The 101,880-nt window shown below is 58.1% G+C and carries 93 protein-coding genes and 7 tRNA genes (1 of these 100 cut by a window edge); 23 read left to right on the top strand and 77 right to left on the bottom strand.

Going from position 1 to position 101,880, the window contains the following annotated elements; all coding sequences use genetic code 11:
• On the bottom strand, positions 1 to 485 hold the 5' end (the start) of the coding sequence (gene mtnK, locus CWM53_RS03880; protein WP_074386568.1) for an S-methyl-5-thioribose kinase. It extends 715 nt beyond the left edge of the window; only the first 485 of its 1,200 coding nucleotides appear in the window; it begins with the start codon at positions 483 to 485; its stop codon lies off the left edge, out of view.
• Between the two features lie 101 nt (positions 486 to 586).
• On the opposite strand from mtnK, the gene mtnA reads away from it, so the two are divergent.
• Complete coding sequence (gene mtnA / locus CWM53_RS03885) at positions 587 to 1,615, top strand: S-methyl-5-thioribose-1-phosphate isomerase (protein WP_074386567.1); 1,029 nt, start codon at positions 587 to 589, stop codon at positions 1,613 to 1,615.
• 49 nt (positions 1,616 to 1,664) lie between these two features.
• Here mtnA and CWM53_RS03890 read toward each other — a convergent pair whose 3' ends face one another.
• The 7 genes from CWM53_RS03890 to codB form a co-directional block, all read right to left on the bottom strand.
• A complete protein-coding gene (locus CWM53_RS03890) occupies positions 1,665 to 2,933 on the bottom strand; it encodes a histidine phosphatase family protein (RefSeq protein ID WP_061155380.1) in 1,269 nt (422 codons plus the stop codon).
• Positions 2,934 to 2,958: 25 nt separating this feature from the next.
• Positions 2,959 to 4,317 carry an MFS transporter gene (locus CWM53_RS03895; RefSeq protein WP_100631562.1) on the bottom strand — a complete coding sequence of 453 codons (1,359 nt, stop codon included), beginning with the start codon at positions 4,315 to 4,317 and terminating at the stop codon, positions 2,959 to 2,961.
• A gap of 110 nt (positions 4,318 to 4,427) precedes the next feature.
• Entirely contained in the window at positions 4,428 to 5,237 is an 810-nt protein-coding gene (locus CWM53_RS03900) for an inositol monophosphatase family protein (protein ID WP_074386565.1), read from the bottom strand.
• Between the two features lie 121 nt (positions 5,238 to 5,358).
• Positions 5,359 to 6,309 carry a LacI family DNA-binding transcriptional regulator gene (locus CWM53_RS03905; RefSeq protein ID WP_165785014.1) on the bottom strand — a complete coding sequence of 317 codons (951 nt, stop codon included), beginning with the start codon at positions 6,307 to 6,309 and terminating at the stop codon, positions 5,359 to 5,361.
• Positions 6,310 to 6,454: 145 nt separating this feature from the next.
• A complete protein-coding gene (gene codA / locus CWM53_RS03910) occupies positions 6,455 to 7,693 on the bottom strand; it encodes a cytosine deaminase (RefSeq protein WP_061155377.1) in 1,239 nt (412 codons plus the stop codon).
• On the bottom strand, positions 7,690 to 8,925 hold the full coding sequence (locus CWM53_RS03915; RefSeq protein ID WP_074386563.1) for a PucR family transcriptional regulator: 1,236 nt from the start codon (positions 8,923 to 8,925) through the stop codon (positions 7,690 to 7,692). Before CWM53_RS03915 ends, codA begins: the two co-directional genes overlap by 4 nt.
• Positions 8,922 to 10,184, bottom strand: coding sequence for a cytosine permease (gene codB, locus CWM53_RS03920; RefSeq protein WP_074386562.1), 1,263 nt, complete (start codon positions 10,182 to 10,184; stop codon positions 8,922 to 8,924). The genes CWM53_RS03915 and codB overlap by 4 nt, the downstream gene beginning before the upstream one ends.
• A gap of 451 nt (positions 10,185 to 10,635) precedes the next feature.
• Here codB and CWM53_RS03925 point away from each other — a divergent pair, with 451 nt between their 5' ends.
• Genes CWM53_RS03925 through CWM53_RS03935 form a run of 3 tightly spaced genes read left to right on the top strand, consistent with a single transcriptional unit; the run spans position 10,636 to position 13,778 of the window.
• Complete coding sequence (locus CWM53_RS03925) at positions 10,636 to 11,244, top strand: methylthioribulose 1-phosphate dehydratase (protein WP_008805607.1); 609 nt, start codon at positions 10,636 to 10,638, stop codon at positions 11,242 to 11,244.
• 12 nt (positions 11,245 to 11,256) lie between these two features.
• Positions 11,257 to 12,753 carry an FGGY-family carbohydrate kinase gene (locus CWM53_RS03930; RefSeq protein WP_100729342.1) on the top strand — a complete coding sequence of 499 codons (1,497 nt, stop codon included), beginning with the start codon at positions 11,257 to 11,259 and terminating at the stop codon, positions 12,751 to 12,753.
• On the top strand, positions 12,750 to 13,778 hold the full coding sequence (locus CWM53_RS03935; RefSeq protein ID WP_100729341.1) for a 2-hydroxyacid dehydrogenase: 1,029 nt from the start codon (positions 12,750 to 12,752) through the stop codon (positions 13,776 to 13,778). The genes CWM53_RS03930 and CWM53_RS03935 overlap by 4 nt, the downstream gene beginning before the upstream one ends.
• Before the next feature lie 35 nt (positions 13,779 to 13,813).
• Here CWM53_RS03935 and CWM53_RS03940 read toward each other — a convergent pair whose 3' ends face one another.
• From CWM53_RS03940 to CWM53_RS03960, 5 genes are read right to left on the bottom strand one after another with little or no spacing between them, the layout of a single operon-like run.
• The gene (locus CWM53_RS03940) at positions 13,814 to 14,755 is read right to left on the bottom strand and encodes a carbohydrate kinase family protein (RefSeq protein ID WP_074386559.1); all 942 of its coding nucleotides are present in this window, start codon (positions 14,753 to 14,755) and stop codon (positions 13,814 to 13,816) included.
• Positions 14,756 to 14,766: 11 nt separating this feature from the next.
• On the bottom strand, positions 14,767 to 15,771 hold the full coding sequence (locus tag CWM53_RS03945) for an ABC transporter permease (protein ID WP_100729340.1): 1,005 nt from the start codon (positions 15,769 to 15,771) through the stop codon (positions 14,767 to 14,769).
• Complete coding sequence (locus tag CWM53_RS03950) at positions 15,768 to 16,757, bottom strand: ABC transporter permease (RefSeq protein ID WP_061155370.1); 990 nt, start codon at positions 16,755 to 16,757, stop codon at positions 15,768 to 15,770. Before CWM53_RS03950 ends, CWM53_RS03945 begins: the two co-directional genes overlap by 4 nt.
• Positions 16,754 to 18,256: a sugar ABC transporter ATP-binding protein gene (locus tag CWM53_RS03955; RefSeq protein ID WP_162678330.1), complete on the bottom strand. Its 1,503-nt coding sequence runs from the start codon at positions 18,254 to 18,256 to the stop codon at positions 16,754 to 16,756. Before CWM53_RS03955 ends, CWM53_RS03950 begins: the two co-directional genes overlap by 4 nt.
• Before the next feature lie 44 nt (positions 18,257 to 18,300).
• Entirely contained in the window at positions 18,301 to 19,281 is a 981-nt protein-coding gene (locus tag CWM53_RS03960; RefSeq protein ID WP_008805613.1) for a sugar ABC transporter substrate-binding protein, read from the bottom strand.
• Positions 19,282 to 19,692: 411 nt separating this feature from the next.
• On the opposite strand from CWM53_RS03960, the gene CWM53_RS03965 reads away from it, so the two are divergent.
• Complete coding sequence (locus CWM53_RS03965; RefSeq protein WP_100729339.1) at positions 19,693 to 22,002, top strand: molybdopterin-dependent oxidoreductase; 2,310 nt, start codon at positions 19,693 to 19,695, stop codon at positions 22,000 to 22,002.
• A gap of 104 nt (positions 22,003 to 22,106) precedes the next feature.
• Here the strand turns inward: CWM53_RS03965 and CWM53_RS03970 are convergent, their stop codons facing one another.
• Together CWM53_RS03970 and mtnC are read right to left on the bottom strand one after the other, a co-directional pair.
• Positions 22,107 to 22,649 (bottom strand): 1,2-dihydroxy-3-keto-5-methylthiopentene dioxygenase, encoded by a 543-nt coding sequence (locus tag CWM53_RS03970; RefSeq protein WP_100729338.1) that lies wholly within the window; start codon positions 22,647 to 22,649, stop codon positions 22,107 to 22,109.
• The gene (mtnC, locus tag CWM53_RS03975; protein ID WP_008805616.1) at positions 22,646 to 23,335 is read right to left on the bottom strand and encodes an acireductone synthase; all 690 of its coding nucleotides are present in this window, start codon (positions 23,333 to 23,335) and stop codon (positions 22,646 to 22,648) included. Before mtnC ends, CWM53_RS03970 begins: the two co-directional genes overlap by 4 nt.
• Before the next feature lie 140 nt (positions 23,336 to 23,475).
• On the opposite strand from mtnC, the gene CWM53_RS03980 reads away from it, so the two are divergent.
• The gene (locus tag CWM53_RS03980; RefSeq protein WP_162678329.1) at positions 23,476 to 24,621 is read left to right on the top strand and encodes a pyridoxal phosphate-dependent aminotransferase; all 1,146 of its coding nucleotides are present in this window, start codon (positions 23,476 to 23,478) and stop codon (positions 24,619 to 24,621) included.
• Here CWM53_RS03980 and CWM53_RS03985 read toward each other — a convergent pair whose 3' ends face one another.
• From CWM53_RS03985 to dsbG, 4 genes are all read right to left on the bottom strand, one after another.
• Positions 24,622 to 25,248: an IbrB-like domain-containing protein gene (locus CWM53_RS03985; RefSeq protein WP_074386619.1), complete on the bottom strand. Its 627-nt coding sequence runs from the start codon at positions 25,246 to 25,248 to the stop codon at positions 24,622 to 24,624.
• Complete coding sequence (locus CWM53_RS03990) at positions 25,233 to 26,456, bottom strand: phosphoadenosine phosphosulfate reductase (protein WP_100729337.1); 1,224 nt, start codon at positions 26,454 to 26,456, stop codon at positions 25,233 to 25,235. The genes CWM53_RS03985 and CWM53_RS03990 overlap by 16 nt, the downstream gene beginning before the upstream one ends.
• 113 nt (positions 26,457 to 26,569) lie before the next feature.
• A complete protein-coding gene (citR, locus tag CWM53_RS03995) occupies positions 26,570 to 27,502 on the bottom strand; it encodes a DNA-binding transcriptional repressor CitR (protein ID WP_100631556.1) in 933 nt (310 codons plus the stop codon).
• Between the two features lie 180 nt (positions 27,503 to 27,682).
• A complete protein-coding gene (dsbG, locus tag CWM53_RS04000) occupies positions 27,683 to 28,432 on the bottom strand; it encodes a thiol:disulfide interchange protein DsbG (protein ID WP_100631555.1) in 750 nt (249 codons plus the stop codon).
• A gap of 410 nt (positions 28,433 to 28,842) precedes the next feature.
• Here dsbG and ahpC point away from each other — a divergent pair, with 410 nt between their 5' ends.
• A complete protein-coding gene (gene ahpC / locus CWM53_RS04005; protein ID WP_002894394.1) occupies positions 28,843 to 29,406 on the top strand; it encodes an alkyl hydroperoxide reductase subunit C in 564 nt (187 codons plus the stop codon).
• A gap of 188 nt (positions 29,407 to 29,594) precedes the next feature.
• A complete protein-coding gene (ahpF, locus tag CWM53_RS04010; protein WP_074386552.1) occupies positions 29,595 to 31,160 on the top strand; it encodes an alkyl hydroperoxide reductase subunit F in 1,566 nt (521 codons plus the stop codon).
• Between the two features lie 77 nt (positions 31,161 to 31,237).
• On the opposite strand, the gene uspG is transcribed toward ahpF, so the two are convergent.
• The 4 genes from uspG to dcuC all read right to left on the bottom strand — a co-directional run bounded on the left by uspG (position 31,238) and on the right by dcuC (position 34,707).
• Entirely contained in the window at positions 31,238 to 31,666 is a 429-nt protein-coding gene (gene uspG, locus CWM53_RS04015; RefSeq protein ID WP_061155360.1) for a universal stress protein UspG, read from the bottom strand.
• A 188-nt stretch (positions 31,667 to 31,854) separates the two neighbouring features.
• On the bottom strand, positions 31,855 to 32,265 hold the full coding sequence (gene rnk, locus CWM53_RS04020; protein WP_008805623.1) for a nucleoside diphosphate kinase regulator: 411 nt from the start codon (positions 32,263 to 32,265) through the stop codon (positions 31,855 to 31,857).
• A gap of 178 nt (positions 32,266 to 32,443) precedes the next feature.
• Positions 32,444 to 33,241: a ribonuclease I gene (rna, locus tag CWM53_RS04025; RefSeq protein WP_074386551.1), complete on the bottom strand. Its 798-nt coding sequence runs from the start codon at positions 33,239 to 33,241 to the stop codon at positions 32,444 to 32,446.
• Positions 33,242 to 33,333: 92 nt separating this feature from the next.
• Positions 33,334 to 34,707 carry an anaerobic C4-dicarboxylate transporter DcuC gene (gene dcuC, locus CWM53_RS04030; protein WP_100631553.1) on the bottom strand — a complete coding sequence of 458 codons (1,374 nt, stop codon included), beginning with the start codon at positions 34,705 to 34,707 and terminating at the stop codon, positions 33,334 to 33,336.
• Positions 34,708 to 35,042: 335 nt separating this feature from the next.
• On the opposite strand from dcuC, the gene pagP reads away from it, so the two are divergent.
• Positions 35,043 to 35,564 carry a lipid IV(A) palmitoyltransferase PagP gene (gene pagP / locus CWM53_RS04040; protein WP_319829936.1) on the top strand — a complete coding sequence of 174 codons (522 nt, stop codon included), beginning with the start codon at positions 35,043 to 35,045 and terminating at the stop codon, positions 35,562 to 35,564.
• 194 nt (positions 35,565 to 35,758) lie between these two features.
• The gene (cspE, locus tag CWM53_RS04045) at positions 35,759 to 35,968 is read left to right on the top strand and encodes a transcription antiterminator/RNA stability regulator CspE (protein ID WP_012542460.1); all 210 of its coding nucleotides are present in this window, start codon (positions 35,759 to 35,761) and stop codon (positions 35,966 to 35,968) included.
• A gap of 65 nt (positions 35,969 to 36,033) precedes the next feature.
• Here the strand turns inward: cspE and crcB are convergent, their stop codons facing one another.
• Positions 36,034 to 36,417 carry a fluoride efflux transporter CrcB gene (crcB, locus tag CWM53_RS04050; RefSeq protein ID WP_074386548.1) on the bottom strand — a complete coding sequence of 128 codons (384 nt, stop codon included), beginning with the start codon at positions 36,415 to 36,417 and terminating at the stop codon, positions 36,034 to 36,036.
• An 88-nt stretch (positions 36,418 to 36,505) separates the two neighbouring features.
• Here crcB and CWM53_RS04055 point away from each other — a divergent pair, with 88 nt between their 5' ends.
• Together CWM53_RS04055 and tatE are read left to right on the top strand one after the other, a co-directional pair.
• Positions 36,506 to 37,294 carry a deaminated glutathione amidase gene (locus tag CWM53_RS04055; RefSeq protein ID WP_074386547.1) on the top strand — a complete coding sequence of 263 codons (789 nt, stop codon included), beginning with the start codon at positions 36,506 to 36,508 and terminating at the stop codon, positions 37,292 to 37,294.
• 243 nt (positions 37,295 to 37,537) lie between these two features.
• Positions 37,538 to 37,744, top strand: coding sequence for a twin-arginine translocase subunit TatE (gene tatE / locus CWM53_RS04060; protein ID WP_008805630.1), 207 nt, complete (start codon positions 37,538 to 37,540; stop codon positions 37,742 to 37,744).
• A 191-nt stretch (positions 37,745 to 37,935) separates the two neighbouring features.
• Here the strand turns inward: tatE and lipA are convergent, their stop codons facing one another.
• From lipA to leuS, 15 genes are all read right to left on the bottom strand, one after another.
• Complete coding sequence (lipA, locus tag CWM53_RS04065; protein WP_061155356.1) at positions 37,936 to 38,901, bottom strand: lipoyl synthase; 966 nt, start codon at positions 38,899 to 38,901, stop codon at positions 37,936 to 37,938.
• Between the two features lie 180 nt (positions 38,902 to 39,081).
• Entirely contained in the window at positions 39,082 to 40,041 is a 960-nt protein-coding gene (locus CWM53_RS04070) for a YbeF family transcriptional regulator (RefSeq protein ID WP_100631552.1), read from the bottom strand.
• Between the two features lie 129 nt (positions 40,042 to 40,170).
• Positions 40,171 to 40,815 carry a lipoyl(octanoyl) transferase LipB gene (gene lipB / locus CWM53_RS04075; protein WP_100631551.1) on the bottom strand — a complete coding sequence of 215 codons (645 nt, stop codon included), beginning with the start codon at positions 40,813 to 40,815 and terminating at the stop codon, positions 40,171 to 40,173.
• Positions 40,816 to 40,919: 104 nt separating this feature from the next.
• A complete protein-coding gene (ybeD, locus tag CWM53_RS04080) occupies positions 40,920 to 41,183 on the bottom strand; it encodes a DUF493 family protein YbeD (protein WP_002894474.1) in 264 nt (87 codons plus the stop codon).
• 112 nt (positions 41,184 to 41,295) lie between these two features.
• On the bottom strand, positions 41,296 to 42,495 hold the full coding sequence (gene dacA, locus CWM53_RS04085; protein WP_061155353.1) for a D-alanyl-D-alanine carboxypeptidase DacA: 1,200 nt from the start codon (positions 42,493 to 42,495) through the stop codon (positions 41,296 to 41,298).
• A 139-nt stretch (positions 42,496 to 42,634) separates the two neighbouring features.
• Positions 42,635 to 43,786: an endolytic peptidoglycan transglycosylase RlpA gene (rlpA, locus tag CWM53_RS04090; RefSeq protein WP_100631550.1), complete on the bottom strand. Its 1,152-nt coding sequence runs from the start codon at positions 43,784 to 43,786 to the stop codon at positions 42,635 to 42,637.
• A gap of 11 nt (positions 43,787 to 43,797) precedes the next feature.
• Entirely contained in the window at positions 43,798 to 44,910 is a 1,113-nt protein-coding gene (gene mrdB / locus CWM53_RS04095; RefSeq protein ID WP_008805635.1) for a peptidoglycan glycosyltransferase MrdB, read from the bottom strand.
• Entirely contained in the window at positions 44,910 to 46,811 is a 1,902-nt protein-coding gene (mrdA, locus tag CWM53_RS04100) for a peptidoglycan DD-transpeptidase MrdA (RefSeq protein ID WP_061155351.1), read from the bottom strand. Before mrdA ends, mrdB begins: the two co-directional genes overlap by 1 nt.
• A 27-nt stretch (positions 46,812 to 46,838) precedes the next feature.
• Complete coding sequence (gene rlmH, locus CWM53_RS04105; protein WP_002894620.1) at positions 46,839 to 47,306, bottom strand: 23S rRNA (pseudouridine(1915)-N(3))-methyltransferase RlmH; 468 nt, start codon at positions 47,304 to 47,306, stop codon at positions 46,839 to 46,841.
• A gap of 3 nt (positions 47,307 to 47,309) precedes the next feature.
• The gene (rsfS, locus tag CWM53_RS04110; RefSeq protein ID WP_002894623.1) at positions 47,310 to 47,627 is read right to left on the bottom strand and encodes a ribosome silencing factor; all 318 of its coding nucleotides are present in this window, start codon (positions 47,625 to 47,627) and stop codon (positions 47,310 to 47,312) included.
• A gap of 222 nt (positions 47,628 to 47,849) precedes the next feature.
• Positions 47,850 to 48,479 (bottom strand): adenosylcobalamin/alpha-ribazole phosphatase, encoded by a 630-nt coding sequence (locus CWM53_RS04120; protein WP_100631549.1) that lies wholly within the window; start codon positions 48,477 to 48,479, stop codon positions 47,850 to 47,852.
• A 72-nt stretch (positions 48,480 to 48,551) separates the two neighbouring features.
• Positions 48,552 to 49,202 (bottom strand): nicotinate-nucleotide adenylyltransferase, encoded by a 651-nt coding sequence (gene nadD / locus CWM53_RS04125; protein WP_008805638.1) that lies wholly within the window; start codon positions 49,200 to 49,202, stop codon positions 48,552 to 48,554.
• Complete coding sequence (holA, locus tag CWM53_RS04130) at positions 49,195 to 50,226, bottom strand: DNA polymerase III subunit delta (protein WP_100631548.1); 1,032 nt, start codon at positions 50,224 to 50,226, stop codon at positions 49,195 to 49,197. The genes nadD and holA overlap by 8 nt, the downstream gene beginning before the upstream one ends.
• Entirely contained in the window at positions 50,226 to 50,816 is a 591-nt protein-coding gene (lptE, locus tag CWM53_RS04135) for an LPS assembly lipoprotein LptE (protein ID WP_061155347.1), read from the bottom strand. Before lptE ends, holA begins: the two co-directional genes overlap by 1 nt.
• Before the next feature lie 14 nt (positions 50,817 to 50,830).
• On the bottom strand, positions 50,831 to 53,413 hold the full coding sequence (gene leuS, locus CWM53_RS04140; RefSeq protein WP_074386540.1) for a leucine--tRNA ligase: 2,583 nt from the start codon (positions 53,411 to 53,413) through the stop codon (positions 50,831 to 50,833).
• A gap of 226 nt (positions 53,414 to 53,639) precedes the next feature.
• Between leuS and CWM53_RS04145 the strand changes: the two genes are divergently transcribed.
• Entirely contained in the window at positions 53,640 to 54,122 is a 483-nt protein-coding gene (locus tag CWM53_RS04145; protein WP_061156401.1) for a zinc ribbon-containing protein, read from the top strand.
• Between the two features lie 48 nt (positions 54,123 to 54,170).
• Here the strand turns inward: CWM53_RS04145 and CWM53_RS04150 are convergent, their stop codons facing one another.
• The 11 genes from CWM53_RS04150 to miaB all read right to left on the bottom strand — a co-directional run bounded on the left by CWM53_RS04150 (position 54,171) and on the right by miaB (position 67,431).
• Positions 54,171 to 55,964, bottom strand: coding sequence for a filamentous hemagglutinin N-terminal domain-containing protein (locus CWM53_RS04150; RefSeq protein ID WP_100631547.1), 1,794 nt, complete (start codon positions 55,962 to 55,964; stop codon positions 54,171 to 54,173).
• A gap of 64 nt (positions 55,965 to 56,028) precedes the next feature.
• A complete protein-coding gene (locus tag CWM53_RS04155) occupies positions 56,029 to 57,699 on the bottom strand; it encodes a ShlB/FhaC/HecB family hemolysin secretion/activation protein (protein ID WP_100631546.1) in 1,671 nt (556 codons plus the stop codon).
• Positions 57,700 to 58,072: 373 nt separating this feature from the next.
• Positions 58,073 to 58,798 carry an amino acid ABC transporter ATP-binding protein gene (locus tag CWM53_RS04160; protein WP_008805645.1) on the bottom strand — a complete coding sequence of 242 codons (726 nt, stop codon included), beginning with the start codon at positions 58,796 to 58,798 and terminating at the stop codon, positions 58,073 to 58,075.
• The gene (gltK, locus tag CWM53_RS04165) at positions 58,798 to 59,472 is read right to left on the bottom strand and encodes a glutamate/aspartate ABC transporter permease GltK (protein ID WP_074386537.1); all 675 of its coding nucleotides are present in this window, start codon (positions 59,470 to 59,472) and stop codon (positions 58,798 to 58,800) included. Before gltK ends, CWM53_RS04160 begins: the two co-directional genes overlap by 1 nt.
• Positions 59,472 to 60,212: an amino acid ABC transporter permease gene (locus CWM53_RS04170; RefSeq protein ID WP_061155342.1), complete on the bottom strand. Its 741-nt coding sequence runs from the start codon at positions 60,210 to 60,212 to the stop codon at positions 59,472 to 59,474. The genes gltK and CWM53_RS04170 overlap by 1 nt, the downstream gene beginning before the upstream one ends.
• Before the next feature lie 164 nt (positions 60,213 to 60,376).
• Positions 60,377 to 61,288, bottom strand: coding sequence for an amino acid ABC transporter substrate-binding protein (locus tag CWM53_RS04175; protein WP_061155341.1), 912 nt, complete (start codon positions 61,286 to 61,288; stop codon positions 60,377 to 60,379).
• Between the two features lie 355 nt (positions 61,289 to 61,643).
• Positions 61,644 to 63,182, bottom strand: a complete 1,539-nt coding sequence (gene lnt / locus CWM53_RS04180) for an apolipoprotein N-acyltransferase (RefSeq protein ID WP_061155340.1) — start codon at positions 63,180 to 63,182, stop codon at positions 61,644 to 61,646.
• Between the two features lie 128 nt (positions 63,183 to 63,310).
• Positions 63,311 to 64,189: a CNNM family magnesium/cobalt transport protein CorC gene (gene corC / locus CWM53_RS04185; protein WP_004197606.1), complete on the bottom strand. Its 879-nt coding sequence runs from the start codon at positions 64,187 to 64,189 to the stop codon at positions 63,311 to 63,313.
• A 147-nt stretch (positions 64,190 to 64,336) separates the two neighbouring features.
• The gene (ybeY, locus tag CWM53_RS04190) at positions 64,337 to 64,810 is read right to left on the bottom strand and encodes an rRNA maturation RNase YbeY (protein WP_002894722.1); all 474 of its coding nucleotides are present in this window, start codon (positions 64,808 to 64,810) and stop codon (positions 64,337 to 64,339) included.
• Complete coding sequence (locus tag CWM53_RS04195) at positions 64,807 to 65,853, bottom strand: PhoH family protein (protein WP_008805649.1); 1,047 nt, start codon at positions 65,851 to 65,853, stop codon at positions 64,807 to 64,809. Before CWM53_RS04195 ends, ybeY begins: the two co-directional genes overlap by 4 nt.
• A 153-nt stretch (positions 65,854 to 66,006) precedes the next feature.
• Positions 66,007 to 67,431 carry a tRNA (N6-isopentenyl adenosine(37)-C2)-methylthiotransferase MiaB gene (gene miaB, locus CWM53_RS04200; protein WP_012542448.1) on the bottom strand — a complete coding sequence of 475 codons (1,425 nt, stop codon included), beginning with the start codon at positions 67,429 to 67,431 and terminating at the stop codon, positions 66,007 to 66,009.
• Positions 67,432 to 67,610: 179 nt separating this feature from the next.
• Here miaB and ubiF point away from each other — a divergent pair, with 179 nt between their 5' ends.
• On the top strand, positions 67,611 to 68,786 hold the full coding sequence (gene ubiF / locus CWM53_RS04205) for a 3-demethoxyubiquinol 3-hydroxylase (RefSeq protein WP_100675908.1): 1,176 nt from the start codon (positions 67,611 to 67,613) through the stop codon (positions 68,784 to 68,786).
• Positions 68,787 to 68,905: 119 nt separating this feature from the next.
• Here ubiF and CWM53_RS04210 read toward each other — a convergent pair.
• From CWM53_RS04210 to nagB, 12 genes are all read right to left on the bottom strand, one after another.
• Positions 68,906 to 68,980 (bottom strand) — tRNA-Gln (locus CWM53_RS04210).
• A 75-nt stretch (positions 68,981 to 69,055) separates the two neighbouring features.
• A tRNA-Gln gene (locus CWM53_RS04215) sits at positions 69,056 to 69,130 on the bottom strand.
• 47 nt (positions 69,131 to 69,177) lie between these two features.
• Positions 69,178 to 69,254 (bottom strand) — tRNA-Met (locus CWM53_RS04220).
• Positions 69,255 to 69,277: 23 nt separating this feature from the next.
• Positions 69,278 to 69,352, bottom strand: a tRNA-Gln gene (locus CWM53_RS04225).
• Between the two features lie 36 nt (positions 69,353 to 69,388).
• Positions 69,389 to 69,463 (bottom strand) — tRNA-Gln (locus CWM53_RS04230).
• 23 nt (positions 69,464 to 69,486) lie between these two features.
• Positions 69,487 to 69,571 (bottom strand) — tRNA-Leu (locus tag CWM53_RS04235).
• An 8-nt stretch (positions 69,572 to 69,579) separates the two neighbouring features.
• A tRNA-Met gene (locus CWM53_RS04240) sits at positions 69,580 to 69,656 on the bottom strand.
• A 236-nt stretch (positions 69,657 to 69,892) separates the two neighbouring features.
• A complete protein-coding gene (asnB, locus tag CWM53_RS04250; protein ID WP_061155338.1) occupies positions 69,893 to 71,557 on the bottom strand; it encodes an asparagine synthase B in 1,665 nt (554 codons plus the stop codon).
• A 278-nt stretch (positions 71,558 to 71,835) separates the two neighbouring features.
• The gene (locus CWM53_RS04255; protein ID WP_022065694.1) at positions 71,836 to 72,588 is read right to left on the bottom strand and encodes an HAD-IIA family hydrolase; all 753 of its coding nucleotides are present in this window, start codon (positions 72,586 to 72,588) and stop codon (positions 71,836 to 71,838) included.
• A 128-nt stretch (positions 72,589 to 72,716) separates the two neighbouring features.
• Complete coding sequence (gene nagC, locus CWM53_RS04260; RefSeq protein ID WP_061155337.1) at positions 72,717 to 73,937, bottom strand: DNA-binding transcriptional regulator NagC; 1,221 nt, start codon at positions 73,935 to 73,937, stop codon at positions 72,717 to 72,719.
• Positions 73,938 to 73,945: 8 nt separating this feature from the next.
• Positions 73,946 to 75,094, bottom strand: a complete 1,149-nt coding sequence (nagA, locus tag CWM53_RS04265; RefSeq protein WP_074386533.1) for an N-acetylglucosamine-6-phosphate deacetylase — start codon at positions 75,092 to 75,094, stop codon at positions 73,946 to 73,948.
• A 113-nt stretch (positions 75,095 to 75,207) separates the two neighbouring features.
• Positions 75,208 to 76,008, bottom strand: coding sequence for a glucosamine-6-phosphate deaminase (gene nagB / locus CWM53_RS04270; RefSeq protein WP_012542446.1), 801 nt, complete (start codon positions 76,006 to 76,008; stop codon positions 75,208 to 75,210).
• A gap of 315 nt (positions 76,009 to 76,323) precedes the next feature.
• Between nagB and nagE the strand changes: the two genes are divergently transcribed.
• Entirely contained in the window at positions 76,324 to 78,279 is a 1,956-nt protein-coding gene (gene nagE, locus CWM53_RS04280; protein ID WP_074386531.1) for a PTS N-acetyl glucosamine transporter subunit IIABC, read from the top strand.
• A 178-nt stretch (positions 78,280 to 78,457) separates the two neighbouring features.
• Positions 78,458 to 80,125: a glutamine--tRNA ligase gene (gene glnS, locus CWM53_RS04285; RefSeq protein WP_061155335.1), complete on the top strand. Its 1,668-nt coding sequence runs from the start codon at positions 78,458 to 78,460 to the stop codon at positions 80,123 to 80,125.
• Between the two features lie 54 nt (positions 80,126 to 80,179).
• Here the strand turns inward: glnS and CWM53_RS32280 are convergent, their stop codons facing one another.
• On the bottom strand, positions 80,180 to 80,332 hold the full coding sequence (locus CWM53_RS32280; protein ID WP_411550375.1) for a hypothetical protein: 153 nt from the start codon (positions 80,330 to 80,332) through the stop codon (positions 80,180 to 80,182).
• A gap of 230 nt (positions 80,333 to 80,562) precedes the next feature.
• On the opposite strand from CWM53_RS32280, the gene chiP reads away from it, so the two are divergent.
• Positions 80,563 to 81,966 (top strand): chitoporin ChiP, encoded by a 1,404-nt coding sequence (gene chiP / locus CWM53_RS04295; protein WP_100729335.1) that lies wholly within the window; start codon positions 80,563 to 80,565, stop codon positions 81,964 to 81,966.
• Between the two features lie 47 nt (positions 81,967 to 82,013).
• A complete protein-coding gene (chiQ, locus tag CWM53_RS04300; protein ID WP_061156400.1) occupies positions 82,014 to 82,349 on the top strand; it encodes a ChiQ/YbfN family lipoprotein in 336 nt (111 codons plus the stop codon).
• A gap of 51 nt (positions 82,350 to 82,400) precedes the next feature.
• Here the strand turns inward: chiQ and CWM53_RS04305 are convergent, their stop codons facing one another.
• The 8 genes from CWM53_RS04305 to ybfF all read right to left on the bottom strand — a co-directional run bounded on the left by CWM53_RS04305 (position 82,401) and on the right by ybfF (position 90,059).
• Entirely contained in the window at positions 82,401 to 83,696 is a 1,296-nt protein-coding gene (locus CWM53_RS04305; RefSeq protein ID WP_100631545.1) for an MFS transporter, read from the bottom strand.
• 55 nt (positions 83,697 to 83,751) lie between these two features.
• On the bottom strand, positions 83,752 to 84,891 hold the full coding sequence (gene tcuB / locus CWM53_RS04310; protein ID WP_100675905.1) for a tricarballylate utilization 4Fe-4S protein TcuB: 1,140 nt from the start codon (positions 84,889 to 84,891) through the stop codon (positions 83,752 to 83,754).
• Positions 84,878 to 86,281 carry an FAD-dependent tricarballylate dehydrogenase TcuA gene (gene tcuA, locus CWM53_RS04315; protein WP_061155331.1) on the bottom strand — a complete coding sequence of 468 codons (1,404 nt, stop codon included), beginning with the start codon at positions 86,279 to 86,281 and terminating at the stop codon, positions 84,878 to 84,880. Before tcuA ends, tcuB begins: the two co-directional genes overlap by 14 nt.
• A 97-nt stretch (positions 86,282 to 86,378) precedes the next feature.
• Entirely contained in the window at positions 86,379 to 87,305 is a 927-nt protein-coding gene (gene tcuR, locus CWM53_RS04320; protein ID WP_100729334.1) for a tricarballylate utilization LysR family transcriptional regulator TcuR, read from the bottom strand.
• A 127-nt stretch (positions 87,306 to 87,432) separates the two neighbouring features.
• Positions 87,433 to 87,885, bottom strand: a complete 453-nt coding sequence (fur, locus tag CWM53_RS04325) for a ferric iron uptake transcriptional regulator (protein WP_002894761.1) — start codon at positions 87,883 to 87,885, stop codon at positions 87,433 to 87,435.
• 291 nt (positions 87,886 to 88,176) lie between these two features.
• The gene (gene fldA / locus CWM53_RS04330) at positions 88,177 to 88,707 is read right to left on the bottom strand and encodes a flavodoxin FldA (protein WP_002894765.1); all 531 of its coding nucleotides are present in this window, start codon (positions 88,705 to 88,707) and stop codon (positions 88,177 to 88,179) included.
• 151 nt (positions 88,708 to 88,858) lie between these two features.
• Entirely contained in the window at positions 88,859 to 89,152 is a 294-nt protein-coding gene (ybfE, locus tag CWM53_RS04335) for a LexA regulated protein (protein WP_074386525.1), read from the bottom strand.
• A gap of 133 nt (positions 89,153 to 89,285) precedes the next feature.
• Entirely contained in the window at positions 89,286 to 90,059 is a 774-nt protein-coding gene (gene ybfF, locus CWM53_RS04340) for an esterase (RefSeq protein WP_100729333.1), read from the bottom strand.
• 183 nt (positions 90,060 to 90,242) lie between these two features.
• Here ybfF and seqA point away from each other — a divergent pair, with 183 nt between their 5' ends.
• From seqA to CWM53_RS04355, 3 genes are read left to right on the top strand one after another with little or no spacing between them, the layout of a single operon-like run.
• Positions 90,243 to 90,791 carry a replication initiation negative regulator SeqA gene (gene seqA / locus CWM53_RS04345; protein WP_012542439.1) on the top strand — a complete coding sequence of 183 codons (549 nt, stop codon included), beginning with the start codon at positions 90,243 to 90,245 and terminating at the stop codon, positions 90,789 to 90,791.
• Positions 90,792 to 90,823: 32 nt separating this feature from the next.
• Positions 90,824 to 92,464, top strand: a complete 1,641-nt coding sequence (gene pgm / locus CWM53_RS04350) for a phosphoglucomutase (alpha-D-glucose-1,6-bisphosphate-dependent) (RefSeq protein ID WP_074386523.1) — start codon at positions 90,824 to 90,826, stop codon at positions 92,462 to 92,464.
• 53 nt (positions 92,465 to 92,517) lie between these two features.
• Positions 92,518 to 92,955 carry an arginine:ornithine antiporter gene (locus CWM53_RS04355; RefSeq protein WP_074386522.1) on the top strand — a complete coding sequence of 146 codons (438 nt, stop codon included), beginning with the start codon at positions 92,518 to 92,520 and terminating at the stop codon, positions 92,953 to 92,955.
• On the opposite strand, the gene kdpE is transcribed toward CWM53_RS04355, so the two are convergent.
• Genes kdpE through kdpF form a run of 6 tightly spaced genes read right to left on the bottom strand, consistent with a single transcriptional unit; the run spans position 92,937 to position 100,722 of the window.
• Entirely contained in the window at positions 92,937 to 93,614 is a 678-nt protein-coding gene (kdpE, locus tag CWM53_RS04360; protein ID WP_061155327.1) for a two-component system response regulator KdpE, read from the bottom strand. The genes CWM53_RS04355 and kdpE overlap by 19 nt on opposite strands.
• On the bottom strand, positions 93,611 to 96,298 hold the full coding sequence (gene kdpD, locus CWM53_RS04365) for a two-component system sensor histidine kinase KdpD (protein WP_074386521.1): 2,688 nt from the start codon (positions 96,296 to 96,298) through the stop codon (positions 93,611 to 93,613). The genes kdpE and kdpD overlap by 4 nt, the downstream gene beginning before the upstream one ends.
• Positions 96,299 to 96,874, bottom strand: coding sequence for a potassium-transporting ATPase subunit KdpC (kdpC, locus tag CWM53_RS04370; protein WP_100675903.1), 576 nt, complete (start codon positions 96,872 to 96,874; stop codon positions 96,299 to 96,301). It lies immediately after the preceding gene.
• Positions 96,875 to 96,884: 10 nt separating this feature from the next.
• Positions 96,885 to 98,933 (bottom strand): potassium-transporting ATPase subunit KdpB, encoded by a 2,049-nt coding sequence (kdpB, locus tag CWM53_RS04375; RefSeq protein WP_008805672.1) that lies wholly within the window; start codon positions 98,931 to 98,933, stop codon positions 96,885 to 96,887.
• 20 nt (positions 98,934 to 98,953) lie between these two features.
• Entirely contained in the window at positions 98,954 to 100,633 is a 1,680-nt protein-coding gene (gene kdpA / locus CWM53_RS04380) for a potassium-transporting ATPase subunit KdpA (RefSeq protein ID WP_074386519.1), read from the bottom strand.
• The gene (gene kdpF, locus CWM53_RS04385; RefSeq protein WP_020323459.1) at positions 100,633 to 100,722 is read right to left on the bottom strand and encodes a K(+)-transporting ATPase subunit F; all 90 of its coding nucleotides are present in this window, start codon (positions 100,720 to 100,722) and stop codon (positions 100,633 to 100,635) included. Before kdpF ends, kdpA begins: the two co-directional genes overlap by 1 nt.
• Before the next feature lie 306 nt (positions 100,723 to 101,028).
• Here kdpF and CWM53_RS04390 point away from each other — a divergent pair, with 306 nt between their 5' ends.
• Together CWM53_RS04390 and CWM53_RS04395 are read left to right on the top strand one after the other, a co-directional pair.
• On the top strand, positions 101,029 to 101,238 hold the full coding sequence (locus tag CWM53_RS04390) for a DUF2517 family protein (protein ID WP_162677839.1): 210 nt from the start codon (positions 101,029 to 101,031) through the stop codon (positions 101,236 to 101,238).
• A gap of 183 nt (positions 101,239 to 101,421) precedes the next feature.
• A partial coding sequence (locus CWM53_RS04395) for a deoxyribodipyrimidine photo-lyase (RefSeq protein ID WP_206062602.1) occupies positions 101,422 to 101,880 on the top strand: 459 nt, incomplete at its 3' end.

The raw sequence follows: 101,880 nt of genomic DNA on the forward strand, positions 1-101,880 counted from the left end.
GCCACCTGCGCTTTTTTCTCGTGGGGATGGAGATAGAAATCGCTGGTGTGAAACAGCACCTGCGCCAGATAGTCGCCAAGCTGGCGGGCCGCCTGCGGGTAGTAGACGTTAGCGATAAGCTCCCCGCGCCAGATACGGTGGTCGGAAAGATCTTCCATCACCATCACCGCCAGCTCGGGATCAAAGTGATGGATTTTTACCGTGTGCTGCGGGCTGTGCTGATAGTGGGCGACCAGGGTCTGCGCTTCCAGACGGGCACGGTCGAGGGTCAGCGGCCAGGATTCGCCGACACAGCGCACGTAGGGCAGGGCCTGTTTGACGATAACCCGGCTGACGCCCTGGCGATCGAACACTTTAAACACCAGATTGAGGTTGCCATCGCCCACTTCCTGCGCGCTGACCAGCTCCGATGGGTTGTCGATGCCGGCGAACTGTTGCGCGTAAGCCACGGCATCGTGGGCGGTGAAGGTATGGTATTGCGACATTGCCTCGATCCTCGAATTCTGATTAAGCCGTTCAGACGTCTATACTTCTGGATTCCATCCTGACACAATGTGATACAACAACGCAACAGGGATTTAACGACATGCAGACATTACAGACCACCAGCCTGCGGGTGAGTGAAAATCAGCTTTTTATTCTCGACCAGCAGGCCTTGCCGCAGGAAAAACGCTGGCTGGCGGCGGATAACGTTGCGCTGCTGGTGGACCATATTCACGCCCTGCGGGTGCGCGGCGCGCCGTTGATTGGCCTGTCCGCCAGCCTGCTGCTGGCTCTGCTGGCCCAGCGCGGACTGAACCGGGATGAACTCCAGCAGGCGCTGGAGACGCTGCGCGCGGCGCGGCCGACGGCGGTCAACCTGATGAATAATCTGGATCGCATGAAGCAGGCGCTGGCCCGGGAAGATTACCCGCAGGCGCTGGAAGTGGAAGCCCTGCGTCTGGTCGAAGAAGATAAACAGCTGTGCGACCGCATCGCTGAGGCGGGCAGTGCGCTGGTGAAGTCCGGTAGTCGACTGCTGACCCACTGCAACACCGGCGGCCTGGCGACCGCCGGGGTGGGGACCGCCCTGGGGGTTATCGCGCTGGCGCACCGGCAGGGAAAGGTGGCCAACGTGTGGGTCGATGAAACCCGGCCGTTGCTGCAGGGCGGACGTTTAACCGCCTGGGAGCTGGGCGAACTGGGCGTGCCGTATCAGCTGATCACCGATTCAATGGCCGCCAGCCTGATGGCGCAGGGGCAGGTGGACGCAGTGTGGGTCGGCGCCGACCGTATCGCTGCCAACGGCGACGTGGCGAATAAAATCGGCACCTACTCTCTGGCGGTTTTGGCCCATTATCACCAGATCCCGTTTTACGTCGCTGCCCCGCAGACCACCCTCGACCGCTATTGCCCGAACGGCGCGGCGATCCCCATTGAGCAGCGCGCCGCGGCGGAAGTGACCGGGGTGGCGGGCAGCTTCGGCGCGGTACAGTGGGCGCCGACGGGGGCTGCCGTTTACAATCCGGCGTTCGACGTCACGCCTGCTGGGCTGATAAGCGGCTGGGTGCTGGACAGCGGGGTGGTCACCCCGGCGCAGGTCGCCGCCGGGGCGTTTGCGCCGGACAACGGATAGCAGACACCGTGCCGGGCCTGGAAAAAACGGCTTTCCCGGGCCCGCGCCGCTACGGCAGAACCATCGTTATCGTGGGGGCGGACGGCCGGTCGATACGCTGACCGAGGGCGGTAATAGCTGCCTGGAAGGGACACAGCGTACCGACGTCGGTCTGACGGCAGCCCGGCTGACGCCACTCCTGACGCAGCATCGGGTGCTGCGCGTCCGGCGTCTGCAGACGACGCAGGTCGTCGAGGCCTTGCGCCTGGAAATAGACCCGCAGATAGCGTTCCCCGCTCTTCGCGTTGCGCCAGCGCTCCAGCACCAGGCTACTGCCCGGCGGGATATTTCCCCGGCTGTAGCCCGGCAGCTGCCAGCTAAAGTTCATCAGCGTACGCACCATGGCGATATTGGTGTCATGCGCCACCAGCAGCAGCCAGCGTACGTTCGGGGTCGCCTCCGGTTTGACGCCGTCGAGCATGGCGTTGAGCAGCACCGACCCGCGTTTTTGCGCGGTATACAACACATCGTTACTCAGATCGTAGTTTTCCGTTAACAGCGGCAGCAGGGCAGTGATCTGACTGGCCTGGGTGATCTTGCCCCACGCCAGCTGGCTGAGAGGCAGGTTTTCACTCCAGCCGAGGCGCAGCGTTTCCACCATGTTGGCCATCACGCTCAGTCCGCTAATGGTGGTTTTCCCGCTTTTGCTCTGCTCGACCTGCCAGGGGGTGTCGAAGATCGGGCAGGGTTTATCGGCCTGACAAACCGCCTGTTTCAATAGCTGGATGGCTGGCGCCAGCGCCTGCCGACGCTGCGCCAGATCCCCGGCCTTCTCTTTTACCGCCGCCAGCTGACGGGCGGGGTCGGTCTGCGTGGCGGCGAACTTGTCGGTCTGAAACAGGGGATCGGCGTCCCCGCTGACGTAATGGATAGCGACGCCGCAGCCGGGGAAGGCGCCATCCACCAGCGCCTGGGCGGTCGCTCGCGTCCGCTGCAGCGGGCTGGCGCGCACGTAAATCGACTCCGCCGTCGGGCATCCCGCCTGCAGCAGGCCGAGCTGGCGATAGTGCTGGCCTTCCTCACGCCCTTTGTTAACCACGGCGGCATAGCCATGGCCGGTGAGCTCGCCGTCATGGGTGGTCCACTCGGTCCACGGTCGTCCGGTGGCGGCCTCGATGGCTTCCCGGTTACCGGCCGTCGGCGGGCGGATACCGTGGCGGCTGAGCTCGACCACTTTCTCCAGTTGCCAGTCCGCGGCGGCGGCAGATTGCAGCGCCAGCAGCGGCAGCGCGCAGGCGATAAACAGGCGTAACAGCCCCTGATGTCTTGCAGGCATCATATCTTCTTCCTTATTCGTTAATCGGTTATGAGGAGAACGAGGTCTGCCGTTCGACGGCATGGCGTCGGGCGACGATGGCGGCAGTGGTAAAACAGAGTAGCGCGGAACCCAGACCGGTACCCACCCAGAACAGCGCCAGCGTGCTGAAATCATACAGCGTTTTGCCGTTCTCGAGGATCGCCGTTTTATCAATAATGATCCCGGTGAGAAACTCGCCCAGGCCGGCCCCGGCGTAGCTGGCGATGCCGATGGTGCCGAGCGCGGCCCCGGCGGCTTTGCGCGAGGAGATATCGACGGCAATCAGCCCGCCGAGGAAGCAGGTCAGGGCGCCAATGGTGGCCCCGAAGATAACCATCGCCAGAATGTCAGTGTAATAATTGTGCGGCGACCAGAGCATCAGGGCGAAGCCGGCGGTGTTCAGCAGGCTGATAAACCCGGCCATCACGCTGCGGTTGCGCGGGAAAAAGCGGTCGGAGAGCATGCCGGCGATGATGGTCCCGGCGATCCCGGCGATGGCGTTGACGCCGATAATCCCGGACGCCTCCAGCGTGGAATAGGCTTTATCCTGCTCGAGAAAGAAGATCCCCCACGAGTTGACGGCGTAGCGGTCGATGTACATAAAGGCGGAGGCGAGGGCGAGGGTCCACAGCGCCGGGTTGCGCAGCGCCAGCAGCTGGTTTTTAAACACCGAGCCGCGCGCTTCGGCCTCCTCCTGCGGTTCATCGCGGATGACGTTGATGGACGGGAAGCCGCTGCTCTGCGGCGAATCGTGCATGAACAGCACCAGCAGCACCACCCCGGCGGCGCCGAGCGCGGCGGTGGACAGGTAGCCCATCTGCCAGCCAAATCCGGCGATCACCGCGGCGATCACCATATAGGTCACCGCCTCGCCGATATTATGCGCCGTCGACCAGATGCCATAGAAGGTGCCGCGCTCCTTAACGCCGTACCAGCGCGCCAGTGAGACCGCGCAGGGGCCGACGCCCATCGACTGGGCCCAGCCGTTGATCCCCCAGAAGATGGCCAGCAGCAGGGCGTTAGTGGTCATCCCCATCATCAGGTTCATCCCGGCGCTGAGCAATAAACCGAGGCTCATATAGCGCACCACGTTGGCGTGATCGGCGATAAAGCCGTTGACCAGTTTGCCGATGGCGTAGCTGAAGAACAGGGTAGAGCCGATCATGCCCAGCTCCGTCGGGGTGATCCCCAGCTCCACCAGCGCGCTTTTGGCGACGGTGAATGATAAACGGCAGACGTAAAAGGTCACGTAGGCCAGGGTCATGGCGATAAAGGTTTGCCAGCGCACCCGGCGAAAACGGTGTTCATCAAACGCGGCGCCCGCTTTCGGCGGCGACGCCCGGAAAAAAGCGATAATTCCAGACATAGGTGGTTCTCCGCAGGTCGGAGGCGTGACTGATTGATGTGGTTCGTCCGTGAGTGAAGTTATCGTTACTGTGTAGAGTACATAATCAGAGATAGCCTGACCCGTAAGGGTTAATGTAAGGGTTGTGGGATCATCTTTTTCAGCTGCGGGTACAGCGTCTGGCTGGCCAGCAGCAGCGGATTGCCGCGCTGGATCCCCTCCTGCGCCAGAAAATCGTTGCTGGCGCCGCCCGCTTCGCGCATCAGCACCAGCCCCGGCAGGGCGTCCCACGGGTTCATGTGCGGCTCGTAGTAGCCAATCAACCGGCCAGCCGCCGCCCAGGCGCTCATCAACGCCCCGGAACCGTTGCGGATAAACATGCCGCCGTCGCTGAGCAGCGCCTGCAGAAACGGCAGAAAGTCCGCCGGGGTGACGCGATGCGAGGTGCCGACGCCCATCACGCCCTCTTTGACCGTCGCCCCAGGGTGCGGACGGATCGGGGCGTCGTTGAGCCAGGCGCCATGGCCCCGCAGGGCGTGAAACAGCTCGCGATGGTTGGGGTCGTAGACCACGCCGATGACCGGTTCGCCGTCGGCGACGATCGCCAGCGACAGGCACCAGGCATGCAGGCCGTTGAGGAAACAGCTTGTGCCATCGATGGGGTCGACCACCCACAGGATCCGGGCGTCAGGCAGGCGGGTGCCGCTCTCTTCGCCGAGAAAGCCATCTTGCGGAAACGCGCTCTGAATGCGCTGTTTGACAAAGGCCTCCACCCGTTTGTCGGCCACGCTGACCACATCCTGCAGGTCATCGCCTTTATGGTCGACTGTCAGCGCCTCGCGCTGTTGATAGTATTCAAACGCCAGCTCAGCCCCCGCCTTCGCCAGCTCGCAGGCCAGACGGTAGCGGGCCTGTAGCGCTTCTGATTCCTGAGATTGCATAGTGACTCCCTATTTTGCACACGTGTGCATTTTGCGTGAAAAAAACAGCCCCGAAGGGCCGAATGAGTGTGGCCGGGTTTCGCAGAAGATTCTGTGATCGCTCCAGCATAAAATGATTTTTTCATTTAGCGCTATGACGAATAATTAGTTTCACTGGCACTTCGCGATGGCGTGAGGGCAGGCTGAAGCGGGCGATCCGCGTCATCAACAGATCCACCGCGTGGTGCGCCAGCAGGGCGGTATTCTGCTGGACGGTGGTGAGCTGATAGGGCTGCCAGTCCGCCTGCGGGATATCGTCAAAACCGACGATGGCCGGCAGCGGGGCGGGGGCGTCCCGCAGGCCATCCAGGGCGCCCAGCGCCAGCATATCGGTGGCGCAGAACAGCGCCTGCACCCCGGGGTTTTCAGCAACCAATTCTCTGGCGGCCTGGTAGCCGGCCTGATAGCCGCCGCCGTCGCAGAAGCGGCTGCTCACCGTCATACCCGACGTCCGGGCGATAAAAGCCTCATAGCGCTCGCGGGTGCTGAAGTTCTCGCGATTTTCGCCAATAAAGCCAACCTGCTGCCAGCCTCGACGACTGAACAGATCCGCCACCAGCTTCGCCCCCTGGGCGTTATCGCTGCACACCCGGTCGCAGCCGGCGAGGTCCGCATGACGGTTGATCAGGGTGACCGGGATCTTGCGCGCCAGATACTCTTCCGCCAGCGACAGCGGCGGCGCGCCGGAGGTGATGATCACCCCGGCGACGTGATAGCTCAGCAGTTGTTTAAGCGAGGGGGCGAGCTGCTGCGGATCGTCAGCGTTCATCAGCAGCGGCATAAAGCCATTGAGCGCCAGCTGATGGACCAGCGGCGCCAGCAGTTTGCTGCGAAACGGGTTGTCGAAACCGGCGGTGACGATGCCGATAAAATTACTGCTGCCAGTGATCATCGTCCGGGCGATGATATTCACCTGATAGCCCAGGGCTTCCGCGGCGCTCAGCACCTTCTGCCGGGTCTTCTCCGACACCGAGGCGCCGGGGGTGAAGGTGCGGGAGACCGCCGAGCGCGAGACGCCGGCCAGTCTGGCCACGTCCTCGGCCTTAATCCATTTTTTATCGCTCATCGTCGTTTCGCGCCGTCTGTTATCCAGGAAGCCGACGCCCGGGCGGGCGTCGGTCACGCACACTGCCTGAAAAGGTATCACAGAAAGGCGTCGTCGCGCAGCGCCTTGCGCCCTATGCCGGGTAGCGGATGTGCTCCACCTCACGCTGCAAAATCACCTTGCCGTGGCGAATGGAGGTCAGCACCCGTGCCTGGCGCCGAACGGCCTCGTAGTCGTTTTCCGCATCGAGGATCAGCAGATTCGCCGGGCGGCCTTCGGCGAGGCCGTAGTTATCGCCCAGACACAGCGCCCGGGCGCTGTTATCGGTGACAAAGTCGAGACAGCGCTGCAGATCGTCATAGCCGAGCATATGGCAGATGTGCAGCCCGGCATCCAGAATACGCAGGATATTGCCGTTCCCCAGCGGGTACCACGGATCCTGAATCGAGTCCTGGGCAAAGCAGACGTTGATGCCTGCGCGATCCAGCTCCGCCACCCGGGTGACGCCGCGCCGTTTCGGCCAGCTATCAAATCGGCCCTGCAGATGAATGCTTTCGGTCGGGCAGGAGATGAAGTTGATGCCCGAGGCTTTCAGCAGGCGAAACAGCTTCGAGCAGTAGGCGTTATCATAAGAGCCCATCGCGCAGGTGTGGCTGGCGGTGACCTGGGCCCCCATGCCGCGCACCCGCGCCTCTTCCGCCAGCACTTCGAGGAAACGTGATTGCGGATCGTCGATTTCATCGCAGTGGACATCCACCAGGCGGCCGTAGCGCTGGGCGAGGTCCATCAAAAACATCACCGAGCTGACCCCTTTGTCGCGGGTGTTCTCATAGTGCGGAATGCCGCCCACCACGTCGGCGCCCATCTCGATGGCGCGGGTCATGAGTCCGCGGCCGTCGGGGTAAGATTCGATCCCCTCCTGCGGGAAGGCGACAATCTGCAGATCGATAAGATCGGCGGCCTCTTGTTTCACCGCCAGCAGCGCCTTCAGGGCCGACAGCGACGGATCGGTGACATCCACATGGGTACGGACGTGCTGGACGCCGAAATCGCGCAGCATACCGATGGTTTTCATGGCCCGCTGGCGGGTGTCCTCCGGGGTTATACTCGCTTTACGCTGGCTCCAGCGGGTGATGCCTTCAAACAGGGTGCCGCTGCGGTTCCACTCCGGCTCGCCCGCGGTGAGGGTGGCGTCAAGATGAATATGCGGCTCGACGAAGGGCGGGATCGCCAGCCGGCCCTGGGCGTCGATATCCCCGGCGTCGGCAGTCTGCATCGCGGCCTGGGCGGTGATGCGGTGAATCATCCCGTCCTGCAGGTCAAGAGTAAACAGCGCCTCCTGGCGGCGCAGGCGAGCGTTAATAATTTTCATGGTGGGTCCTGTAAATGGTTTTGCGATAAACGCCAGATCACCAGCGCGACCGAGGCGTTGAGATGAAACTGAGGGTGGCTGACCGGGTAGCCGGTCAGTTTTTCAATACGCTGGATGCGCTGATGCAATGTGTTGCGATGCAGGCCCAGCCGGTCGGCGGCCCGCACCACATTGCCGTTCTCCTGCAGCAGCGTCTCGAGGGTCTCCAGTAGTAGCCATGGCGCTTTGCGGCCCGGCTCGATCAGGCAGCCCAGAGTGTCGTGCATAAAATCGTTGAGCAGCGCCGGGTCGCTGACCGCGGACAACAGTTTGATAAACCCCAGCTGCTGATAGTCGCTGATGCGCTGGGTCGGCCGCAGGGTATCGCACAGATCCAGCGCCTGGCGCGCCTGCGACAGCGCCCGCGGGTAACCCTGCAGCTGCCTGACCGGCGCGGAGAGGCCGCAGAGCAGCGACAAACTCTCCTCTCCGTCCGCCAGCGCCTGCAGCCACTGCTGCAGCCATTTTTTCTGCTGAAAGCCTTCCCCCTCCTCATCCGGCAGCAGGAAAAGGAACATGTTGCTGCGCTCCAGCAGCGGGAAGGGGTTGCCCTGCTGGTTGAGCTGCTGTTGCAGCTGCTGACGCACGCTGCGGTGGGCCTGCAGCAGCCAGGCTTCGGCCTGTTCGGGCGGGAACTGGCGAAACAGGCGGGACAGCCCCTCCAGACGCAGCGCCGCCAGCCGCAGCGGACGGGTAAAATCGAGCTGCTGGTGGAGGGCGCGCTGATGGAGCATCTGCAGATCCGGATAGTCGCCGGTGACCAGCTGCATCAGAATGTCGCGCTGTGACTGCAGGGCGTTTTCGCTGCGGACCAGCGCGGTGCCGATGCGCTCGGTGACAATCACCATCTTCAGCAGGTAGGGCTGCTCAATCAGCGGAATGCCCAGCTCGTCGGCAAGGGCGATCAGCGTGGCGGGAATGGCGTGGATATAGGCCTCGCCGGTGAGGATCACCATCCCGGCGATGCCGCGCTGTTTTCCCTCCATCAGCAACTGGATCAGGTTGGCTTCATCACGGGGATGGTTGATGCCGGTAATAAAGACCAGCTCGCCGCCCATGATCCACTCGGCGATATGTTCATTTTCCGCCACGTAGTACCAGCGTACGGCCCGCTGCAGCCCTTGCTTTCCCGCCCGCAGACGCAGGGCGGAGAGTCCCTCAAGGGCCAGCAGTTCGCTGACCGTCAGGCTCATGGCTCCTGCTCCGCGACGGCGGCAGGCTGGCGTTTGCTTAGCAGGGTCAGGACGATATAGACCAGCGCGGAGACGGTGATCCCCACCAGCGGCGCGATCCACGGTGACAGATAGGCCACCACCGCGCCGGCGGCGTAGGCGCCGAGTCCCAGCCAGTTAAAACGAGGCAGGCGGGCGTTCTGCAGCAGGGGATAGCGCCCGCCGCGGGCGAACCAGTAGTCGGCGAGGATCACCCCGCCAATGGGCGGAATAATACTGCCCAGCAGCACAAGGAAGGGGATCAGCATTTCATACATACCGCCAATAGCGAGCACAATGCCCACCCCGGCGGCGGCGATGGTTAGCGTCCGGCGGCGTTCGCTGCGCAGCAGATGGCAGGCGGCGGCAGAGACGTTATAGATGGTGGGTCCCTGAATGGTCAGCAGGTTGAGACACAGCATGATCACCGCGGCGACCGACAGCCCTTGCAGGATCAGGACTTCCACAATATCGGCCTGTTGATAGACGATAGCGCACCAGGCGCCGGCGACGATCATCAGCCCGTTGCCGATGAGGAAGCTGCCCATGCTGGCGAGAATGGCGGTCCGGCTGGAGTTAGCCAACCGGGTCCAGTTTGTCGCCTGGGTGGCACCACTGGCGAAAGTCCCGAAGACCATGGTGATGGCCGCCGACCAGGTCATGGTGTCGCTCGGCGCAATGCGGGTCATTGCCTGCCAGCCGCCGGCGTGGTGCAGCGCCAGATACATGGAGACCATCAGCAGCACAAACATCAATGGCACCGACAGGCGCGACAGCGCATCCAGTCCCTTGTAGCCCACCAGCGCGGTGACGCAGAACAAAATACCAAACAGCACCATCAACGGCTGGGTCAGCGCCTCGGGCAGGGCGAGGATCTTCACCAGCGAGATAGCGACCGTGGCGGTGCCCCAGGCGTACCAGCCCAGCTCGGCAAAGCCAAGAATAAAGTCGGCCAGCTTGCTGCCGATCTCCCCGAAGCAGAAGCGGCCCATCAGCACCGTATTCAGGCCGCTGCGCGCGGCGATCCAGCCCAGCGACGCGGCATAGAGGGCCAGCAAGGCGTTGCCGATGACGGCTATCCACAGCAGATTGACGATGGAAAAGGAGACGCCGAGTTTGCCGCCGGCAAACATCGTGCCGGTGAAAAAGGTAAAGCTGAACAACACCATGGCGATGGAAAATACGCCTTTGCGTCCGGCGGCGGGCGCTTCGACGAGGGGAAAATCATTGCTGTTTGACATCCTGGAACCTCTGGCTGGTAGATGGGCGGTGATAGCCGGAAGTAGCAAGAGATGTGCCAGGAAAAACCGGGCACGGGGAATATCACAGGATGTGCACAGTGCACAGTAATGAGGAGGTAAAGAGGAGGAGATGCCATTTTAGTGGGCATCCTGCCATGTTTTGCACCAGTCCAGGGCAGAGGAGGGCGGTGAGCGCATCCCTGGCGCAGGAGGAGAATTTCAGCCAGGGCGATCCGCCAGTTTTTGGCCAGAGAGTAGTGGAGAATAGCGGTGTACTGAAAACGGTTGGTTAAATCACTGTGAATAAGGGTTATTTAATATGCATTTATGATATAACCATTTGTCTTGTGTGTGTTTCCTGAAATATTGTCCCCTCCGGTTAGCGGTGTTAGTATCGGATAAATAGCCATTTAGACGGCTAAATAAATCATCGCTAACCTAAGGAACTGCTATGTGGCAAGAAAGACTCGCGCAACTGGTCACCACCTGTCATTGGATCGGGGCGAAAGGCTGGGCGCCGGCGACCGGCGGCAATATGTCGGTGCGCCAGGATGACACCTGGTGCTGGCTAAGCGAGTCGGGCCGCGATAAAGGCAGCCTGACAACCGAGGATTTTCTGCAGGTTGAGATCGCCACCAATCAGGCGCCTTCCGGACGGAAGCCGTCGGCCGAAACCGGCCTGCACACCCTGGTGTATCGCCTGTTCCCGGAAGCCAACGTGGTGCTGCATGTGCATACCGTCAACGCCACCGTGTTGTCGCGCATCGAAAAAAGCGACACGCTGGCGCTGCAGGGGTATGAAATGCAGAAAACCCTTAGCGGGCAGCACAGCCATCTCGATACCGTTCCGGTCGCCATCTTTGATAATGACCAGGATATTGACGCCCTGGCGGCGCGGATTGCCGATTATGCGCAAACGCGCCCGCTGCGCTACGGTTTTCTGCTGCGCGGCCACGGCCTGACCTGCTGGGGGAAAGATATTCAGGAGGCCCGCCGTCAACTGGAGGGGCTGGAGTTCCTGTTCGAGTGCGAGCTGATGCGCCGCCGCTACGAGCCCTGAGCCGGAGCAGGTATGGATTTTTATCTTGGTATTGATATCGGCACCTCGCGGGTGAAAGCGGTGCTGTTTGATCAGCATTTCACCGCCTGCGCCAGCGCCGCGGAAAACACTTCACCCCGCCTGTCGGCCAATGGCTACGCGGAACAGGATATGACCCAGCTGTGGCATTCGGTGCTGGCTATTCTGCGCCAGATTGCCTGCCACCCGGCGCTACAGGCGGGGCGGCTGCGGGCCATCGGCCTCGCCGGGCAAGGGGAGGGGGTCTGGCTCAGCGATGAGCAGGGCGAACCGGTGGGCCCGGGGATCCTGTGGAGCGATACCCGCAGCCACGAGCTGATGAGCGACCTGCTGCGCCGACCCGGCTTCGACCGCCGCTATTTCGCCGATACCGGCACCCACCTGCAGCCCTGCAATACCAGCCTGCAGCTGTACTGGCTGAAACACTATCAGCCGGCGCGGCTGGCGGCCGCGCGCTATCTGTTTTTCGCCAAGGACTGGATCCGCTTTCGTCTGACCGGCGTGGCGGCGCTGGAGTTGACGGACGCCAGCAGCTCGTTACTCAATCAGCAGACCGGCAGCTGGTCCTCGGTGGTGATGAACGAGATGGGGCTGAACGAACTGCTGCCGCTGTTTCCCCCGCTGCTGGCCCCGGATGCTCCGGCCGGCACGCTGAGCGATGCGGTGGCGGCGCTGACCGGGCTGCCCGCCGCGACGCCGGTGGCCGCCGGGGCGCTGGATGTCTGTAGCGCCGCGCTGGGCTGCGGCGCGGTCAACGAAGGGGATATCTACACGATCCTCGGCACTACCTGCTGCACCGGGATCGTCTGCCGCGGCCCGCAGACGGTGAACGAGGCGACGCGCTTTGTCACCCATACCGAAGCCGGGCAGGTGATCTCGCTGTTTCCGATGCAGGCCGGTACGCCAAACATTGACTGGCTGCAGCAGCATATTTCGCTGGACGGCGATCTGGATCGGCTGGAGCAGGCGATCGCGGAGGTGGAGCCAGGCAGCGGCGGCGTCTTCTGGCAGCCGTACCTCAATGGCGAACGTGCGCCGTTTTACAGCCCGGACGCGCGGGCCGGCTTTTTCGGCATTAGCCCGCACACCACCCGCGCCGAGCTGCAGCGCGCGGTGTTTGAAGGCCTGGCCTTCGCCATTGTCGATGCGCTACAGGGTTATCCGCAGGGCGGCGAGCTGTATCTGACCGGCGGCGGCGCAGCCTCGGCGACCTGGCTGCAGATTATCGCCGACTGTACCGGGCGTACGGTGGTCTCCAGCGCCTTTAACGAACTGAGCGCGCGCGGCGCGGCGATTCTGGCGGCCCGCAGCGTCGCGGCGCTGGCCGAGACGCCTCCGCTGGCGCAGACCCGCTATCAGCCGCGCCCTCAGGCGCATGCCCGCTACGCGGCGCTGTATCCCGTTTACCGCCTGCTGCGCGAGCAGATGCTGCCGGTATGGCAGGCCAGACAGGCCGCCCTTCAATCTTTTTCTCAGGACCTACAACCATGAAAATCGTTTTTACCGCCGAGCATGCTGGCGACCTTAGCGCCTTCCACCCGCTGGGCGAGCTGCTGGTGGAGGGATGGGCGCTGGGGAAACCGAAGCTCAGCGCCGGTCAGCTGATCGAGCTGGCCCACGACGCCGAGGTGCTGGTGACCAGCTATGATGAGGTGACGGACGCGGTAATGGCCGCCTGTCCGCACCTGCAGGTGATCGCCTGTACTCGCGCGAATCCGGTGAATATTGATACCCAGGCTGCGCAGGCGCGTGGCATCCGGGTGCTCTACACCCCGGGGCGCAATGCCGATGCCGCCGCGGAGCTGACGCTTGGCCTGATGCTCAGCCTGGCGCGCCATATTCCGCAATCCCATGCGGCGCTGAAGCGGGGGGAATTCACTCAGGCTGATAATGCCGCCGCCGCCACCCAGCATGGCTTGCGGCGGGATGTGGTCTGGGACGTGAGCCCGGAAAGCCCCTATGAAGTGTTTAAAGGCAGCGAACTGCGCAATAAAACGCTGGGGCTGGTGGGCTATGGCAACATTGGCCGCCGGGTGGCGCGTATCGCCCGGGCGTTCGGCATGGCGGTGTTGGTGGTGGATCCGTTCGTTGCCGCAGAGGATATCAATGAGCCAGGGTTACAGAAAACGACCCTGGAGGCGCTGTTCCGCGACGCGGATATCGTCAGCCTGCACCTGAGCAGCGGGCCGCACAGCGACGGGCTGGTGAATGCGGCGCTGTTAAACAGCATGAAGCCCGGCGCGCTGCTGATCAATACCTCTCGCGCGGCGGTGGTCGACGAAGCAGCGCTGATTGATGCCCTGCGTCACGGCCCGCTGGGCGGCGCGGCGCTGGATGTCTATCACCGCGAACCGCTGTGGCGCGATCATCCTTTTGTCACCGAGTTCGATAACGTGATTATCACGCCGCATATCGCCGGAGCCACCCGGGAGAGTATCGCCAAACACACGGCGATGATTGCCGCCGATCTTCAGCGCTATGTCGCCGGGGAGCCGCTGCTGTACCAGTGGCGTTAAGCCGCTTGCGCCGCTGCGGCGGCGCGGGCCCGGCGTCAGGGGCGATGAGCCGCCATAAAAGCCTGGGTCTGTTCCCAGTCCACTACCCCGGCATCCGATCCCATCCCGGTCGCCACCAGCGCGGCCACCGCCGAGGCGACGTCACACGCTGCTTTCACGCTGAGTCCGCGCGCCAGCGCGGCAATAAACCCGCCGCAGTAGCTGTCGCCGCAGCCGGTGGTATCCACCGCCTCGACCGGCCACGGCGCAATATGCTCCAGCGCGCCATCGCGACGGATAAGCCAGGAGCCGTTCTCGCCGTCTTTCAGAATGCATGTGCCCACGCCGAGCGCCAGGAAGAAGCGGCCGATGGCCTCCGGCTGCGTCTCGCCGGAGAGAAAGGCGGCTTCCTCCAGTGAAGGCATGAAATAATCCACCGACGGCAGCAGGGGCCGCAGCAGTTCCAGGGTGTCTTCATTCGGGGCGATAAGGTCAAAGCTGGTGGTGACCCCGCGCGCTTTGGCCGCCTGCAACAGCCGCGCGCTCTGTCCCTGGTCCATTGCCGCCAGCAGTCCGGTCCCGCCGTGATGCAGGAAGCGACAGTCGAGGACGGCGTCAAATTCCGCTTCACTGACGAACAGGGCGTCGGATGCGCCCCGGCAGTGCAGGGCCGGACGCTCGCCGTTGGGGCGAATCGGCAGGATCGTCGCCGAGGTCTCTTTCAGCGCGGTGCGCTGGATAAGCGAGCAGTCGATGCCCAGCCGGGCATAGCTGGCGAGGATAAAGTCGGCCTTTTCATCTTCACCCAGGCAGGCCACCGCTGCGGTGCGGATCCCCAGCTTCGCGGCGTTAATATTGGCCCCGGCGGCGGTGCCGGCGGGGTTGAGGCGAATTTGCTCAATAAAGGCGACGCCGCCGCGCGGCGGGATCGCCACCACCGGGCGCCCGGCGATATCCAGAATAGTCAGGCCGACAAACACGGCGTCAAAGGTTGCCATCGTTCTCCCGTTTAGCGATGCGTTTGGCGCAGGCGCGCCTGCCAGAAGGAAAGGGCGAGGGCCACCACCAGAATCACGCCGACCAGCGCGTCCTTCACCAGATAATTGAGCCCCATCAGGTTCAGGCCATTATCAATAATGGCAAGGAACAGCACGCCGCCGAGGGTGCCGAGGATGCTGACCCGGCCCAGACGGTTAAAGGCGGTGCCGATAAATACCGCCGCAATGGCGTCCATCAGGTAAGACTGCCCGGCCAGCGGGGTAAACTGCCGCAGGTTGGCGGAGAGGATCACCCCGCCGACGGCACAGAGCGCCGAGGCGGCCACCAGCACGCCGAGGATGGTCAGGCGATCGCGGATCCCGGCGATACGCGCCGCTTCGCTGTTCTGGCCGATGGCGCGGACATATTTGCCCCACAGCGTGCGCTCGGTGACCAACCATGCCACCAGCCACAGCGCCAGCACAATCACCACCGGCGTGGGGATCCCACCAAGGTTGCCCACTGCCAGATCGTGATATTCCGGGGCCATCCGCCGATAAGCTATCGCGCCGCCGCCGTCGGTATAGATGCGCTCGGCGCTGCTGGCGATAAACCAGGTGCCGAGCGTGGCGAGGAAGGGGCGGATCCGGAAGATGAGGATCAGAAAGGCATTGAGCAGGCCAATCAGCACGCCGCCGAGCAGGGCGCAGCCTACCGCGGCCTGCCACGGCAGATGCCAGGTTTTCAGCGCGACGAGGGCGAAGGCGGCGCCGAAATCGAGTGCGACGCCCACTGACAGATCAATCGCCCCGGCGCTGACGATCAGGGTCATCGCCATCGCCACAATCAGCAGGATCGCGCTGCCCTGCAGCAGGTTGGCCCAGTTATCCACGGTTAAAAATACCGGATTCGCCCAGCCAAACAGGGCGATGGCCAGCAGGGTGATGACGCCAAATCCGGCCCGCGACAGCCAGGCCAGCGGGCTGCTGGCCGTCTGTTCCGCCGGTGCCGGCGTTTTCAGGGTGATTTGGCTCATGCCTCGCCTCCTTTGTGTCTGACCGCCGATGCCGCCAGCACCACCAGAATCAGGCCGCCTTTAATCGCGCCCATCCAGAAGATATTGACCCCCAGCAGGCCGAGCCCGTTAGAGAGGGCGTTGACCAGAATTGCCCCCAGCAGCGCCCCCCAGATGGTGACCACCCGACGGCGCGAGAAGGCGGCGCCGATAAAGGTCGCCAGCACGGTTTCCAGCAGCAGCGGCGTGGCCGTCCCGCTGGAACTGCCGGAGCCCTGGCTGAGCAGCGGCAGAATAGCCAGCCCGGCGGCTATGCCCGCTAACAGCCAGACCCGCAGGGTCAAGCGGCGCACGTTCAGGCCGCTCATCTGCGCCATATCGCGGTTGCCGCCCACCGCCTGCACATGCTGGCCGAAGCGGGAGTGGTGGAGCAGGAACTGGAACAGGATAAACACCCCCAGCAAGTAAATCAGCGGCCATGGCAGGCCCAGCACGCTGTTATCGCGAAAGGCGACCATCAGCGGATCGCTGACCGCGATGCGCCGCTGGCCGGTCAACAAATCTGTCAGGCCGGTAAACGCCACGGAGGTCGAGAGGGTAGCCAGCAGCGGCGGCAGGCCGGCCGCCAGCACCAGGAAGCCGTTGATCGCCCCGCAGAGCAGGCAAACCGCCACCAGCAGCGCCAGCAGCAGGAGATACGGCGTGTGCCATTCGGCCAGCCCAAGACTGAGCAACGCGACGCCGAGCACCGCCGTCGCCGGCAGGGAGAGGTCGATGCCGCCGGAGACCACGTCATCCCCGCCAACGGCGATGACGCAGACCAGACCGAAACAGAGGATCGCCAGCGGAACGCTCTGGACCAGCATCAGGCTGATATTTTGCCAGCTGAGGAAGAAGGGAGACTGTACGCTCAGCCATACCAGCAGCGCCAGAAACAGGATCAGGGGAAATTTTTCAATCAGCGTCGCCAGGCCCGGACGGCCGCGACGCGGGATAGCGGTACTCATGGTGAAGGCTCCTGTCCGCCGTTGATCGCCACCAGCAGGGCGTCCAGCGTTAGCCCGCGGGTGGGCAGATTGGCCGCCAGCGCGCCGCGCCAGAGGACCAGGATCCGGTCGCATAGTCCGAGCAGTTCGGGGGCATCGCTGGAGGAGACCAGCACCGCCCGTCCTTTATCGGCCAGCTGGCGCGTACGTTGATAAATATCGCGACGGGCACCGATATCGACCCCAAGGGTGGGTTCATCGAGAATAAACAGCCGGGCATCGGTGCCGAGCCAGCGGGCGAGGATCGCTTTTTGCTGGTTGCCGCCGCTCATGTAGCGTACCGGCAGCGCCGGGCGTCCCGGGCGGATCGCCAGCTGTTCTATCCAGTAGCGCGCTTTCTTCTCAGCGATACCCCGCCGCTCCCAGCCAAAGGTAGCGGTCTCCGGCAGTGAGGCGAGATTAATATTGTCGGCGGTGGTGAAGGGCAGGATCAGCCCCTGATGGCGGCGGTCGCGCGGCACCAGCGCCATTCCGGCGCGGATCGCCTGCTTCGGCGTTCGAATGCGCCGCGGCTGGCCGTCGAGGTGGATCGTACCGCGTTCCGCCGGGCGTAAGCCGTAGAGTAAGTCGACCAGCACATCGCGTCCGGCGCCCAGCAGGCCGGCGACGCCGACGATTTCGCCCGGCTGAATATCAAAAGAGAGATCCTGCAGCTGCCGCCCGTCGCTCAGCTGGCGCACCGAGAGCAGCGGGGCCGCCCCGGTGTCTGCCGCCGGGTGCTGGCGCGGGGTATACAACTGGTCGATTTCCCGGCCGACCATCATGGCGATCAGCGCCTCGGTATTCTGCAGCAGGTCGCGGTCCGGGTAGCCGACCACTTCCCCGTTACGCAACACGGTGCCACGGTCGCAGAGGGTGGCTATCTCATTGAGGTAGTGGGAAATATACAGAATGGCAATGCCCTGGTCGCGCAGGCGAAGGATGGCGGAAGAGACCAGACTAGCCTCCTGCGCCTCCAGGGGGGCGGTGGGCTCGTCGAACACCACCAGCCGCGCCGCGCCGTCGATCAGCGCGCGGGCAATCTGCACCAGCTTGCGCTCGGCCAGGCTCAGGTCGCGCACCAGCCGTTCGGGGTCGATCGCCAGCTGCCAGTTTTGCTGGAAAAATTGCGCCGTGGCGGCCTTCATCCGTCGGCGATCCAGCGCCCCCCAGCGGGTGCGATACTCCTGGCCGAGAAACACCGATTCCGCGACGGTAAAGTGCGGGATCAGGTTAAGCTCCTGGTGGATAACGCGGATGCCGGCGGCTTCAATGGCTGCCGGGTTGCCGAGGGGCAGCGGGTGACCGTCGAGGGTCGCGCTGCCGCTGTCGGCCTGATAGACGCCGGCGAGGATCTTGATTAGCGTCGATTTACCGGCGCCGTTCTCGCCAATCAGGCCATGAATTTCCCCGGGATTGAGACGCAGGGTAACCGCATTAAGCGCCGTAACGCTGGCAAAACGCTTGCTGATCTGGTTCATGACCAGACCCGCGGCGGGGCGCTCCCCGCCAGGGTGTTGATTTATCACTGCAGTTCGCCGTATCCCAACTGTTTATACACCGCTTTCGCTTCCTGCGGACCTTTCACCGGTATCACCGGGATAAAGGTTTGCACCGGCAGTTTCTGACCGGCAAAGTAGCGGGCCACGTTGTCGGCGGAGGTCTGGCCAATCAGATGCGGCTGCTGCGCGACGTTAGCCACAAACGGACTGCCGGGCTCTGCCATGATCTCCAGCGTCTCCGGACCGGCGTCGATGGCCGTCACTTTCACGTCCTTATCACGGCCGGTCTCTTCCAGTGCCTGGACGATACCGATGGCCGGTTGATCCCAGCAGGCGACATGGATCGCATCCAGTTTGCCTTTCGGATACTGGCTGAGTAATTCGAGGGTTTTCTTCCGCGCATCTTCTGGCGAGTTGGCGAACTGCTCCGCCAGCTCGGGTTGGATAATATGAATATCCGGATAATCCTTAAGGACATATTTCCACTGATCGTAACGAATTCCGCAAATACGCAGCGCGCTGGAGAACGCGTTAAATACGGCGACGTTGCCTTTGCCGCCTAATTCATCCGCCATGTAGCGGCCGATGGTCGAGCCTAAGGTGTAGTTATCGGAGGTGGTATTGTTGACCGAATATTGAGAAACATGATCCACGGTAAATACCGGGATACCAGCATCACGCAATGCTTTAAATTTTGGTTCGACGGCGCTGTCGCCAAGAATACTAATTACCGCGTCCACCTTGCGTGACAGTAAAATATCGTGATTATTGGCATGAACCTGATTATCGCGGCCGCCATCGACGCCAATGACTTTGCCTCCCAGTTTCTCCACTTCCTCTGTCGCACCTTTAAAGGCCTCGCGATCCCAAAAATGCTGAGTGCCAACAACGGCAACGCCAATGGTTTTTCCCTGTAAGGAGAGGGCGTCTGCGGCAGTGACGCTCAGCGAGGCAAGGGAAAGCAGTCCCAGCGCGGCAGGCAATAATTTTCTCTTCTGCGACATTGTTATTATGATCCTGTGATGAAGGTGGTTGCGGACCGGTAGCATGACAAGAAGCACCTCGCCACCTCAAATACAAAATAAGTCTAAGTTATGTCGGGAATGTTATATCGCAGAAACGCCAGAGAAAAAGGTTATTTTGCCACCGGGAACCTGAAAATATTTCATGATGCAAAATATACCTTTTTATTTTGTGGTTTTATTTTTTGCTTATTCCGTGTTTATTTAACGGATAAAGACGGCTTCCTGTTTATTGTGATGGCGTGGAGAAATACGGCCCTTGCTGGGAAATGCAGATGATTGCGCGGGCTAATAGTTTTTTTGGCAGAGTAATGTCTGGCTGGGGCGGGGATATTTCCGTCATTTCCTCGATTTATTTTAACGAGCTTTTTGGCTGAGAAGAACGCGAGTGCTATGAAGAAACAGCATAATTATACGGTGATGCACTGGGGAACGTGGCAGGTGGAGAGCCGCGAGGGCGATATCGTGGCGGTTAATCCGGTGCCCTGGGATAAAAATCCGTCACGCATTGGTCAGTCGCTCCCCGACGCGGTGACCAGCCAAACGCGCATTCGCCGTCCGGCGGTGCGCGCCGGCTATCTTCAGCAGGGGCCGGCGTCACGAGAAGGGCGAGGTAAGGAGCCTTTTGTCGAAGTCAGCTGGGAGGTGGCGCTGGACCTGCTGGCTCGCGAGCTGCGCTCGGTCAAGGCGCGCTGCGGCAATGAGGCGATCTACGGCGGCTCTTACGGCTGGGCCAGCGCTGGACGCTTTCACCATGCGCAGAGCCAGCTGCACCGTTTTCTTAAGGGCTTTGGCGGGTACACCGCCAGCACCAATACCTATAGCAGCGCCGCGGGCGAGCGCATTCTGCCGCATATTCTCGGGCCGCTGAGCCCCCTGCACCGTCAGCATACCCATTTTTCCGAGCTGGCGCGGGAGTGTCAGCTGTTTGTCGCGATTGGCGGTCTGCCGCTGCGCAATGCCCAGGTCAACGGCGGTGGCGCCAATGACCATATGCTGCCGTACTGGCTGGATAAGATGCAGGCCAACGGCACCCGGTTTATGAATATCAGTCCGGTGCGCAATGACCTCAGCGCGGTGCCCGACGCCGAGTGGCTGGCCATTCAGCCGGGCACCGATACCGCACTGCTGCTGGCGCTGAGCTATGTGCTGATCGCTGAGTCCCTTTACGACCAGGCGTTTGTGGCCAGCCATACCGTCGGGTTTGCCCCTTACCGCGCTTATCTGTTGGGCGAGCACGACGGCGTAGCGAAAACCCCGGCGTGGGCGGCGACGATTACCGGCCTGGACGCCCAGCGCATCGCCGACCTGGCGCGGGAGATGGCCCGCCACCGGACGATGGTGAATATCTCCTGGTCTATCCAGCGCGCCCGTCAGGGAGAGCAGGCCTACTGGGCGACGGTGGCCCTGACCGCGCTGCTGGGACAGATCGGCACGCCGGGCGGCGGCCTTGGGTTTGGCTACGCCTGCACCAACCTGGCGGGCGCGGTGCGAAAAGCGTTTTCCGGCCCACGCTTACCCGCCGGGGAGAATGCAGTGGACAGCGTTATCCCGGTGGCGCGGCTGTCCGATATGCTGCTGCACCCGGGAGAAGCCTATGAGTTCGACGGTCAGCAACTGCGCTATCCCGACATCCGTCTGGTTTACTGGGCGGGAGGTAATGCGTTTCATCATCATCAGGACATCAACCGACTGTGCGAGGCCTGGCGCCGTCCGGAGACGGTGGTGGTGCATGAGCAGTACTGGACCGCGCAGGCTAAATTCTCCGATATCGTCCTGCCAGCCACCACCTCGCTGGAGCGAGAGGATATCGGCAGCGGCGGTCACGACGGGTTTATGATCGCCATGAGCGCGCAGATCCCGCCGGTGGGCGAAGCGCGTGACGATTACGCCATTTTCCACGATCTGGCCGATCGGCTGGGCTTCGGAGAACCGTTCAGCGAGGGGCGGGACGCCGGGCAGTGGCTGCGTCATCTCTATGAGGAGTCAAGACCGCGGGCGCAGGAGGAGGGTATTGCGCTGCCCTCGTTCGAGGACTTCTGGCAGCAAGGGGTACTGGAGTACAGCGCGCCGGAGCGGCCGCAGATCTTTCTCGCCGATTTTCGCGCCGATCCGCAGCGCTATCCGCTCTCCACGCCCTCCGGCAAGATTGAACTCTTTTCCGCCACCGTCGCCGGGTTTGGCTATCGTGAATGCCCTGGCCATCCGTGGTGGGATGAACAGGAGGCCGCCCGGCAGCGGCAGGAGGCGGCGCGCTGGCCGCTTCATCTGCTCTCCAGTCAGCCGCGCGCCCGCCTGCACAGTCAGTATGACCACGGCAGCGTCAGCCGGGCGACGAAAATTCAGGGACGCGAGCCGCTGTGGATGCATCCGAGCGATGCGCAGGCAAGAGACATCCGCGAAGGCAGCGTGGTGAAGGTCCATAACGACCGCGGGGCAATTCTGGCGGGCGTGCACCTGAGCGAGCAGATTTTGCCCGGCGTGGTACAGATGTCCACCGGCGCCTGGTATGACCCTCTGGATCCGAATGAAAAAGGATCGCTCGATAAGCACGGTAATCCCAACGTGTTAACCGAGGATCGCGGCAGTTCGCGCCTGGGGCAGGGCTGTAGCGCCCAGAGCTGTTGGGTGGAGATCGCCCCGTGGCGGGAGGAACTGCCGCCGATCACCGCCTTTGATCCGCCGAGGTTTATTGAGGTTTAGGTGTGGGGGAGCGCCAGCGGCGGGGCGGGTAGTCCGGAGGAGGCGCGGTATGCGCCGCCTCCGGGAAAGTGCGCGCCAGGCAATTTACTGATGGCAGTGGGACGTTACGCCAGCCGTGGGTAGGCGCTAGCGATATCGTCGCCGGTAAACTGGGCGATCCAGCCTTCCGGGTTATCAAAAATGCGAATGGCGGTGAAGTTCGGTTCTGAACCCATATCAAACCAGTGCGGGGTGTGGGCAGGCACCGAAATCAGATCATTCTTTTCGCACAGTACCTGGAACACCTCGTCGCCAATGTGCAGGCAAAACAAACCTGCGCCCTCGACAAAGAAACGCACCTCGTCTTCGCCATGGGTGTGCTCGTTAAGGAATTTCTCCCGCAGCGCCTCTTTTTGCGGGTTATCGGCGCGCAGGCTGATGACGTCCCAGCTCTGGTAGCCCTTCTCGGCGACCAGTTTGTCAATCGCGTGCTGATAGGCGGCAATCACCGTTTCTGCGCTGGGGGCTGCGCCCAGATCGCGGTCGGCCTGCCAGCGCTCGAATCGGACGCCTTTGGCGTTAAGTTGATCCTGAATCGCTTTGGCGTCGGTGCTGTGCCAGAGCGGTGTTTGCGGATCGGTCACGGAAAAAAGGGTTAATGCGCTCATGCTGGGATCTGCTCCGGATGAATGTCGTCAAAACGCTGAACCTGGGGATGGTGGCTCGCCGGGTCGCGGTCGCCGCGTACCAGCTGGATCGTGCGCAAACCCGCGGCCTCGGCGGCGTCGAGTTCCTGATGGATATCCGACAGGAACAGGATGGTGCCGGGGGCATGGCCCAGGTGTTCAGCAATGTTACGGTAGGATTGCACTTCGCGTTTGGCGCCTACCAGGGTATCGAAATAGCCCGTGAACAGATGAGTAATATCACCTTCATCGCTGTAGCCAAATAACAATTTCTGCGCGGCGACGGAGCCTGAAGAATATACATACAGATCAATGCCCTGCGCTTTCCATTTCTCCAGGGCCGGCAGTACGTCCGGGTAGAGATGGCCGGTAAAGTCGCCATTGAGGTAGCCGTCACGCCAGATGATCCCCTGCAGCGCCTTTAGCGCCGTGGATTTACGGTCTTCGTCCATAAAGGCGAAGAGGGTAGTGATAAGGTCGGCGGTGCTGGCGGCCGGAGCGTCTGTCTCGCGGCGCAGGTTGTCGAGAATGGTTTTGACGGGCTCAGCGTACTGCTGAGCGGTCACAAAGCCGGCCAGTCGTTCGCGGGCGTAGGGGAACAGCACGTTATGCACGAAGCGGATATCGCTGGTGGTGCCTTCTATGTCGGTCACGATGGCGCGGATCATGGTTTCTCCAGAGTGGCGTAGCGCGGAATAACATTAGCATTTAGACGTCTAAGCGTCTTGATTGCCAAATATTAACATCGTGTTATAGTGGCTTCAACAACAGCATTACAATCGGTATAAAAAGAATGAGTAATAACCCTTTGATTCCAGAGAGTAAACTCCCGGCGCTCGGCACCACGATTTTTACCCAGATGAGCGCCCTGGCCCAGCAGCATCAGGCCATCAACTTGTCACAGGGCTTTCCCGATTTCGACGGCCCGCGCTATCTTCAGGAGCGTCTGGCGTACCATGTGGCGCAGGGGGCGAATCAGTACGCCCCGATGACCGGCGTGCCGGCGCTGCGCGAGGCGATCGCCGGGAAGACGGCGGAGCTGTATGGTTACCTGCCCGACGTCAATAGCGATATCACGGTCACCGCCGGGGCGACGGAGGCCCTGTACGCGGCGATCACCGCTCTGGTGCGCCGCGGCGACGAAGTGATCTGTTTCGATCCCAGCTATGACAGCTATGCTCCCGCGGTGGCGCTGGCCGGCGGCGAGTTACGCCGTATTGCGCTACAGCCGCCGCATTTTCGCGTCGACTGGCAGCAGTTTGCTGCGGCGCTGAGCGATAAAACCCGGCTGGTGATCCTCAATACCCCGCACAATCCATCAGCTACCGTCTGGCAGCGCGAGGATTTTGCTGCTCTGTGGCAGGCAATCGCCGAACGCGAGATCTATGTCCTCAGCGATGAGGTTTATGAGCATATCAACTTCGCCGCTGACGGCCACGCCAGCGTACTGGCGCATCCTCAACTGCGCGAGCGGGCGGTGGCGGTCTCCTCGTTTGGCAAAACGTTTCATATGACCGGCTGGAAGGTCGGCTACTGCGTGGCCCCTGCAGCCATCAGCGCCGAGCTGCGCAAGGTGCACCAGTATCTGACCTTCTCGGTGAATACCCCGGCGCAGCTGGCGATCGCCGACATGCTGCGCGAAGCGCCTGAGCACTATCGTGAGCTGCCGGCGTTCTATCGGGAACGTCGCGATCTGTTTATTGACGCGCTGCGCCCGAGCCGGCTGGAACTTCTGCCCTGTGAAGGGACCTATTTCCTGCTGGCGGACTACAGCGCTATCTCCGATCTTGACGACGTCAGCTTCTGCCGTTGGCTGACGACCGAAGTCGGGGTGGCGGCGATCCCGCTCTCCGTCTTCTGCGCCGATCCGTTCCCGCACAAGCTGATCCGCTTGTGCTTCGCCAAACAGCCAGCGACCCTGCTGGCCGCGGCGGCGCGTTTGTGCCAGCTGTAGTTACTTAATCGTCCACGCCTGAGAGAACTGGCGGCCAGCGAACATCTCCGTCAGGCCGCTAATTTGTTTCAGGCGCAGCACCTCATCGGCATCCATTCCCAGCTCTTTGCCGATCTTCTGCGGCGTCCAGCCGAGCTGGGTCAGTTCGCGGACGATTTCCGACATGGCGTGGATTTGGTGGCGTCCGCGCGCCCGGTTGTGGCGTATGGTCGCTGCCATCAGCCCGTCACGCGAGGCGGCTTCACTCGTCAGGCAGGTCACCGGCAGGTAACCTTTCAGCGTTTTTTTCAGCGCGGCTTTGTTGCAGGCCAGCTCATGACGGTGAAAACCGTCGACAATCGTATACGCCTGCGGGCTTTGCTGGATGACGACGACCGGCTGGGTAAAGCCGTCGGCTTCCAGCGACGTTTGCAGCAGGCGTTTTTCCGGTGGCGCCACGTTATTCGGGTTGTAATCGTTGGGGATGACCTGCTCCTGTTTTACCCACAGCACGCAGTCAACGGGCTGGGAGCGGAAGGGGCTGCGCTGGTGGAGCACTCGGCGAAACGCGTTGATTGCCTCGATGCGCGCCTCGTCATCCAGCGTTTGCAGATAAGCGTCCAGCGCCTGCGTCAGTTGTTGTTGCATAATATCCCCCATTGTTGGCGATGTTTTTCCATGCGTTTACGGTAGCGCTGATAGTGGCTGCTTTTGGTCGGGCTAAACGAGAGCTGGCGGCACCAGTAGTCGTTATTGAGCAGCACCTTGCAGACTCGCCGCCAGGACGGGATATCTTTGGTGCCAATGTCTGCGGGCTGGGTGTCGGGAATATCCTCCATGCCTTTTTTCAGATACCAGCGCAGATAAACGGCAATTTTGTTACGGTAGTGCTCGGCAGTGGTTTCCGGCATGCTGTCGAGCAAGAACAGGGCGTAGCTTTTCCACGTCAGGTGGTCGGGTTTTTCGATTTTTCGATGACCGTAGAATTGATTATCATGCCCGGCATAGACCCCACCGCTGTGCGCGCCGCTCACCCGCTGACACATCGCAGCCCAGCGTTCAGGCTCCAGCACATGGTAGAGCCACAGTCCCTGGCGCTGCTCCGGACCGAACGGTTCGCAGATGCGCATATAGCGCAGCGGTACCCCAGCCTGATACATCAGATCGTACAGTGGGTTATAGGACTGACCGCTTTTGGCAAACCAGGTCCAAATGTCGGCGGTTTTCCAGTCATAGAGTGGGTAGATGTACCAGGCATGGCCGCCCGGGGCCGAGGTGGTCCACGGTTTATCGTCGGCGAAACGCTGTTTGCGCTGCGAAGAGATGGTCATAAAGCGATTCAGTGACTCGTCGGCGCGAATGCCGACCAGCACGGCAGCGGGGCGCCGCTGTGAAAACCACTCGGAAAAGTGGCTGACAAAGGACTCAAAGCTCATCCCCGGTTGGTAAAACGAAAAATAGCCCGGGTGGGTAATTGCCCAGGGCGGCGGCTGACGGACCCAGTCGGTCCCGGGCTCCCAGCATTGCCATTGCGGTTTATACTGCGTCAGGGCATTTTGGGTCGTTAGCGGCAGGGCAACCCAGTAAAAGGCGTCGATAACATCCTGATACTGGAGGCGTAGTTTTTCACAGTGGGCGATGGTGCAGGAGAACTGCGCTTCCCAGTCAATAAACAACACACTGATTTTTTTCCCCTGTAACCGTGCCGCCTGGGCGGTTAAATGCAGCATGACGGTGGAGTCTTTTCCACCCGAGAAAGAGACGCAAATACGAGAAAAATTATCCAGCACCCACTGGATGCGTTGCTCAGTTGCCTGCAGCACCGATTCCGGTAAGGGATATTTAATAAACGACATGACCATTAATCCTTTAACAGTAGAAATTCCCGTTCGCTCAGTATAAACGATGAGGGCTGCGAAATTAATGGTCGATTTGCATTCTGACAGGGTGCGAAAAATAGGCAGGAAAGTTACTCGCTGTTATTAAGTTGTGGGCGTGATACATCTCGGTCATTCATTAATATTTTTATTAATTCAGATAAAAAATGATTTTGTGTTGATGATTGGTGATAGTTAATATATATCGTGATGTCCGGAAATAGCTCGTCTATATTGATGACGTGAAGTTGCATGGCCGGCGAAATAAAGTCATATAAATAAGAAGGAACGAAGCCAATTAAGTCGGTTTTATTGATCATGTTAAGAATGGTCATAAAAGAGTCGCTGCGAAAGGCAATATTACGCGGATTTAACCATGGCGTGCTGCTTTGCTGGACGCGCTGAATGACAGGATCGTTGGTGATATAGTGGGTGAAAAATTCCTGCGCCAGCGCATCAATCGACGTGAGTTGCTCTCGCCGCGGATGGTCCGCCCGGCAAACCGCCAGGGTCTGCACCGTCTGATAGGGCTCACACAAAGTGGCACGGTTGGTAACGGGCATTCGGGTGAACACCAGGTCCGCCTGGCGATACGCCAGCAGCTCCTCAGCCGATTCCGTGGTGGTCAGGTTATGGTGCTCAATCTGCAAATTGGCCTGATGACAGAGCTCATTAATCATAAAATGGCTATTGACTGAACAGAACAGCGGGGGGCCATATATCACAATACGTTTACGCAGTTCGGAGCGATTATTGAGATTGATGGTTTTTTCCAGCTGTTCAAGATTTTGTTGCAAATGATAATGAAGATTGACGCAGGCGGTGGTGGGTGTCATCCCTTTCCCGACGCGAACAAATAACGGATCGTCTAACTGCTGGCGCAAACGCTGCAACGACTGACTCACCGCTGACGGGGTGATAAATAACATGGCGGCTGCTTTGCTGATGCTCAAATGTTGATAGATACATTCAAAAATAACCAATAAATTCAAATCGAACTTTTTCAGATCGTAAAGATTTGCCATTAATGCAGTCCTGTGTATTATCAGCGCGGGTGAAAATATTTTTAATGGGAATGTTGAGTGGCTTAATATTCGTGGTGTGAATTTAATTTCTGGCCAATAATGTTAAGTTCTGCTTAATATATCTTATTGTCGACAGGGGCGCCAGCGGTCGTGGTTATCTGGCGCCATTATGCAATGAGATTATTCTTGTTCGCCCATCATGATATGCAGCTTTTCTTTATCTGGCAGACCGACCACCTGCTGTAACATATTATCCTTATTCATATAGTAAATGGCTGGCGTGACGTTGGCCCCCAGCTCGTCCATCAGCTGCTGATTAACGTTGAGCACTTTCATCTTCTCCGGTGGGATAGCCTGCGGGAGCGTCAGGGCCATTTTCCCGTTTGATTGCTCGTAATCATGCCAGGTCTTCGCCGGATCCTTGGTGGCAAGAATGGCGGCGGCGGTGGCCGGGCTTTCTGGCTTGATCACGCCCACCAGCAGGGTGCGAATCTGTACTTTACCGGCTTCCACCCAGGGACGGGATTGCTGCCAGAACTGTTTACAGTAGGGGCAGAAGGGATCGGCAAAGACATACAGCACGATGGGGGCGTCCTTGTGGCCATCCTGCAGCCAGTTGGCCTGAGCCATCTTCTGCCACATCTCCTGTCCTGCCGGAGTGTAGAGTTCTTTCTGAAACAGCTGCTCGCTGAGGTTGGTGCCGTTCTCATCATACATATAGCCGGAGATCGCGTGTTTACCGTCTGGTGTTAGGTAGATGGCGACGCCCATATCCTGATATTTTCCCAGCCAGCCTTTCATTCCCCCCGGTGCGTCAAAAGGTTTGATGATAGTAATGCCCTGTTTTTCAATCGCTTTTACCGGGGCGGGTAGGTCCTCCGCATGGCTGCATAACGGGAAAACGCTGAGTAACAGCAGTCGCTTTAACATGAGTATTCCTTGTAAAATCAGCAGGTAAGGGAAAAGCATTGCCGAACCTATTACAGTCATAGGTAAGAACAGCTGAACGATGGATTGCCCTTTCCTGGCATGGGTGATGTAATCCTGGATGCTGTTACATTAAGGTAATGTAGAGCGCAACACATAGCCAGTCTGACTGGCGCTGAACCTACCTTCGGGTATTTCAGGTAACGGGGCCGCCTGAAAGGGTGGCCTTTTTACTTTTGTCGCGGCAAATGATGCGAAAAACAGCGAACAGCGCTGAACGCGTCGACAGGTTCACAGAGTTGTCTTGTTCCGGTTGTTAGATAACGCTTATTGATTCGATAATGTAAACGCATTGGTCGGGTCAGGAAAAATTCGTTAACTTAGACCTCAACGAAAACACGGAGGAAGTATAGATGTCCTTAATTAACACTAAAATCAAACCGTTCAAAAACCAGGCATTCAAAAATGGTGAATTCATCGAAGTCACCGAGAAAGACACCGAAGGCCGCTGGAGCGTCTTCTTCTTCTATCCGGCTGACTTCACTTTCGTCTGCCCGACCGAACTGGGCGACGTGGCTGACCATTACGAAGAACTGCAGAAGCTGGGCGTAGACGTTTACTCTGTGTCTACCGATACCCACTTCACCCACAAAGCGTGGCACAGCAGCTCTGAAACCATCGCGAAAATCAAATACGCGATGATCGGTGACCCGACTGGCGCCCTGACCCGTAACTTCGACAACATGCGTGAAGATGAAGGTCTGGCTGACCGTGCCACCTTCGTGGTTGACCCGCAGGGTATCATCCAGGCGATCGAAGTTACCGCTGAAGGTATCGGCCGTGATGCGTCTGACCTGCTGCGTAAAATCAAAGCGGCGCAGTACGTTGCTTCTCACCCAGGCGAAGTCTGCCCGGCTAAATGGAAAGAAGGCGAAGCGACACTGGCTCCGTCTCTGGACCTGGTCGGTAAGATTTAAGTCTGTTTGTGCCCGGCGGCGCTACGCTTGCACGGGCCTACAAGATCGTAGGCCGGGTAAACGGCGTGCCACCCGGCAATCAATGGGCGCTTTCGCGCCCATTTTATTCCAACACCATGATGCAAGCGCATTCAGGCCGCCTGGACAAGGCCGCTTGCATGATGATGTTTTAAGCCCAGGAGATAACAATGCTCGACACCAACATGAAAACCCAGCTCAAGGCCTACCTTGAGAAGCTGACCAAGCCTGTTGAGCTGATTGCCACGCTGGATGACAGCGCTAAATCGGCAGAGATCAAGGAACTGTTGGCTGAAATCGCTGAACTGTCAGACAAAGTCACCTTTAAAGAAGACAACACGCTCGCGGTACGTAAGCCATCATTCCTGATTACGAACCCAGGTTCCGACCAGGGTCCACGCTTTGCGGGCTCCCCGCTGGGCCACGAATTTACCTCGCTGGTGCTGGCGCTGTTGTGGACCGGCGGTCATCCGTCGAAAGAGGCCCAGTCGCTGCTGGAGCAGATCCGTGATATCGATGGCGATTTCGAGTTCGAAACTTACTATTCGCTCTCCTGTCATAACTGCCCGGATGTGGTGCAGGCCCTGAACCTGATGTCGGTGCTCAACCCGCGCATCAAGCACACGGCGATTGACGGCGGGACCTTCCAGAATGAAATTACCGATCGTAACGTCATGGGCGTTCCCGCGGTGTATCTGAATGGTCAAGAGTTTGGTCAGGGTCGGATGACGCTGACGGAAATTGTCGCCAAAGTGGATACCGGTGCGGAAAAACGCGCAGCAGAAGAGCTGAACCAACGTGACGCTTACGATGTGCTGATCGTCGGCTCCGGCCCGTCCGGCGCGGCAGCGGCGGTCTACTCTGCGCGTAAAGGTATTCGTACCGGCCTGATGGGCGAACGCTTCGGCGGCCAGGTGCTGGATACCGTGGATATCGAAAACTATATTTCGGTGCCGAAAACCGAAGGCCAGAAACTGGCCGGCGCGCTGAAAGCGCACGTCAGCGACTATGACGTCGATGTGATCGACTCCCAGAGCGCGACCAAACTGACCCCAGCGGCGACAGAGGGCGGCCTGCATCAGATTGAAACCGCCTCTGGCGCGGTGCTGAAGGCGCGCAGCGTGATCATCGCCACCGGGGCGAAATGGCGCAATATGAACGTACCGGGCGAAGATCAGTATCGCACCAAAGGCGTGACCTACTGCCCGCACTGCGACGGTCCGCTGTTTAAGGGCAAACGCGTAGCGGTAATTGGCGGCGGGAACTCCGGGGTAGAAGCCGCTATCGACCTGGCGGGCGTCGTAGAGCACGTGACCCTGCTGGAGTTTGCTCCAGAGATGAAAGCCGACCAGGTGTTGCAGGACAAAGTCCGCAGCCTGAAGAATGTCGACATCATTCTTAATGCGCAGACCACGGAAGTGAAAGGCGATGGCAGCAAAGTCACCGGCCTGCAGTATCGTGATCGGGTAAGCGGTGATGAGCATCATGTCGCGCTGGCGGGGATCTTCGTCCAGATTGGCCTGCTGCCTAACACCACCTGGCTGGAAGGCGCCGTTGAGCGTAACCGCATGGGTGAGATCATCATCGACGCGAAGTGCGAAACCAACGTCAAAGGCGTGTTCGCCGCTGGCGACTGCACCACCGTGCCGTACAAGCAGATTATTATCGCGGCAGGGGAAGGGGCAAAAGCGTCGCTGAGTGCCTTCGACTACCTGATCCGCACGAAAACCGCATAACAAGTCAGACAATAAACCTGCATAACAAAGAGGCTACCCTGGGGTAGCCTCTTTTTTTATCCTTTATTTCGTCACGCTTACCTGACGACCATCACCGGGATATGGGCATGGCGGATCACGCTTGAGGCATTGGATCCGAGCAGGTGGGTACTGATGGACGGGTTGCGCGAGCCAATTACCACGACATCGGCGTTAATTTCGTTGGCCAGCTCGTTGACCATATCGCGCACGCTGCCGAAACGGACATGCAGCTTGATACGCGATGGGTCAATGCTGAAATGGCTGACCATCGTCTGAAGACGGGTTTCCGCTTCATGCTGCAGGTGTTCTTCAAACCGCCGCAGATCGGCGGTAAAGCGGCTCATGGTGAAGCTCGCAGAACCGGGTAATACGTGGAGCAGATGGATCACCCCGTCCTGCTGGGCCAGAAACTCCGCATGCCGGACGGCCTTATCGCTCAGCGCCATCTCAAAGACATCAACGGGCATAATGATAGTCTTATACATATGCATTCCTCCTTGTTCGTTTGCGTCTATATCAACATATTATATGCGGATATAGTGTCATTCAGGTCGCAAAACTGTCAGTCAGGCAGGTGCAAAGCGTAAAAAAAGGTTAGCGGGGGAAGAAACAGCAGAAAGAGGATGTATGGACATCCTCTGAATAAAGCGCGAAACGCCTCAGGCAGCAGGGATTAGCGGTGGAATTCGCCAGCGGCTTCCGGCTGGTACAATAGCTCCAGCACTTCCAGGTGTGTCGATGCACCGCCCGGCAGCTCCCAGTGAATGGTGCTGCCGACTTTCAGACCCAGCAGCGCGGCGCCCACCGGCGCGAGGACGGAGAGCTGGCTGGCGCTGTCAGTCACCTGTGACGGAAACACCAGCGTCCGCACGCGCTCTTCGCCGCTGGTTAAATCGCGGAATTTTACCTTACTGTTCATGGTGACGACGTCATGCGGCATCGCTTCCGGCGCCAGCATTTGCGCGCGGTCGAGCTCGTCATTCAGGGCATCGGCAACCGGTAAGTTGGCGAAAGCCGGCTGCTCCAGCAGCCTGTCGATACGTTCGGCATCCAGTTCGTTAATGATGATTGCGGGTCTGGTCATTGCATACTCCATGTTATCCAGGAACCTGTCCGTAAAAGAAAACCCTCGCCGAAAAGGGCAAGGGTTAAGGTTTTACCATCATACTGAGAGTTGCCGGCGGTTTGAAGTGATGAAACGCACATTCAGCGTGCAACGCCACCCGGAGGGCGGCGTTTTCTGCTCAGCACGTCGCTTTGCGCTACTCACCAACCTTATCCAGGATAAACTGGGTTCCACAGTTGCCCGGGTGAGGCTGTGGCAGAAAGGCGGAAGTGGTCAGCGGGGCGTTAATCGTGGCGGCGTTGAGGGAGATTTGCATCTCAGTCAGATAGGCCGGATTACCGTTACAGGTTAATTTAAACGCCTTCACGCTTTGTGGACCCCAGGCGCGGGCCACCGCGGCATCGAAGTCGGCGCGGCTGACGGTTTGACCATAATGCTTCGCGAGGAAATCGCCTACCGGGCTATGCTTAATTTCCCCATTCAGGCGCACCATGGTGCCAAAATAGCTATCGGGATCAAAGCCGAAGCAGACGCCATGTTTGGCGTATTCGTAGCGCTCCAGGCAGGAGGTGCCGCCCGAACCCGGCATCACGTTATTGAGCTTATTGGCCATCTCCAGCGACAGGCCGGTTTCCGCCGCCTGGCATTTGCGGTTCGCTTTCACTTCCGGCATGTCGGGCACCGGGCGCGTGGCGCAGCCGTAGCGCATCCAGCGTCGTTCATCCACCCCGCGTGCGGCAATCGATTTTGGCAGTCCGGGCCACAGGCCGTGCACGGTCAGAAAATCGGCTTTGTTCGCCGTGTCCTGTTGCAGGCGGCACTCTTCCGGTTCGCTACGGTTGCGGTCAAGCATGCTCTGACAGAATCCGGTTTGCCAGGAGAGGGCAAGGACGTAGCGGTCAAAATCAGCGTATCGCGTCGCGGTGAGCGGTTCAGCGCCGGCCTGAGTGGCGGTGAGCACAAGGGCTATCGCGGCGAAATCCTTCCTGAACATGTTTATTCCTGATTGTGGATGACAAAAGATAACGGGGAGTTATTAAAGCATAAAAAAGGCGCCTGCTGGCGCCTTTTCGCGTGGTTAGACCATTAGTGGATTGCGCTGCCGGGTACGAGGATCTCGGTAGCGATAATCACCACCAGCAGGCCAACCATCACCGGCACGGAGGTGCGTTTAACTACTTCGAACGGCGAAATTTTCGCCATCCCGGCGACGGCAACCACTACCCCGGAGACCGGCGATATCGTGCGGCCGAGGTTAGAGGCCTGCAGCATCGGAATCGACAGGTAAGCCGGATTGATGCCGGAAGAGTGCGCCAGCTTGGGGATCATCTCAACAAAGGCATAGAACGGGGCATTACCGGAGCCGGTAGTCATCGCCGCCAGCATGGTCAGGATCACCAGCACCAGCATCAGAATAATACTGGCCGAGCCGAACGACGTGGCGATGGAGATCAGCCCGTTGATAAAGCCGATAGTGCTTAACCCCTGGGCAAAGACGCCGGCAGCGACCAGCAGCATTACCACGCCGGCGAAGGCGTCGGCCATGCCGCGGTAGGCAACTTCCAGCCCGCTGAAGACATTTTTGGTGTTAAACCCGCGCAGGAACTCAAGGATCGCCGCCAGCAGCATGCAGCCAACGAGGATAGTGATAATGTGCAGTTCCGGTCCCCATTTACCATCAAAGATCAGTACGCCGATGATCGGGGTAAACGGCAGAATGGCGTACAGCGCCGGGGCGGTGGTGGTGATGTCGTTGACATCCAGCATTTCGTGGGAAATGTTCTCTTTTTTATCCAGATAACGCTGCCAGAAGAAGTGGGCAATCGCCATGCAAATAATGGCCGCGATGGAAATAGGCAGCGTGGTCTTGAAGGCAAAGTCGATCAGCGGCATTTCAGCGGCTTTCGCCGCCAGCACGACATCGCCAGAGGTGGGCGAGAGGATAATGGCCGCTGGTGAAGCGCAGATGGCGGCAGCCGCCCCGCGACTGATACCGACGTTCACCATCACCGGGAACAGCGTCGCCATCAGCAGCACGCCAAGGCCGGTCGCCGAGGAGACCGCCAGCGACATCAAACAGGCGACAAAGTAGGCGGCAATCATCAGCAGATAGGGCGAATTAATATAGCGCAGCGGCTTTGACGCTAATTTTACCACCATATCATTAGCGCCAATATGGGTCATGTAGGTGGCGAAGCCGCACAGCATCATAATCATCATACCCAGATCGCCACCGCGGCTCATGAGTAGAATCTTAATGTATTCAATAATATCGGTGGCAGAATAACCGGTGCTGTCGGTATTGCCCGGCAAGACTTTATGCCCCAGCAGGGCGCTGACGATCAATAAGATTAAGCCCCCGACGAACAGCACCCCGGTGGCCGAGTAGCCCTTAATGATATAGCGGGCGACGCCCACAATGACCACAATCCCGATCAGGATCTCAACAAACGTCAGCATTTATTACCCCTAAGCCCAAAGAATATGTAGATAAAAAGCGTCACACCAAATTTTAATGTGCGAATGTGCCGAAAAAACGGACAAAACTCGCTGATGCAAATCAATAAAGCGATAAGAACTACGCGTCACCCGTCTCGCCTGGATATAATCACCAGATGGATAGTTAAAAGGTTCTGATGGTCACCGGGCGAAAATCAGGAGTTTGCCTTATTTCGTTCAACCTGTATTGAGGCTATCTTTGCTATTTTAGGCGGCTTTTAAATGAAAGTGGTAATGGAAAAGTGTTGATGTTACGTCGTTTTTCACTGTTTTCTCTTGGTTTTTTTGGATGGTTGTTGGTATCCGTAAACGCCAGCGCGTCGTTTTCATCGACCCTCAGCGAAGGTTACCATACCTTAAGTAATAACGTGGCGCAGACCTGGAATGAGCCGGAGCACTATGACTTATACGTTCCAGCCATTACCTGGCACGCGCGGTTTGCCTATGATAAGGAAAAGACGGATAAGTATAACGAACGCCCCTGGGGGGCGGGTTTTGGCGTCTCCCGCTGGGATGACAAAGGAAACTGGCACGGCCTGTACCTGATGGCGTTTAAAGATTCTTTCAATAAATGGGAGCCTATCGGCGGCTACGGCTGGGAGAAAACCTGGCGCCCGCTGACCGACCAGAACTTCCACCTTGGCCTCGGCTATACCCTCGGGGTAACGGCGCGCGATAACTGGAACTACATTCCTATCCCGGTGATCTTGCCATTAGCATCAATAGGTTACGGTCCAGCAACCTTTCAGATGACCTATATTCCAGGCACTTACAATAACGGTAACGTTTACTTCGCCTGGGCTCGTATACAGTTTTAATTCGCTAAGTCTTAGCAATAAATGAGATAAGCGGTGCGTCTTGTGGAAAAACAAGGACTAAAGCGTTACCCACTAAAAAAGATAGCGACTTTTATCACTTTTTAGCAAAGTTGCACTGGACAAAAGGTACCACAATTGGTGTACTGATACCCGACACAGCATTAGTGTCGATTTTTCATATAAAGGTAATTTTGATGTCTAAGATTAAAGGTAACGTTAAGTGGTTTAATGAGTCCAAAGGATTCGGTTTCATTACTCCGGAAGATGGCAGCAAAGATGTATTCGTACACTTCTCTGCAATCCAGTCCAACGGTTTCAAAACTCTGGCTGAAGGTCAGCGCGTAGAGTTCGAAATCACTAACGGTGCCAAAGGCCCTTCTGCTGCAAACGTAATGGCTATCTAACCAACACGTCAGTAGAATATAAAAACCCGCTTTAAGCGGGTTTTTTTTTGCCTGTTTTCAGGGTCTTAACGGCTGGCAGCCTGCGAGAAAAGCCAGAAGGCGGCCGCTGTCATAGCAAACGACCCCAGCAAATTTACCAGCACGTTGAGGAGTGCCCAGCTCACCCGTCCCTGTTGCAGGAGAAAGACCACTTCCGCAGAGAAAGTGGAGAAGGTCGTCAGCCCACCGCAGAATCCGGTGGTAATCAGCAACTTCCACATCGGGTCAATATCGGTTAGACGATTAAACCACGCCAGCCCGGCGCCAATCACAAAGGCACCTACCAGGTTGGCCGTCAGCGTCCCAATCGGGATAGCATGATGCACAGGATTGAGCTTCATGCCGAGCCACCAGCGCAATACGCTGCCGGTGCCACCGCCGATAAAAACGGCGCAAAGAAGTTGAAACACGGTTGTTTCCTGCTATTTGATATAAGAGAGCCTCAAGTGTAGCGCGCGACGGGCGCGGTTGGCTATTCATAACCTGACGGAGAAAAACATGCGGGTAGCGGCAGGACAATTTGCCGTCACGCCAGTATGGCGGACGAATGCGCAGACCTGTGTGGCGATGATGCAACAGGCTGCGCGTGAAGGGGCGGCGCTGCTGGTGCTGCCGGAGGCGTTGCTGGCGCGGGATGACAACGACCCGGACATGTCAGTGAAATCGGCTCAGTCGCTGGATGGGGAATTTTTGCAACTGCTGCTGGCTGAGAGCGGGCGTAACCGTTTGACCACGGTCCTGACACTGCACGTGCCGTCAGGAGAGGGCAGAGCGACCAATACGCTGGTGGTATTGCGGGGTGGCGAAGTGATAGCTCATTATCACAAGCTCCATTTATATGATGCCTTCGCAATGCAGGAGTCGCGGCGGGTGGATCCTGGCCAGCAGATCCCGCCGGTGATTGAGGTGGCGGGATTACGCGTTGGCCTGATGACCTGCTACGATCTGCGCTTTCCGGAACTGGCGCTATCGCTGGCGCTGAACGGGGCGGAGCTGCTGGTACTGCCCACCGCATGGGTGAGGGGGCCGCAGAAAGAGCACCACTGGGCGACGCTGCTGGCGGCGCGCGCCCTTGATACCACCTGCTATATCGTGGCGGCAGGCGAGTGCGGGACGCGGAATATCGGTCAGAGCCGCATTATTGATCCGCTGGGAACGACGCTGGCGGGGGCAGGGAGTGAGCCGCAGGTGATCTTTGCCGATGTCTCCGCGGAATACCTTGCCCGGGTTCGCGAGCGTTTGCCGGTGCTGCAGAACCGACGATTTGCGCCACCGCAATTATTGTGATGTTTTTTTAAACAGGGCTTGATTCACCTTGTTACAGATTGCTATTGTGTCCGCGCGTCAAATACCCGTATTGTTTATCCGAATAATTCGCTGTGCACGTCAGGATGGACACCTCTGCACTAACTCCTTGAGGAGAAGGCTCTGGGCCGAATCACGCAGCCCACGCACAGGTGGATTACAATATGACGGATAAATGCGTGTATGATGGCGTATTCGCAGCTTGTATAGAGAAGAAGGTTAGCTATGGGTGAGATTAGTATTACCAAACTGCTGGTAGTCGCAGCACTGATTATCTTAGTGTTTGGTACCAAGAAATTACGTACGCTGGGCGGCGACCTGGGTTCGGCTATCAAGGGCTTTAAAAAGGCCATGAACGAGGATGACGATAGCGCGAAGAAAGCCACCGTGGAAGAAGAAGCGCCGGCGCAGAAGATCTCTCATAAAGAGTAATTGACCCGATGCATCCCTCCGGAGGGATGCTGGCGGAACGGCGAAGAGGCCGCGACGAATATCGTTGCGGCCTTTGTCGTTTTTGGCGATGCCGTGCAGAAAAGATGCAACGAACTGTTACGAAAACGCGAAGCAGAGGAAGCGGAGAGGGGCCGCTGCGGCGAAAAATCGCGCAGCGGCAGAAGCGGCAGTTACTTCACTTCCATCCCTTTAGCCTGCAGGTCGGCATGGTAGGAAGAGCGAACGAAGGGACCGCAGGCGGCGTGGGTGAAGCCCATAGCCATTGCTTCCGCTTTCATCTCTTCGAACTCTTCCGGGCTGACGTAGCGCTGTACTGGCAGGTGGTGACGGCTCGGCTGCAGATACTGGCCTAACGTCAGCATGGTGACGCCGTGGCGACGCAGGTCGCGCATTACTTCAATGATCTCGGCGTTGGTCTCACCCAGACCGACCATCAGGCCGGATTTCGTCGGGAGCTCCGGGTGCGCTTCTTTAAAACGCTCCAGCAGCTTCAGCGACCAGTTGTAATCCGCGCCCGGACGCACCTGACGATAAAGACGTGGTACGTTTTCGAGGTTGTGGTTAAAGACGTCCGGCGGGGTCACCGTCAGGATTTCGAGCGCGCGATCCATACGGCCGCGGAAATCCGGCACCAGCGTTTCGATCTTAATTGACGGGTTTTTCTCGCGAATGGCGCTAATGCAGTCGGCAAAATGTTGCGCTCCGCCATCGCGCAGGTCGTCACGGTCCACTGAGGTGACCACGACATAGCGCAGACCCATATCGGCGATGGTTTGCGCCAGCTTCTGTGGCTCGTTCGCATCTGGGGTGACCGGACGTCCATGCGCAACATCGCAGAACGGGCAGCGACGGGTACAGATCGCGCCGAGGATCATAAAGGTCGCGGTACCGTGGTTGAAGCATTCTGCAAGGTTCGGGCAGGAGGCCTCTTCACACACAGAGTGCAGGCCGTTCTTACGCATCGCTGCTTTGATACCCTGGATACGGGACGAATCTGCCGGAAGTTTGATTTTCATCCATTCCGGTTTTCTGAGCAGAGCTTCACGCTCAGTTGCCACGTTTTTCACCGGGATAAGGGCCATTTTATCGGCGTCGCGGTACTTAACACCGCGTTCCATCACAATGGGTTTACTCATAGCGTGCGTGTTCCAGTTGCGAGTCACGAAGGAAAGCGAATTAATTCAATGAAATGTTGCAATTATCAACTATTTTTGAATCAAGAGCAGGCAGTATACCATTGAAAAGGGGCAGAAAGCAGCCTGCCTGCCTCGCAAATTGTAAAATAGTTGTTGTTTTATCCTTTTCCTTTCCGTGCGCTACGCCTTAAACGCCTGGATTACCGTCTCGATAATCTCTTTCAGCAACGGCTCCTTCCCACTTTGTTTATTGTAGTGCAGTGCGACATTAATTTTTTCGTCCTGCAGGGGATTGAAATCAAGGGGTTGCAGCGGCCAGAGCCGGGATACCATGGCGAACAGGCGCTCGGTGGTTAGCCCCAGCATGTCGCTCTCGGCGATCATGGCTGCCTGGGTCAGCAGGTTAAAGGTGCTGAATCCGCAGCGTCGTTCGCCCATCTCTTCCTGCAGTCGACGGTGAAGGGTAGGGTAGCGCTGGCCTTCCGGCAGCAGCAGCGCAAACTCATACTGAGCGAGGTGAGTTTCATCCTGCGGGCCGTGCAGCGCGGGGTGTTCAGCACGGCAGTACATCCGCACCCGATCCTGGTACAGCACGTGATGGCTTATCGCCTGGCCGCTGTGCAGATGAGTGTCAATTAACAGATCCACCTGGCGCTGGTCGAGTTGTCGCGCGGCGTCGGTGATGGCGATGTTGTGCAACAGGATCTGCGGAAAGGCCGGTTTCAGCGCGCTGGCCACGATGGGCATCAGCAGCGCCCCCATCCCTGGCGTGGTGGCGATAGTGATCACCCGCTGCTGGTGGGGGCTACCGGCGATATCCAGTGCACTGAGGAAAGCCTCCATACCCCGGCTGATGTACTGATGAAGATGGGTGGCATACGCGGTGGGCATCACGCCTTGCCCCTTGCGGATAAACAGCGGGTCAGGAAAAAGCGCCCGCAGTTTGTTAATCGACTGGCTAATAGCCGACGGCGTGATATTCAGTATCTTAGCGGCGTTGACGATGCCTTTATGGACGTAAACGGCTTCGAAAATAGTTAACAGGTTGAGGTCAATATTGCGCAGGATGCGAAACATCTGGCGGTCATAACGTTCATCCTGTCGTTCAGGGGATTCTGACGGAGACGTATTCTCTGGCACACGATGAGTCCGGTTGGGAATGATAGGGCAAGTATAGCGGCCCACCGCATCCCGTACGTGACAATTGATTGCAAAAATAATGTGTTAATCGTTTAGCGCCCCGCCGCCAGCGGGGCGCTGATCTGCCGTTTACTGCTGGGGGAGATATTCGTGCGGGGGATGGTCCAGCAGCGCCAGCAGATTGGCGACCAGCCGCGGGGCGACCGTCTCTGGAGTCACCTCTGGCTGCCACTGGCGCATTTGCGTCATCTCCATGCCGGCATAGCCGCAGGGATTGATGCGCAGAAACGGCGCGAGATCCATCGCGATATTGAGCGCCAGGCCGTGGAAAGAACACCCTTTGCGGATCCGCAGTCCCAGTGAGCAGATTTTGCGATCGCCGACGTAGACGCCTGGGGCGTCGGCGCGGGGATGCGATTCGATGCCATACTCGGCCAGGGTATTAACGACCGTTTGCTCCAGCAGCGTCACCAGCTCGCGCACACCCAGCTTGCGGCGTTTAAGGTTCAACAGAACATACATTACCTGCTGTCCTGGACCGTGATAGGTCACCTGGCCGCCGCGATCGCTCTGGATCACCGGAATATCGCCGGGCACCAGCACGTGTTCCGCTTTGCCTGCCTGGCCCTGAGTGAAGACCGGGTGATGTTCCACCAGCCAGATCTCGTCGAGGGTGTTTTCATCGCGGGCGTCGGTGAATTCATGCATCGCCTGCGAGATGGGTTCGTAAGGTTGCAGGCCAAGCTGCCGGATAAGAATTTTATTGTGCTGCAAAACAACATCTCCGCCGGGAAGAGAGGACTCAGGGCGGGGAGTATATCACAGCAGGGCAGAAGGGGATGAAAGGACCCGGCACGGCGGCCGGGTCGGGGAAAAGGTTACAGCACCATCCGTACGATATCGATATTGCCTAACTCTTCGTACAGCGTTTCCACTTGCTCAATGTGGGTGGCGTTGATGGTGATGGAGACCGAGTGGTAGTTACCTTTGCTGCTCGGTTTTACTGACGGCGAGTAATCACCAGGCGCATGGCGCTGTACCACTTCCACCACCTGATCAACCAGCTCCGGCAATGCCTGCCCCATTACTTTGTAAGTAAAGGGTGTAGGGAATTCCAGCAGTTCGTTAAGTTTGGTTTTCATGTCAGCTCCGGTGTTACGACAAAATAATAACTCCCACCAAGGGCGGGAGTTATCAGGTTACTTGGATAAATAGTATATGGGGATGGAAATCACACTTTCAAGTGTTCGATTTTTAACCAAACCAGTGGTGGAACATTAACTTAATGTAATCAATAATTTTGCCAAAGAAATTCCCTTCCGGAATTTCCTGCAGCACCACTAGCGGGCGCTGATCGATGGTTTTGCCATCCAGCTGGAAGTTGATGGTGCCGACCACCTGATTTTTCTGCAGCGGGGCGTGCAGTTCAGTGTTATTCAGCACATAGCTGGCTTTCAGATCTTTCATCCGGCCACGCGGGATGGTCAGGTAGACATCTTTATCCACCCCCAGCGAGGCGCGATCGCTGTCGCCGAACCAGGCCGGTTCGGACGCAAACTCTTTGCCGGCTTTAATCGGGTTGACGGTTTCGAAGAAGCGGAAACCCCAGGTCAGCAGTTTTTTACTTTCCGACTCACGACCTTTGAAAGTACGCCCGCCCATGACCGCCGAGATAAGACGCATCTGGCCTTCGGTGGCAGAGGCGACGAGGTTATAGCCCGCCTTGTCGGTATGACCGGTTTTGATGCCATCGACGTTCAGGCTGTTATCCCACAGCAGGCCGTTACGGTTCAGCTGGCGGATACCGTTGAAGGTAAACTCTTTCTCACGATAGATGGAGTACTCGTTCGGCACATCGCGGATCAGCGCCTGGCCAATCAGCGCCATGTCGCGCGCGGAGCTGTACTGCCCGTCGGCATCAAGACCGTGAACGGTCTGGAAATGGGTGTTTTTCAGGCCCAGGGCGTTAACATAGTTGTTCATCAGGCTGACGAAGGCGTCCTGGCTACCGGCAACAAAGTCGGCCATGGCCACGCAGGCATCGTTACCCGACTGCAGGTTGATACCACGGATCAGCTGCGAAACCGGAACCTGCATTCCTGGCTTGAGGAACATCAGGGAAGAGCCTTTGAAAACCGGGTTGCCGGTGGCCCAGGCATCGTTGCCGACAGTGACCAGATCGGACTCTTTGAATTTACCCGCTTTCATCGCCTGACCGATAACATAGCTGGTCATCATTTTAGTCAGACTGGCCGGGTCGCGACGGGAGTCGGCGTTATTTTCCGCCAGCACTTTGCCGGAGTTATAATCAATTAGCACCCAGGATTCGGCGTCAATCTGCGGGGCGCCTGGGATCATCGTTTTGATATTCAGGTCATCGGCGCGGGCAGCGGAGGAGAGCGCTGCAACGGAGAGCGCCGTGATGAGTAAACGAGCGGTGAAAGAGGTCTTCATGGTCAGAACAACGGCATCCGTGATGGAGTTAAAAAAAGTGCCTTACTATAGCAAATGCTCTGCGGGCCAGCATCCGACATTGCGCATGAGTTTGTTAATGACTTTTACATGCGCATCTTGAGCGGGCCGCCCGCGGCGTTTAGTTGGCGTGAGTAATAAAGGACTGCAGCTGCGCTTCGCTTTGCAGGCGCTGCTGAACCGCGCTGGCCTGCGCCTTGTCAGCAAACGGGCCCAGTTGAATACGCCATACCGCGCCATTCTGCATGACCCGGCCTGGTACGGAGAACTGCTGGCTCAGGCGCTGTTGATACTGCTTCGCCCGCGCCTGGTCGCTTACCGCGCCAACCTGGACGACAAAATTACCGCTGGCGCTGGAGGTGGCGGTAGAGGAGGCGGCGCCGGCGGTCGCGGCAGTGGCCGCTGTAGCCGCTACGCTACCCTGGATGGAGCCTGGCGCGGTGACGGGAGCCGTTTGCGTCGCGACGGCAGCAGCAGGGGCCGCAGTGGCAGCGGTCGTGGCTGCCGGCTCGCTACTTTCCAGCACGCCGCTGTTCAGCGGCGTCGGGGCGCCGAGGAAACCGCCGCTGTTCACCGGTGCGCCGACACTGTCTTCCGGCTTCAGGGTGTTGTTGCTGATCGGGCGAACGTCGGCAGGCGCAGGCTGGCTCATGCCTGTGGCGTCACCGCCGTCCAGATTCGGTCGAGCGGGCAGGGCGTACGTTTGTTTGGCGACGGTGGTGCAGGCCATTCCCGGACCGGAAAGCGAACCGTCAGGCGCAACGATGATGGGGTCGATACGCACCTTGGTGTTGTTCGAGGTGTTCAGACGGTCAGCGGACGCACGGGAGAGCGAGATGACGCGATCGTTACCATACGGGCCGCGATCGTTAATCCGTACGACGATCATGCGCCCGTTAGCTAGGTTGGTGATCCGCGCATAGCTCGGGATTGGCAGTGTGGGGTGCGCTGCGGTCAGTTGCGTCGGATCGAAGGCTTCGCCGCTGGCAGTCAGGTTACTGTTGGGCTCAGCGTCATAGATCGCCGCAAAACCGGTCTGAGTAAAGTTTGCCGGATCCTGAACGACTTTGTAACTTTTGCCGTCGCGCTCATAATCCTGATTCGCCGTGGCGTTCGGCGTTTCATACTGCGGATCGGCACCACTGATCTCAACCGTCGGGCCATTACAGACGGCCGGCTGTGGAGTACTGACCGTTTTTTGTTGCACGTCATCACTCGAACATGCCGCCAGCAGCCCCGCTGCTATGCAGATCCCCAGCCATTGCTTACGCATTGCAAACCCCTTTAAACGCTTTTCGACAACATTTTTCTGTGGGTATGGATCGACATCACGATACCAAACCCGGCCATCAATACGATCAGGGCGGAGCCCCCGTAGCTCACCAGCGGCAACGGTACGCCCACCACCGGTAAAATACCACTCACCATACCAATATTTACGAAGACATAAACGAATAAAATCAACATTAAACCACCGGCCATGACCCGGCCAAAGGTGGTTTGTGCCTGGGCGGCAATCCACAGTCCGCGCATGATCAGCAGGATATACAACGCCAGCAGGATCAGCACGCCAATCAGCCCCAGTTCTTCGGCCAGTACGGCGAAGATAAAGTCGGTGTGGCGTTCCGGCAGGAACTCCAGCTGCGACTGCGTGCCGTGCAGCCAGCCTTTGCCGCGCAGACCGCCGGAGCCAATGGCAATTTTAGACTGAATAATGTGATAGCCGGCGCCCAGCGGGTCGGTTTCCGGATCGAGGAGCATCATCACGCGCTGGCGCTGATAGTCATGCATCAGGAAGAACCACAGGATCGGAATAAAGGCGGCGACCAGCACCACGGCGATCCCGATAAGACGCCAGCTCAGGCCGGAAAGGAACAGCACAAACAGCCCGGAGAGAGCGATCAGAATCGAGGTGCCGAGGTCGGGCTGCGCTGCCACCAGCAGGGTCGGCAGGAAGATCAGCACCAGCGCAATCGCGGTGTTCTTCAGCGAGGGCGGACAGACGTCGCGGTTAATAAAGCGCGCGACCATCAGCGGCACGGCGATTTTTGCTATCTCCGACGGCTGAAAGCGAACGATACCGAGATCCAGCCAGCGCTGCGCCCCTTTGGAGATGGCGCCGAAAGCATCAACGGCCACCAGCAGAATAATACAGAAAATATAGAGATAGGGCGCCCAGCCTTCATAGACCCGCGGCGGGATCTGCGCCATGACGATCATGATCACCACGCCCATGGCGATCTGGCCGATTTTACGCTCCATCATGCCGACGTCCTGACCGCTGGCGCTCCAGATAACCAGCGCGCTATAGGTCAGCAGCGCCAGCAGGATCAGCAGCATGGTGGGGTCAAGATGGATTTTATCCCACAGCGATTTTTTGTTCGGATTATCCGTCATTATTGATCCTCCCCTGCGGTGACCGCCGGGTTTTCGCTTGGCAGCGTGGTGTTGTTATCGCCCAGCATAATGTGATCGAGGATTTGGCGCATAATGGTGCCGACCGCCGGGCCGGCGCCGCCGTTTTCCAGGATCATCGCCACGGCAACCTGAGGGTTGTTATAAGGCGCAAACGCCGTCATCAGTTTGTGGTCACGCAGACGTTCAGAGATGCGGTGCGCGTTATAGGTTTCGTTAGCTTTCAGACCGAATACCTGGGCGGTACCGGACTTGGCCGCGATCTTATACGGCGCGCTGGCGAAGTATTTGTGCGCGGTGCCGTTGCCGCGGTTGGCCACGCCGAACATGCCGTCTTTGGCGATTTCCCAGTAGCCGGAATGGATGTCGCCCACCGGCGGCTCATGCGGCTGGACCCACGGAACGGGCTTGCCGTCTTCCACGGTGCTTTGCAGCAGATGCGGTACTTTCACCACCCCGTCGTTAATCAGGATCATCAGCGCTTTGTTCATCTGGATGGGAGTGGCAGTCCAGTACCCCTGACCGATGCCCACCGGAATGGTGTCCCCCTGGTACCAGGGTTTCTTGAAGCGCTTGAGCTTCCATTCGCGGGTCGGCATGTTGCCCGAGCGCTCTTCAGAAAGGTCGATACCGGTGTAGTGGCCGTAGCCAAACTTGCTCATCCACTCTGAGAGGCGATCGATGCCCATGTCATAGGCGACCTGGTAGAAATAGGTATCCGCAGACTCCTCCAGCGCTTTGGTGACGTTCAGGTGGCCGTGGCCCCATTTTTTCCAGTCACGATAGCGTTTATCGGAGCCAGGCAGTTGCCACCAGCCAGGGTCGAACAGGCTGGTATTGCGAGTGATCACCCCGGCGCTCAGCGCCGAGACGGCGACGTACGGTTTTACCGTCGACGCCGGCGGATAGACCCCCTGCGTCGCACGGTTGACCAGCGGCGTGTTCGGATCGTTGAGCAGGCCGGAGTAATCTTTACTGGAGATGCCATCGACGAACAGGTTCGGGTCGTAGCTCGGCGTAGACACCAGCGCCAGAACGGCGCCGGTACGTGGATCGGTGACCACCACGGCGGCACGACTACCGGCCAGCAGGGTTTCGATATACTGCTGCAGCTTGAGATCGAGGGTGAGGTAGATATCGCGTCCGGCCTGCGGCGGCACCTCTTTCAGCTGACGAATGACGCGGCCGCGGTTGTTCACTTCAACCTCTTCGTAGCCGGTCTGACCGTGCAGGACGTCCTCATAATAACGCTCAATACCCAGCTTACCGATGTCGTGGGTCGAGGCGTAGTTAGCCAGTTTGCCCTCTTTGTCGAGGCGGTCGACGTCTTTATCGTTAATTTTTGAGACGTAGCCAATGACGTGCGTCAGCGCGGAGTTATAGGGGTAGTAGCGACGCTTGTAGCCTTTGACTTCCACACCGGGAAAGCGGTACTGGTTGACGGCAAAGCGGGCAACCTGCACTTCACTGAGGTTGATCTTTACCGGAATCGAGGTAAAGCGATGGGAGCGGGCTCGCTCCTTTTTGAAGCCGGCGATATCGTCGTCCGTTAAATCGACGACGTCACGCAGCGCATCCAGCGTCTGCTGCACGTTATCGACTTTCTCCGGCATCATCTCCAGCTGATAAATGGTGCGGTTAAGCGCCAGCGGGGTGCCGTTGCGATCGTAAATAATGCCGCGGCTCGGCGGGATCGGCACCAGCTTGATGCGGTTTTCGTTCGAACGCGTCTGATAGTCATTGAAGCGAACGATTTGCACATTGTACAGGTTGGCGACCAGAACGCCGGTAAGCAGCAAAATCCCCAAAAAAGCGACCAGCGCCCGGCGCACGAACAGCGAGGATTCAGCCGTATAGTCGCGGAAAGAATTCTGTAATTTCATTCGCTGCTTAGTCTACCCTGATCATCATTACTCACGGTGGTACGGGTGGTTGGTGGTAATGCTCCACGCCCGATACAGACTCTCGGCCACCAGTACGCGCACCAGCGGGTGAGGTAAGGTGAGGGTGGAGAGCGACCAACTCTGTTCCGCCGCTGCTTTACAGGCTGGAGAGAGGCCTTCCGGGCCGCCTACCAGCAAACTGACGTCGCGCCCGTCCTGTTTCCAGCGTTCCAGTTCGCGCGCCAGCTGCGGCGTATCCCATGGTTTTCCCGGAATATCCAGGGTCACGATACGGTTCTTACCGGCAGCGGCCAACATCATCTCGCCCTCTTTTTCGAGGATGCGCTTGATATCGGCGTTCTTGCCGCGTTTACCGGCGGGGATCTCCACCAGTTCAAACGGCATATCTTTGGGAAAACGGCGCAGATACTCGCTAAAGCCGGTCTGTACCCAGTCCGGCATTTTGGTGCCAACGGCCACCAGCTGCAACTTCACGCATTAACTCCAGAGTTTTTCCAGCTCGTACAGACGACGGCTCTCTTCCTGCATGACGTGAACCATCACGTCGCCGAGGTCGACGACGATCCAGTCGGCGGCGGCTTCCCCTTCAACGCCCAGCGGCAGCATGCCGGCGGCGCGGGATTCCTGAACCACGTGGTCGGCGATGGACATCACGTGACGGGTGGAGGTGCCGGTGCAGATAATCATGCAATCGGTGATGCTGGATTTGCCATGTACATCAATGGCGACGATGTCCTGACCTTTCAGGTCATCAATTTTGTCGATAACAAAATCCTGGAGTGCTTTACCCTGCAAGTGTTCCCCCTGGGTGCATGAAGATTGATAATGATAAAGAGCCTGACAGTATACCTGAACTGATGAAAAAGTCGGGTGAAATGTCTGTCGGCAGGCGTTCGTGGCGGGGTATCATCCCATCCCTCGCCGCGGATTGCATCGCCATTTTTGTAAAACAATTTCTGCAAACATGCTGTGGCGGATGCTGCCCGGCAGCGGAGAATAGCAGCCTGCTCTGGCCTGTCAATGGTCTGGCGGGAATTCTTCTTGCGGCTGCCAGACGGCCTGGCTATTTAATACGCGCAGGGTGGTGAAATCGTCGCGCATATCGAGGAGGCTCCAGGCGCCATGGGCAATCGGGAAATGCCACATCGCCGCCGGGGGCATCTGCAACAGCAGGGCCGTCAGCAGGCTCAGAACGCCCTGATGGCCGACAATCAGCAGGTGGTCAAGATGGCGGCAGTCGGCCAGCGTTGTGGTGAATTCGCTGACGCGGCGGGCAAAATTCTGAAAGCTTTCGCCGTTGGTGGGGGCCACGTGCTGCCAGTCAGCACACCACGCGGCATAGTTTTCCGCATCCTCTCGCTGAAGGTCGCGATGATGACGCATCTCCCAGTCGCCGAAAAACATTTCATTGAGCGCGGCATGGCACTCACGCGGGATATGGCGATCGCCAAGCAGCAGATCGGCCGTTGTCCCGGTTCTCGCCAGCTCGCTACAGAATACTTTATCGAAAGGCACCGCGCGCAGCCGTTCGCCGAGCGCTCGCCCCTGGGCGACGCCGCGCGGCGTCAGAGGAGTGGGGGCGTGGCCGCTGTATAACCCGGCAACGTTGGCTTCGGTTTCGCCGTGGCGAACTAACCATAATTTCATGATGATGCTCAGACAGGCGGTGGAGACGTGGCGCTACGATAGCGCTTTTTTAGCATCAGGCCCAGTCCGGGGTCAGCAATAGAGTCCCTGCTCGCGGATGTAGTCCAGCACGGTGGCCGGTAGCATCTCGGCGCAGGATTCCCCGCGCTCGAGGCGCTGGCGGATAATCGTCGCTGAGATATCGAACCATGGCGTCTCAGCCAGGTAGATGGCCCCGGCGGGGCGGTTATGCAGACGCTCTACGTCGTGGGTTAAGTGGCGATCCAGCCACTGCTGATCCGCGTCGTGCGCCATGGTCAGCGGGTAACCCGGGCGGCGGCAGACGATCAGATGAACGTTATCAAGGATGGTTTCATAGCGATGCCAGGTGGGGAAGGTGAGCAGCGAATCCTGGCCGATGATAAACGCCAGCGGTTTTTCTGACCCCTGCTCCTGACGCCACGCCTGCAGCGTGTCTGCCGTCCAGGAGGGGGTGTCACGCTGCAGCTCGCGTTCGTCGAGCGTGAACAGCGGCTTATCGGCGATCGCCAGCTTAAGCATATGCACGCGCTGGGCGCTGGTGGCTTCCGGCTGGGGACGGTGCGGCGGAACGTTGTTAGGCATGATGATGACCTTGCTCAGGCCAATCTGATTCGCCAGGATCTCGACCGGCTTGAGGTGACCATAATGCACCGGATCGAAGGTGCCGCCATAGATTGCCTGCAACTGAGTCATATCAACCATCAATAAAAACGTCCGCCAGGGCTTTGTGGCAGAGCAACAACGAAAGACTTTCCAGTTCGGGCCAGACGTCGTGCCCGTAATCCTGTTTAAAGGTCAGTTCTGCACGGGTCAGGAGGGTCACCGCCTGGCGCAGCTGTTCCCCGCTCAGTCGGGCGAGGGCATCGCTGAGCAGCTGACGGCGGTTTTGCCAGACCCGATGTTTATCAAACAGCGAGCGCAGTGGCGTGTGCGTCGACTGGCGTTTGAGCGTGACCAGCAGCAGCAGCTCCCGCTGTAGCGTGCGCAGCAGGATCGCCGGCTCGCAGCCTTCAAGGCGTAGCTGTTGCAGGACATGCAGCACGCGCTTGCTTTTGCCTGCCAGCAGCGCATCGACCCAATGGTAAGGGGTAAAGTGGGCGGCATCGTTTACCGCTTGCTCAACGCGAGGCAGGGTCAGCTTGCCGTCCGGCCAGAGTAGCGCCAGACGCTCCAGCGCCTGCGCCAACGCCAGCAGGTTGCCTTCGTAACAATAGCACAGCAACTGACTGGCCGCGTCGTCGAGCTGCAGCCGGTGCTGTTTGGCCCGGGCGGCCAGCCAGCGCGGCAGCTGCGCGTATTCCGGCGTCTGGCAACTGACCTGGACGGCCCGCTGCGCCAGGGCGGTGAGCCACGCGGCATTCTCCTGGGCTTTGGTCAGCTTATTCCCGCGAACCAGCAACAGCAGATCGTCGTGCAACAGGCTGACCAGGGTCGCCAGCTGTTCGTTGATCGCCGCGTTAGGGCCGTTTTCCGGCAGGATTAGCAACAGCGTTTGCCGGCTGGAGAACAGACTCAACGCCTGGCTTAACGCGAAAATCGCCTGCCAGTCGGTGCTGTTATCGATGGTGAAGGTGTGGTGCTCGGTAAAGCCCTGGGCGGCAGCGGCTTCACGAATGGCGTCCTGGCTTTCCTGCAACAACAGGGGATCGTTGCCAAGCAGCAGATAGGCCGCGCGCAGCCCTTCAGTGAGCTGCGCGCGGAGCTGTTCCGGGTACAACCGAATCATCATTGACCCAGAGTGGTGGAGACGCGGTTACCCGAGGAAGCCGGTGCCGTGCTGCTGGCGACCGGTTTCTCTTCCTGCTGGGTTGCTTCAACATCTGCAACCTGTACGCTCGGCAGCTTACGAATCAGCTGTTCCGCTGCTTTGTCGTACATTTCCTGGATAATCATATCCTGCTCGGCGTCTTTCGCTAACGCCGCCTGCGGGTTATCGAAGAACGAACGATAGACCTTAGTGGTAATCGGATAGATATCGTGACCCGGGATCAGGACGCTGGCATGAACGGTCATGACCATCTGATACTCCGCGGTACGACCATCCTGGAACACCGAGGCGGTATCTTTCTGAATCGACGAACCATCGAGGCGCAGAGAAGGAACATCTTTACGCAGCGTGCTGGCGTCAATCAGGTCCACGCCATTAAGACGCAGCTGATTACGTACCGCGCGACTTAACGGTCCGTTCGGATCGCTCGACTGAAGAATCATGGTTTTCATGGTGGTGGGCACCTTCGTAGTGCTACGCAGATGCCAGCCACAGCCGGCGGTGACAAGCACCGCCAGGGATAACAACATTGTTACCAGATATCGCACGCTTCCTCCCGCGCTTAGCCAACGACCAGATTGAGCAGTTTACCCGGAACGTAAATCACTTTACGCACGGTTTTACCGTCGAGATATTTCGCAACCAGATGTTCCTGGCCGGCACGCTCGCGGACCTGCTCTTCAGTTGCATCTACCGCAACGGTAATTTTACCACGAACTTTGCCATTGACCTGGACGACGACGAGGGTGCTGTCTTCCACCATCGCGCTTTCATCCGCCACCGGCCACGGCGCGTTGTCGATATCGCCTTCGCCGTTCAGCTCGCGCCACAGGGTGAAGCTGGCGTGCGGGGTGAACGGGTTCAGCATACGCACCACCGCCAGCAGCGCTTCCTGCATCAGGGCACGATCCTGTTCGTCTTCCTGCGGCGCTTTCGCCAGCTTGTTCATCAGCTCCATGATCGCCGCGATGGCGGTGTTGAAGGTCTGACGACGGCCGATGTCATCGGTCACTTTGGCGATAGTTTTGTGAATATCGCGACGCAGCGCTTTCTGATCTTCACTCAGCGCCGCCACGTTCAGTGCCGCAACGTCCCCCTTGGTGGTGTGCTCGTAGACCAGCTTCCAGACGCGTTTCAGGAAGCGGTTAGCCCCTTCAACGCCAGATTCCTGCCACTCGAGGGTCATATCCGCCGGGGACGCAAACATCATGAACAGACGCACGGTGTCTGCGCCATAACGCTCAACCATCACCTGCGGATCGATGCCGTTGTTTTTCGACTTGGACATCTTGCTCATGCCGGTGTACACCAGTTCATGGCCCGCCGCGTCTTTCGCTTTCACGATGCGGCCTTTTTCGTCGCGCTCAACGATGGCGTCAACCGGGGAGACCCAGTTACGCTCGCCGTTTTCGCCTACATAGTAGAAGGCGTCAGCCAGCACCATGCCCTGGCACAGCAACTGCTTCGCCGGCTCATCGGAGTTGACCATGCCCGCGTCACGCATCAGCTTGTGGAAGAAACGGAAGTAGAGCAAGTGCATGATGGCGTGTTCGATACCGCCGATGTAGATATCTACCGGCAGCCAGTAGTTGGCCGCTTTCGAATCCAGCATCCCTTCCTGATACTGCGGGCAGGTGTAGCGCGCATAGTACCAGGAGGATTCCATAAAGGTGTCAAAGGTGTCGGTTTCGCGCAGCGCCGGCTGGCCGTTAACGGTGGTCTTCGCCCACTCAGGATCGGCTTTGATCGGGCTGGTGATGCCGTCCATGACCACATCTTCCGGCAGGATCACCGGCAGTTGATCTTCCGGGGTCGGCAGCACGGTGCCATCTTCCAGGGTCACCATCGGGATCGGCGCGCCCCAGTAGCGTTGACGGGACACACCCCAGTCACGCAGGCGGAAGTTAATTTTACGCTCGCCCACGCCCATGGCAGCCAGTTTGTCGGCAATGGCGTTGAAGCCGGCTTCATAATCGAGGCCGCTGAACTCGCCGGAGTTAAACAGAACGCCTTTCTCGGTCAGCGCCTGCGCGGAGAGATCCGGCTCGGAGCCGTCGGCAGCGAGGATAACCGGCTTGATGTTCAGACCGTATTTGCTGGCGAACTCATAGTCACGCTGGTCGTGGCCCGGAACGGCCATGACCGCGCCGGTGCCGTATTCCATCAGCACGAAGTTTGCCGCCCAGACAGGAATTGCTTCGCCGGTCAGCGGATGAATGGCTTTAAAGCCAGTATCGACGCCTTTTTTCTCCATCGTCGCCATGTCGGCTTCGGCCACTTTGGTGTTACGGCATTCGTCGATAAAGGCAGCCAGTGCCGGATTGTTCGCTGCAGCCTGCTGCGCCAGCGGGTGACCCGCCGCGACGGCCAGGTAGGTGCAGCCCATAAAGGTGTCCGGACGGGTGGTGTAGACGGTCAGCTTATCGGCGTAGTTGTTGACGTCAAAGGAGATTTCCACCCCTTCGGAACGGCCGATCCAGTTGCGCTGCATGGTCTTCACGGTGTCTGGCCAGTGATCCAGTTTATCCAGATCGTTCAGCAGTTCATCGGCGTAGGCGGTGATTTTAATAAACCACTGCGGGATCTCTTTACGCTCGACTTTGGTATCGCAGCGCCAGCAGCAGCCGTCAATAACCTGTTCGTTGGCCAGTACGGTCTGGTCGTTCGGGCACCAGTTCACCGCGGAGGTTTTCTTGTATACCAGGCCTTTTTTGTACAGCTCGGTGAAGAACTTCTGCTCCCAGCGGTAGTATTCCGGGGTGCAGGTCGCCAGCTCGCGGCTCCAGTCATAGCCAAAACCCAGCATTTTGAGCTGGTTTTTCATGTAGGCGATGTTGTCGTAGGTCCATGGTGCTGGCGCGGTGTTGTTTTTCACTGCCGCGCCTTCCGCCGGCAGACCAAACGCATCCCAGCCGATCGGCTGCAGGACGTTTTTGCCCAGCATACGCTGGTAGCGGGCAATCACATCGCCGATGGTGTAGTTACGCACGTGACCCATGTGTAGTCGACCAGAAGGATAAGGAAGCATCGACAGGCAGTAATACTTCTCTTTGCTCTCGTCTTCAGTTACTTCAAATGTACGATTTTCGTCCCAGTGAAGCTGGACTTTCGATTCTATCTCTTCCGGGCGGTATTGCTCTTGCATGGCAGCCAGTGGTCCTGTTTTCAATACAGCTACAAAATGTAGCCAATGGATGTGTTATTTCAGATCGGCATAGCATAGCCCAAACGCCCCCGTCAAAACAGCCTTTCGCACATTAACATCGGCAAAAGCCGCGCTGATTATTTCGCGACTCTGTGGCTTGTCAGACACAGCGGGAGAGGAATAAGGTCTATTATCAGAAGACGTTAACCACACCGGAGGCGAAATGATGAACAAGGTTGCTCAATATTACCGTGAACTGGTCTCCTCGCTCAGCGAACGGCTCCGCCATGGAGAGCGAGACATCGATGCGCTGGTGACACAGGCGCGTGAAAAAATCGTCCGCGCCGGCGATCTCACGCAGAGCGAGGTCGAGTCGGTGATTGCGGCGGTGAAGCGCGATCTCGAGGAGTTTGCCCGCAGCTACGAAGAGAGTCATGAAGACGAGAGCGATAGCGTATTTATGCGAGTGATCAAAGAGAGCCTGTGGCAGGAGCTGGCTGATATCACTGACAAAACGCAGCTCGAGTGGCGGGAGGTCTTTCAGGATCTGAATCACCACGGCGTGTACCACAGCGGCGAAGTGGTCGGTCTGGGTAACCTGGTGTGCGAGAAGTGCCACTATCATCTGGCGGTGTATACCCCAGACGTGCTACCGCGCTGCCCGAAGTGCGGCCACGATCAGTTTCAGCGTCGGCCCTTTGAACCCTAAGCGGAACAAAAAAAACGATGCGCGAACCCTCGCGCATCGTGGACTGCCTTATTTCACGGTGTTGACTTCAGTGCTCTTGAAATATTGTTTCCCGCCCATGTCGCTAACATATTTCTGCGATGAGTTCAGTACCAGCTTGTCAGCAGTTAACGTCCCTACGCCGCATTTCGCCAGGCCCATTATGCCGCAACTTTTTCCACCATTGGCCACTTTGGTGGCGGTTAACGTCATGTTGTCGCCCGCGCTGAGGGTTGAATAGTTGTAGATCACGCCTTTATTTTGGGTATTTAAGGTCAGGTCGCCGGCGCTGCGGATCTGCCCTTCGTTAGTGATGTCTGAAGTGGTAGTAATAGAAATATTATTTGCAGTGATATTGCCAGAGTTACTGACCACGCCGTGATCGGTGGTGATATCGGTGGCTTTCATGTCACCATTCTGATTCAGCCAGTAGCTGTGGGCGGTAATGGCATTGGTAGCCTCTATTCGTCCATTGCTGCTTTGCGCCAGCGTACCGTTGGTCTGCAGGTTGATATTTTCGCCGGTGATATTGCCGAGGTTATAGATCTCGCCCGTATTGGCGCTGCCATCCTGCTTAAGAGACTGAACGGTGGTTTTGCTGGTGGAAGTGATGTTACCGGTATTCTTAAAGCTATCGCCTACAAAAGAGAGGGTGGTGTTTTTGGCGCTGATTTTCCCTTCGTTGAGAAAGTCACCCATTGCTGTTGCAGAGATTTGGTTATTGGACAGCATAGAGGCTTTGGCTTCATTACGGATTTGAGTACCACTGGTCAAACTTAAACCATTGGTGCCGGTCATTGTCCCGGAATCGCCGTTATTAATATTTCTGCTGGCGGAGGCAATGAGTTGTCCACCAGTCATGGTGCCGACATTGACGATATACCCTTGAGTGGACAGCATGAGATAATAGGCGCCGGACAAGGTACCTTCATTCGTCACACCGCTGGCTGTAGAGATAGTGCTCAGCAGGCCATTACCTTTAATTGTGCCTTTATTTTGCAGGTCGCCGTTGCTGGTGAGCTGCAGTGTGCTGTTCGCGACAATTGAACCTTTATTACGTACGCCAAAGCCAATGTTATTGCCGACCATGCTGATACTGTTGGCCTCGATCCCGCCAAGACTGCTAACGTCGATACTGTATTGCGGATTGACCGTCATCTGGATAAGGGTGGCCTGCTTACCGGCGGAGGTCACCGAGCCGGTGCTGTTATCCATGGTGAAGTTGCCCGCGCTGACCAGGGCGTTGTTGGCCTGCACTTTGCCATTAATTTTGATGGCGTCGGCGAGCAGAACTGCATAGCTGTTGGCGGCGTTCATGCCGTTTTCGCCGATGGTGAGGGTGCCGCCCGTCACGGTATAGCTGCCGATAGCGCCGTCGCTGGTCATGTTGACTTTACCGGTGGTCAGGATGGCCTTGTTGGTATTGACAAAGCTACAGCCGGAGCAGGTGATGCCGTTCGGGTTGGCGATCACCACGTCCGCTTTCTGGCCGTTGACTTCGATAAAGCCCTTTAGGCTACTGGCGTTTTTGGAGGTGACCTCGTTCAAAATCACCGAGGCGCTGCCGGCGGTCAGGTTGTTGTTTTTGGCGATATTGCCAAAGGTGCTGTGGCTGACATCATCGCCGCTGTTATTGAGGATGGTGCCATTGGTGCCAACGTTGAAGTCGCGGTACAGGTTATGGGAGACGCCAGCGGCGTTCGGCTTTTCAATATCAATAACCGTGGCGCCGGACGAATGCGTATAGCTGGTCGGGTCGGCATAAACCACCGACGAGGTTAATACTGCCGCCAGTGCGACATAAGAAGCTTTAAACTTAAACATTTCATTTATTCCTTTAAATTAAGATTAATAAACAACGTAGCTGAAAGGGTCGATAATGACTGAATTAATACCTCCACTGTAATGAAAAGCCCATATTCAGGGCGTCGCTATGAAACTTATCCGGCTTACTGAGCGGGGTGCTAATAAACAGATCGTATTGCGTTGACCATAATTGTCCGCGCAAGCCGCTGACGGCGCCGGAGAGCACTTTGCCTTTTTGATACAGATCGGCGCCGATAAGGCGACCCACATCCGCGCCCAGATAGAATTGCCGCTCGTGGGTGGGCAGATCCCAGATAAAATCGTTGCGCCAGTACCATCCCTGATTGCCGGACAGGCTGTTTTCACCGTCAAAACCGCGCACGCTCCAGCGACTACCAATATTGAATTTATTATCGGAAGCGAGTTTGTCGGGGCTGAACTGGGCGCTGAAGCGGGGAGCCCAGGTAAATTTGTCGCCGGTGGCGTCAAATTTCATTAGCGCCTGCATATTACCATGCACGATCCGCGACAGCGGGCTGTATAACCCGGCCTTTTCCTCCGGCGTTGGCGTTGAGCTGAGCCACGGCAGGCTGCGCTGGATGCCGATGCTGGCATCGACAATCTTTTTGTTAAAGTAGTGCTGGTGGTTGAGGGTGAACTCCCAGGAGGGCGTTTGCTTGCGCATCACCTGTAGTTCACTGCCGCCGAAGTAATAATGCGAGGTACTCTTGGCGATCCGCAGGTCGGCGGTGGTTTTTTGCTGCCGGGTGTGGGAGAGCAGACGGCTCAGCGTGGCGCTGTAGTAGCGATTCTTGCTCTTATAATCCATCGTCGACCAGTTGCCGTTAAACTGCTGGCGATACTGGCTGTATGCCCCGTAGGCGCTCAATGACCAGTAGCCGAAGGGAATTGAATAATACAGGCTGCCGTTGTGGTTGCCGTCGTTATGCTGATTGAATTCAATATCCCCCCCGCCGGAAAGGTACAGGATATCGTTGAGAGTAGTCAGGTCATAGAGATAGAGGGCCCCGCCGGCCTGGTAGCGGCCGCTGGCTTTGCTGCCGGCGTCGTCGAGCCAGGCGCCAAGCTGCCATTTTTTCTCCAGGCTGCGGGCAATCTGGATATCGCTTTCCCCCTCGTGCTGCCCCGGCAGCAGTTTCATGTGCGCGGTGGCGCCGGGCAGACGCTGCAGATTGGCCATGCCCTGCTCGAGGTCGCTTAAGCGCAGGATCGTGCCGGAAGAGGTTGGCAGTGAATTCCACAAGCGGGTGGTGTCTGAGCCGTCGGCATAGTCGATAGCGCCCACTTTGCCATAGTGCAGCGTCAGCCTGAGAATGCCTTGCTCCAGCGACTGGGAGGGCACATCAATCAGCGAGGTGATGTAGCCTTGCGCGATCAGCTCATTTTGCAAGGTATAGGCCAGCAGACGAATGCCTTCACCACCCAGACAGCGCCCCTGCGCCTGCTGCGCCGTTTTCGCCAGTAATTGGTGGGTGAGCGTCTGGTTATCGGAGTCGATATCGACCCGGTTGATCAATTTGCAATGCGTTTCCTCAGGAAAAGGGATACCCTGCGGCGCCACGCGCTGTTGTGAAGACTGAAAATCCTGTTGCTGCGGCGTCAGCGCCTCCTGACGGGCTTTATCCTGCTCCGTCTGGTGAGCAGAGGTGGTCAATTGTGCGGCCCCGGCGGCTGAGGTGCCCGCCAGCGTGATACACAGCAGCCCAGTGAGCGTGCGAGATCGAATTAACATGAAGCAATATCCATTTGTTTCATTGGTTCGGTGACGCATCAGTTATCCTGCGGGTGGCAGAGAACACTGATGGTCTTTATTTCGGCGCAGGCGAGGTCAGGCAAGAATATTATATTCAATTAATAAAATAATCGTGCGACGAACCTGTTACGAGGCGTTATATGCTAGCGGCGGTGGTGAGGCAGATCCACGAATTCATTATTGAATTCTTTATGAATTGATCGATTAAATAAATAAGTTCAGGTTTTATCGGTGAGGTTTATTTAGTACGTAAATGGTAGTGGCGATAAGCAGCCGCATAAATAATATTGACGAATAATATGGCGGGAAAGATAAGCTGCGCATACCGGGCGGTATGCGCAGAGAAAAACCATTAATGAAGTATTTTGGCGAGGAAATCTTTGGCGCGATCGGATTGCGGATTGGCAAAGAAGGCTTCTTTATCGGCATCTTCGACAATCTTCCCTTCATCCATAAAGATCACCCGGTTCGCCACCTTGCGGGCAAAGCCCATTTCATGGGTCACAACCATCATGGTCATCCCCTCGTTGGCCAGTTCGACCATGACGTCCAGCACCTCGTTGATCATCTCCGGATCAAGCGCTGAGGTGGGCTCATCAAACAGCATGGCGATCGGGTCCATGCACAGGGCACGAGCAATGGCCACACGCTGCTGCTGGCCGCCGGAGAGCTGTGCCGGATATTTTTCCGCATGCGCTGCCAGGCCAACGCGCTCCAGCAATTTGAGGCCTTTCTTGCGCGCTGATGCTTTATCGCGATTAAGCACTTTGACCTGCGCCAGCGTCAGGTTGTCGATAATCGACAGATGCGGGAACAGTTCAAAATGCTGAAATACCATCCCGACGTGCGAGCGCAGTTTGGCCAGATTGGTCTTTTTATCGTTAACCACGGTGCCGTCGACGATAATCTGCCCCTGTTGCACGGGCTCAAGACCGTTTACCGTTTTAATCAGCGTGGATTTACCCGAGCCTGACGGTCCGCAGACCACCACGACTTCGCCTTTTTTCACTTCCGTGGAGCAATCGGTCAGCACCTGAAAGTGACCATACCATTTTGAAACGTTTTTCAGGGTAATCATTACACAGTCCTTTTCTTCAACCAGCTGACCAACAGCGAGGCGCTGAGGCTAATCACAAAATAGACGCCGCCCGCGAACAGGATCATTTCGACCTGGGTTCCGTCACGCTCGCCAATCGTGGAGGCGGTACGGAAGAAGTCGGCGAGGCTCAATACATACACCAGCGAGGTATCCTGGAACAGGACGATCCCCTGGGTTAGCAGCAGTGGCACCATGGCGCGGAAGGCCTGCGGCAGGATCACCAGCCGCATTGACTGCCAGTGGGTCATCCCCAGCGCCAGCGCGGCGCCGGACTGGCCGCGGGAGATGCTCTGGATGCCGGCGCGGATAATCTCTGAGTAGTAGGCGGCTTCGAACATCGAAAAGGCCACCATCGCCGAGATCAGGCGAATATCCGTCTTCGGCGACAGGCCCAGCACGTTCTGCAGGAAGCCCGGGACAATCAGGTAGAACCACAGCAGGACCATCACCAGTGGGATAGAGCGGAACACGTTGACGTAGGTTTTAGCAAACCAGGCCAGCGGCAGAAAGCTGGACAGGCGCATCACCGCCAGCAGGGTGCCCCAGACGATGCCGAAAATAATGGCTATCACTGTAATTTTCAGGGTGATCACCAGCCCCGCCAGCAGATAAGGCATGGACGGAACGATCGAACTCCAGTCAAAATCGTACATTATTTGCCTCCCAGATTGCCAGGCAGGCGAACCTTACGCTCGACCACATACATAATCAGCATAATCACCGCGTTGATGAAGACGTAGGCCAGGGTGATGGCGGTAAAAGACTCCCAGGCATGAGCGGAGTAGTCCAGCAGTTTGCCCGCCTGCGCGGCCATATCGGCAAGACCGATGGTGGAGGCGATGGCCGAGTTTTTCACCAGGTTCATCATTTCCGAGGTCATCGGCGGCACGATAACGCGGTAGGCGTTCGGCAGCAGCACGTAGCGGTAGGTTTGCGGCAGGGTCAGCCCCATCGCCAGACCGGCGTTCTTCTGCCCGCGCGGCAGCGACTGAATGGCGGCGCGTACCTGTTCGCAGACGCGGGCGGCGGTAAACAGCCCCAGGCACAGCATGGAAGAGACAAAGAACTGAATGTTCGGATCCAGCTCGGATTTAAACCACATGCCGATATTTTCCGGCAGGAATTCCGGCACCACCAGGTACCAGGTAAAGAACTGCACGATCAGCGGCACGTTGCGAAACAGTTCGACATAGCAGGTGCCAATCCCTGAGAGCAGACGATTGGGGACCGTGCGTAAAATGCCAAACAGTGAGCCGACGAGAAAAGCGATGATCCAGGCCGAGATGGAGAGGGCGACGGTTATCTGAAAACCGCTCCACAGCCAGCCCAGGTAGGTAGTGTTGCCGAAGGGGGCCTGTTGCAGGAAAATCCCCCAGTTCCAGTCTATTGACATACATGACTCCTGGAAAAAAAAGGGTAGCCATTGCTACCCTCGAAGACGGTTGTCCAGCTTGTTTCGGTATTCGCGGCGGCTGGGGAACGACCAGCCACCGTATAGTCTGTCCGTGCTGTGACAATCATCGGGAGGGCAGGATATCCTGCCCCTGGTTGTTATAATTAGTTCAGTGCTTTGTCATTAGGTGATTTGAACAGCGCTTTCATGTCGTCAGACAGTTCGAAGTTCAGGTTAAGGTTTTTCGGCGGAATTGGATTTTTGAACCATTTATCAAACCATTTCGCCGCTTCACCAGAGGTCTGGGCCTGGGCAACAGTTTCATCGACCAGCGCTTTGAACGACGGATCGTCTTTACGCAGCATGCAGCCATAGGCTTCTTTCGACTGCGCAGTGCCGACGATTTCCCAGTTATCCGGTTTCTTCGCCTTCGCGCGTTCGCCCGCCAGCAGGGCGTCATCCATCATAAAGGCCACGGCGCGTCCGCTTTCCAGGGTGCGGAAAGAGTCGCCATGATCTTTGGCGCTGATGATGCGCATATTCATTTTTTTCTCATCGTTCAGCTTATGCAGCAGGATCTCTGAGGTGGTTCCGGAGGTGACAACAACGGCTTTGTCTTTCAGGTCCGGGAAATCTTTGATCGGACCGTCTTTCTTCACCAGCAGACGGGTGCCGACCACGAAGATGGTATCGGAGAAGGCGGCCTGTTTCTGGCGCTCGAGGTTGTTAGTGGTTGAGCCGCACTCGAAATCAAAGGTGCCATTCTGCAGCAGCGGGATACGGTTCTGCGAGGTGACCGGGATCAGTTTGACCTGCAGGTCAGGTTTATTCAGCTTTTTCTTGATGGCATCAACGATGGCGTTGGAATAGTCCTGAGAGTAGCCCACAACCTGCTGCTGGTTATCGTAGTAAGAGAACGGGACTGAAGATTCACGATGGCCGACAACGATAACCCCATTTTTGGCGATCTTATCCAGGGTGCTCTGGCCTGCCGCCGGGGCGGCATCTTCTGCGTGTGCCACACCGGCGGTCACACCCATGACCAGCATTGCGGCGGCCAGTTTACGTAATTGCATATCCAACTCCTTATCCGTAGCGTTAGCGACGCTATTGATACCCATTGTGATTGTGTGTGTTGTTATTCGGGGCACGCGTCCACGTGCCGCATTTGTATGTGTTTGTTAGCATTTAGTTTGGCTTAATGTAAAGATTTTGCTGTTTTATTGTTTATTTTTGCGAAGTGCTCCGCACCAATGGGAGGCAAATATCTTCCATTGCACCAAAATAGCGCGACCGCCGAACGTTTATGGTGCAACCCGGTTGCACTGGGTCGGACGATGTCGCTACCAGGGAAAATAAAGCAATGACTGTGCCAGGATGGCAAACAGGGTGAGAAAAAACGCCGGCGACGGGGGTCGCCGGCGGAGAGACTTATCGGCGACGCTGACGCAGGCTCATTAGCAGTGCAGCGAAGCCAAACAACGCCGTCAGCGCCCATAGCGGCCAGTTGCCGGTGCGGGCGTAAGGGGTTAAGCCGCTGGTGGGTGTCACGGTGGTGGTCAACACTTCGCGGGTAAACTGCGGGATCATCTTCTGGATCTCGCCGCGCGGGCCGATGACCGCGGTAATGCCGTTATTGGTGCTGCGCAGGAGCGGGCGGGCCAGCTCCAGCGCACGCATTCGCGCCATCTGGAAGTGTTGCCACGGACCGATGGACTTACCGAACCAGGCATCGTTGGAGATGGTCAGCAGGAAGTCGGTGTCCGGCCGGAAATTATCGCGTACCTGTTCCCCGAGGATGATCTCGTAGCAGATGGCGGCGGTCAGCTTCAGGTTATGCGCCATCAGCTGCGGCTGCACGTAGGGGCCGCGGCTGAAGGAGGACATTGGCAGGTCAAAGAACGGCGCCAGCGGACGCAGAATCGATTCCAGCGGCACAAACTCACCGAACGGCACCAGATGGTTCTTGTTGTAACGGTTGGTCGAGTCGTAGCGGTACGGGTTATCTTTACCGAGGGTAATGATGGTGTTGTAGGTATCGTAGCGGTTCTGCTTATTGAGACGCGCATCGACAATGCCGGTGATCAGCGAACTGTCTTTTGCGCGCAGCAGATCGTCCATCATGCTGAGGAACTGCTGCTGGTTGATCTCCAGATCCGGGATCGCCGATTCGGGCCAGATAATCAGCTGCGAGTGGCCGATATGCGGCTGGGTCAGCGCCAGGTACGTTTTCAGGGTGTTGACCAGCTGCTTCTCGTCCCATTTCATGGCCTGCGGAATGTCGCCTTGCACCAGCGAGACCTGGGTCGCGCGCTCCGGCAGCAGCTGATACCACTGGATATAGCGCAGCGGGAACGGCAGGGCGAACAGCAGCGCGGCAATAGCCAGCGGCTTCCAGTTGCGCTGGACGAGGGCCAGGGCCAGCAGGCCGCTAACCATCATCAGCAGGAAGTTGATCGCCTCGACGCCCATCACCGGCGCCAGGCCTTTCAGCGGGCCGTCAATCTGGCTGTAGCCGAACTGCAGCCACGGGAAACCCGTCAGCACCCAGCCGCGCAGGAACTCGGTGATTTGCCAGACCACGGGGGCGGCGATAGCCACCCGCAGCCAGCTGGTTTTGGGCCACAGCCGGGCGAGCAGGCCGGCAAACAGGCCGGTATAGAGCGAGAGATAAGCCGCCAGCAGAACGACGAGGAAGACGTTAACCGGACCCGGCATACCGCCGAATTGCGCGATGCTGACATAGACCCAGTTGATACCGGTGCCAAACAGCCCGAATCCCCAGAAATAGCCGATCCCGGCGCTTTGCAGCGGGCGTCGGTTGAGGGTCAACGCCTGCAGACCGGCCAGCGAAACGATAGCTGCCGGCCAGAAGTCATAAGGTGAAAAAGCCAGCGTTCCGCTGGCTCCGAATAGCAGCGCCAGCAGCAGACGTACGCGCTGACGTTCAAGAAGAGAGGCAAATACCATTTAGGCTAATCGTCCCGTAAATTAACGCCTGTTGCCACAGGCTATGCTGTTTGCCAGCAGGGAGAGGGGACAGCCGGGGATCGCCCACGGTCTGTCTTCCGGCTGGCCGTGACCTTCAGTGCCGCGGCTTACTCTTCCAGCTTCGGCTGGGGAGCGTCATCGGGCAGCTTTACATGCACCTGAATGATACGACGGCTATCTGCCATTGCTACCTTGAATTGGTAACCATCAATGTCGATAGATTCGCCGCGAGCCGGCAGATGGCCGAAGGCCTGCATCACCAGCCCACCAATGGTATCCACTTCTTCATCGCTGAAGTGCGTGTCGAAGGCGTCGTTGAAGTCTTCGATGGAGGCCAGAGCGCGCACCGTCCAGGTGTGGCGGCTCAGCTGGCGGAAATCAATATCTTCTTCTTCGTCGTATTCGTCTTCAATTTCCCCGACGATGAGCTCAAGGATATCCTCGATGGTCACCAGGCCGGAGACGCCGCCGAATTCGTCAATAACGATCGCCATATGGTAGCGCTGTGAGCGAAACTCTTTCAGCATGCGGTCGACCCGCTTGCTTTCCGGGACGACAACCGCCGGCCGTAACACTTTTTCCATGCTGAAGGCTTCGGCATCGCTGCGCATAAACGGCAGCAGATCCTTAGCCATCAGAATCCCTTCGATGTGATCTTTGTCTTCACTGATGACCGGGAAGCGCGAGTGAGCGGATTCGATGATGACATCAAGGCACTCGTCCAGCGTCTGGTTGCGTTTCAGGGTTATCATTTGTGAACGGGGGATCATAATGTCGCGGACCCGCTGGTCGGCGATATCCATTACCCCTTCGAGCATGTCACGCGTATCTTCATCGATAAGATCGTTCTGCCCGGAATCACGGATCAGCGCCAGCAGTTCATCACGGTTTTTCGGTTCTCCGTGAAAAAGCTGGCTGAGTAACAGGGAGAAAAATCCCTTTTTGCTGTTTACTGTGTCACTACTGTGTGAATTGTCGTCGCTCATGGCGTCGTTTGGGTTCTCATGTTGATTTAACTGTCGCTCGTCGCGCGTAAACTCAGCGCCGGACGGCATGGGTTGCCTGACGTTCAGGCTGGTAAAATGCAGGAACAGCGGCCGGATGCGGCGCAAGCGCCGCCATCCGGCAGGGGGCTATTCAGCAATCTTCTCGGAAATGTACGGGTCCTCATAGCCCAGAGCAAGCATTATCTCTGTTTCGAGGCCTTCCATCTCTTCCGCTTCGTCGTCTTCGATATGATCGTAGCCCAGCAGATGCAGGCTGCCGTGCACCACCATATGCGCCCAGTGCGCCTCCAGCGGCTTACCTTGCTCGCTGGCTTCCTGCTCCACCACCTGACGGCAGATGATCAGATCGCCGAGCAGCGGCATTTCAATCCCCGGCGGCGCTTCAAACGGGAAGGAGAGGACGTTGGTCGGCTTATCCTTGCCGCGGTAGGTCAGGTTCAGCTCGTGGCTTTCTGCAACATCGACCAGACGAATCGTTAACTCTGACTCCTCCTGAAATGGCGGAATGACGGCATCGACCCAGCGCTGAAAAAGGGCTTCGTCCGGCAGGCCGCTGGTCTCTTCGCAGGCCAGCTGTAAATCGAGGATCACCTGACTCATTTTTGCTCCTGTTCCTGGGCTTCGCGTTTGCGCTCGGCGGCCAGTTCTGCTTTACGTTTCTGGTCTGCGGCTTCCCACGCCTCATAGGCGTTAACGATGCGGGCAACCACCGGATGGCGCACCACGTCTTCGCTATGGAAGAAGTTGAAGCTGATCTCATCGACTTCGGCCAGCACTTCGATGGCGTGGCGCAGACCGGATTTGGTGCTGCGCGGCAGGTCAATCTGCGTGATGTCGCCGGTGATCACCGCTTTGGAGTTAAAGCCGATACGGGTCAGGAACATCTTCATCTGTTCGATGGTGGTGTTCTGGCTTTCATCAAGAATGATAAAGGCGTCATTCAGCGTTCGTCCGCGCATATAGGCCAGCGGGGCCACTTCGATGACGTTACGCTCAATCAGCTTTTCCACTTTCTCAAAGCCGAGCATCTCAAACAGCGCGTCATACAGCGGGCGCAGATATGGGTCGACCTTCTGGCTCAGATCGCCGGGCAGGAAGCCGAGCTTTTCGCCAGCCTCGACGGCCGGACGGGTCAGCAGAATACGGCGGATCTCCTGGCGCTCCAGCGCATCGACCGCCGCCGCCACCGCCAGATAGGTTTTACCCGTACCCGCCGGACCCACGCCGAAAGTGATGTCGTGATCGAGAATATTGGCGATGTACTGCGCCTGGTTCGGCGTACGCGGTTTGATCACCCCGCGCTTGGTCTTGATATTGACGGCTTTCCCGTACTCCGGCACGCTCTCGGCGCTCTGCTCCAGTACGCGTGCTTCTTTGATCGCCAGGTGGATCTGCTCCGGCTCAATATCCTGAATCTGACCGCGCATCGGCGCCGTATCGACATACAGGCTGCGCAGAATATCGGCGGCGGCGTGTACGCAAATGGCGCGTCCGGTCAGTTTAAAGTGATTGTCACGGCGGTTGATCTCAATGCCTAACCGACGCTCCAGCTGTTTGATGTTGTCGTCAAACGGGCCGCACAAGGCTAACAGGCGTGCGTTATCCGCTGGCTCCAGGGTAATTTCACGAGTGTCTATGTTCAAACTGTTCCTCTTTACGCAGGTGGCCGGACGCGGCGCGTGGCCGGCTAATCAGGAAATTATTTACGTCACAGGAAAATGGCGCAAGCATTGCTGTAGATATAGGGACGGAGAGAGGAATTACAAGGCCTGCCGGAACCGACAGGCCTGGAGGGATCACGGCTGATAGATACCCACGCCAAGATCGTTCTCTTTACGGGTGCGGGCAATCACTGATTCAGGTGATTCAGCGATACGCAGACCCATCTCCGCCTCGGTACGCACGATTTTGCCGCGCAGCGAGTTGGTGTAAACATCGACGATTTCAACATCGACGAATTTACCGACCATATCCGGCGTACCTTCGAAGTTGACCACGCGGTTGTTCTCGGTGCGCCCGGAAAGTTCCATCAGGCTCTTACGTGACGTGCCTTCCACCAGAATGCGCTGTACCGTGCCGAGCATGCGACGGCTCCAGGCCATTGCCTGCTGATTGATCCGCTCCTGCAGAATATACAGACGCTGCTTTTTATCCTCCTCCGGCACGTCATCGACCATATCGGCCGCTGGAGTGCCCGGGCGAGCGGAGAAGATAAAGCTGTAGCTCATATCGAAATTGACGTCGGCGATTAGCTTCATCGTCTTTTCGAAATCGTCTGTGGTTTCGCCAGGGAAGCCGACAATAAAGTCGGAGCTTATCTGAATATCCGGGCGCGCCTCACGCAGCTTGCGAATAATCGCTTTGTACTCCAGTGCGGTATGGGTGCGTCCCATCAGATTCAGAACCCGGTCAGAACCGCTCTGCACCGGCAGGTGCAGGAAGCTCACCAGTTCCGGCGTATCGCGATAGACCTCGATGATATCGTCGGTAAATTCGATCGGGTGGCTGGTGGTGAAGCGAATACGATCGATGCCGTCGATGGCGGCGACCAGACGCAGCAGATCGGCAAAGCTGCCGGTGGTGCCGTCGTAATTCTCACCGCGCCAGGCGTTAACGTTCTGGCCCAGCAGATTAACCTCACGCACGCCCTGCGCCGCCAGCTGGGCGATTTCAAACAGGATATCGTCGCACGGACGGCTGACCTCTTCTCCGCGGGTGTACGGCACCACGCAGTAGGTGCAGTATTTGTTGCAGCCTTCCATAATCGAAACAAAGGCGGTCGGGCCGTCGGCGCGCGGCTCTGGCAGGCGATCGAACTTTTCAATTTCCGGGAAGCTGATATCCACCACCGGGCTGCGGTTGCCGCGCACGGCGTTAATCATCTCCGGCAGGCGGTGCAGGGTTTGCGGCCCGAAAATAATATCGACATAGTGCGCGCGCTGGCGAATATGGTCGCCTTCCTGAGAGGCCACGCAGCCGCCAACGCCAATAATCAGGTCCGGATTCTTCTCTTTCAGCAGCTTCCAGCGTCCGAGCTGATGGAAAACTTTTTCCTGGGCCTTCTCACGAATTGAGCAGGTATTGAGCAACAGCACATCTGCTTCTTCCGCCACTTCGGTCAGTTGATACCCATGTGTCGCATCCAGCAGATCGGCCATCTTTGATGAATCATACTCGTTCATCTGACAGCCCCAGGTTTTAATATGGAGTTTTTTTGTCATTGACTTGCTCATGCTCAGTAATAGATATCCAAAACGCGGGGATATATACAGGGTGAATTTCGCTTTCCAGGGCGCGTATTGTAATGCTTTGGTCGCCCCCTGACCAGTGCGAGCGTTATCACCGCAAGGGGACAAAAAATCCGGTAAACTTAACGGATTCTGCTTTAAGGATAATAGCCATGACAATTCACGCAACAGATGTCGCCATCGTGGGCGGCGGCATGGTCGGCGGCGCCCTGGCGTTAGGGCTGGCGCAACAGGGATTTACCGTGACGGTGCTTGAGAAAGCGGCGCCACCGGTTTTCGATCCGGCATCCGCCCCGGATGTGCGGATCTCGGCTATCAGCGCGGCTTCGGTCGGCCTGCTGAAGAGCCTCGGCGTCTGGGATGCCGTAAGGGCGATGCGCGTCCACGCTTATCGTCGTCTGGAGACCTGGGAGTGGGAGAGCGCGCACGTCGCCTTTGACGCCGCAGAGCTCAAACTGCCGGAACTGGGCTATATGGTCGAGAACAAGGTCCTGCAATGGGGCCTCTGGCAAGCGCTGGCGGCGCATGAAGGGGTCACCCTACGCGTTGGTAGCGAACTGGAGGCGATGCAGCGCGGCGAGGCGCATACCGCGCTGCATTTACGCGAGGGAGAGGCGATCCACGCCCGGCTGGTGATCGGCGCCGACGGCGCCAATTCCCAGGTGCGGGAGATGGCCGGCATCGGCGTACACGCCTGGCAATATCAGCAATCCTGTATGCTGATCAGCGTCGAATGCGCCGACGATCCCGGTGACAGCACCTGGCAGCAGTTTACCCCCAGCGGACCGCGCGCCTTCCTGCCGCTGTTCGACAACTGGGCCTCGCTGGTCTGGTACGACGCGCCGGCGCGGATCCGTCAGCTGCAGGGCATGACCATGGCGCAGCTCCAGCAGGAGATCGCCAGTCACTTTCCGGCACGGCTGGGTCGTGTGACGCCGCAGGCGGCCGGCGCTTTTCCGCTCACCCGGCGTCATGCGCTGCAGTATGTCCAGCCCGGCCTGGCGCTGGTGGGCGATGCGGCACATACCATTCATCCGCTGGCGGGGCAGGGGGTTAACCTTGGCTACCGCGATGTGGATGCCCTGCTGGAGATCCTGGCGGAAGCGCGCGGTCGAGGCGAAGACTGGGCCAGCCTGCCGGTGCTGAAGCGCTACCAGGCGCGGCGGCGAGCGGATAATTTTATCATGCAGTCGGGGATGGATCTGTTTTATGCCGGATTCAGTAATGACCTGGCGCCGGTGCGGATGCTGCGCAATATTGGCCTGATGGCGGCTGAACGCGCCGGGGTATTGAAGCGTCAGGCGCTGAAGTATGCCTTAGGCTTGTAAAACTGGCTTCCCGGGCAGGGGCGGAGTGGAAAGCGCCTGCCCGGTAGTCAGTACCGAGTATGGTCGTCAGGACGCCAATAGCAAAAAAGCCCACCGAAGTGAGCTTTTTTGCATTTAAGTGGCTGGGGTACGAGGATTCGAACCTCGGAATGCCGGAATCAGAATCCGGTGCCTTACCGCTTGGCGATACCCCAATTGTCTGTTGCGCTTTACCGTAACTACCCCGGTTGAGGGCAACAGTGCGTTCATTGCTGAGCGACTTTTTAATTTGGCTGGGGTACGAGGATTCGAACCTCGGAATGCCGGAATCAGAATCCGGTGCCTTACCGCTTGGCGATACCCCAACAAATTGTTTACGGATTTATCGATGCGTATCGATACGTCCTGAATATGGTGGCTACGACGGGATTCGAACCTGTGACCCCATCATTATGAGTGATGTGCTCTAACCAGCTGAGCTACGTAGCCAAATTGTCTCACTGTTTCTTCGATGGCTGGGGTACCTGGATTCGAACCAGGGAATGCCGGTATCAAAAACCGGTGCCTTACCGCTTGGCGATACCCCAATACCGTCGCGGTGAACCGCAAATATCGAAGAAATATGGCTGGGGTACCTGGATTCGAACCAGGGAATGCCGGTATCAAAAACCGGTGCCTTACCGCTTGGCGATACCCCATCCGTACAACGCTGACTGGTGAATGGTGCGGGAGGCGAGACTTGAACTCGCACACCTTGCGGCGCCAGAACCTAAATCTGGTGCGTCTACCAATTTCGCCACTCCCGCAAAAAAGATGGTGGCTACGACGGGATTCGAACCTGTGACCCCATCATTATGAGTGATGTGCTCTAACCAGCTGAGCTACGTAGCCATCTTTTTTCGCGTAACCTTATCGGCGTTGCGGGGCGCATTATGCGTATTGGGCCTGCGAGCGTCAACCTCTTTTTCAAGGAAAATCGTTGTAATGTGACTGTTTGGTTAGGTTGCGAACAGCTCGCTGCAATATTCGGCAATTATTGGTTATTTATCGTTTTTCAGCGGTATAAATCCTGCAAAAAGAAAACGGACCCCGGAGGGTCCGTTTGGCGTTTCAGCACCCGTCAGGGCTTATTTGTAGGCCGACTGGTGGACGCCCACCGCACGGCCTGATGGATCGTTCATGGTCTTGAACGCTTCATCCCACTCAATGGCTTTCGCTGAAGAGCAGGCCACCGACGGACCGCCAGGGACACACTCTGCCGCGCTCGGCAGCGGGAACAGCTCTTCGAAGATCTCGCGGTACAGATAGCCTTCTTTGGAGGTCGGCGTGTTGTACGGGAAGCGGAAGCTCGCCGTTTCCAGCTGCTGATCGCTGACCTGTTTCGCGGCCACTTCTTTCAGCGTATCGATCCAGCTGTAGCCGACGCCGTCAGAGAACTGTTCTTTCTGCCGCCAGGCAACGCTGGCCGGCAGGTAAGATTCGAAGCATTCACGCAGTACGTGTTTTTCCATTTTGCCGTTGCCGCACATCTTATCCTGCGGGTTAATGCGCATCGCCACGTCGAGGAATTTCTTATCGAGGAACGGCACGCGGGCTTCCACGCCCCAGGCGGACATCGCTTTGTTGGCGCGGGCGCAGTCAAACATATGCAGCGCCTGCAGCTTACGCACCGTCTCTTCGTGCAGTTCTTTGGCGTTCGGCGCCTTATGGAAATAGAGGTAGCCGCCGAACACTTCGTCCGAGCCTTCGCCGGAAAGCACCATCTTGATGCCCATGGCTTTAATTTTACGCGACATCAGGTACATCGGCGTCGAGGCGCGGATAGTGGTCACATCGTAGGTTTCGATGTGATAGATAACGTCGCGGATCGCATCCAGCCCTTCCTGGACCGTAAAGTGAATTTCGTGGTGTACGGTGCCGAGGTGGTTGGCCACTTCCTGCGCCGCTTTCAGGTCAGGAGAGCCTTCCAGACCGACCGCGAAGGAGTGCAGCTGCGGCCACCAGGCTTCGCTACGCTCCTGATCTTCGACGCGACGGGCGGCGAATTTCTTGGTGATAGCCGAGATGACCGATGAATCAAGACCGCCGGAGAGCAGCACGCCGTAAGGCACGTCGGACATCAGGTGGCTTTTCACCGATTCTTCCAGCGCCTGACGCAGCTCGTTCTTATCGGTAACGTTGTCTTTCACCGCGTCGTAATCGAACCAGTCGCGCTGATAGTACTGGCGAATTTCGCCGTCTTTGCTCCACAGGTAGCTACCCGCCGGGAACTCTTTAATGGTGCGGCATACCGGCACCAGCGCTTTCATTTCGGAGGCGACATAGAAGTTGCCGTGTTCGTCATGGCCCATATACAGCGGAATAATACCGATATGGTCGCGACCAATTAAGTACGCGTCTTTCTCGCTGTCGTACAGGGCGAAGGCGAACATCCCCTGCAGGTCGTCGAGGAACTCCGGGCCTTTTTCCTGATACAGCGCGAGGATCACTTCGCAGTCAGAGCCAGTCTGGAACTGATAGCGATCGCCATACTCCGCGCGCAGTGCCTGATGGTTGTAGATCTCGCCGTTAACGGCCAGCGCATGGGTTTTTTCGGCGTTGTACAGCGGCTGGGCACCGGCGTTGACGTCGACAATAGACAGGCGCTCGTGCGCCAGAATCGCTTTGTCGCTGGCATACACGCCAGACCAGTCCGGACCGCGATGGCGCATCAGGCGGGAAAGCTCCAGCGCCTTTTTACGCAGCTCGCCTGCGTCAGTTTTAATATCCAGTACGCCAAAAATAGAACACATAACCTTCTCCATTACCCTGTCGTGTTTGATGTTGTGCTGGCTTCGTCTCGTGGCGAAGCCTGAGTGCGTGTTTAAGAAAATGCCGTAAAGGGGGCGCTGGCGCAAGGGTTTTGCAGCCTGAAAAAGAAAAAACGCAACTGTGATTGTTGAACAGTAAAAAAAGAGTATCTTTTGAGCGGCTTTATTGAGGAATACGCATTTATAAGCCGTTTTTATTAGATGAATGACTTTTGGCAGGCGCTATAAATGAAAAACCACGTCCTGCGACGTGGTTGGCATCAGAAAATATCGATTTCCGCAACGGAAGGGTAAATCCACGATGGGCGAAACGGCATGCTGTCGATGTCATCGAGGGTGGAGACCCCGGAGAGCACCAGAATAGTCTCCAGCCCCGCCTGGAAGCCGGCCAGAATGTCGGTGCGCAGGTTATCGCCGACGATCACCGTCTGCTCGGAGTGAGCCTGCATTTTGTTCAGCGCTGAGCGGATGATCCACGGGCTCGGTTTACCGACGTAAAACGGCTTGCGGCCGGAGATCTTCTCAATGCCGGCGCACAGTGCGCCACAGGCCGGGTAGAAGCCGCGACCGTGCGTATCCGGGTTGGTGGCAATGAAGCGGGCGCCGTTGGCAACGAAGAAGGCGGCCTTATGCATCATCTCCCAGTTGAATGAACGGGTTTCCCCGACGATGACAAAATCCGGGTTCACATCGGTGATGGTAAAGCCGGCTTTGTACAGTTCGTGGATCAGCGCCCCTTCACCCACCACATAGGCTTTCTTGCCTTCCTGGCGGCGCAGGAAATCGGCGGTGGCCATCGCCGAGGTGTAAAACGCGGTATCCGGCACGTCGATGCCGGCGGTGGCGAAACGGTTGGCCAAATCCTGGCCGGTTTGCGACGGGTAGTTGGTCAGCATTACCAGCGGCATGCCTTTATCGAGGATGCGTTTGATAAACTCGGCAGCGCCGGGAACGGCGACGTTATCGTGCATCAGCACGCCGTCAATATCACAAATTATGTTTTGAATGGTCATGGTGGGTCCAGAATCATTAACAAAGACGAAACTATACTCGTCATCGATGAGGTTTCACATCGCTGGTGGACCATACCCACCAGCGACAGGGTGATGCGGATCGTTTCGCGCTATCAATAAAGAGGCGATTAGCTCTCAAGCAAGCGCTGCAGCAGCGTGCCATTGAGCATGGCGCGTTTGACCAGCGCGAAGGCGCCAATTGCTGAGCGATGGTCGAGAGTAGAGCGCACCACCGGCAGGTTCTTGCGAAACGCTTTCAGCGCCTGGGCGTTAATGCAGCCTTCGATGGCCGGAAGAAGGACCTTCTCAGCTTCCACTATTTCGCCGGCAACGACGATTTTTTGCGGATTGAACAGGTTAATCGCGATGGCGATCGTTTTCCCAAGGTGACGCCCCACGTACTCAATCACCTCGCAGGCCAGGGCATCGCCCTTGTTGGCCGCTTTGCAGATAGTTTTGATCGTGCAGTCATCCAGCGTCAGACGGCTCTGGTAGCCCTGCTCAAGCAGGTGGCGAACCCGCTGTTCGATGGCGGCATTGGCCGCGACGGTCTCGAGACAGCCGAAGTTGCCGCAGTGGCAGCGCTCGCCCAGCGGGTCGACCTGTATATGGCCTATTTCGCCGACGTTGCCGTTCCGGCCAATAAAAATGCGCCCGTTGGAGATGATGCCCGCGCCGGTACCGCGGTGTACGCGCACCAGGATGGAGTCTTCGCAGTCCTGACTTGCACCGAAATAGTGCTCGGCCAGCGCCAGGCTGCGGATGTCGTGCCCGACATAGCAGGTGACGTTGAAGCGTTTTTCCAGCGCCCCGACCAGGCCCCAGTTTTCCACCGCAATATGCGGCATATAGCGGATCACGCCGCTTTCCGGGTCGACGAGGCCTGGCAGGATCACCGAGATGGCGATCAGCTCGCGAATTTTGCGCTGACAGTTTTCGATAAAGGTGGCGATGATATTCAGCAGGGCGTGTTCCAGCGTTTCCTGGGTGCGCTCGGGCAGGGGAAAATGTTCCTCTTCCAGGGTCTTGCTGCTTAAATCATACAGGGTCAGAGTGGCGTCATAGCGGCCAAGCCGCACGCCGATGGCGTTGAAGTTGCGGGTTTCAGCGATGATAGAGATAGCGCGGCGGCCTCCGGTGGAGGCCTGCTGATCGACTTCTTTGATCAGGCCGCGCTCAATAAGCTGACGCGTGATTTTGGTCACGCTGGCAGGGGCAAGCTGGCTTTGTTCGGCTATCTGAATGCGCGAGATAGGCCCATGCTGGTCAATCAGGCGGTACACGGCCGCGCTGTTCAGTTGTTTTACGAGGTCAACGTTACCAATTTGAGCTTGTCCGCCTGCTGTCATACTTTTACTTACTCAGTGACGACCTCGTTACCATTAACGATGGTCTTGGTGATTTTATAATCGCGTGTAAAGGCGGTCAGGTTAGCGACCATGCCCGGCGCAATGCTGCCGAGCTGCTTGTCCACACCGATAGCGCGCGCGGGATAGAGCGTCGCCATCCGCAATACTTCGTCCAGTGCCACGCCGCAATGCTCCACCAGATTACGCACCCCTTCAATCATGGTCAGGGAGGAGCCGCTGAGCGTGCCGTTTTCATCTACGCACAGTCCATTGCGGTAGTATATTGTTTTCCCGGCAAAAATGAACTGGTCAATATTCGCCCCCGCCGGCGCGGTGGCGTCGGTGACCAGGCACAGTTTGTCGCCTTTCAGGCGCTTGGCGTTACGTACGTTGGCATAATCGACATGCATCCCGTCGACAATAATACCGCAGTAGACATCCGGCTCGTCAAAAATCGCCCCGGCCAGGCCGGGTTCGCGGCCGGTAATGTACGGCATCGCGTTATAGAGGTGAGTGGCGAAGGTAATGCCGGCGCGGAAGCCCACTTTCGCCTCTTTCAGCGTGGCGTTGGAGTGACCGGCGGAGACGACGATCCCGGCGGCAACCAGTTTACGGATCACTTCCGGCTCAACGCGTTCAGGGGCGAGGGTCACCTTGGTGATCACATCGGCGTTATCGCAGAGGAAATCGACCAGCGCGGCGTCCGGTTTACGCACGTAGTCCGGGTTGTGGGTGCCTTTCTTGACGATATTCAGCCACGGTCCTTCCAGATGCAGACCCAGCGCCTGGTTCGGGTGTTTTTGCAGGTATTCACGCATCACGCGGATACCTTGCTTCATCAGATCGTCACTGGAGGTAATCAGCGTCGGCAGGAAGCTGGTGCAGCCTGAACGTTCGTTCGCCTTCTGCATGATCTCCAGCGTTTCAACGGTGACCGCTTCTGGGCTGTCGTTAAACTGCACGCCGCCGCAGCCGTTCAGCTGAACGTCGATAAAACCGGGGGCAATTATTGCGCCGTTGACCGAGCGCTGCTCCATGTCAGACGGCAAATCCGCCAGCGGACAGAGACGTTCGATTAGGCCATTGGCGATAACAACCGCATGGTCATCGAGAATTTCATGACCGGTATAAACCCGGCCCTGGGTTAATGCATACATTACGACCCCCGGTATATACGCCCCATCAGGTCAGCAATCGTTCATTTGCCGCCGGCCTGATGATGCATACAAAGAAAAAGAGGGTCCCGCGCAAGTCGCGGGACACGACTACATTACAGACCTTTAATATTTTCAGCTTCTAATTCGTTGAAATATTTCAGGGTTTTCACTTTCAGCTCCATGGTGGACGGCTCGTCGCAGACAATCACTGCTTTCGGATGCAACTGCAGACAGGTAATGGTCCACATATGGTTGACGTTACCTTCTACCGCCGCCTGCAGCGCCAGCGCTTTCTGATGACCCAGCACCAGAATCATCACTTCTTCTGCATCCAGCAGGGTGCCTACGCCCACGGTCAACGCGTATTTCGGCACCAGATCCACATCACCATCGAAGAAGCGGGAGTTCGCCACACGGGTGTCATGGGTCAGGGTCTTAATACGGGTACGGGACGCCAGAGAAGAGGCCGGTTCGTTGAACGCGATGTGGCCATCGTTGCCCACGCCGCCCATGAACAGGTGGATTTTACCGTAGGAACGAATTTTTTCTTCATAGCGACGGCATTCCGCATCGATATCCGGCGCGTTACCATTCAGCAGGTTGATATTTTCTGCCGGAATATCAACGTGGTCAAAGAAATTACGGTGCATGAAGCTATGATAGCTTTCCGGATGCTCTTTTGGCAGGCCGACATATTCGTCCATATTAAAGGTGACGACGTGTTTGAAGCTAACCTGGCCTGCTTTATGCATTTCAACCAGCGCTTTGTAGGCGGTCAGCGGAGTGCCACCGGTTGGCAGACCCAGCACGAACGGGCGGTCCGCAGTCGGTTTGAATGCATTAATACGGTTAACGATGTGGCGGGCAGCCCATTTACCGACCTGCTCAGCGGTTACCAGGGGGATCAGTCTCATTCTTCACCTCTATAGTTAAAGTAGATTCTGGCGGATTGGCGCCAGCACTCTGAGGAGAGTATTGCAGCAACTGCGCCGACCGGGGTCAATCCGTGTTGATTTTTTGAATGATAAAATAAGTTTTCGATGTTAGCCAGTGAAAGGGAGGGGGGAATACGATATTTGGTGATAAAAGTCACAAAAAATACCCGTTTAATTTGCGATACGAATTAATTTTTCACACACTTTGCCGGTAAGTGATAAAACCGACCTTGTTACACAATAAAAAAGTGGCTTAGTAAATGAGCCTCATCGGGGTCTCATAGGGGGAATAAGATGAATATTTTAGGTTTCTTTCAGCGACTGGGTAGGGCGTTGCAGCTCCCTATCGCAGTGCTGCCGGTCGCGGCATTACTGCTGCGTTTCGGGCAACCAGACCTGTTGAATGTACCCTTCATCGCGCAAGCGGGTGGGGCAATCTTCGACAATCTGGCGCTGATCTTCGCGATTGGTGTGGCATCAAGCTGGTCCAAGGATAACGCCGGTTCTGCGGCGCTGGCCGGTGCAGTAGGGTATTTCGTGATGACCAAAGCGATGGTCACCATCAACCCGGAAATTAACATGGGCGTGCTGGCCGGTATCATTACCGGTCTGGTGGCAGGGGCGGTGTACAACCGCTGGGCCGGCATCAAGCTGCCGGACTTCCTGAGCTTCTTCGGCGGCAAACGCTTCGTGCCGATCGCCACCGGCTTCTTCTGTCTGATCCTCGCCGCACTCTTCGGTTACGTCTGGCCGCCGGTACAGCACGCTATCCACGCGGGTGGCGAATGGATCGTCTCCGCTGGCGCGCTGGGTTCCGGTATCTTTGGCTTCATCAACCGTCTGCTGATCCCAACTGGTCTGCATCAGGTGCTGAACACCATCGCCTGGTTCCAGATTGGTGAGTTCACTAACGCCGCAGGCGCTGTGTTCCACGGCGACATCAACCGCTTCTACGCCGGCGACGGCACCGCGGGGATGTTCATGTCTGGCTTCTTCCCGATCATGATGTTTGGTCTGCCGGGTGCGGCGCTGGCGATGTATCTGGCGGCGCCGAAAGCGCGTCGTCCGATGGTCGGCGGTATGCTGCTGTCTGTTGCCATCACTGCGTTCCTGACCGGGGTAACCGAGCCGCTGGAATTCCTGTTCATGTTCCTGGCTCCGCTGCTGTACCTCCTGCACGCGGTGCTGACCGGTATCAGCCTGTTCATTGCAACAGCGCTGGGGATCCACGCGGGCTTCTCCTTCTCCGCGGGTGCAATCGACTACGTGTTGATGTACAGCCTGCCGGCCGCCAGCAAAAACGTCTGGATGCTGCTGGTGATGGGCGTGGTGTTCTTCTTTGTCTACTTCCTGCTGTTCAGCGCGGTTATCCGCATGTTCAACCTGAAAACGCCGGGTCGTGAAGACAAAGCCGACGACGTCGTCACTGAAGAAGCCAACAGCAACACCGAAGAGGGGCTGACCCAGCTGGCGACCAGCTATATCGCCGCGGTGGGCGGCACTGACAACCTGAAAGCGATTGATGCCTGTATCACCCGTCTGCGTCTGACCGTGGGCGATTCGGCGAAAGTGAACGACGCCGCCTGTAAACGTCTCGGCGCATCCGGGGTGGTGAAACTGAATAAGCAAACCATCCAGGTTATCGTCGGTGCGAAAGCAGAGTCTATCGGCGATGAGATGAAAAAAGTGGTTACCCGTGGCCCGGTAGCGGCAGCGGCAGCCGCAACGGCTGGCAATGTCGCCACCGCAGCGCCAGCGGCAAAACCGCAGGCGGTAGCGAACGCGAAGACCGTTGAGTCGCTGGTTTCACCGATTACCGGTGACGTAGTGGCCCTCGAGCAGGTGCCGGACGAAGCCTTCGCCAGCAAAGCCGTCGGCGACGGTATCGCGGTGAAACCGACCAGCAATATCGTGGTGGCCCCGGCCGCCGGTACCGTGGTGAAAATTTTCAACACTAACCACGCGTTCTGCCTCGAAACCAACAACGGCGCGGAAATCGTCGTCCACATGGGTATCGATACCGTGGCGCTGGAAGGCAAGGGCTTCAAACGTCTGGTTGAAGAGGGCACGGACGTGAAGGCCGGTGAGCCGATTCTGGAAATGGATCTGGACTTCCTCAACGCCAACGCGCGCTCGATGATCAGTCCGGTCGTCTGCAGCAACAGCGATGACTACAGCGCGCTGGTGATACTGGCGAGCGGTAAGGTTGTTGCCGGCCAGACGCCGCTGTATGAGATTAAAGGCAAGTAAGGCTCCTGAGTCGAGTTTATGCCTCAGCGGCGAAGGGAAACCTTCGCCGCTTTTTTTTCCAGCAATCGGCCCCATAATCCTCTTCTGATACCCATTTTACGTAACTAATAGTTGTCACTACGTCCTGCTTGTAAGATCATGTGCCGTTATACGTTGTTTACGCTTTGAGGAACCCGTGATGAGTGAGGCAGAAGCCCGCCCGACTAACTTTATCCGTCAGATCATTGATGAAGATCTGGCTACCGGTAAACATACCACCGTTCACACCCGCTTCCCGCCGGAGCCGAACGGTTATCTGCACATTGGCCATGCGAAATCCATCTGCCTGAACTTCGGCATCGCGCAGGATTATCAGGGCCAATGCAACCTGCGTTTCGATGACACCAACCCGGTGAAAGAAGATATCGAATACGTTGAGTCGATTAAAAACGACGTGCAGTGGTTAGGTTTCCACTGGTCCGGGGACGTTTGCTACTCGTCTGATTACTTTGATCAGCTGCATCAATATGCGGTTGAGCTGATCAACAAAGGTCTGGCCTATGTTGATGAACTTTCTCCTGATGAAATTCGCGAATACCGCGGCACCCTGAAAGCGCCGGGTAAAAACAGCCCGTATCGCGACCGCAGCGTGGAAGAAAACCTGGCGCTGTTCGAAAAAATGCGCAGCGGCGGCTTCGAAGAGGGCAAAGCCTGCCTGCGCGCGAAGATCGATATGGCGTCGCCGTTCATCGTGATGCGCGATCCGGTGCTGTACCGCATTAAGTTCGCTGAGCATCATCAGACCGGCAACAAGTGGTGCATCTACCCGATGTACGACTTTACCCACTGCATCAGCGATGCGCTGGAAGGCATCACCCACTCGCTGTGTACCCTGGAGTTCCAGGATAACCGTCGTCTGTACGACTGGGTGCTCGACAACATCAGTATTCCGGTTCATCCGCGTCAGTATGAATTCTCGCGCCTGAATCTCGAATACACCGTGATGTCCAAGCGTAAGCTGAATCAGCTGGTGACGGAAAAGCATGTGGAAGGCTGGGATGACCCGCGTATGCCGACTATTTCCGGTCTGCGCCGTCGCGGCTATACCGCTGAATCCATCCGCGAGTTCTGCAAACGCATCGGCGTGACCAAGCAGGACAACACCATTGAGATGGCGTCGCTGGAGTCGTGCATTCGTGAAGATCTGAATGAAAACGCCCCGCGCGCGATGGCGGTGATCGATCCGGTGAAACTGGTTATCGAGAACTATCCGCAGGGCGAAAGCGAAATGGTGGCGATGCCGAACCATCCGAACAAGCCGGAAATGGGCAGCCGCGAAGTGCCGTTCAGCGCCGAAATCTGGATCGACCGCGCTGACTTCCGCGAAGAAGCCAACAAACAGTACAAGCGTCTGGTGCTGGGTAAAGAAGTGCGTCTGCGCAATGCCTACGTGATCAAAGCGGAACGCGTGGAGAAAGATGCCGAAGGCAATATCACCACTATTTTCTGCACCTACGATGCCGATACCCTGAGTAAAGATCCGGCCGACGGTCGCAAGGTCAAAGGCGTGATCCACTGGGTGAGTGCGGCGCATGCGCTGCCGGTGGAGATCCGTCTCTACGATCGCCTGTTCAGCGTACCGAACCCGGGTGCGGAGGAAGATTTCCTCGCGGTGATCAATCCGCAATCACTGGTGATCAAGCAGGGATATGCGGAGCCGAGCCTGGCGCAGGCCGAAGCGGGCAAAGCTTACCAGTTTGAACGTGAAGGTTACTTCTGCCTCGACAGTCGCTATGCAACCGCAACCAGTCTGGTGTTCAACCGCACTGTCGGGCTGCGTGATACCTGGGCGAAAGTCGGCGAATAAATTTCCCTTCCTGTAAAAGCGCCGCACCTTGCGGCGCTTTTTTTTGTTTCAGAATCAGCTAATTAAACTTTTTATTTTCGCGATGCGAATTAATCCTGTTGCTGCACGGTAATAAATAGCGCTTCTGATGTTTCCCGTCACATACAAAAAACCAATGTAATCGCTTTCAATTCTCGCTTTTTTCCCTGATTTTGCAATGACTTCCATAACAAAATCATCAGAGATAAGACTGTAACAAAAAGACATAAATTATGTGCGCTTTGTCATAATCTTAAGCTTTGCCTCACGAAAAACATTGATAATTCGCGTCACGAAAAATAGTCTATCTACAGTGGTTTCGCGGCCTTTTTCACCGCCCCACATTTTGCAGTTTTATTTATTTTTTTAGCGAATGACCGTTGGTCTTCGCCTTTTAAAACGTCAAAGAGGATATGCACATGCGTACGTTTAGTGGCAAACGTAGTACGCTGGCGCTGGCTATTGCCGCCGTCACCGCGATGTCGGGCTGGGTTGTGATTCCGCAGGCCAGTGCAGCAGGATTTATCGATGATTCAACCTTAACCGGCGGTATCTATTACTGGCAGCGTGAGCGTGACCGTAAAGATGTGACCGACGGCGACAAATATAAAACCAACCTTTCACACTCCACCTGGAACGCCAACCTGGACTTCCAGTCCGGCTATGCCGCCGATATGTTTGGCCTTGATATTGCTGCATTTACCGCGATTGAAATGGCTGAGAACGGCGATAGTGGCCACCCGAACGAAATCGCCTTCTCGTCGCGCAACAAAGCCTATGACGAAGATTACTCTGGCGATAAGAGCGGCATCAGCCTGTATAAGGCCGCAGCAAAATTCAAATACGGTCCGACGTGGGCGCGCGCGGGCTATATCCAGCCAACCGGCCAGACTCTGCTGGCGCCGCACTGGAGCTTTATGCCAGGTACCTATCAGGGGGCGGAAGCCGGGGCTAACTTCGACTACGGTACTGCGGGCGCATTAAGTTTCTCCTATATGTGGACGAACGAGTATAAAGCGCCATGGCATATCGAGATGGACGACTTCTATCAGAACGACAAGAAAACCAAAGTCGATTATCTCCACTCCGTCGGTGCCAAATATGATTTCAAAAATGACCTGGTGCTGGAAGCGGCATTTGGTCAGGCACAAGGCTATATCGATCAGTACTTTGCAAAAGCCAGCTACAAATTTGACGTCGCTGGCGCGCCGTTGAGCACCAGCTACCAGTTCTATGGCACCCGCGATAAGGTCAGCAACGGCGGCATCAACGATATCTATGACGGCACCGCATGGCTGCAGGCACTGACCTTTGGCTATAAAGTGGCGGATGTGCTGGACCTGCGTCTGGAAGGTACCTGGGTGAAGGCCGAAGGCCAGCAGGGCTACTTCCTGCAGCGTATGACCCCAACCTACGCCTCTTCCAACGGCCGTCTTGATATCTGGTGGGATAACCGCTCCGACTTCAACGCCAACGACGAAAAAGCGGTCTTCTTCGGCGCGATGTATGACATGAAAAACTGGGACATGCCGGGCTGGGCGTTTGGCGCGTCTTATGTGTACGCCTGGGATGCGAAGCCGGGGAGAATGTCCTCACCGGATGCGTACTACGATCCGAACTATCGCCTGAAAGAGTCAGCTTACAGCCTGGATGCACTGTATACCGTGCAGGAAGGCTGGGCGAAGGGCACCCTGTTCAAACTGCACTTTACCCAGTACGACAACCATTCCGATATTCCGAGCTGGAGCGGCGGCTACGGCAACATCTTCCAGGATGAGCGCGACGTGAAGTTCATGGTTATCGCCCCGTTCACTATTTTCTGATGCCTGCGCGGCGGGCGTGAGCCTGCCGCACCTCTGGGAGAACAATGATGAAAAAAATGCTGCTTATTGCCATGATGGCATCGGGTTTGGTGGCCTGCGCCACGTCGCCAGCGCCAAAAGAAGACACCAAACTCAAAGATGCCTATAGCGCCTGTATTAATACGGCGGAAGGGAATCCGGACAAGATTGAAGCCTGTCAGAGCGTACTGAATGTGCTGAAAGAGGATAAACAGCACCAGCAGTTTGCCAACCAGGAGAGCGTTCGCGTGCTGGATTACCAGCAGTGTATTCAGGCCACTCGTACCGGCAACGATCAGGCGGTGAAAGCACGCTGCGACCAGATCTGGAAAGAGATCCGCAGCAATAATAATACCCCCCATTAAGTCAGACGGCTGTGGCAAACGGGCGGAGCGCATCTCCGCCCGTTTGTTTTTTTAGCGTTGACTCTCCGCCGGTTGATAGCCGCGGCTCAGGCGTACAAACAGTAGCGCGGTGGCAACGAATCCGCACAGCGCGGCGCACATCAGCCACCAGCCCGGTGAACTTTTATCACCGGTAAGCTCGACCAGGGCGGTAGAGATAGCCGGCGTCAGGCCGCCGAAAATGGCAGTAGCGAGACTAAAGGCCAGAGAGAAGCCCACGGTGCGGACGTACACCGGCATCACTTCGGTGAGCGCCGCCACCATCGCGCCGTTATACATACCAAAGAAGAACGAGAACCACAGCAGGACCAGCGTCATACGGGTGAAATCGGGCGCGGCGGTGAGCCAGTGCATCACCGGCCAGGTGGTGAGCAGCGCCAGCAGCGTAATGCCCATCAGCACCGGGCGACGGCCGATCCGGTCAGAGATCGCCCCGCCAATCGGTAACCAGATAAAATTAGAGATGCCCACCAGCATGGTCACCAGCAGGCTGTCGCGAGCGCTGAGGTTCAGCACGGCTCTGCCGTAGGTCGGCGTATAGACGGTGATAAAATAGAAGGTGGTGGTGGTCATCGCCACCAGTAACGTCCCCGCGGTAATAATGCGCCAGTTGCTGGCGATGGTGGTCAGGATCTCTTTGGTATCCGGGCGGTGTTTACGCTGCAGGAACTCTTCTGTCTCCTGCAGCGAGCGGCGCAGCACGAAAATCAGCGGAATGATCAGACAGCCAATAAAGAAGGGAATGCGCCAGCCCCAGTCAGCGATCTCCTCATGCTCCAGCGTGGCGTTCAGCGCATAGCCAATCAGCGCCGCCATGACGATAGCCACCTGCTGGCTGGCGGACTGCCAGCTGGTATAGAACCCTTTATTGCCCGGTGTGGCGATTTCCGACAGATAGACCGACACCCCGCCAAGCTCGACGCCAGCGGAGAACCCCTGCAGCAAGCGGCCCACTAACACCAGGATCGGCGCCAGCACGCCGATGGTGTGGTAGCCAGGGACCAGGGCTATCAGAAGCGTCCCGCAGCCCATGATCGCCAGGGTGACCATCAGCCCTTTGCGGCGCCCGATTCTGTCGATATAGGCACCGAGTACCACCGCACCGATGGGGCGCATCAGGAAGCCCGAACCAAACACCGCAAAGGTCAGCATCAGCGCCGCAAACTCGCTCTCCGCCGGAAAGAAGGTGCGGGCGATATAGGTGGCATAAAAGCCAAACAGGAAAAAGTCGAACTGTTCAAGAAAATTACCGCTGGTCACGCGGAGGATAGCGCCGACGGTGCCAGCGCGCGTGGGTTGTTGCGTCATAGGGTGTGCTCTCCATTGTCTTTATCTTGTTGTTATTGGGTTCAGAGGGAGTGGGTCAGTCGCCGGCGACGCCCACCTGTTTTCCGCGCCGCTTCTCAATCGCCCACTTGAGTAACGCCGCACAGCGGTAAAATCCGTGGGCAAATTTTCCGTAGGGAAGGGTTAAAAACAGCGCCATCACCACCCCGAGATGAACAGCGAGCAGGATGCCCATCCACGAGGTATCTCGTCCCGCCAGCAGGGCCAGGCCGGTGAAACTGGTCAGCAGCAGCAGCAGGATAAAGCCGCGGTCCATCGGTTTTTGTCGCGCATCGCCGTGCAATGGCGACCGGCGCAGGTTCAGCCACAGCAGGCCAGCCGGGCCGACCAGCAGGCCGATGCCGCCGAGGGTCCCCAGCAGCACCGGGACGCTGAAGAACGGGTAGGGGGCTTCCAGGCCGGCGAAATAGTGATAGCCCGTGGCCACCACGGTGGCGGCGAAGCAGAGCATAAAGCCGTAGAAGGTGAAGTGGTGGAAACGGCGGCGCATCAGCGTGAAGGCGTCATCGGCTTCGTTGCAGCCTTTGCCGTGCCCGCCATCGAGATATTTCAGCGTCAACGCATCCTGTGAGGCCTTTGCGATATCAACAGGCTGCGGCTGGCCCGGGGAGATCTCGCGCCAGAAGCGGATCACCCCGGTCATCAGTAAGCCAATCGCCAGCACGAAGACCGAACCAAACATCCACGCCAGCAGGTTATGCGGGAATATCTGATAGAAATCGCCGGCCAGAGGAGAGTGAAGCAGCGAGCCTTTAAGCCCCATCGCCAGCAGCAGAAAGAAAATCAGTCCGCCAACCAGCGCCAGCACGGTGGTCACGCCAGCCCGGCGATACAGGCTGCCAAAGGCCGCAGGCTGGGCGTAGTGTTGATAGGTCTCCAGCCGAACTTCGGCCATCGCCTTTGGCACGTTAATCGCGAATTCGTGCGGCGGCGCGTACTGGCAGGCGTGCAGGCAAGCGCCGCAGTTATGACACAGGTTAGCCAGATAGTTAATATCCGCTTTGCCAAAGGCCAGGCGCTGGGTCATCGCCGGAAATACGGCGCAAAACCCTTCACAGTAGCGGCAGGCGTTACACACCTGCATCACCCGTTCGACTTCCGCCTCCGGCTCGGTGATGATCTGCGCGTCAATGATCAGCTTCTCAAGCGACTTCATGGTGTTTCTCCTGCTGTGCCGCCCGGGCGGCTTGCTGGCCGGCGATGCGGCCGAAGGTAGTGCCAATCGACATCCCGACGCCGGCGGTGTAGCCCTTGCCCAGCACGTTGCCGGCCATCATTTCCCCGGCGACAAACAGATTACGGCTGGGTTTGCCGGCGAAGTGGACGGCGGCGGTTTTGTCGACGTAGAGCCCGAGGTAGGTGAAGGTGATCCCCGGACGGAGGGCGTAGCCGTAGTAGGGCGGCGTATCGAGGGGCCGTGCCCAGTGGGTCTTTGGCGGCGTCAGGCCTGCCGTCGCGCAGTTATCCAGGCGGGTATGATCGAACTGGCCCGGCGCGCAGGCGGCATTATATTCGGCGATGGTTTGCGTTAAGCGTTCGCTGTCCAGGCCGAGCTGGCGGGCCAGCTCGGGAAGGGTGTTGGCCTGAGCGCCGGGAAAGACGGGCGGCATAAAGTGGCCGATGGCTTTGCTGTCGATGATCGAGTAGCCGATCTGTCCAGGCTGGTGGGCGACCAGCCGGCCCCAGATGGCATAACGTTTGGGCCAGAAATCTTCCCCTTCATCGTAAAAGCGGTCGGCATCGCGGTTGACCACTACCCCCAGCGACACGCAGTCGACGCGGGTGCAGATCCCGCCATCGTAGAGCGGCGCCCGGGCGTCAATGGCGACGCAGTGGGACTGCGAGGGATCGCCGATGATATCTGCCCCGGCGTCGATCATAAACTTGAGCAGCACCCCCTGGTTGAAGCGGGTGCCGCGGATGAGGAAGTTATCGGCGGGCCATTCACCGCGGTCATTTTGCCCCCAGGCCTCGCGCAGCCATTCGCGGTTGGATTCAAATCCGCCGGCGGCGAGGACGCAGCTTTTCGCAACAATCCGTTCCTCGCCCGCCAGCGCGGCGACAAATTCGCCGTTGCGCAGCTCGAGAGCCTGCACCGGGGTGTTGTAGCGGATCTGCACCCCCATCTGCTCCGCGCTGCGGTAATAGGCATTGACCAGCGCTTTGCCGCCACCCATAAAAAAGGCGTTGGTGCGGGCCACGTGCAGGGCGCCGGAGAGCGGTGGCTGAAAGTTCACGCCGTGCTGGCGCATCCAGTCCCGGCATTGTGACGAGGTGCGGATCACCAGACGGGCCAGCGCTTCGTTGGTGTTACCCTCGGTGACGCGCAGCAGATCTTGCCAGTACTCTTCTTCCGGGTAGCTGTCGACCAGCACGTCCTGCGGCGCATCGTGCATACAGCGCAGGTTACGCGTGTGCTGCGAGTTGCCGCCACGCCACTCCCGCGGCGCCGCCTCCAGCAGCAGCACCGAGGCGCCAGCTTCCCGGGCGGTTAAGGCGGCGCATAGCGCGGCATTGCCGCCGCCAATCACCAGTACATCCACCATTATCGGCTCCCTTACAATTTAATTAATTGTTAAATTTGTAATGGAAATGTAGGTGGTAACGGCAGTGGGGCGCTATGGTGTAGTGCTAAAGAGGGGTTTAGTGAGCGTAAAGGGTAGCGCCCGGCCAGCGGTCAGACTCCACCAGCTGACGCATGACTTTGCTGAGTATCACTCGAGCCGCAAGGCCTACCGGAGTGAGTTCATCATCAGACAGACTGACCAGAAAGTTGGGGCGACTGAGTACCGGATTAACGACGTCGATCACCCTTAGCGCCTGATGGTCGAGATGGGAAATGGCGGCCCCGGGCTGCAGGGTGGCCCCCAGTCCGCTGCGCACGGCCTGCATCAGCAGAGCCAGACCGTCAATGTCCGCCACCACCTCAACGCTGATATTGTGTTGCTGGCAAACCGCCTCCAGCCTGCCGCGCAGGCCGTGGCCCTGGCTTGGCATAATCAACGGCAGGGAAGTGAGCTGGTCAGGAGAGATGTGGTCCTCCTGCAGGGGGGCCAACAGCGTATGGGTGCCAATCAGGAACAGGCGCTCTTCCAGCACCGGTCTGGCGCTCCAGCGCAGGATCTTCTCCTGCTGGAAGACGATAGCTAAATCGAGCTGGCGGGTGTTGATCATCCGCTCCAGATTACCGGAGAGGCTTTCCACCAGATGCAGGCGCACGTCGGGATAGCTTTCGCGCATCGCATTGATGAACGGGACGCCGAGAACGGAGGCGGTGCTGGGGGCCATGCCGACGCTAACGTGGCCTGACAGGCGCGCCTCGCGGGCGGCGAGGATGGCATCATCGGCATGGCGCAGCGCCAGCTGTGCCTGCGAGTAGAAGGCGAGCCCCGCGCTGGTGGGCGTGACCCCGCGGGAGGTCCGCTGCAGCAGGCGAATGGCCAGTTCGTTTTCCAGGCGCGCGATCTGCTGGCTGAGCGCCGAGACGCCGATATTGAGATCGAGCGCGGCGCGCCCCATGCTGCCGGTTTCAACAATGCGCACAAAATAGCGTAGCTGGCGAAGTTCCATATCAACTCTCCGGACAAAACGGGGACGCGGGAAGGTCACCTTTGGGACGAGAGCGGGAAGGGCGGCAGAGGCGCCCATAAAAAAGCCAACCGGCAGGTTGGCTTTTCAGTCTCAGCGAAGCGGGAAATTATTTTTCCACCGCGTCGTGGGCGTGTTCGTCCTCGCGGCAATCACCTTCCGCACAGTGACCGTACAGATACAGACTGTGGTTGGTCAGGCGGATGCCGTGGCGGGAGGCAATTTCACGCTGGCGCAATTCGATCGAGTCATCGCTGAATTCGATCACTTTGCCGCAGTCGAGGCAAATCAGGTGATCGTGGTGATGCTGCTGGGTCAGTTCGAAAACGGATTTACCGCCTTCAAAATTATGACGAGTCACGATACCGGCATCATCAAACTGGTTGAGTACGCGGTAAACAGTCGCCAGACCGATCTCCTCGCCCATGTCGATCAGGCGTTTATATAAGTCTTCCGCACTGACATGATGGTTATCCGGTTCCTGCAGCACTTCAAGGATTTTCAGTCGAGGAAGTGTGACTTTCAGGCCAGCCTTCTTTAATGCGGTATTGTTGTCAGTCATGCGGAATCTGTCCTGTTGCTAAACGATCTACTTCCTTCAACGGAAGTCATACAGAAATTAACCCGACGTAATGCGTCTCATTATAGAACTGCCACTGGTAAATGAAAACTGCAAGCATCAGGCCTGGTTTGCTGTCAAAAACGAGGCACCAGCTACAAACTGCGTCACGTGCCTCGTAGAATCAGAGGACATTGTACAGATATGTGATTAAAAGTTAAAAACTTGTAGCTATTAGTTTGATTGCTTTTGTCTATTAATGCGACGCAACTCAATGATTGCGCCGCTTAATCATCAGGCGTTTTTGATTTCTTCGAGGTGCAGCTCTTCGGCAACCTGCTTCACCCATTTCTCAACGCGCTCGTTGGTCAGCTCCGGCTGGCGGTCTTCATCGATGGCGAGGCCGACGAAGTGGTCGTCATCCGCCAGGCCTTTGGAGGCCTCAAAATGATACCCGGCTGTCGGCCAGTGACCGACGATGGTCGCGCCGCGCGGCTCAATGATGTCGCGGATGGTGCCCAGCGCGTCGCAGAAGTATTCTGCGTAGTCTTCCTGGTCGCCACAGCCGAACAGCGCCACCAGTTTACCATTGAAGTCGATCTCTTCCAGCGTCGGGAAGAAGTCATCCCAGTCACACTGCGCTTCCCCGTAGTACCAGGTGGGGATACCGAGCAGCAGAATGTCATGGGCTTCCAGGTCTTCTTTGCTGCTTTTGGCAATGTCGTGAACATCAGCAACATCTTTACCAAGCTGCTTTTGAATCATTTTTGCAATATTTTCGGTGTTGCCGGTGTCGCTGCCAAAAAAGATGCCGATGATTGCCATGAGTAAAATAACCTCTTGAAACTTAAATGATGTGGTAGGGACGCGATGCCCATAGATAACGGCAATCATAGCAGAACAGGCAAGGGCGCGGAAACAGCAATCACGCCCGACTGCACACTCTGCTACACGAATGCGGATTTTTCGCGGAAAGTTAGACTTTTCCCTGGCTGTGCAGGGCGTGCAATTGCGTCATCAGCATCTCTTCAATGAGATCGCTGCGGCTCATATTACGCGCTTCCGCCAGTTCATTGAGCGCATCGACCGCCTCGGCGTTGAGTTTTAACTCGACGCGCTTCAGCCCGCGAACCTTATCGCGTTTCAGCTGGTTACGTTTGTTGATGCGCAGTTGTTCATCGCGCGACAGCGGATTGGTTTTCGGTCTTCCCGGGCGACGCTCGTTTGCGAACAAATCTAATGTCGTACGGTCCGTTTGTTCTTTTGCCATGATTCTGAGTGACTTCGGGGAAACAAGCAGCCGGGCTCTAGCCGGCGCAGATAGCGCGCCATCATACATCAGGCGAACGGCTGCGCCAACGACCGCGGGCATTCTGCGGCGCGGTCGGGCATATTTTAGCCAATCAGGCGGCGATGCTCGTCAGATAGCGGCGGATGGCGCGTAACACCGCTTCGGGTTTCTCGGCATGCACCCAGTGTCCGGCGCCGGCGATGACGTGCGCCCGGGCCTGCGGGAACTGCGCCAGCAGCGCGTCGCGGTAGGCGTCGGTCACATAGGGCGAGTTGCCGCCGGGAATAAACTGCGTCGGATGCGGCCAGGCCGGAATCGTTTCCCAGCCGACAATATGCGGGTACTGGTCCCACAGCACCGGCACGTTAAAGCGCCATTCGCCGTCGACAAAAGATTTCAGCAGAAACTGAATCACGCCTTCTTCCCGCAGATGCTCGCGCATCACCTGCGCCGCCTGCTGGCGGCTGTTGGCGGGGGATTCGCTGACGGCGCGGATAGCGGTGAAGATCTCGTCATGGCGACGCACATGATAATCCACCGGCGCGATATCGATCGCCACCAGTCCGCTGATGCGTTCCGGCGCCAGCGCGGTGAGCGCCATCACCGCTTTCCCGCCCATCGAATGGCCGATAAAGGTGGCGCGCTCGATCTGGTGCGCGTCGAGCGTATCGAGCAGATCCTGCGCCATCGCGGGGTAGGTCATCTCTGGCGATCGCGGCGACAAACCGTGGTTGCGCATATCGACCTGTACAATATCGTGGTCGGCGATCAGGTCGCGGGCGAGGATGCCCAGGTTGTCCAGGCTGCCAAACAGACCGTGGACTAGCACGATCGGGGAGTGGTTGTGCGGATTCTGTGCAGATTGCGCTCGGCTATTTAATTTCATGGCAAAGTTCTTTTTTTCACTCCGTCGGGTTAGGGTATTATGTTGGACATTCTGCCATCCGGCTGCAAGACCCAGAAGTTTTCTGAGTTTTACCGCCATCCTGGTTTGACGCTATCCGCGGTTGGGATTTGAACTTATAATCCCAACGATTTGTATTCAGAAAAGATATCGCACTGGATTAAGATGAAAACAATTGAAGTTGATGATGAACTCTATCGCTATATTGCCAGCCACACTCTGCATATCGGCGAGAGCGCATCCGACATTTTACGGCGCATGCTGAAATTTTCCGCCGTTTCCCAACCGGCTACACCGGTCAGCAAAGCCGCGCCGGCACTGGCGCCAGCGCCTGCCGTTGAGGTGAAACCCGCTAACCCGGCGAAAGATAAAGTCCGCGCCATGCGCGAGCTGCTGTTATCTGATGAATACGCCGAGCAGAAGCGCGCGGTGAACCGTTTTATGCTGGTGTTGACGACCCTCTATTCCCTGGACAATAAAGCATTTGCCGAGGCGACTGAGTCTCTGCATGGCCGCACGCGCGTCTACTTCGCAGAAGATGCGCGTACGCTGCTGAAAAGCGGTAATCAGACCAAACCAAAACAGGTTCCTGGTACACCGTGGTGGGTTATCACTAATACCAATACCGGCCGTAAATGCAGCATGATTGAGCACATCATGCAGTCGATGCAGTTCCCTGCGGAGCTAATCGAAAAGGTTTGCGGCACGATCTAGCTTTTTAACATTTGCACCAGAAGGATCAGGCAATGGCAATCGATAAACGTGCGGGGCAGCCTGCGCAACAGAGTGATTTGATTAACGTCGCCCAACTGACTGCTCAGTACTACGTGCTGAAGCCTGAAGTCGGTAATGCGGAGCATGCGGTAAAATTCGGCACCTCTGGCCATCGCGGTAGCGCGGCGCGCCACAACTTCAACGAACCGCATATCCTGGCCATCGCCCAGGCCATTGCGGAAGATCGTGCGAAGAACGGGATTACCGGTCCGTGCTATGTCGGCAAAGATACCCACGCTCTCTCCGAGCCGGCGTTTATTTCGGTGCTGGAAGTGTTAACCGCCAACGGCGTTGACGTGATCGTGCAGGAAAACAACGGCTTCACTCCGACGCCGGCGGTCTCCAATGCGATTCTGGTGCATAACAAGAAAGGCGGTCCGCTGGCAGACGGCATTGTGATCACCCCGTCACACAACCCGCCGGAAGATGGTGGTATTAAGTACAACCCGCCAAACGGCGGCCCGGCTGATACCAACGTCACCAAAGTGGTGGAAAACCGCGCCAACGAACTGCTGGCCGCGGGCCTGCAGGGCGTGAAACGCATTTCTCTGGACGCGGCGCTGGCTTCTGGTCACGTTAAAGAACAGGATCTGGTGCAGCCGTTCATTGAGGGGCTGGCGGACATCGTCGACATGGCGGCGATCCAGAAAGCGGGCCTGACGCTGGGCGTCGATCCGCTGGGCGGGTCCGGTATCGAATACTGGAAACGCATTGGCGAATACTACAAGCTCAATCTGACCATTGTGAACGATCAGGTTGACCAGACTTTCCGCTTTATGCACCTCGATAAAGACGGCGCCATCCGTATGGACTGCTCCTCAGAGTGTGCGATGGCGGGCCTGCTGGCGCTGCGCGATAAGTTCGATCTGGCGTTTGCTAACGATCCGGATTACGACCGCCACGGGATTGTCACCCCAGCCGGGCTGATGAACCCGAACCACTACCTGGCGGTAGCGATCAACTACCTGTTCCAGCATCGTCCGCAGTGGGGCAAAGAGGTGGCGGTGGGTAAAACGCTGGTCTCCTCCGCGATGATTGACCGCGTGGTGAACGATCTGGGCCGCAAGCTGGTGGAAGTGCCAGTGGGCTTTAAATGGTTTGTCGACGGCCTGTTCGACGGCAGCTTCGGCTTCGGCGGCGAAGAGAGCGCCGGGGCCTCCTTCCTGCGCTTCGACGGCACGCCGTGGTCCACCGATAAAGACGGCATCATCATGTGCCTGCTGGCGGCGGAAATCACCGCGGTGACCGGGAAAAACCCGCAGGAGCATTATAACGAACTGGCTGAACGCTTCGGTGCGCCGAGCTATAACCGTTTGCAGGCTTCCGCAACTTCCGCGCAGAAAGCGGCGCTGTCCAAGCTCTCTCCGGAAATGGTCAGCGCTGACACGCTGGCGGGCGATCCGATCACTGCCCGTCTGACCGCGGCGCCGGGCAACGGGGCGGCGATTGGCGGTCTGAAGGTGATGACCGACAACGGCTGGTTCGCGGCGCGTCCGTCAGGCACCGAAGACGCCTATAAGATCTACTGCGAAAGCTTCCTCGGCGAAGAGCATCGCAAGCTGATTGAAAAAGAAGCGGTAGAGATTGTGAGTGAAGTGCTGAAGAACGCGTAACGTAGCCAAACATCAGGCCCCTTGAGGGCCTGATTTTTTTCGCAAGGATAGCGATGAAAATACAACGGAAGACCCTGTTTTTATTCTGGGCGTGGATGGATCTCTTTTTCGTCCTGCAATTCTTATGGTGGAATATTGCCCACCGCCGCCTCCCTTTTTACGACGATCTGCTGGCTTATCTCCAGTTGCTGCAGACTTACGGCTCCGCGGCGGCCTGGCTGTACCCGCTGAATGTTCTGCTGATTATCAGCATCCCGCTGTCGATGATCCTCTTTTTCCGCCAGAGCCGTTATGCGTTGTGGCTGGCCTGGGGGCAGGCGCCGCTCAGGCTGGTGTTTATGCAACCTTCGCTGTCACTGGGTCTGTGGCTGATTCAGGCTGCCGGCATCAGGCATGTAGCGATCCTGGCAGGTTTTCTGCTGCTCTCTGAAGGTCTGAAACTCGCCAGCCTCTGGTACTGCAGAGGCGGGATTCACGGCATAAAGCGATAGCCAATGCCGGTTTCGGTCAGCAGATGCTGCGGCCGTGCCGGATCGGCCTCCAGCTTTTGTCGCAGATGACCCATATAGATCCGCAGATAGTGGCTGTGCTCCACGGCGTTAGGCCCCCACACCTGATTTAGCAGCTGACGCTGGGTCAGTACTTTACCGGGATTATTCAACAACGCCGCCAGCAGGCGAAACTCGATGGGCGTCAGGTGGATCTCTTCGCTGCCGCGCAGGATGCGGCGGGCGGGGATATTGACCTCCAGGTCGGCGAAGCGAACCACTGGCTCATCGTCCTGCGCCGCGCCGTGGCGACGCAGCGCAACGCGCAGGCGGGCCTGCAACTCGCCGATGCCAAAGGGTTTACTTAAGTAGTCATCAGCGCCGGCATCCAGGGCGGCAATTTTGTCATGCTCTTCGCTACGCGCTGACAGGACGATAATCGGCATCTGGCTCCACTGGCGCAGATCGCGAATAAAATCAATGCCGTCACCATCCGGCAGGCCCAGATCGAGGATCACGAGGTCGGGCTTACGGGTGGCGGCTTCAATCAGCCCACGCTGCAGGGTTTCCGCTTCAAATACGCGCATGCCGTCGGCTTCCAGCGCGGTGCGCAGAAAGCGACGGATAGCGTGTTCGTCTTCGATAATCAGAACGTTAATCACAATTCCTCAGGTAGCTCTTCCAGTTCAGGGGGCGCTTCTCTCGGCAGTGTAACACGGAAAGAGGCACCGCCCTCGGGCCGGTTGCTGGCGGAGATGGTCCCGCCGTGGACGTCGACGATGGCCTGACAGATGGCAAGGCCCAGCCCGACGCCAGGGATCGCCGACTCTTTGTTGCCGCGGGCGAATTTATCAAAGATAGCCTGTTCCTGGCCCGTCGGGATCCCCGGACCATTATCCCATACTTCCAGCGACAGCTGCCTGGCGTCCGCCTCGGCGCGGATGCCGATGTCTGCCCGGGCGCCGGCATACTTATGGGCATTTTCCAGCAGGTTGATCAGCACCCGCTCGAACAGCGGCCCGTCGACATGCACCAGCTGGAGGGGATCGGGTAAATCCAGCTGAATGTGCTGGCCGCCGAGACTCGGTTCGAGCATGCGCAGCGCGCTGCCGACCACTTCCTCCAGCGTCAGCCACTCCTTATGCAGATTAAAGCCGCCGGACTGGATCCGCGCCATATCCAGCAGGTTGTTCACCAGTCGTGTGGTGTTGAGTACATGCTGGCGAATTTCGTTGGCCTGCGGAGCATGTTTTGAACCTTCGCTGGCCAGATCGAGAGTTAGGATTTCCGCCTGGCCAAACAGCACGGTCAGCGGAGTACGCAGATCGTGCGACAGGGCAGCGAGCAGCGAGTTACGCAGGCTTTCGCGCTCGCTGGTCAGCCGGGCCTGCTCTTCGCTGGCGGTCAGAGTGAGGCGCTCCAGGGCGCTGGCCACCAGCAGGGTGAAGGTCTCCAGCAGCCGCTGCTGCTCCGGGATCATCAGCTGGCGCAGATTCTCCGGTTCCACCACTAAGAGCCCCCAGGTTCGGACGGCGCTCTTCAGGGGTAAAATCTGGTACGGCACGCCCGGCAGGGTATCGGTGCCGGCGCCGGCAGGTTGGCCCTTATCAAAGCTCCAGCGGGCGATGGCGTCATCCCATGGGGTCAGCCCTGGCTGGTGGGTTAAGGGCAGCAGTTTTCCCTGGGCGTCCGGCAGCAGCAACTGGCTGCGGGCCTGAAAGGTGGAGGCGATAAACCGCTCGCTGGTGATGGCGATATCCAGTGGGCTGCGACCTACCGCCAGCGCTTTAGACATCTCATACAGGTGACGGGTACGGCGTTCACGGTAGCGCGCCACCCGTGCCTGGTAGCGCACGCCGGCGGTAAGGTTACCGATAAGCAGGCCCACGGTGAGCATCACGCCGAAAGTGAGCAGATACTGGACATCTGACACCGCCAGCGTCCCGCGCGGGGCAACAAAAAAGAGATCGAAGCTGATAACGTTGATCACCGTCGCCAGCACCGACGGCCAGCGGCCATAGACCAGGGCGATGATCACCACCCCCAGCAGATAGAGCATTACCAGGTTGGCGGCTTCGAAGGCCATCAACCACTGCATGGCCACCAGGGTAATGATGGCGCATAGCGCTACCGCCACCGCACAGCCCTGCAGCTGCAGACGCCACTTTTCCAGCGCCGTACGGCTGTCGTTGGCCCGGGCAGGGAGGGGGGACGGTTTTTCATCGAGGGCGATCACCACCAGATCGAGGTCCGGCGCATGGCGAGCCAGACGGTCGGCGAAGCCGCTGCGATCCCACCAGCGGCGTTTGCGCTGGCGGCCGATGACGATTTTGCCGAGGTTATGCTCGCGGGCGTAATGGAGGACCGCTTTCTCTTCCGACGGGTCGGAGAGGGTGGCGGTTTCGGCCCCCAGTTCCTGGGCCAGACGCAGCGCGGCGAGGATAGCCCGCCGCCGGGCTTCCGGCAGGCGGTGCAGGGAAGGGGTCTCGACATACACCGCATGCCAGACGCTGCCCAGGCGGGCGGCGAGCCGGGCGGCGGCGCGCACCAGCTTTTCGCTGCCGGTGTTGTGCCCGATACAGAGCAGGATCGCATCGCGGGTGTGCCAGACTTTCTCCTGGCCCTGGCGGTCGCGCCAGGCGCGCATCTGTTCATCGACGCGGTCGGCGGTGCGGCGGAGGGCCAGTTCGCGCAGCGCAATCAGGTTTCCTTTGCGGAAAAAGTTTTCGATGGCGCGCTCGGCCTGGCCGCCGATATAGACTTTGCCCTCATTGAGCCGCTGGCGCAGATCGTCAGGGGGGAGGTCCACCAGCACCACGTCGTCTGCGGCGTCAAAGAAGGGATCGGGGACGGTCTCCCGCACCTGAACGCCGGTGATCCCGCTGACGACGTCATTCAGGCTTTCCAGATGCTGGACGTTGACGGTGGTAAAGACATCAATCCCGGCATCCAGCAGTTCATCCACATCCTGCCAGCGCTTCGGATGGCGGGAGCCGGGCGCATTGCTGTGCGCCAGCTCATCCACCAGAATCAGCGCCGGACGGCGGGCGAGGGCGGCGTCGAGATCGAACTCATAGACGTACCGCCCACGATGAGCGAGTCGCCGCGGCGGCAGAGTGCTCAGGCCCTGCAGCATCGCGGCGGTCTCTTTTCGGCCGTGGGTCTCCGCCACGCCAATCAGAATATCCAGCCCCTGGGCGCGCAGCCGCTGCGCTTCCGCCAGCATCGCCCAGGTTTTCCCCACCCCGGCGCAGGCGCCGAAGAACACTTTCAGTTTGCCGCGATGCGGGGCGGCGGTGTGCTGCAGCAGGCGGTCAGGGTCCGGGCGCAGCGGCTCGTCACTCATTTACTTATCCTTCAGGGCATCCAGCGCCATATTGAGTTGCAGTATATTGACCACCGGCTGACCAAGGAAGCTCAGCAGCGGGGTTTGTGTGGCCTGATTCACCAGCAGGGTCACCTGCTCAACGCTCAGTTGGCGCGCTTTAGCCACCCGGGGCACCTGCCACAGTGCGGCGGCCGGGGTCAGGTTGTTATCGAGACCGCTCGCCGAGGTGGTGACCAGCTCGACTGGTACCTGCGGGTCGGCGTCCGGGTTAGCGGCGCGCAGAGCCTGTACGCGCTCGCTCACTGCTTTATCCAGCACCGGGTTGCTGGCGGCGAGGTTGCTGCCGCCCGAGGCCATCGGATTATCCGCCGTCTCAGCGGTGGCCGACGGGCGGCTCTGGAAATAGCCAGCTGCGCTAAAGTTCTGGCCAATCAGTCCGGAGCCGCGTACCTCACCGTTCAGGCGGATCAGCGAGCCGTTGGCCTGTGAGTTAAACCACCATTGTCCCAGACTGGTGGTGAGCAGAGGATAGACGCCGCCGGTGAGCAGCGTTAACAGAATAAATAGCACAAGTGCTGGACGAATCAATGACATAGTTTTTTCCTCACACCAGACCGCTCAGGGTCAGCAGCAGGTCAATGGCTTTAATACCGATAAAGGGCACCAGCAGACCGCCAAGGCCGTAGATCCACAGGTTGCGGCGCAGCATCGCCGACGCGGAGAGCGGACGATAGCTCACCCCTTTCAGGGCCAGCGGGATCAGGAAGACGATGATCAGCGCGTTAAAGATGACGGCGCTCAGGATCGCCGACGACGGCGAATGCAGGCCCATCACGTTCAGCATGGCCAACTGGGGATAGACCGCGGCAAACGCTGCCGGAATAATGGCGAAATATTTCGCCACGTCGTTGGCAATACTGAAGGTGGTCAGCGAGCCGCGCGTCATTAACATCTGTTTGCCGATATGGACCACCTCAATCAGCTTGGTGGGGTTGGAATCCAGGTCGACCATGTTGCCCGCTTCCTTCGCCGCCTGGGTGCCGGAGTTCATGGCCACCGCCACGTCGGCCTGAGCCAGCGCGGGCGCGTCGTTGGTGCCGTCGCCGGTCATCGCCACCAGCCGACCTTCCGACTGATACTGGCGGATCAAGGCCAGCTTGGCTTCCGGCGTCGCTTCGGCGAGGAAATCATCGACCCCGGCCTCGGCGGCGATCGCCGCGGCGGTCAGGCGGTTATCGCCGGTGATCATCACCGTTTTAATGCCCATTTTGCGCAGCTGGGCGAAACGTTCTTTGATGCCGCCTTTGACGATATCTTTGAGTGAAATAATCCCCAGCACCTTTTCACCTTCGGCGACCACCAGCGGCGTGGCCCCCTGGCGGGCGACCTCTTCCACCTGCTTATCGACATCGGCAGGGAAGTGGCCTCCATTGGCCTCCACATGGCGGCGAATGGCGTCCACCGACCCTTTGCGGATCATGCGTTGATCGATATTGATGCCGCTCATCCGCGTTTGCGCGGTAAAGGGGACAAAGGTGGCGTGCAGCGACTGCAGATCGCGTTCGCGCAGGTTAAAGCGCTGTTTCGCCAGCACCACGATGCTGCGCCCCTCAGGGGTTTCATCCGCCAGCGAGGAGAGCTGGGCGGCGTCGGCGAGGGTTCGCTCTTCCACGCCGCGCGCCGGCAGGAAGGCAGAGGCCTGGCGGTTGCCGAGGGTAATGGTCCCGGTTTTATCCAGCAGCAGGACATCGACGTCGCCAGCGGCTTCCACCGCGCGGCCGCTGGTGGCAATCACGTTGGCGCCGAGCATACGACTCATCCCGGCGACGCCGATGGCCGACAGCAGCCCGCCGATGGTGGTCGGGATCAGGCACACCAGCAGGGCGACCAGCACGGTAACGCTGACTGCATTGCCGCTCCACGCCGAGAACGGCCAGATGGTGGCGGTGGCCAGCAGGAACACCAGCGTCAGGGCGATCAGCAGGATCGTCAGGGCGATCTCGTTCGGCGTTTTACGGCGCTGGGCGCCTTCCACCATGGCGATCATCCGGTCGAGGAAGGTTTCTCCCGGGTTCACGCTGCAGCGGATCACCAGCCAGTCGGAGAGAATGCGTGTCCCGCCGGTCACCGAGGCAAAATCGCCACCGGATTCACGGATCACCGGGGCAGACTCGCCGGTAATGGCGCTTTCGTCCACCGAGGCGCCGCCTTCGATGACTTCACCGTCGCAGGGGATAATATCCCCGGCTTCCACCAGCACCACGTCGCCCTTGCGCAGGTCTTCCGCCGGCACGTGGTCGACCGTCGCGTCATGCTGCGGGGCGCGCAGTTTGCGGGCGAAGGCCGTTTTTTTCACCCCTTTCAGGCTGTTGGCCTGGGCTTTGCTGCGGCCTTCCGCCATCGCTTCGGCAAAGTTGGCGAACAGCACGGTAAACCACAGCCAGATACTAACGGCGGCGGTAAAGGTGGCGCTACCGGTCAGGGCGCCGCCAGCCATCGCGATCGCCAGCAGGGTGGTTAACAGGCTGCCCACCCAGACGATAAACATCACCGGATTGCGCCATTGCACCATCGGGCTGAGTTTTTTCACGGCATCCAGCAGCGCCTGGCGCACCAGCGTCGGCTCCAGCAGGGCTAATTGTTTGCGACTCATAACAGGGTGCTCCGCATCGCTCAAAGTAAGGTAAAGTGTTCAGCCAGCGGGCCAAGCGCCAGCGCAGGAATAAAGGTCAGGGCGCCCACCAGCAGCACGGTACCGATCAGCAGACCGATAAACAGGGCGTCGTGGGTGGCCAGGGTACCGGGACTGGCTGGTTGAATTTTCTTCACCACCAGCGAGCCGGCGATAGCCATCACCGGAATGATGACGGCGAAGCGGCCGACCAGCATGCAGAACGCCAACAGCAGGTTCCAGAACGGCGTCGCCGCCCCCAGGCCAGCGAAGGCGCTGCCGTTGTTATTGGCTGCCGAGGTGACGGCGTACAGCACCTCGCTAAAGCCGTGTGGCCCGGGGTTGAACATCCCGGCGCGGCCAGCTTCGGTCATCATCGCCAGTGCCGTGCCAAGCAGTACCAGCGTCGGGGTGACCAGAATGGCCAGGGCGATCATTTTCATTTCCCGGACATCGATTTTCTTCCCGAGGTACTCCGGGGTGCGGCCGACCATCAGTCCGGCGATAAACACCGCCAGCATGACGAACAGCAGCATGCCGTACAGGCCCGAGCCGACGCCGCCGAACACGACTTCGCCAATCTGCATCAGCCACATCGGCACCATGCCGCCCAGCGCGGTGAAGGAGTCATGCATGGCGTTGACCGCGCCGCAGGAGGCCGCAGTGGTGATCACCGCGAACAGGCTACTGGCGAGAATACCGAAGCGGCTCTCTTTACCTTCCATATTCAGGCTGCTGTCGGCGCCCAGCGTCAGCAGGTGGGGGTTGCCGCGAGTTTCCGCCCACATCACCACGGCGACGCAGAGGATAAAGATCAGCGTCATTGCCCACAGGATGGCGCGCCCCTGGCGGCGATCGCTCACTACCTCGCCGAAGGCGAAGCACAGTGCTGCCGGGATCAGGAAGATTGCCAGCATCTGCACGAGATTGGTCAGCGCGGTCGGGTTTTCAAACGGGTGAGCGGAGTTGGCGTTAAAGAAACCGCCGCCGTTGGTGCCCAGCAGCTTAATCGCTTCCTGCGAGGCGACAGGCCCCATCGGCAACAGCTGGTGCGCCCCTTCGAGGGTGGTAAAGGGCTGGTAGGCCAGCAGATTCTGCGGCACACCCTGCTGAATAAAGAACAGGGCCACCAGCAGGGAGAGCGGCAGCAGCAGCCACAGGGTAATGCGTGTCAGGTCGACCCAGGCATTGCCAAGGGTGGACATTTTCTGCCGGGCAAAGGCACGGGTCAGGGCGAAGACCACGGCGATCCCGGTGGCGGCAGAGAGGAAATTCTGTACCGTCAGGCCAACCATCTGGCTGAGATAGCTCATGGTGCTTTCGCCGGCGTAAGCCTGCCAGTTGGTATTACTGACAAAGCTGATCGCCGTGTTGAGCGCCAGATCCCACGACAGCCCCGGCAGGTGCTGCGGGTTAAACGGCAGCACGCCCTGGAGCATCAGCAGGGCAAACAGCGCCAGGCCGCCGAGCGCGTTAAACAGCAGGATTGCCAGCAAATACTGCAGCCAGCCCATCTCCTCGGCGCGGATCCCGGCCACGCGCCACAGGACGCGCTCGACCCCGGCCAGGCCGGGAAGCGGGATATCGTTCACCATCCTCGCCAGACACGTCCCCAGCGGGCGCGCCAGCACCAGCAGCACCAGCAGGTAGCTGGCTAATAATAAAAATCCCTGGGCAGCCATCAGAATGCCTCCGCATGTATCAAGGCATAAACCAGATAAGCCAGTAACAGGAACACCAGCCCAACGCCAGTGAGTACGCCTGCAGTCACAATCCACCTCCGGGTGTCTTTTTGATTTACCAGGAGAATAGGAATTACGGCGCAAAGATTTTGCAAAAATCGGCGGGCACGGTGTAAAAAAAGTATAAAAATGGCAAAGGCACAATTTAACTGATGATTAGTATTAATTTAACTTTTTCGTAACTAATTTACGGGGTGAATGTAAATTAAGTATAAATACGTGCTTTTTAGTGGTCGGATGAGTAGTAAAATTACAACCAGAGCGGTATTATTTTGCTCAGACAAACATGATTAATTTTACCGGCGCTGCTTGCCGGCCTGAGAAAGGGGAGAGAAATGATGGCGTTGTACAAAGCTTATCCTGCTCATATTATTTTGCTGCGTCGTGCTTTCGCCGTCGTGGCTGGCGTCGCGGCGCTGCCGGTGATGCTGTTCTGGAAAGATCGCGCCCGCTTCTACAGCTGGCTGCACCGAGTGTGGTCGAAAACCAGCGAGCAGCCGGTGTGGATGGCGCAGGCGGAAAAAGCCGCTCACGATTTCTATTAATCCGCCCTGCTGCGACGCAGAACAATAACCGCCGGTTGCCCCCGGCGGTTTTTTTTCGTCGCTTGTCTACACTCGTTTTCATGCGCCGCAGTGGAATTGGCAGGTGCTTATTTTGCCGGAGCGCGCTATTTTTTCCGGCTTATATCATGAGATGAGTTTTGCTGACGGATATCGAGGAGTTATATGGCCACCCATCTGGTCTGGTTACGCACGGATTTACGCATTCACGATAACCTGGCGCTGGCCGCCGCCTGCCGCGATCCGCAGGCGCAGGTGTTGGCGCTGTATATCGCCACCCCGGGGCAGTGGCGTGAGCATCACCTGGCGCCGCGGCAGGCCGCGTTTATCGCCAGCCATTTGCACAGTCTGCACGCCGCGCTGGCGGAACGGGGCATACCGCTGTGGGTCGAAGAGGCGGACGATTTTACCGCCAGCGTCGAACGGCTGGCCCATTTCTGCCAGCAGCACCAGGTCAGTCACCTGTTCTACAACTATCAGTACGAATTCAATGAACGTCAGCGCGATGCCGCCGTTGAGAACACCTTGCGCGATGTCATTTGCCAGGGCTTTGACGACAGCGTCCTGTTGCCGCCCGGCAGCGTCATGACCGGCGGCGGCGAAATGTATAAAGTTTTCACGCCG

The sequence above is a fragment of the Klebsiella sp. A-Nf5 genome, assembly GCF_002810545.1.
GTDB classification, from domain to species: Bacteria; Pseudomonadota; Gammaproteobacteria; order Enterobacterales; family Enterobacteriaceae; genus Klebsiella; species Klebsiella variicola.

What these genes read in the sequence shown, in the direction of transcription:
- tcuR (WP_100729334.1), bottom strand. Translation starts at nt 87,305, where the DNA reads ATGGAACTTCGCCAGCTACGCTATTTTGTGCGCATTGTTGAAACCGGC.
- CWM53_RS04160 (WP_008805645.1), bottom strand. Translation starts at nt 58,798, where the DNA reads ATGATTACCCTGAAAAACGTTTCAAAATGGTATGGTCACTTTCAGGTG.
- CWM53_RS03940 (WP_074386559.1), bottom strand. Translation starts at nt 14,755, where the DNA reads ATGGCAACCTTTGACGCCGTGTTTGTCGGCCTGACTATTCTGGATATC.
- tatE (WP_008805630.1), top strand. Translation starts at nt 37,538, where the DNA reads ATGGGTGAGATTAGTATTACCAAACTGCTGGTAGTCGCAGCACTGATT.
- CWM53_RS03965 (WP_100729339.1), top strand. Translation starts at nt 19,693, where the DNA reads ATGAAGAAACAGCATAATTATACGGTGATGCACTGGGGAACGTGGCAG.
- chiP (WP_100729335.1), top strand. Translation starts at nt 80,563, where the DNA reads ATGCGTACGTTTAGTGGCAAACGTAGTACGCTGGCGCTGGCTATTGCC.
- CWM53_RS03925 (WP_008805607.1), top strand. Translation starts at nt 10,636, where the DNA reads ATGTGGCAAGAAAGACTCGCGCAACTGGTCACCACCTGTCATTGGATC.
- CWM53_RS03950 (WP_061155370.1), bottom strand. Translation starts at nt 16,757, where the DNA reads ATGAGTACCGCTATCCCGCGTCGCGGCCGTCCGGGCCTGGCGACGCTG.
- CWM53_RS03900 (WP_074386565.1), bottom strand. Translation starts at nt 5,237, where the DNA reads ATGCAATCTCAGGAATCAGAAGCGCTACAGGCCCGCTACCGTCTGGCC.
- chiQ (WP_061156400.1), top strand. Translation starts at nt 82,014, where the DNA reads ATGAAAAAAATGCTGCTTATTGCCATGATGGCATCGGGTTTGGTGGCC.
- CWM53_RS03915 (WP_074386563.1), bottom strand. Translation starts at nt 8,925, where the DNA reads ATGAGCCTGACGGTCAGCGAACTGCTGGCCCTTGAGGGACTCTCCGCC.
- CWM53_RS04390 (WP_162677839.1), top strand. Translation starts at nt 101,029, where the DNA reads ATGATGGCGTTGTACAAAGCTTATCCTGCTCATATTATTTTGCTGCGT.
- CWM53_RS03930 (WP_100729342.1), top strand. Translation starts at nt 11,257, where the DNA reads ATGGATTTTTATCTTGGTATTGATATCGGCACCTCGCGGGTGAAAGCG.
- pgm (WP_074386523.1), top strand. Translation starts at nt 90,824, where the DNA reads ATGGCAATCGATAAACGTGCGGGGCAGCCTGCGCAACAGAGTGATTTG.
- seqA (WP_012542439.1), top strand. Translation starts at nt 90,243, where the DNA reads ATGAAAACAATTGAAGTTGATGATGAACTCTATCGCTATATTGCCAGC.
- CWM53_RS03890 (WP_061155380.1), bottom strand. Translation starts at nt 2,933, where the DNA reads ATGATGCCTGCAAGACATCAGGGGCTGTTACGCCTGTTTATCGCCTGC.
- CWM53_RS03945 (WP_100729340.1), bottom strand. Translation starts at nt 15,771, where the DNA reads ATGAGCCAAATCACCCTGAAAACGCCGGCACCGGCGGAACAGACGGCC.
- uspG (WP_061155360.1), bottom strand. Translation starts at nt 31,666, where the DNA reads ATGTATAAGACTATCATTATGCCCGTTGATGTCTTTGAGATGGCGCTG.
- mtnA (WP_074386567.1), top strand. Translation starts at nt 587, where the DNA reads ATGCAGACATTACAGACCACCAGCCTGCGGGTGAGTGAAAATCAGCTT.
- tcuB (WP_100675905.1), bottom strand. Translation starts at nt 84,891, where the DNA reads ATGAAGTCGCTTGAGAAGCTGATCATTGACGCGCAGATCATCACCGAG.
- mrdA (WP_061155351.1), bottom strand. Translation starts at nt 46,811, where the DNA reads ATGAAATTACAGAATTCTTTCCGCGACTATACGGCTGAATCCTCGCTG.
- CWM53_RS04255 (WP_022065694.1), bottom strand. Translation starts at nt 72,588, where the DNA reads ATGACCATTCAAAACATAATTTGTGATATTGACGGCGTGCTGATGCAC.
- CWM53_RS04145 (WP_061156401.1), top strand. Translation starts at nt 53,640, where the DNA reads ATGAACAAGGTTGCTCAATATTACCGTGAACTGGTCTCCTCGCTCAGC.
- dacA (WP_061155353.1), bottom strand. Translation starts at nt 42,495, where the DNA reads ATGAAGACCTCTTTCACCGCTCGTTTACTCATCACGGCGCTCTCCGTT.
- leuS (WP_074386540.1), bottom strand. Translation starts at nt 53,413, where the DNA reads ATGCAAGAGCAATACCGCCCGGAAGAGATAGAATCGAAAGTCCAGCTT.
- fldA (WP_002894765.1), bottom strand. Translation starts at nt 88,707, where the DNA reads ATGGCAATCATCGGCATCTTTTTTGGCAGCGACACCGGCAACACCGAA.
- ybfE (WP_074386525.1), bottom strand. Translation starts at nt 89,152, where the DNA reads ATGGCAAAAGAACAAACGGACCGTACGACATTAGATTTGTTCGCAAAC.
- CWM53_RS04355 (WP_074386522.1), top strand. Translation starts at nt 92,518, where the DNA reads ATGAAAATACAACGGAAGACCCTGTTTTTATTCTGGGCGTGGATGGAT.
- ahpF (WP_074386552.1), top strand. Translation starts at nt 29,595, where the DNA reads ATGCTCGACACCAACATGAAAACCCAGCTCAAGGCCTACCTTGAGAAG.
- ubiF (WP_100675908.1), top strand. Translation starts at nt 67,611, where the DNA reads ATGACAATTCACGCAACAGATGTCGCCATCGTGGGCGGCGGCATGGTC.
- CWM53_RS03990 (WP_100729337.1), bottom strand. Translation starts at nt 26,456, where the DNA reads ATGTCGTTTATTAAATATCCCTTACCGGAATCGGTGCTGCAGGCAACT.
- dcuC (WP_100631553.1), bottom strand. Translation starts at nt 34,707, where the DNA reads ATGCTGACGTTTGTTGAGATCCTGATCGGGATTGTGGTCATTGTGGGC.
- CWM53_RS03935 (WP_100729341.1), top strand. Translation starts at nt 12,750, where the DNA reads ATGAAAATCGTTTTTACCGCCGAGCATGCTGGCGACCTTAGCGCCTTC.
- rnk (WP_008805623.1), bottom strand. Translation starts at nt 32,265, where the DNA reads ATGACCAGACCCGCAATCATCATTAACGAACTGGATGCCGAACGTATC.
- citR (WP_100631556.1), bottom strand. Translation starts at nt 27,502, where the DNA reads ATGGCAAATCTTTACGATCTGAAAAAGTTCGATTTGAATTTATTGGTT.
- kdpA (WP_074386519.1), bottom strand. Translation starts at nt 100,633, where the DNA reads ATGGCTGCCCAGGGATTTTTATTATTAGCCAGCTACCTGCTGGTGCTG.
- codB (WP_074386562.1), bottom strand. Translation starts at nt 10,184, where the DNA reads ATGTCAAACAGCAATGATTTTCCCCTCGTCGAAGCGCCCGCCGCCGGA.
- rna (WP_074386551.1), bottom strand. Translation starts at nt 33,241, where the DNA reads ATGTTCAGGAAGGATTTCGCCGCGATAGCCCTTGTGCTCACCGCCACT.
- gltK (WP_074386537.1), bottom strand. Translation starts at nt 59,472, where the DNA reads ATGTACGATTTTGACTGGAGTTCGATCGTTCCGTCCATGCCTTATCTG.
- CWM53_RS04150 (WP_100631547.1), bottom strand. Translation starts at nt 55,964, where the DNA reads ATGTTTAAGTTTAAAGCTTCTTATGTCGCACTGGCGGCAGTATTAACC.
- rlpA (WP_100631550.1), bottom strand. Translation starts at nt 43,786, where the DNA reads ATGCGTAAGCAATGGCTGGGGATCTGCATAGCAGCGGGGCTGCTGGCG.
- codA (WP_061155377.1), bottom strand. Translation starts at nt 7,693, where the DNA reads ATGAAAATTATTAACGCTCGCCTGCGCCGCCAGGAGGCGCTGTTTACT.
- CWM53_RS03985 (WP_074386619.1), bottom strand. Translation starts at nt 25,248, where the DNA reads ATGCAACAACAACTGACGCAGGCGCTGGACGCTTATCTGCAAACGCTG.
- nagE (WP_074386531.1), top strand. Translation starts at nt 76,324, where the DNA reads ATGAATATTTTAGGTTTCTTTCAGCGACTGGGTAGGGCGTTGCAGCTC.
- kdpD (WP_074386521.1), bottom strand. Translation starts at nt 96,298, where the DNA reads ATGAGTGACGAGCCGCTGCGCCCGGACCCTGACCGCCTGCTGCAGCAC.
- lnt (WP_061155340.1), bottom strand. Translation starts at nt 63,182, where the DNA reads ATGGTATTTGCCTCTCTTCTTGAACGTCAGCGCGTACGTCTGCTGCTG.
- dsbG (WP_100631555.1), bottom strand. Translation starts at nt 28,432, where the DNA reads ATGTTAAAGCGACTGCTGTTACTCAGCGTTTTCCCGTTATGCAGCCAT.
- CWM53_RS04175 (WP_061155341.1), bottom strand. Translation starts at nt 61,288, where the DNA reads ATGCAATTACGTAAACTGGCCGCCGCAATGCTGGTCATGGGTGTGACC.
- nagB (WP_012542446.1), bottom strand. Translation starts at nt 76,008, where the DNA reads ATGAGACTGATCCCCCTGGTAACCGCTGAGCAGGTCGGTAAATGGGCT.
- corC (WP_004197606.1), bottom strand. Translation starts at nt 64,189, where the DNA reads ATGAGCGACGACAATTCACACAGTAGTGACACAGTAAACAGCAAAAAG.
- CWM53_RS03960 (WP_008805613.1), bottom strand. Translation starts at nt 19,281, where the DNA reads ATGTCGCAGAAGAGAAAATTATTGCCTGCCGCGCTGGGACTGCTTTCC.
- ahpC (WP_002894394.1), top strand. Translation starts at nt 28,843, where the DNA reads ATGTCCTTAATTAACACTAAAATCAAACCGTTCAAAAACCAGGCATTC.
- CWM53_RS04155 (WP_100631546.1), bottom strand. Translation starts at nt 57,699, where the DNA reads ATGTTAATTCGATCTCGCACGCTCACTGGGCTGCTGTGTATCACGCTG.
- nagC (WP_061155337.1), bottom strand. Translation starts at nt 73,937, where the DNA reads ATGACAGCAGGCGGACAAGCTCAAATTGGTAACGTTGACCTCGTAAAA.
- mrdB (WP_008805635.1), bottom strand. Translation starts at nt 44,910, where the DNA reads ATGACGGATAATCCGAACAAAAAATCGCTGTGGGATAAAATCCATCTT.
- kdpB (WP_008805672.1), bottom strand. Translation starts at nt 98,933, where the DNA reads ATGAGTCGCAAACAATTAGCCCTGCTGGAGCCGACGCTGGTGCGCCAG.
- tcuA (WP_061155331.1), bottom strand. Translation starts at nt 86,281, where the DNA reads ATGGTGGATGTACTGGTGATTGGCGGCGGCAATGCCGCGCTATGCGCC.
- CWM53_RS04305 (WP_100631545.1), bottom strand. Translation starts at nt 83,696, where the DNA reads ATGACGCAACAACCCACGCGCGCTGGCACCGTCGGCGCTATCCTCCGC.
- CWM53_RS04120 (WP_100631549.1), bottom strand. Translation starts at nt 48,479, where the DNA reads ATGAAATTATGGTTAGTTCGCCACGGCGAAACCGAAGCCAACGTTGCC.
- CWM53_RS03955 (WP_162678330.1), bottom strand. Translation starts at nt 18,256, where the DNA reads ATGAACCAGATCAGCAAGCGTTTTGCCAGCGTTACGGCGCTTAATGCG.
- kdpC (WP_100675903.1), bottom strand. Translation starts at nt 96,874, where the DNA reads ATGTCATTGATTCGTCCAGCACTTGTGCTATTTATTCTGTTAACGCTG.
- mtnC (WP_008805616.1), bottom strand. Translation starts at nt 23,335, where the DNA reads ATGATCCGCGCCATCGTGACCGACATAGAAGGCACCACCAGCGATATC.
- ybfF (WP_100729333.1), bottom strand. Translation starts at nt 90,059, where the DNA reads ATGAAATTAAATAGCCGAGCGCAATCTGCACAGAATCCGCACAACCAC.
- nagA (WP_074386533.1), bottom strand. Translation starts at nt 75,094, where the DNA reads ATGTATGCATTAACCCAGGGCCGGGTTTATACCGGTCATGAAATTCTC.
- ybeD (WP_002894474.1), bottom strand. Translation starts at nt 41,183, where the DNA reads ATGAAAACCAAACTTAACGAACTGCTGGAATTCCCTACACCCTTTACT.
- lipA (WP_061155356.1), bottom strand. Translation starts at nt 38,901, where the DNA reads ATGAGTAAACCCATTGTGATGGAACGCGGTGTTAAGTACCGCGACGCC.
- CWM53_RS03895 (WP_100631562.1), bottom strand. Translation starts at nt 4,317, where the DNA reads ATGTCTGGAATTATCGCTTTTTTCCGGGCGTCGCCGCCGAAAGCGGGC.
- cspE (WP_012542460.1), top strand. Translation starts at nt 35,759, where the DNA reads ATGTCTAAGATTAAAGGTAACGTTAAGTGGTTTAATGAGTCCAAAGGA.
- glnS (WP_061155335.1), top strand. Translation starts at nt 78,458, where the DNA reads ATGAGTGAGGCAGAAGCCCGCCCGACTAACTTTATCCGTCAGATCATT.
- CWM53_RS04170 (WP_061155342.1), bottom strand. Translation starts at nt 60,212, where the DNA reads ATGTCAATAGACTGGAACTGGGGGATTTTCCTGCAACAGGCCCCCTTC.
- asnB (WP_061155338.1), bottom strand. Translation starts at nt 71,557, where the DNA reads ATGTGTTCTATTTTTGGCGTACTGGATATTAAAACTGACGCAGGCGAG.
- CWM53_RS03970 (WP_100729338.1), bottom strand. Translation starts at nt 22,649, where the DNA reads ATGAGCGCATTAACCCTTTTTTCCGTGACCGATCCGCAAACACCGCTC.
- nadD (WP_008805638.1), bottom strand. Translation starts at nt 49,202, where the DNA reads ATGGTTGATATGACTCAGTTGCAGGCAATCTATGGCGGCACCTTCGAT.
- CWM53_RS32280 (WP_411550375.1), bottom strand. Translation starts at nt 80,332, where the DNA reads ATGGAAGTCATTGCAAAATCAGGGAAAAAAGCGAGAATTGAAAGCGAT.
- CWM53_RS04055 (WP_074386547.1), top strand. Translation starts at nt 36,506, where the DNA reads ATGCGGGTAGCGGCAGGACAATTTGCCGTCACGCCAGTATGGCGGACG.
- holA (WP_100631548.1), bottom strand. Translation starts at nt 50,226, where the DNA reads ATGATTCGGTTGTACCCGGAACAGCTCCGCGCGCAGCTCACTGAAGGG.
- ybeY (WP_002894722.1), bottom strand. Translation starts at nt 64,810, where the DNA reads ATGAGTCAGGTGATCCTCGATTTACAGCTGGCCTGCGAAGAGACCAGC.
- fur (WP_002894761.1), bottom strand. Translation starts at nt 87,885, where the DNA reads ATGACTGACAACAATACCGCATTAAAGAAGGCTGGCCTGAAAGTCACA.
- miaB (WP_012542448.1), bottom strand. Translation starts at nt 67,431, where the DNA reads ATGACAAAAAAACTCCATATTAAAACCTGGGGCTGTCAGATGAACGAG.